100 protein-coding genes, 3 rRNA genes, 2 pseudogenes and 1 riboswitch (2 of these 106 only partly in view) are annotated in these 115,343 nt (G+C 47.7%); of the genes and pseudogenes, 80 read left to right on the forward strand and 25 right to left on the reverse strand.

The window, feature by feature from the left end:
* Window positions 1–1,077, forward strand: partial view of an NAD(P)H-hydrate dehydratase gene (locus MHI55_RS03075; RefSeq protein WP_340388751.1) — the 3' portion only. Its footprint begins 603 nt before the window's first position; 1,077 of the gene's 1,680 nt are visible here — the last part of the coding sequence; its start codon lies off the left edge, out of view; it ends in the stop codon at window positions 1,075–1,077.
* Between the two features lie 1,145 nt (window positions 1,078–2,222).
* Here MHI55_RS03075 and MHI55_RS03080 read toward each other — a convergent pair.
* The 4 genes from MHI55_RS03080 to MHI55_RS03095 form a co-directional block, all read right to left on the reverse strand.
* Window positions 2,223–3,875, reverse strand: a complete 1,653-nt coding sequence (locus tag MHI55_RS03080; RefSeq protein WP_340388754.1) for a methyl-accepting chemotaxis protein — start codon at window positions 3,873–3,875, stop codon at window positions 2,223–2,225.
* Between the two features lie 26 nt (window positions 3,876–3,901).
* On the reverse strand, window positions 3,902–4,909 hold the full coding sequence (locus MHI55_RS03085) for a BMP family ABC transporter substrate-binding protein (protein ID WP_340388756.1): 1,008 nt from the start codon (window positions 4,907–4,909) through the stop codon (window positions 3,902–3,904).
* Between the two features lie 367 nt (window positions 4,910–5,276).
* Complete coding sequence (locus MHI55_RS03090) at window positions 5,277–6,887, reverse strand: gamma-glutamyltransferase family protein (protein ID WP_340388758.1); 1,611 nt, start codon at window positions 6,885–6,887, stop codon at window positions 5,277–5,279.
* Window positions 6,888–7,010: 123 nt separating this feature from the next.
* Window positions 7,011–7,910, reverse strand: a complete 900-nt coding sequence (locus MHI55_RS03095; protein ID WP_036607429.1) for a glucose 1-dehydrogenase — start codon at window positions 7,908–7,910, stop codon at window positions 7,011–7,013.
* Between the two features lie 155 nt (window positions 7,911–8,065).
* Here MHI55_RS03095 and fosB point away from each other — a divergent pair, with 155 nt between their 5' ends.
* Both fosB and MHI55_RS03105 read left to right on the forward strand, forming a co-directional pair.
* Window positions 8,066–8,485: a metallothiol transferase FosB gene (gene fosB, locus MHI55_RS03100; RefSeq protein ID WP_340388760.1), complete on the forward strand. Its 420-nt coding sequence runs from the start codon at window positions 8,066–8,068 to the stop codon at window positions 8,483–8,485.
* A gap of 133 nt (window positions 8,486–8,618) precedes the next feature.
* Window positions 8,619–8,822 (forward strand): hypothetical protein, encoded by a 204-nt coding sequence (locus MHI55_RS03105; RefSeq protein ID WP_339190047.1) that lies wholly within the window; start codon window positions 8,619–8,621, stop codon window positions 8,820–8,822.
* Window positions 8,823–8,950: 128 nt separating this feature from the next.
* On the opposite strand, the gene MHI55_RS03110 is transcribed toward MHI55_RS03105, so the two are convergent.
* The gene (locus MHI55_RS03110) at window positions 8,951–10,201 is read right to left on the reverse strand and encodes a helix-turn-helix transcriptional regulator (protein WP_340388762.1); all 1,251 of its coding nucleotides are present in this window, start codon (window positions 10,199–10,201) and stop codon (window positions 8,951–8,953) included.
* Between the two features lie 184 nt (window positions 10,202–10,385).
* Here MHI55_RS03110 and MHI55_RS03115 point away from each other — a divergent pair, with 184 nt between their 5' ends.
* From MHI55_RS03115 to MHI55_RS03195, 17 genes are all read left to right on the forward strand, one after another.
* Complete coding sequence (locus MHI55_RS03115; RefSeq protein ID WP_340388764.1) at window positions 10,386–10,580, forward strand: hypothetical protein; 195 nt, start codon at window positions 10,386–10,388, stop codon at window positions 10,578–10,580.
* 121 nt (window positions 10,581–10,701) lie between these two features.
* The gene (locus MHI55_RS03120) at window positions 10,702–11,712 is read left to right on the forward strand and encodes a 3-oxoacyl-[acyl-carrier-protein] synthase III C-terminal domain-containing protein (RefSeq protein ID WP_340388766.1); all 1,011 of its coding nucleotides are present in this window, start codon (window positions 10,702–10,704) and stop codon (window positions 11,710–11,712) included.
* A complete protein-coding gene (locus MHI55_RS03125; RefSeq protein ID WP_340388768.1) occupies window positions 11,651–13,039 on the forward strand; it encodes an ATP-grasp domain-containing protein in 1,389 nt (462 codons plus the stop codon). The genes MHI55_RS03120 and MHI55_RS03125 overlap by 62 nt, the downstream gene beginning before the upstream one ends.
* Window positions 13,040–14,326, forward strand: coding sequence for a diaminopimelate decarboxylase (gene lysA, locus MHI55_RS03130; protein ID WP_340388770.1), 1,287 nt, complete (start codon window positions 13,040–13,042; stop codon window positions 14,324–14,326).
* An 18-nt stretch (window positions 14,327–14,344) separates the two neighbouring features.
* Window positions 14,345–14,605: an acyl carrier protein gene (locus tag MHI55_RS03135; RefSeq protein WP_340388772.1), complete on the forward strand. Its 261-nt coding sequence runs from the start codon at window positions 14,345–14,347 to the stop codon at window positions 14,603–14,605.
* On the forward strand, window positions 14,605–15,483 hold the full coding sequence (locus MHI55_RS03140; RefSeq protein ID WP_340388774.1) for a hypothetical protein: 879 nt from the start codon (window positions 14,605–14,607) through the stop codon (window positions 15,481–15,483). Before MHI55_RS03135 ends, MHI55_RS03140 begins: the two co-directional genes overlap by 1 nt.
* A 20-nt stretch (window positions 15,484–15,503) precedes the next feature.
* Window positions 15,504–16,460, forward strand: a complete 957-nt coding sequence (locus MHI55_RS03145) for a 3-oxoacyl-[acyl-carrier-protein] synthase III C-terminal domain-containing protein (protein WP_340388776.1) — start codon at window positions 15,504–15,506, stop codon at window positions 16,458–16,460.
* Window positions 16,461–16,475: 15 nt separating this feature from the next.
* The gene (locus MHI55_RS03150) at window positions 16,476–17,198 is read left to right on the forward strand and encodes a hypothetical protein (protein WP_340388779.1); all 723 of its coding nucleotides are present in this window, start codon (window positions 16,476–16,478) and stop codon (window positions 17,196–17,198) included.
* Window positions 17,198–18,355, forward strand: coding sequence for an acyl-CoA dehydrogenase family protein (locus MHI55_RS03155; RefSeq protein ID WP_340388781.1), 1,158 nt, complete (start codon window positions 17,198–17,200; stop codon window positions 18,353–18,355). Before MHI55_RS03150 ends, MHI55_RS03155 begins: the two co-directional genes overlap by 1 nt.
* Window positions 18,348–19,316, forward strand: a complete 969-nt coding sequence (locus MHI55_RS03160; RefSeq protein WP_339190033.1) for a hypothetical protein — start codon at window positions 18,348–18,350, stop codon at window positions 19,314–19,316. Before MHI55_RS03155 ends, MHI55_RS03160 begins: the two co-directional genes overlap by 8 nt.
* An 18-nt stretch (window positions 19,317–19,334) precedes the next feature.
* The gene (locus MHI55_RS03165) at window positions 19,335–20,723 is read left to right on the forward strand and encodes an MATE family efflux transporter (RefSeq protein WP_340388783.1); all 1,389 of its coding nucleotides are present in this window, start codon (window positions 19,335–19,337) and stop codon (window positions 20,721–20,723) included.
* 27 nt (window positions 20,724–20,750) lie between these two features.
* The gene (locus MHI55_RS03170) at window positions 20,751–21,932 is read left to right on the forward strand and encodes an arginase family protein (RefSeq protein WP_339190029.1); all 1,182 of its coding nucleotides are present in this window, start codon (window positions 20,751–20,753) and stop codon (window positions 21,930–21,932) included.
* 2 nt (window positions 21,933–21,934) lie between these two features.
* Window positions 21,935–22,912, forward strand: a complete 978-nt coding sequence (locus tag MHI55_RS03175) for a hypothetical protein (protein WP_339190027.1) — start codon at window positions 21,935–21,937, stop codon at window positions 22,910–22,912.
* 25 nt (window positions 22,913–22,937) lie between these two features.
* A complete protein-coding gene (locus MHI55_RS03180; protein ID WP_339190026.1) occupies window positions 22,938–24,245 on the forward strand; it encodes an insulinase family protein in 1,308 nt (435 codons plus the stop codon).
* Complete coding sequence (locus tag MHI55_RS03185; protein WP_339190025.1) at window positions 24,238–25,461, forward strand: pitrilysin family protein; 1,224 nt, start codon at window positions 24,238–24,240, stop codon at window positions 25,459–25,461. Before MHI55_RS03180 ends, MHI55_RS03185 begins: the two co-directional genes overlap by 8 nt.
* 30 nt (window positions 25,462–25,491) lie before the next feature.
* A complete protein-coding gene (locus tag MHI55_RS03190) occupies window positions 25,492–26,298 on the forward strand; it encodes a 4'-phosphopantetheinyl transferase superfamily protein (RefSeq protein ID WP_340388785.1) in 807 nt (268 codons plus the stop codon).
* A 107-nt stretch (window positions 26,299–26,405) separates the two neighbouring features.
* The gene (locus MHI55_RS03195; RefSeq protein ID WP_340388788.1) at window positions 26,406–28,217 is read left to right on the forward strand and encodes a S9 family peptidase; all 1,812 of its coding nucleotides are present in this window, start codon (window positions 26,406–26,408) and stop codon (window positions 28,215–28,217) included.
* Window positions 28,218–28,403: 186 nt separating this feature from the next.
* Here the strand turns inward: MHI55_RS03195 and MHI55_RS03200 are convergent, their stop codons facing one another.
* Together MHI55_RS03200 and MHI55_RS03205 are read right to left on the reverse strand one after the other, a co-directional pair.
* Complete coding sequence (locus MHI55_RS03200; RefSeq protein WP_340388790.1) at window positions 28,404–29,438, reverse strand: aminoglycoside phosphotransferase family protein; 1,035 nt, start codon at window positions 29,436–29,438, stop codon at window positions 28,404–28,406.
* A gap of 21 nt (window positions 29,439–29,459) precedes the next feature.
* The gene (locus tag MHI55_RS03205; RefSeq protein WP_340388792.1) at window positions 29,460–30,434 is read right to left on the reverse strand and encodes an SMI1/KNR4 family protein; all 975 of its coding nucleotides are present in this window, start codon (window positions 30,432–30,434) and stop codon (window positions 29,460–29,462) included.
* Window positions 30,435–30,646: 212 nt separating this feature from the next.
* Between MHI55_RS03205 and MHI55_RS03210 the strand changes: the two genes are divergently transcribed.
* Both MHI55_RS03210 and MHI55_RS03215 read left to right on the forward strand, forming a co-directional pair.
* Window positions 30,647–31,363 (forward strand): hypothetical protein, encoded by a 717-nt coding sequence (locus MHI55_RS03210; RefSeq protein ID WP_340388794.1) that lies wholly within the window; start codon window positions 30,647–30,649, stop codon window positions 31,361–31,363.
* Window positions 31,338–31,742, forward strand: a complete 405-nt coding sequence (locus MHI55_RS03215; RefSeq protein WP_051447033.1) for a DUF6516 family protein — start codon at window positions 31,338–31,340, stop codon at window positions 31,740–31,742. The genes MHI55_RS03210 and MHI55_RS03215 overlap by 26 nt, the downstream gene beginning before the upstream one ends.
* A gap of 109 nt (window positions 31,743–31,851) precedes the next feature.
* Here the strand turns inward: MHI55_RS03215 and MHI55_RS03220 are convergent, their stop codons facing one another.
* Both MHI55_RS03220 and MHI55_RS03225 read right to left on the reverse strand, forming a co-directional pair.
* Window positions 31,852–32,883, reverse strand: coding sequence for a ribonucleotide-diphosphate reductase subunit beta (locus MHI55_RS03220; RefSeq protein ID WP_036607380.1), 1,032 nt, complete (start codon window positions 32,881–32,883; stop codon window positions 31,852–31,854).
* 209 nt (window positions 32,884–33,092) lie between these two features.
* On the reverse strand, window positions 33,093–35,411 hold the full coding sequence (locus MHI55_RS03225; RefSeq protein ID WP_036607378.1) for a ribonucleoside-diphosphate reductase subunit alpha: 2,319 nt from the start codon (window positions 35,409–35,411) through the stop codon (window positions 33,093–33,095).
* A 772-nt stretch (window positions 35,412–36,183) separates the two neighbouring features.
* On the opposite strand from MHI55_RS03225, the gene MHI55_RS03230 reads away from it, so the two are divergent.
* The gene (locus MHI55_RS03230; protein ID WP_017690882.1) at window positions 36,184–36,510 is read left to right on the forward strand and encodes an MTH1187 family thiamine-binding protein; all 327 of its coding nucleotides are present in this window, start codon (window positions 36,184–36,186) and stop codon (window positions 36,508–36,510) included.
* A 136-nt stretch (window positions 36,511–36,646) separates the two neighbouring features.
* Here MHI55_RS03230 and MHI55_RS03235 read toward each other — a convergent pair whose 3' ends face one another.
* Complete coding sequence (locus MHI55_RS03235; RefSeq protein WP_256720230.1) at window positions 36,647–37,168, reverse strand: stalk domain-containing protein; 522 nt, start codon at window positions 37,166–37,168, stop codon at window positions 36,647–36,649.
* 229 nt (window positions 37,169–37,397) lie between these two features.
* Here MHI55_RS03235 and MHI55_RS03240 point away from each other — a divergent pair.
* Window positions 37,398–37,550: pseudogene (locus tag MHI55_RS03240) on the forward strand (thiamine-binding protein); the annotation flags it as partial.
* Window positions 37,551–37,676: 126 nt separating this feature from the next.
* Here the strand turns inward: MHI55_RS03240 and MHI55_RS03245 are convergent.
* Window positions 37,677–38,801 (reverse strand): PsbP-related protein, encoded by a 1,125-nt coding sequence (locus tag MHI55_RS03245; RefSeq protein WP_340388796.1) that lies wholly within the window; start codon window positions 38,799–38,801, stop codon window positions 37,677–37,679.
* A gap of 445 nt (window positions 38,802–39,246) precedes the next feature.
* Here MHI55_RS03245 and MHI55_RS03250 point away from each other — a divergent pair, with 445 nt between their 5' ends.
* The 6 genes from MHI55_RS03250 (at window position 39,247) to MHI55_RS03275 (ending at window position 44,461) form a co-directional block, all read left to right on the forward strand.
* Window positions 39,247–39,351 (forward strand): hypothetical protein, encoded by a 105-nt coding sequence (locus MHI55_RS03250; RefSeq protein ID WP_017690880.1) that lies wholly within the window; start codon window positions 39,247–39,249, stop codon window positions 39,349–39,351.
* Window positions 39,352–39,394: 43 nt separating this feature from the next.
* Window positions 39,395–39,502 (forward strand): hypothetical protein, encoded by a 108-nt coding sequence (locus MHI55_RS03255; protein WP_017690879.1) that lies wholly within the window; start codon window positions 39,395–39,397, stop codon window positions 39,500–39,502.
* Window positions 39,503–39,765: 263 nt separating this feature from the next.
* A complete protein-coding gene (locus MHI55_RS03260; RefSeq protein WP_017690878.1) occupies window positions 39,766–40,077 on the forward strand; it encodes a hypothetical protein in 312 nt (103 codons plus the stop codon).
* A 1,104-nt stretch (window positions 40,078–41,181) separates the two neighbouring features.
* Complete coding sequence (locus tag MHI55_RS03265) at window positions 41,182–41,778, forward strand: sigma-70 family RNA polymerase sigma factor (RefSeq protein ID WP_036607374.1); 597 nt, start codon at window positions 41,182–41,184, stop codon at window positions 41,776–41,778.
* Window positions 41,775–42,758 carry an anti-sigma factor gene (locus MHI55_RS03270; RefSeq protein ID WP_340388798.1) on the forward strand — a complete coding sequence of 328 codons (984 nt, stop codon included), beginning with the start codon at window positions 41,775–41,777 and terminating at the stop codon, window positions 42,756–42,758. Before MHI55_RS03265 ends, MHI55_RS03270 begins: the two co-directional genes overlap by 4 nt.
* A gap of 191 nt (window positions 42,759–42,949) precedes the next feature.
* The gene (locus tag MHI55_RS03275) at window positions 42,950–44,461 is read left to right on the forward strand and encodes an HD domain-containing phosphohydrolase (RefSeq protein WP_338707670.1); all 1,512 of its coding nucleotides are present in this window, start codon (window positions 42,950–42,952) and stop codon (window positions 44,459–44,461) included.
* A gap of 4 nt (window positions 44,462–44,465) precedes the next feature.
* On the opposite strand, the gene MHI55_RS03280 is transcribed toward MHI55_RS03275, so the two are convergent.
* Entirely contained in the window at window positions 44,466–45,119 is a 654-nt protein-coding gene (locus MHI55_RS03280; RefSeq protein WP_340388800.1) for a phosphatase PAP2 family protein, read from the reverse strand.
* 479 nt (window positions 45,120–45,598) lie between these two features.
* On the opposite strand from MHI55_RS03280, the gene MHI55_RS03285 reads away from it, so the two are divergent.
* The 4 genes from MHI55_RS03285 (at window position 45,599) to MHI55_RS03300 (ending at window position 49,696) form a co-directional block, all read left to right on the forward strand.
* Complete coding sequence (locus MHI55_RS03285) at window positions 45,599–47,014, forward strand: ATP-binding protein (protein WP_340388802.1); 1,416 nt, start codon at window positions 45,599–45,601, stop codon at window positions 47,012–47,014.
* 208 nt (window positions 47,015–47,222) lie between these two features.
* Window positions 47,223–48,380 carry an MFS transporter gene (locus tag MHI55_RS03290; RefSeq protein WP_235193865.1) on the forward strand — a complete coding sequence of 386 codons (1,158 nt, stop codon included), beginning with the start codon at window positions 47,223–47,225 and terminating at the stop codon, window positions 48,378–48,380.
* Between the two features lie 106 nt (window positions 48,381–48,486).
* Complete coding sequence (locus MHI55_RS03295; RefSeq protein WP_340388804.1) at window positions 48,487–49,173, forward strand: oxidoreductase; 687 nt, start codon at window positions 48,487–48,489, stop codon at window positions 49,171–49,173.
* 148 nt (window positions 49,174–49,321) lie between these two features.
* Window positions 49,322–49,696: a RidA family protein gene (locus tag MHI55_RS03300; RefSeq protein ID WP_017690870.1), complete on the forward strand. Its 375-nt coding sequence runs from the start codon at window positions 49,322–49,324 to the stop codon at window positions 49,694–49,696.
* Between the two features lie 117 nt (window positions 49,697–49,813).
* Here the strand turns inward: MHI55_RS03300 and MHI55_RS03305 are convergent, their stop codons facing one another.
* On the reverse strand, window positions 49,814–50,572 hold the full coding sequence (locus tag MHI55_RS03305; protein WP_017690869.1) for a tryptophan-rich sensory protein: 759 nt from the start codon (window positions 50,570–50,572) through the stop codon (window positions 49,814–49,816).
* A 226-nt stretch (window positions 50,573–50,798) separates the two neighbouring features.
* On the opposite strand from MHI55_RS03305, the gene MHI55_RS03310 reads away from it, so the two are divergent.
* On the forward strand, window positions 50,799–51,764 hold the full coding sequence (locus tag MHI55_RS03310) for a bile acid:sodium symporter (RefSeq protein ID WP_340388806.1): 966 nt from the start codon (window positions 50,799–50,801) through the stop codon (window positions 51,762–51,764).
* Window positions 51,765–52,124: 360 nt separating this feature from the next.
* Here the strand turns inward: MHI55_RS03310 and MHI55_RS03315 are convergent, their stop codons facing one another.
* Window positions 52,125–53,753, reverse strand: a complete 1,629-nt coding sequence (locus MHI55_RS03315; RefSeq protein WP_340388808.1) for a response regulator — start codon at window positions 53,751–53,753, stop codon at window positions 52,125–52,127.
* A 5-nt stretch (window positions 53,754–53,758) separates the two neighbouring features.
* Window positions 53,759–55,588, reverse strand: coding sequence for a sensor histidine kinase (locus MHI55_RS03320; protein WP_340388810.1), 1,830 nt, complete (start codon window positions 55,586–55,588; stop codon window positions 53,759–53,761).
* A gap of 143 nt (window positions 55,589–55,731) precedes the next feature.
* On the opposite strand from MHI55_RS03320, the gene MHI55_RS03325 reads away from it, so the two are divergent.
* The 11 genes and pseudogenes from MHI55_RS03325 (at window position 55,732) to MHI55_RS03375 (ending at window position 70,866) form a co-directional block, all read left to right on the forward strand.
* On the forward strand, window positions 55,732–56,613 hold the full coding sequence (locus MHI55_RS03325) for a sugar ABC transporter permease (RefSeq protein ID WP_340388812.1): 882 nt from the start codon (window positions 55,732–55,734) through the stop codon (window positions 56,611–56,613).
* The gene (locus tag MHI55_RS03330) at window positions 56,613–57,449 is read left to right on the forward strand and encodes a carbohydrate ABC transporter permease (protein WP_036607337.1); all 837 of its coding nucleotides are present in this window, start codon (window positions 56,613–56,615) and stop codon (window positions 57,447–57,449) included. The genes MHI55_RS03325 and MHI55_RS03330 overlap by 1 nt, the downstream gene beginning before the upstream one ends.
* Window positions 57,450–58,065: 616 nt before the next feature.
* Window positions 58,066–59,364 carry an ABC transporter substrate-binding protein gene (locus MHI55_RS03335; RefSeq protein ID WP_036607334.1) on the forward strand — a complete coding sequence of 433 codons (1,299 nt, stop codon included), beginning with the start codon at window positions 58,066–58,068 and terminating at the stop codon, window positions 59,362–59,364.
* Between the two features lie 489 nt (window positions 59,365–59,853).
* Entirely contained in the window at window positions 59,854–60,420 is a 567-nt protein-coding gene (locus MHI55_RS03340) for a TetR/AcrR family transcriptional regulator (RefSeq protein ID WP_036607516.1), read from the forward strand.
* Between the two features lie 61 nt (window positions 60,421–60,481).
* A complete protein-coding gene (locus tag MHI55_RS03345) occupies window positions 60,482–62,473 on the forward strand; it encodes an alpha/beta fold hydrolase (RefSeq protein ID WP_340388815.1) in 1,992 nt (663 codons plus the stop codon).
* Window positions 62,474–62,566: 93 nt separating this feature from the next.
* Window positions 62,567–63,514, forward strand: a complete 948-nt coding sequence (locus MHI55_RS03350; RefSeq protein ID WP_340388817.1) for an aminopeptidase — start codon at window positions 62,567–62,569, stop codon at window positions 63,512–63,514.
* A gap of 612 nt (window positions 63,515–64,126) precedes the next feature.
* Entirely contained in the window at window positions 64,127–64,558 is a 432-nt protein-coding gene (locus MHI55_RS03355) for a chemotaxis protein CheW (RefSeq protein WP_062837311.1), read from the forward strand.
* A gap of 226 nt (window positions 64,559–64,784) precedes the next feature.
* Window positions 64,785–67,988, forward strand: coding sequence for a DEAD/DEAH box helicase (locus MHI55_RS03360; RefSeq protein ID WP_340388819.1), 3,204 nt, complete (start codon window positions 64,785–64,787; stop codon window positions 67,986–67,988).
* 46 nt (window positions 67,989–68,034) lie between these two features.
* Window positions 68,035–68,847, forward strand: a complete 813-nt coding sequence (locus MHI55_RS03365; protein WP_340388821.1) for a hypothetical protein — start codon at window positions 68,035–68,037, stop codon at window positions 68,845–68,847.
* 408 nt (window positions 68,848–69,255) lie between these two features.
* Window positions 69,256–70,230, forward strand: coding sequence for a M15 family metallopeptidase (locus MHI55_RS03370; protein ID WP_340388823.1), 975 nt, complete (start codon window positions 69,256–69,258; stop codon window positions 70,228–70,230).
* A gap of 234 nt (window positions 70,231–70,464) precedes the next feature.
* A pseudogene (locus tag MHI55_RS03375) lies at window positions 70,465–70,866 on the forward strand (RidA family protein).
* Between the two features lie 684 nt (window positions 70,867–71,550).
* Here the strand turns inward: MHI55_RS03375 and MHI55_RS03380 are convergent.
* Complete coding sequence (locus MHI55_RS03380) at window positions 71,551–72,603, reverse strand: copper amine oxidase N-terminal domain-containing protein (protein WP_340388825.1); 1,053 nt, start codon at window positions 72,601–72,603, stop codon at window positions 71,551–71,553.
* Between the two features lie 261 nt (window positions 72,604–72,864).
* On the opposite strand from MHI55_RS03380, the gene MHI55_RS03385 reads away from it, so the two are divergent.
* On the forward strand, window positions 72,865–73,341 hold the full coding sequence (locus tag MHI55_RS03385) for a GNAT family N-acetyltransferase (protein ID WP_017690853.1): 477 nt from the start codon (window positions 72,865–72,867) through the stop codon (window positions 73,339–73,341).
* Window positions 73,342–73,388: 47 nt separating this feature from the next.
* Entirely contained in the window at window positions 73,389–74,459 is a 1,071-nt protein-coding gene (locus MHI55_RS03390; protein ID WP_340390567.1) for a Gfo/Idh/MocA family oxidoreductase, read from the forward strand.
* A gap of 90 nt (window positions 74,460–74,549) precedes the next feature.
* Here the strand turns inward: MHI55_RS03390 and MHI55_RS03395 are convergent, their stop codons facing one another.
* Both MHI55_RS03395 and MHI55_RS03400 read right to left on the reverse strand, forming a co-directional pair.
* Window positions 74,550–74,918, reverse strand: coding sequence for a hypothetical protein (locus tag MHI55_RS03395; protein ID WP_036668594.1), 369 nt, complete (start codon window positions 74,916–74,918; stop codon window positions 74,550–74,552).
* A 94-nt stretch (window positions 74,919–75,012) separates the two neighbouring features.
* The gene (locus MHI55_RS03400; protein WP_340388827.1) at window positions 75,013–77,595 is read right to left on the reverse strand and encodes a UvrD-helicase domain-containing protein; all 2,583 of its coding nucleotides are present in this window, start codon (window positions 77,593–77,595) and stop codon (window positions 75,013–75,015) included.
* 349 nt (window positions 77,596–77,944) lie between these two features.
* Here MHI55_RS03400 and MHI55_RS03405 point away from each other — a divergent pair, with 349 nt between their 5' ends.
* Both MHI55_RS03405 and MHI55_RS03410 read left to right on the forward strand, forming a co-directional pair.
* Window positions 77,945–78,760: a zinc ribbon domain-containing protein gene (locus MHI55_RS03405; RefSeq protein ID WP_036668598.1), complete on the forward strand. Its 816-nt coding sequence runs from the start codon at window positions 77,945–77,947 to the stop codon at window positions 78,758–78,760.
* 73 nt (window positions 78,761–78,833) lie between these two features.
* On the forward strand, window positions 78,834–79,640 hold the full coding sequence (locus MHI55_RS03410; RefSeq protein ID WP_101315035.1) for a TrmB family transcriptional regulator: 807 nt from the start codon (window positions 78,834–78,836) through the stop codon (window positions 79,638–79,640).
* Window positions 79,641–79,909: 269 nt separating this feature from the next.
* Here MHI55_RS03410 and MHI55_RS03415 read toward each other — a convergent pair whose 3' ends face one another.
* Window positions 79,910–80,602 (reverse strand): NUDIX domain-containing protein, encoded by a 693-nt coding sequence (locus MHI55_RS03415; RefSeq protein WP_340388829.1) that lies wholly within the window; start codon window positions 80,600–80,602, stop codon window positions 79,910–79,912.
* 79 nt (window positions 80,603–80,681) lie between these two features.
* Here MHI55_RS03415 and MHI55_RS03420 point away from each other — a divergent pair, with 79 nt between their 5' ends.
* Window positions 80,682–80,984: a hypothetical protein gene (locus tag MHI55_RS03420; RefSeq protein ID WP_017690846.1), complete on the forward strand. Its 303-nt coding sequence runs from the start codon at window positions 80,682–80,684 to the stop codon at window positions 80,982–80,984.
* A 239-nt stretch (window positions 80,985–81,223) separates the two neighbouring features.
* On the opposite strand, the gene mscL is transcribed toward MHI55_RS03420, so the two are convergent.
* A complete protein-coding gene (gene mscL / locus MHI55_RS03425; RefSeq protein WP_036613199.1) occupies window positions 81,224–81,718 on the reverse strand; it encodes a large conductance mechanosensitive channel protein MscL in 495 nt (164 codons plus the stop codon).
* Between the two features lie 271 nt (window positions 81,719–81,989).
* Window positions 81,990–82,089, forward strand: a riboswitch (purine riboswitch).
* Between the two features lie 96 nt (window positions 82,090–82,185).
* Window positions 82,186–82,332, reverse strand: a complete 147-nt coding sequence (locus MHI55_RS03430) for a hypothetical protein (protein ID WP_340388831.1) — start codon at window positions 82,330–82,332, stop codon at window positions 82,186–82,188.
* A gap of 57 nt (window positions 82,333–82,389) precedes the next feature.
* Here MHI55_RS03430 and MHI55_RS03435 point away from each other — a divergent pair, with 57 nt between their 5' ends.
* The 3 genes from MHI55_RS03435 (at window position 82,390) to MHI55_RS03445 (ending at window position 85,889) form a co-directional block, all read left to right on the forward strand.
* Entirely contained in the window at window positions 82,390–82,977 is a 588-nt protein-coding gene (locus tag MHI55_RS03435) for a xanthine phosphoribosyltransferase (RefSeq protein ID WP_036613196.1), read from the forward strand.
* 1 nt (window position 82,978) lies between these two features.
* Window positions 82,979–84,340 (forward strand): nucleobase:cation symporter-2 family protein, encoded by a 1,362-nt coding sequence (locus tag MHI55_RS03440; RefSeq protein ID WP_340388833.1) that lies wholly within the window; start codon window positions 82,979–82,981, stop codon window positions 84,338–84,340.
* A 457-nt stretch (window positions 84,341–84,797) separates the two neighbouring features.
* Window positions 84,798–85,889: a DUF418 domain-containing protein gene (locus MHI55_RS03445; protein ID WP_340388835.1), complete on the forward strand. Its 1,092-nt coding sequence runs from the start codon at window positions 84,798–84,800 to the stop codon at window positions 85,887–85,889.
* 96 nt (window positions 85,890–85,985) lie between these two features.
* Here MHI55_RS03445 and MHI55_RS03450 read toward each other — a convergent pair whose 3' ends face one another.
* Both MHI55_RS03450 and MHI55_RS03455 read right to left on the reverse strand, forming a co-directional pair.
* Window positions 85,986–86,324, reverse strand: coding sequence for a membrane protein (locus tag MHI55_RS03450; protein ID WP_047840268.1), 339 nt, complete (start codon window positions 86,322–86,324; stop codon window positions 85,986–85,988).
* 195 nt (window positions 86,325–86,519) lie between these two features.
* Window positions 86,520–86,795, reverse strand: coding sequence for a hypothetical protein (locus MHI55_RS03455; RefSeq protein ID WP_036613189.1), 276 nt, complete (start codon window positions 86,793–86,795; stop codon window positions 86,520–86,522).
* A 399-nt stretch (window positions 86,796–87,194) separates the two neighbouring features.
* On the opposite strand from MHI55_RS03455, the gene MHI55_RS03460 reads away from it, so the two are divergent.
* The 9 genes from MHI55_RS03460 to MHI55_RS03500 all read left to right on the forward strand — a co-directional run bounded on the left by MHI55_RS03460 (window position 87,195) and on the right by MHI55_RS03500 (window position 94,809).
* On the forward strand, window positions 87,195–87,383 hold the full coding sequence (locus MHI55_RS03460; protein WP_017690840.1) for a hypothetical protein: 189 nt from the start codon (window positions 87,195–87,197) through the stop codon (window positions 87,381–87,383).
* A gap of 133 nt (window positions 87,384–87,516) precedes the next feature.
* The gene (gene map / locus MHI55_RS03465) at window positions 87,517–88,278 is read left to right on the forward strand and encodes a type I methionyl aminopeptidase (protein ID WP_101315039.1); all 762 of its coding nucleotides are present in this window, start codon (window positions 87,517–87,519) and stop codon (window positions 88,276–88,278) included.
* 565 nt (window positions 88,279–88,843) lie between these two features.
* Window positions 88,844–89,896, forward strand: a complete 1,053-nt coding sequence (coxB, locus tag MHI55_RS03470; RefSeq protein ID WP_047840266.1) for a cytochrome c oxidase subunit II — start codon at window positions 88,844–88,846, stop codon at window positions 89,894–89,896.
* 32 nt (window positions 89,897–89,928) lie between these two features.
* Window positions 89,929–91,818, forward strand: a complete 1,890-nt coding sequence (ctaD, locus tag MHI55_RS03475; RefSeq protein WP_036613181.1) for a cytochrome c oxidase subunit I — start codon at window positions 89,929–89,931, stop codon at window positions 91,816–91,818.
* Window positions 91,815–92,441 (forward strand): cytochrome c oxidase subunit 3, encoded by a 627-nt coding sequence (locus tag MHI55_RS03480; protein ID WP_047840264.1) that lies wholly within the window; start codon window positions 91,815–91,817, stop codon window positions 92,439–92,441. Before ctaD ends, MHI55_RS03480 begins: the two co-directional genes overlap by 4 nt.
* A 3-nt stretch (window positions 92,442–92,444) precedes the next feature.
* Window positions 92,445–92,765, forward strand: coding sequence for a cytochrome C oxidase subunit IV family protein (locus MHI55_RS03485; protein WP_036613178.1), 321 nt, complete (start codon window positions 92,445–92,447; stop codon window positions 92,763–92,765).
* A 108-nt stretch (window positions 92,766–92,873) separates the two neighbouring features.
* A complete protein-coding gene (ctaG, locus tag MHI55_RS03490) occupies window positions 92,874–93,797 on the forward strand; it encodes a cytochrome c oxidase assembly factor CtaG (protein ID WP_340390568.1) in 924 nt (307 codons plus the stop codon).
* A gap of 34 nt (window positions 93,798–93,831) precedes the next feature.
* The gene (locus tag MHI55_RS03495) at window positions 93,832–94,296 is read left to right on the forward strand and encodes a DUF420 domain-containing protein (protein WP_074093349.1); all 465 of its coding nucleotides are present in this window, start codon (window positions 93,832–93,834) and stop codon (window positions 94,294–94,296) included.
* Between the two features lie 141 nt (window positions 94,297–94,437).
* Window positions 94,438–94,809, forward strand: coding sequence for a hypothetical protein (locus MHI55_RS03500; RefSeq protein WP_036613171.1), 372 nt, complete (start codon window positions 94,438–94,440; stop codon window positions 94,807–94,809).
* A 110-nt stretch (window positions 94,810–94,919) separates the two neighbouring features.
* Here the strand turns inward: MHI55_RS03500 and MHI55_RS03505 are convergent, their stop codons facing one another.
* Window positions 94,920–95,249: a hypothetical protein gene (locus MHI55_RS03505; protein WP_340388838.1), complete on the reverse strand. Its 330-nt coding sequence runs from the start codon at window positions 95,247–95,249 to the stop codon at window positions 94,920–94,922.
* 200 nt (window positions 95,250–95,449) lie between these two features.
* Here MHI55_RS03505 and MHI55_RS03510 point away from each other — a divergent pair, with 200 nt between their 5' ends.
* The 12 genes from MHI55_RS03510 (at window position 95,450) to MHI55_RS03565 (ending at window position 109,678) form a co-directional block, all read left to right on the forward strand.
* Window positions 95,450–96,163, forward strand: a complete 714-nt coding sequence (locus MHI55_RS03510; protein WP_036613234.1) for a hypothetical protein — start codon at window positions 95,450–95,452, stop codon at window positions 96,161–96,163.
* Between the two features lie 89 nt (window positions 96,164–96,252).
* A complete protein-coding gene (locus MHI55_RS03515; protein WP_036613231.1) occupies window positions 96,253–96,642 on the forward strand; it encodes a GntR family transcriptional regulator in 390 nt (129 codons plus the stop codon).
* Window positions 96,643–96,657: 15 nt separating this feature from the next.
* On the forward strand, window positions 96,658–97,554 hold the full coding sequence (locus tag MHI55_RS03520; protein ID WP_340388840.1) for an ABC transporter ATP-binding protein: 897 nt from the start codon (window positions 96,658–96,660) through the stop codon (window positions 97,552–97,554).
* A gap of 20 nt (window positions 97,555–97,574) precedes the next feature.
* Window positions 97,575–98,477, forward strand: a complete 903-nt coding sequence (locus MHI55_RS03525; protein WP_036668607.1) for an ATP-binding cassette domain-containing protein — start codon at window positions 97,575–97,577, stop codon at window positions 98,475–98,477.
* On the forward strand, window positions 98,470–99,765 hold the full coding sequence (locus MHI55_RS03530; protein ID WP_282319515.1) for an ABC transporter permease: 1,296 nt from the start codon (window positions 98,470–98,472) through the stop codon (window positions 99,763–99,765). Before MHI55_RS03525 ends, MHI55_RS03530 begins: the two co-directional genes overlap by 8 nt.
* Window positions 99,766–100,339: 574 nt before the next feature.
* Entirely contained in the window at window positions 100,340–100,684 is a 345-nt protein-coding gene (locus MHI55_RS03535; RefSeq protein ID WP_036613160.1) for a DoxX family protein, read from the forward strand.
* A gap of 92 nt (window positions 100,685–100,776) precedes the next feature.
* Entirely contained in the window at window positions 100,777–101,202 is a 426-nt protein-coding gene (locus MHI55_RS03540) for a MarR family transcriptional regulator (protein WP_127551101.1), read from the forward strand.
* A 1,107-nt stretch (window positions 101,203–102,309) separates the two neighbouring features.
* Window positions 102,310–103,530 carry a TraB/GumN family protein gene (locus tag MHI55_RS03545; RefSeq protein ID WP_282319513.1) on the forward strand — a complete coding sequence of 407 codons (1,221 nt, stop codon included), beginning with the start codon at window positions 102,310–102,312 and terminating at the stop codon, window positions 103,528–103,530.
* A gap of 538 nt (window positions 103,531–104,068) precedes the next feature.
* A 16S ribosomal RNA gene (locus tag MHI55_RS03550) occupies window positions 104,069–105,621 on the forward strand.
* Between the two features lie 309 nt (window positions 105,622–105,930).
* Window positions 105,931–108,856: ribosomal RNA gene (locus MHI55_RS03555) — 23S ribosomal RNA — on the forward strand.
* Window positions 108,857–108,935: 79 nt separating this feature from the next.
* Window positions 108,936–109,052, forward strand: a 5S ribosomal RNA gene (gene rrf / locus MHI55_RS03560).
* Together the 16S, 23S and 5S rRNA genes form the textbook arrangement of a ribosomal RNA operon.
* Window positions 109,053–109,324: 272 nt before the next feature.
* Window positions 109,325–109,678 (forward strand): FlxA-like family protein, encoded by a 354-nt coding sequence (locus MHI55_RS03565; protein ID WP_340388842.1) that lies wholly within the window; start codon window positions 109,325–109,327, stop codon window positions 109,676–109,678.
* A gap of 155 nt (window positions 109,679–109,833) precedes the next feature.
* On the opposite strand, the gene MHI55_RS03570 is transcribed toward MHI55_RS03565, so the two are convergent.
* Window positions 109,834–111,189 carry an MATE family efflux transporter gene (locus tag MHI55_RS03570; protein ID WP_340388844.1) on the reverse strand — a complete coding sequence of 452 codons (1,356 nt, stop codon included), beginning with the start codon at window positions 111,187–111,189 and terminating at the stop codon, window positions 109,834–109,836.
* A gap of 162 nt (window positions 111,190–111,351) precedes the next feature.
* On the opposite strand from MHI55_RS03570, the gene MHI55_RS03575 reads away from it, so the two are divergent.
* The 5 genes from MHI55_RS03575 to MHI55_RS03595 all read left to right on the forward strand — a co-directional run.
* Window positions 111,352–112,086 carry a class I SAM-dependent methyltransferase gene (locus tag MHI55_RS03575; protein ID WP_340388846.1) on the forward strand — a complete coding sequence of 245 codons (735 nt, stop codon included), beginning with the start codon at window positions 111,352–111,354 and terminating at the stop codon, window positions 112,084–112,086.
* 230 nt (window positions 112,087–112,316) lie between these two features.
* Window positions 112,317–112,895: an RNA polymerase sigma factor gene (locus MHI55_RS03580; RefSeq protein WP_100526816.1), complete on the forward strand. Its 579-nt coding sequence runs from the start codon at window positions 112,317–112,319 to the stop codon at window positions 112,893–112,895.
* Complete coding sequence (locus MHI55_RS03585) at window positions 112,892–114,175, forward strand: hypothetical protein (RefSeq protein ID WP_340388848.1); 1,284 nt, start codon at window positions 112,892–112,894, stop codon at window positions 114,173–114,175. Before MHI55_RS03580 ends, MHI55_RS03585 begins: the two co-directional genes overlap by 4 nt.
* A 58-nt stretch (window positions 114,176–114,233) precedes the next feature.
* Complete coding sequence (locus MHI55_RS03590; RefSeq protein ID WP_340388850.1) at window positions 114,234–114,692, forward strand: DUF523 domain-containing protein; 459 nt, start codon at window positions 114,234–114,236, stop codon at window positions 114,690–114,692.
* A gap of 197 nt (window positions 114,693–114,889) precedes the next feature.
* Window positions 114,890–115,343, forward strand: the 5' end (the start) of a protein-coding gene (locus tag MHI55_RS03595) for a methyl-accepting chemotaxis protein (RefSeq protein WP_340388852.1). The gene runs 1,292 nt beyond the window's last position; the window shows 454 of its 1,746 coding nt (coding positions 1–454); it begins with the start codon at window positions 114,890–114,892; the stop codon falls past the right edge of the window.

The raw sequence follows: 115,343 nt of genomic DNA on the forward strand, positions 1-115,343 counted from the left end.
GTCGTGTCCGCGGATGTGCCGAGCGGGCTGAACGCCGACACCGGAGAGGTGTACAAGCCCTGCATTCAAGCCCGGGTGACCGTATGTCTCGCGCTGCTTAAGCGCGGGCTGGTGCAGTACCCGGGCGCTTCTGCCGCGGGGCGCATTGTGGTGCGCGCCATCGGCATTCCCGCGCAGCTTGCGCCAGAGCATGGCCCCTCGGTCCGTCTGCTGACGGACGAGGTGCTGCGCGGTGCGCTGCGCGTGGATACAGGCCGTCTCCGGGCACCGGACGGCCACAAGGGCACCTACGGCCACGTGTTGCTGGCCGCAGGAAGTCTGCCGATGAGCGGCGCTGGCCTGCTCTCGGCCAAGGCCGCGCTGCGCGCAGGCTGCGGGCTCGCCACATGGGCGCTGCCCGCGGCACTGTTGCCGCATGTCATCGGCACCGTGCCCGAGCTCATGCTTGCCGCCGCCGCCGATGGCGACAGCGGCGAATGGAACGCGGCTTCCGCCGACGCCGTGCTGCGTCTTGCGGAGAGCCGCGACGTGCTCGCGACCGGCCCCGGCCTCGGCCGCTTCAAGGGCGACACAGACTGGCTGCGCCGTCTGTGGCAACATACGGATCGTCCGCTCGTCATCGACGCGGACGCCCTCAACATGCTGGCAGACGCTGGCCCACATGGGCCTCGCGACTGGGGCCAGCGAAGTGCGGCGACAATCCTGACGCCGCACCCTGGCGAGATGGGCCGACTGCTGGGCATGTCGACCCAAGAGGTGCAGCGTGACCGCATTGGGCACGCTGCAAAATACGCCCGCGAGCAGGGCGTGACCCTTGTGCTCAAAGGAGCACGAACGGTCATCGCAACGCCGTCCGGCGAGGCGTACATCAACACCACCGCTCACGCCGGCATGGCGACTGGCGGTGCCGGAGACGTATTGACCGGCATCATCGCCGGTCTGCTTGCCCAAGGGCTCAGCGCGGAGCAAGCCGCCACGTTCGGCGTATATCTCCACGGACAGGCCGCTGAACGTGCAGCACTGCTGCGCGGTGACCCATCGTCCCTGCTGGCCGGAGACATCATCGATGCACTGTGAGGATGGGGCAGGTGTGGGACAAGCTCGCGGTTTTGGTTTACTGTCTATGACTAATCATTTCTAAACTGCAAGTGAACCATCGTCCCTGCTGGCCGGAGACATCATCGACGCACTGTGAGGTTGGGGCAGGTGTGGGACAAGCTCATAGTTTTGGGTTACTGTCTATGACTAATCATTTCTAAACTGTAAGTGACCTATCGTCCCTACTGGTCGGAGACATCATCGATGCACTGTGAGGATGGGACAGGTGTGGGACAAACTCTCGGTTTTGGGTTACTGCCTATGACGATTCGTTTTCAAACTGCAAGTGATCCAACGAAGCAGCGCACCAAAAGTAGATGAGTGAACGTTGTCCATTGTTCATTGCTCAGTACTCAATGAACAATGAACAATGATCAGTACTCATTGCTCAATGCCCAGTGCTTATTGCCCTAACGAACCTGATACACCTTATGCCTCGGTTTACATGGAGGAGCAAAAGCTAACGAATCTCATCCACGTTATCTCTGTGTATTTCAGAGAAAACACCTGAAAAACCGGACTAAATTAGGGAATAGAATGCCTGAGATTCGTTAGATTTTATAATCTGCAATTAATTGCTCAATAAGGTTTGCTCAGTTCGTTAAACGTTTGGATCTGAAATGCTGATGTCTTATTATCTATATAAGTTGAACTAAAGAATTTTACACGGGACACTCCGGTGACAGAACAACCTTCCGATCGCTGTTATCCCCAGTTTTTTATAAATTAGGAAATCCGGGAAAGCGTATGCTTCCGAAGCAGCTTTCTTTCAAAAAGCTTTTAGGCGAAGTATATGCTTCCGTGTCAGCTTTCTTTCAGATAGCTTTTAGCGCCGCTTTTTCAGGTTCTTTCTGTCTTCTCTGTTTTGTGTAAATGTTTAGTTCAATCTATATACTTTCATATCTTTGAAACGAATTAATGGTTAGATGAAACAACGATTAGTTACTGAAAAGGGGAGCCCTGTCATGATGCATGACGGAGGCTCCCCTTTATTTGTTTGTATGTTCATGCTACCTGATCCTGGCTCGGCTATAACCTGCCCATAACATGCCTATAATCTGCATCTAACCTGCATCTAAACGACATCCGAACTACGCCCGGTCCGAATTCTCCCGGCGCCCTGCTTACAGCCGGAATCGCAGCAGTTCCTGATGCATCTCTGCACTAATATCACGCAATGTCTTCACCTTGATACTTGCATCAGCGAAGGAACGTTGTTGTTCCGATGTGGAGGCGGTGATCTCTTCACTGCTGGCAGCCGACTGCTCGGTGATGGCACTGATATTTTCGATGGCCTGTTGCACCTGTGTACTGAGTTCATTGGATTGTTGCATGTCCTCAGCAAGCTGATGGATACCCGTACTGATGCGCTCCACACTTTCACGAATAGCAGAGAAGGATTCGCGAGTCTGGCCAGTGGCTTGTTCCTGTTCGCCGAATAACTGCATGCTTTGTGCTACAGAGTTCTTCACCTTGTCCATGGAGGTTGTGATCTCGCCAACAGCCGCATAGATATGTTTGACCGATTGCGCAGATTGTTCGGCGAGTTTATTCACCTCGCCCGCAACAACAGCGAAGCCACGTCCGGCTTCTCCAGCGCGAGCAGCCTCTATGGAGGCATTTAACGAGAGCATGGTTGTTTGTTTGGCAATCTCCGATACATATGCCGTCATCGTAGTGATTCGAACCGCGCTTTCTTCCAGTTCCCGCACCGTTTGTTCTACCTCGGCCATCGCCGTACGATTCACTTCGGCCAAGCGGAGTTGCTCCGCTACAGCCTTATTACCTTCCTCAACGGTAGTTAATACTTCACGACCATCGATTACCGATTGGGAAGTGGACTCGAGATTGCTATTGAAGGTAGACTGCATTTTGTCCACAACCATCACCGTTTCACTCAGATCCTCGGCAATCTTTTGACTACCAATCGAGAGTTCCTCCGTGGTGCGTGATACTTGCTGCACGATCGCTTGGGCTGTATCATTGCCACGGTCAATATCTTGCGCCATCAGATCGACACGATGACCCGCTTCACCAATCGATTGAATAATGCCGCGGATATTATGAGTCATGATACCGAAGGAGCGACTCAGGTCATCGAGCTCATCTTTGCCCCGAGATTCCGGTAATTGTCCGGTTAGGTCACCGTCCGCAATTTGTCCCGCAGCGTCTTTGAGTGTTCGAATACGCTTGGCGATCTGACGTGAAGTATACATATTAAACAGCATTACGGCGACAAGCAATACGATGGCTCCTACCAGAGCGGTTTGCCACGTTTGCTGAATGTCACGTTCCAAATCGACGGTATATTGATCATAACGATCCCGAGTCATCTCATCCAACGAATAGATATCATTCTGTATGCCCCGAACCCGAGTGCTGTAACGTTTCGCTTCCGCACTGTTCATCGCACTCATCGCTTCGGTGGCTCCCTGTTTGAGAGCTTCTAATTTTGTCTCGATGGACTGAATAAGTTGTAACTGCTGATCTGTTTCGAGCAATCCGTCCGTAAGTTCCTGAATCATCGTTTGACCTTCATCCAGCAAGCGAAGCACGGCGTCCTGGTTTCCTGCTGTCATGGAGAATGAGTAGACATCCAGCGCTTGCTGGGTCTGAATCTGATTGGCGTTCAGTTCACTCACCTTGAGCATGGCGGGTACCAGATTTTGATTTTTGGCATTCATGTTGAGCAATTGCATGATAATATAAGCGACTAGCACAAGGCATAGAAGTAGTGAAATTAGAGCATTAAGTATCAGTTTTCCCTGTAGTTTCATATGCGTACCTCCTCGTATCCGATGGGTTATTGATCAAGCGTAATTTTGATTTGACCGGAAGAGATCTTAGCCTTCAGATCTTCGAAGGTTTGCTGTTGTTCATCACTGAGCGTGATATTATGTAGAGCAGTCAGACCCACGGCGTTCTCCGCCAGCCCCTCCACGATTTCCTTTTGAGGGAAGGTATGATTGTTTTGAACAAACGTGTTAACGGCATTATAGATAGAGACATCCACATTTTTCAGCATGGACGTAAGAATGGATTTTTCCGCCAAAAAGAATTGATCGGTATCTACACCGATGGCGTATTTCCCTAATTTCTGAATCTCCGTCAGTGCACCAACGCCTGTGAGACCAGCAGCAACGTAGATCACGTCAGCGCCCTTTTCCTGAATCATCTCGGCAGCCAGTTGTTCACCCAGCTCGGCATTGCCAAAGTCCCCTGCGTAGACGACATCAACGGTTGCATTCGGCTTGACAGCCAGAACACCTTGTTTAAAACCCAGCTCGAAATTACGAAGGACTGGTATCTCTATTCCACCAAGGAAGCCAACATGATCTTCCGTTGAAGCCATAGCGGCAATAACACCTGCCAGATAACTTCCTTCTTCCGCCCGGAATGAAATGGAGGCAATGTTAGGCAGTTCGGACTGACTGTCAATCATGAGGAACTGCTGGTCAGGATATTTGGCTGCAACTTTCTCCATATCCGCTTGGACAGCATCACTCAGGCCGATAACCAGATCGAATTTGGCTTGCGCAAACTCTTCAAATGCAGCTTCGGCATTGTCGCCCGGTTCACGATAGTCAAAGACAATGCTTTTCTCATTTCTGGCCTGAACCAGTCCATCAAAAGCAGCATCATTAAAAGAACGGTCACCCAGACCCACTTCCGTAAGCACGATCCCAACCTTTGTTCTTGTGTCTGTTGCCGTTGTTGTATTGTTGGGTGAACATGCCCCCAGGATTAGTACCGTCAGGATCATCATTATGGTGAGACCTAGACCTGCGCGTCTGTTCTTGTTTGTTTTCATGTGTGGTACCCTCATTTCTGTAGTCGCATTTTTCTGTTTTGCGTGATTCCTTAGCTCCAGGGAAGTACGTGTGCATGATGACACGTATGGTGAGGATTTCCCTTTATCTATATCGGTCAGAAAGGCACTGTGATTTATGGTATGTAGTGAAAATTTACGAAAAAATAAATATTTTTCATAAATTACACATTATTTTTACATTTATCTTGTTAAAAGGGTACATAAATATCTACAGTATGTTGTTTACTGATGTTATAAGTCGAAAAAAGGCACAACAGAGATGACATGAATCACCTCTCTTGTGCCTTGAAATTTCACCCTATACGAATGATAAGGTGATCATCCTATTATAAAAATGACGCGAGTTTTACCAAGCCGCAATCGAGCCGTCGGCTCGGGTTTCCGTACCCCCGCATAATACGCCATTGTCCGGGTTGCGCCAGATGATCTGACCGCGTCCAAACTGGGATGGATCGAGTGCCACTTGAATATCATGTCCTTTGCGGGCGAGTGCCTGAGCGATATGCTGCGGGAAACCCGGTTCCACGAGAATTGTTTTGCCCTTCGTCCACTGCCAGCGCGGAGAATCCAAGGCGGCCTGTGGGTTCAGGTGATAATCGATCGTATTCATAACCACCTGTACATGACCTTGCGGTTGCATGAAACCGCCCATGACACCGAATGGCCCAACCGCTTCACTGCCGCGGGTGAGGAACCCCGGAATGATCGTGTGATACGTTCGCTTGCCGGGCTCCAGGGCGTTGGCATGATTAGGGTCCAGTGAGAAGTTGTGTCCACGATTCTGCAAAGCAATGCCTGTCCCCGGAACAACCAATCCAGAGCCGAAGCCCATATAGTTACTCTGGATAAACGAAACCATGTTGCCTTCACCGTCCGCCGTAGCCAGATAGACTGTTCCACTTGCACGTGGATCACCTGCCTCAGGTGCTCGTGCGGCATCACCAATGAGTTTGCGCCGTTCTTCCGCGTATGCCTCGGACAGCAGTTCCTCCACCGTCACACCCATTTTGCGTTCTTCAGTAATATATTTCTCCCCATCGGCAAATGCCAGCTTCATGGCTTCAAGTTGCTGATGATATGCCTGAACAGATTCTTTCTCGTCGAACTCGTAACCTTTCAACAGATTAAGCGCCGCGAGAGCAATCAATCCTTGTCCATTCGGCGGAATCTCCCATACATCGTAACCACGATAGGAGACGGAGATGGGATCAACCCACTCCGGCTGAAAAGCCTTCAGATCTTCGCGAGTCAGATAACCACCGTGCTCTGCCATAAAGGAATGAATGCGCTCTGCCAGTTCTCCTTCGTAAAAGTCTCGTGCTTCGCTCTCGCCAATCTGGCGCAAAGTCGCCGCATGATCCGGCGAGCGCCACATCTCTCCAGCTGCGGGAACACGCCCGCCTGGAGCAAATGTCTCAAACCACGCACGCCCTACCTCCGCATCACCCTGGCGTGCATAGATCTCGGCTGCCCTTGCCCAGTGGCGGGCCAGCCCAGGCGCAAGCGGATAACCTTCCTCCGCATAGCGGATGGCCGGTTCCAGCGCTTCCGCCAGCGTGAGTCGCCCAAAACGGCGGCTCAGCTCAGCCCAACCCGCTGGTGCGCCAGGCACCGTCACCGGAACAACCCCAAGCTTCGGCATCTCCGTATAGCCTGCCGCTTGAAGCGCCTCAATGGATATGCCCTGAGGCGCAGGGCCACTGGCATTCAGGCCATGCAGTTTGCCCTCGGTCCAGACGAGGGCAAAAGCATCGCCTCCAATGCCATTGGACGTTGGCTCCAGCACCGTGAGTGCTGCCGCAGTTGCAATGGCGGCATCGATGGCATTGCCGCCTTTTTTCAATACATCCAGACCGGCTTGTGCAGCCAGTGGCTGAGACGTGGCGACCATGCCTTGTTTCGCATACACAGGCACGCGGTAAGAGGGATACGGTTGGTAGAGTGGATCGAAGTTCATCAGGTTGTTCAGCTCCTTGTCGCTAGATGTCAGGTTCCGGTATAACCGGTCATACTCCTAACCCTCTTCGCAACTGGACAACCGATATCCTGCCACACCTGCCAAATCAAACCTGACATCAGTTTATGTCGTTACCATATCGCCGCCATTTACATGAATGCATTCACCTGTGACGTAGGATGAATCGCGGGAAGCGAGATAAACGTAGGCTGCCGCCAGTTCGTAAGGCTGACCAGCTCGACCCATGGGTGTATCTGTTCCAAATACCTGTACATCCTCAGCGGAGAAACTGGCAGGGATGAGCGGCGTCCAGATGGGTCCCGGGGCGACGGAATTCACACGTATTCCCTGTGCAGCGAGCGATTGGGCGAGTACACGAGTCAGCGATACGACGGCTCCTTTGGTAGAAGAGTAGTCGATCAGTTGGGTGTTGCCTTTATATGCTGTAATGGAAGCCGTATTGATAATGGAGGCACCTCTGCACAGATGGGGGAGAGCGGCCTGAATCAGAAAGAAATAGGCGAACACATTGGTCTGAAAGGTGTGATACAGCTGTTCTTCTGTAATATCAACGATGCTTGGCTGCACATACTGTACGCCATGATTGTTGACCAGAATATCGATCTTCCCGTAGGTTTCCATGGTTGTGCGAATGACGGCTTCACAGTTTTTCTTTAAGCGGAGATCAATCTCGATTAAGAGACAGCGCTGTCCCAGTTCTTCGATCCGTTCACGAGTCCTTTCGGCATCTGTCCGTTCATATAGATAAGCAATGACGATATCCGCACCTTCCTTGGCAAAAGCGATGGCGGCCGCCCGGCCGATTCCACTGTCACCCCCCGTAATAATGGCAACTTTACCTTGGAGTTTGCAGCTGCCGATATAAGCAGGATCTTCACTGATCGGTTCAGGCACCATCAGGGTTTCCAGACCGGGTTGCTGGTCCTGATGCTGGGGTGGAAATGCCAGCTTTTGCTCCTTGCATACCGTTTTCTCACCATAAAAAGGATAGACAGGATTCATTCGCTTTACATCCTCCTCGAACGTTCATTGATACGGATAACCTATGCATTCGCCCAGAAGAAGGTGCGAGAGGAGGCAGCAGAGCGGTTGTTTTTTGCGCAGAATATACCATAATAAGGATAGATCCTTAAATCGATGGAGGTGTCAGGAGCCACATGAATATTCAGGGAATTAATCATTTGTGTTTTTCCGTATCCAATCTGGAGCGGGCCATTACCTTTTATGAGCAGGCTCTCGGTGCCCGAATTCAGGTGAAAGGACGCAAACTGGCTTATTTTGAGCTTGCCGGTCTGTGGATTGCCCTGAATCAGGAGGATGTTATTCGCAACTATACGGAACGAACCTATACCCATATTGCATTTACCGTTACAGAAGAGGAGTTCGACGCGTCTGTGCAGCAGCTGCGAGCAGCGGGGGCTGACATTCTTCCTGGAAGGCCCAGAGATCTCCGGGACGCATTATCTGTTTATTTTACCGATCCGGATGGTCATTTGTTTGAACTGCATACAGGTACGATGAAGCAAAGGCTGGATTATTATCGCGAAGACAAAGATCATATGACCTGTTATACGTGAGTGCATGTGCAAGTGGAGGTAAATGGGGATTAACGTGTTTAAAGTCATTGCGATTATCCGTAAAATACGTCTTAGGTTGCCAGGAATCGATGGTGGACTATGCTACCCGATTTAGACATGAGGAGAGATGAGCATGGAGAGTAAAGGAAGCAAATTCGTTACAACGGCAAGTGAACTCTGCATGGTTACTATCATGCTTCTACCTTTTATTGCAGGACAGCTTCATGTTTCGGAGGCATATGCAGGATCAGCTAAGTTTAGTGGTCAGCAGGGACATAAGCATGCCGTATCTACGGAAACGCTGCTGGAGCTGAATGATCCTGTACCTGTTCGATGAGCGGTTTAAGATGATCCTATGTCTTGTCACCATGTATTCTCGGAATTAAGGCCTCTGTTGAAGAGACCCTGAACTCCATCATTTTGTTTTCCCGTGTCCTCAGTTGTTAGATGAAGAATGCATCTGTTTTATTTGATCAATGACTTATAGTCGTCGTAGTTCATTTTACGATCCTGAAGGCTTAGCAGAAGAAGTTGTTGGCTGATGTCAGCCTCGCGGTTTGCAGAGATGCGTTTAAGTAGATCGTGACTCATTCTTAGAAAGTAATAACCTTCATTGCTGTTGTTTTTCTCATGAAATACAATACCCAGCAAGCGATACAGTTTGGCACGAAGCATCCCTTCATCTTGCTTATCCAGCAGTTGGAGGGCTTCTTTGATGATGGCCTCTGCCTGTTCTGGCTCACGCTGTTCCAAATAAACTTTACTGATTTCCTCTAATATGGAAGCCTTCTTGTGGGGAAGATTGCGTTTATCGTAAATTCGTGCGCATTCATCCAGCAAGGGGAGGGCTTCTTTTTTTTGCCCCATATGAAGCTGGATCACGGCGAGGTTGTGAAGTGCCAGAACGTAGGATTCGCTGCTCGCCTGTTTATAGGCCTGTACGGATCTCTTGGTCCAGTCATAACTTAACAGCATGTGTCCGTCCTGTTCGGACATGTAATAGGCTTTGCCCAAACCCAGCGTAATCTCGCCATACAGTTCCGGTTGTCCCGCCATCTGGGCTTCCTTCTCCGCTTTGAGATAGTAGTTCAACCCCTCGTTCACATTGCCCAGTCTTAAATGGGTTGTGCCGAGAAAGGTCAGCGATTGAATGTGTTCTTCCTGTAGATGTTTGAGTCTGCTGCTGTACGTATACGCCTGTTCATAATGTTTCCGGGCAGCATGAAACAGCTCTGCATGAAAAGCCGCTCTCCCCATTTCCAGATAATATTCAACAATACGTTCCCTGTCACCTGTTCGAATGACCGTAAATGCTGCAGTTTCCCCCTCATCCAAGGCTTGTCGATAATCCCCAAGTCTGTTGTGACTTCGCAATATGAGCAGGTAGGCTTCAGACTGATCCGATGTATCCTCCGTCAGTGTCAGCACTTTATGAGCTATGCGGATGCAGGCAGAATCATTCTGCTCGGCGTAACAGGCTTTGGCCTTGTCCAGTACAGCCTCACCAATATCCGAATCTGTCGATGCACTTCCTCCCAAAAAAAACTCCATGGGTGTATTGAGCCTTCTGGCAATAATTTTCAACATACGCTGCGAGGGAACGGCCCTGCCTTTTTCGATAAGGCTGATATAAGAACGCGTCATATCCTCACCTGCCAGTTGCTTCTGAGACAGTCCAAGCTGCTCCCGGATTTGCCGGATTTTGGGTCCGAGCATGATCGTTCACCGTCCCTTGAATATAGTTTGATTGGAATGGAGATGTGATTGGTATGTTGGGTCCATCGAACGTGCAGAAGCAGGGGTAAGGAGAGTGAGAGGTTCATTTACCTCCATTTACAGTTTAAATCCAATTTGGGAGATTATAGAATCAGAGTATCCAAGATGAAAGGAGGAGATATGAATGGTCATTAAAGCGACTCCCATTACACTGGAGCAACTGAAGCGTAAAGAAGTTGAAGCAGCACAATTGGAAGCGAATGTACTGGGCGAGGCACGTGAAGTCAGTGCACGCGCGGTATCCGCTCGCGCAGTTGAAGCACGTGCTGTTTCGGCTCGTGCTGTAGCAGCTCGTGCAGCAGCGGCGGCTCGTGCCTGATTTTTCCTACTTACTTATTGCATTACGCTAGATTCATAGATGGGAGCTTCTGCGGAAGCTCTTTATCTCCCTATATTTCAGTGAGATTCGTACGTTAGTGATAACGAGGTGTCTGAAGCCGATGCATATCAAGCAAATATGGTCTTACATTCCGGAGCACATTGTGCCGATCAGGGAACTGAACGAGTTGCTGGGACTCAATAATGCCCAGACGAAGGTACTGGAAAAAATTCATGGTTTGAAACAGGTTCGGCAAGACAGGGATGGAGATCTGGCTTCGTTGCTTGGGCGCGTATTAACCCAGGTGGTAAATAACCCGGAGATCGCTCCCAACTCGATTAAGTATATCATTTATTGCCACACAATTCAGGAAAATTTCCCCTTTCCTATGAAAGTTTTGCAAGCCCTGAAAAGGGCTTACGGGTTGCAGCATGCCATCGCGTTTTCGCTTACGCAGCAGAACTGTGCATCGGGCTTAATTGCCCTGAATGTTGCCGAGACATTGCTGCCTTCATTGGAAGCGGATGATCATATTTTAATTTTGACAGGTGAAAAAACCTTTAGTCCCGTTGTGCAATTGATCCCCAATACCACCGTGATGGGAGAGGCATCAGCCGCCGTGCTGGTGGGTAACAAGGGCAACGGAAGTCGTGTCGTCGGACTCACGAGTGTTACCCTGGGCCAATTCTGTAATGTACTAACGGGAACCCCGCAGATTCTAAGGGAGTTTCAGGAAATCTACACGCCTCGGTTATGTGAAGCCATTGTTGCAGCCGTGGAGCAGGCGGGTCTGACGCTGCAGGATATTCGATACATCGTCCCACACAATGTGAATCTATCCTCGTGGAAGAAGGTGGCTATCCGTTTATCCTATCCCCTTGAACGAATATATACGTCCAACGTACAGGAGATCGGACATTGTTTCTGTTCGGACCCATTTATTAATTTGCAAGCCATTCTAGAGCAGAAGTTGTTGCAACCAGAGGAGTATTATCTGCTTGTTACGGTCGGACTTGGGGTTACATTCAGCGTAGCAGTGATGCAGTATGCAGGAATAGGAGGGGATGGCCTTGACCACCGTATTGACGGATTTTTCGAGCAAGCTCAAGTGGGCGTTAACGGGCCAGCATGACGTTACTTTTATCTATCTGAACAATTTTGAGGTGGAGGAGTACTGGAGTGAAACGGGTATTCTCAAGCTGCCCTCATTAAGCATAGGCTCGGCTGCGGATGTCGTTAATCGGATGGAGGAACTGGGTGTTTTCCTCGCCGGAGAGAACGATATTATCCTGCTCAAGGGGCCGCCGAATCAGGGATTCATGGCAGATGCACAGGCGCTTGGGTTTGGTCGCTCCCGATGCATAACGGTGGAGCACAATGATCCGGCACTGAACATTACCGCGAATCTTCTGAATTGTCCAAGGACAATGGACAAGCTGAGAGAGCTGTCACAGGCTGCTGGAACGAATGTTTATCTGGTTCCCTTTGGAACCTCGGATCAGGAAGAGGAGTTCTCCCGACGGACCGGCATTCCGCTGGCTGTTCCATCTTCATATATCTTCCGCAAGGTGAATGACAAGGGGTATTCCCGCCGTCTCAACGCGGAGCTGGGTATTCGCCAAATTCCAGGCGTTGAATGCACGTCTTTGGATGAACTGGTGTCTGGTTTCGATCAGCTAAAGGCCGTTCTAGAGCAGGGTGGACGCCTTGTGCTGAAGGATTCCATGGGTGTATCAGGCAAGGGAATTACCGTCATCACCGATGAAGCCAGGTTTCACAAATGCATGAGCATGCTGGAGAAACAGGCTAGCAAAAAAGGAATTCGACAAATCAACTACGTGCTTGAACAATGGATTGATAAAATCTGTGACCTGAATTACCAGATTCTCATCGATCGATCCGGTGGAGTTGAGTTTCTTGGCGTAAAGGAATCGTTGGTAGAGCAAGGCGTACATCAAGGGCATCTCATGCCTTCGCGGCTCAACGATGTTCAACTTGAGGTTATTCGTGAAGCGGCCATGCGAATTGGAGCAGCTCTGTATCGAGATGGATACTACGGCATTGCCGGCATGGACGCCATTCTGGACGAGGACGGTACAATCTGGCCCAATCTTGAGATTAATGCCAGGTTTAATATGTCTACCTATCAGACCAACATTCAGTATCAATGGCTGCCCGAAGATCAATGTGGATTGGCGAAAAAATATACGCTCCGGCTCAATCACCTGCTGGAATACGGAGTACTTCGTTCCCGGTTGGGTAAGTTGATGTTCGAACCGGAACGCGGCGAAGGATTATTGATTAATAATTTTGCCACAGTCAATGCGGCATTCAGAAGTGAGGGGACCTTGTTCTCCGGACGTCTGTATGGCGTGATTATTGCGTCCTCCCCTGAACGGCTGGGAGTGATCGACGAAGCGATAGAAGCCGTCCTATCTTCCATTAACGAGGTGATGTGAGTGTCTAAGGAATATCAGATTCAGCAGTTGCCTGTTTCGGACATCGCCGAGAGATTCGGGACCCCGCTGTATGTATATGACGGGGATGTGTTGCAGCAGGTGTATCAGGAGCTTAGGGGATTGCTTACGTCTCAAGTGGAGCTGTTCTATTCATTGAAGGCCAATCCCAATATTTCGATCGTACACATGCTCCGGGAGATGGGAGCACAGGCAGAGGTATGTTCCCTGGCCGAATTGCATACGGCTGTACAGGCTGGAGTAGCAGCAGAAAGCATTATTTTTCTAGGACCGGGAAAAAGCGATGACGAGATTACGGCATGCATACGTCTGGGCATATATGCGATCGTGTGTGAATCGTTTCAGGAGCTGGAGCGCATTGAGAGCATCGCTGCAAGTGAGGGGCGAATCGTGCCGGTGGCGCTGCGAGTGAATCCATCTTTTTCTGTTAAAGGCTCCAGACTAACTATGGGTGGCAAACCACGTCAGTTTGGTATGGATGAACAAAGTGTGCTCCAGGGAAAAGAGCAGTTCGAGAGCTTCTCCCATGTGGAGATCATGGGACTTCACGTGTACATGGGAACCCGCATGTTGGATGTAGAGCCGATCGTTCAGAATACCCGCCATATTCTGGAATTGGCTGATCGAATCGAGAACGAGCTGGATATCACGCTGCGTATGGTCGATGTAGGCGGGGGATTGGGCGTGCCCTACCATGAAGGTGAGCAGTTCCTATCCATAGCCACACTGACAGAACAGTTGAATCCAATGTTCGAATCGTTTCGGCATAGTCATGCCAACACCCGGCTGTTCATGGAGCTTGGGCGATATCTGGTAGGCACCTGCGGTATGTTGGTCAGTCGAGCTCTATACGTCAAGCAATCGTATGGAGAGCACTTCGTCGTAACCGATGGTGGAACGAACTGCCATATGGCGGCGGTGGGCACAGGTTCTTACGTGAAGCGTAACTTTCCGATTGCCTCCCTGACGCGTTATGGGGAGTCCCCTGTAGCCGAATACAATATTACGGGTCCCTTATGTACGCCGAATGATGTTGTTGGGAAGCGGGTATTGCTTCCTCCTGTTGAACGGGGCGATCTAATCGGTGTTTTTCATTCGGGAGCATACGGACCAACGGCTTCTCCCACACACTTTTTGAGTCATGGAAGTCCGGCGGAAGTGCTGATTGTCGCTGGGGAGGCTCACTTGATCCGTGAGCGGGATACTCCGCAGGATCTACTGTCCAAGCAACGTTTGATTCAAGTGTCCCACACAGCAATAACCAATTGATGAGGAGAGATGATGATCATGACAACTGCAGGATTGCTTGAAGAGATCAAGGGTGCCCTTGCTGAAGTGTTGAATACGGAAGCCAGGGAGGATATTCAATTAAGCACATCTTTATTTGACGAACTCTATCTGGATTCGACCTCTGTTCTGGAACTGTTGATGACGCTGGAGGACCGGATTGAAGGTCTGGAGATTGACCCGGATGATCTGGAGCCCGATGTATTTGATACGGTAGGCTCCCTGGCTGCTTATATTGAGAAGCAGCTCATTGCGGCCTGATGGCTTCGCCTGTTGCCATACGGGAGATGGGAGTCAGGCTGTTCTCGGAGAAGAAGCCTCCGTTTGATCATCCGGAACTGCTGCGATTTCATCAGGATATGCTCGCGGGTACTCCGATCAAGTACGACGTTCAACTTTTGCAGGGTCGTAACAACAATGCCTATCACGAGATGAGTGTGGAACTGCTGGAAGAGACGGGACTTGATCGGGTCATGCAGGATGTGGATGTGTTGCTGCTGGCATACAATTTTCCGAATACCCGCCCGGATATATCAATTGTGAATTATTTGATGGATCGTTATGAGGCCCGTTTTATCAGTTTTGCTGTAAATGATCTTGGTTTTGGTGCTCCTTTTGCGGCGCTCCACATGCTTCAGCATTATCTGGGCAGAGAAGGTTACATGAAAGGCATGCTGCTGGTCATGGATCAGACGGCTCTCCCCTATGAAACGATGGAACTTGTTTCACCGCCTGGGCCGGACACGGCTGCAGCCATATACCTTGATCGGATGACAGGAGTAGGACCTTCCCTGCTTGGTGTAGAGATGCGACATGCCGAGCATTCCGTAGCCGATACTGCGGAGATGGTACTGGATCGATTATGTGTCAGGGCATCCATTCACCGGAATCAGATTAACCTGCTCATCCATCCTGATCTGGAGCAGCTGTGCAATCAGGCTGCCTGGTACAGGGAATGTGGATCGAAGAGTTATTATGATCCATCGCGCTGGAGTGCAGCGCCATTCTTCGCATTACAGGAGTTACTGGAAGAGAAGGACGGGGGCGAGTACATATGTCTTATGCATCTGGAGCAGACGGATTCGTTTGTTCACGCCTTGCTGATCCGAACTTGTGAATGGAGTATGGATGGACACTAATCGCAGAAGGAGGGAGAACATTGGGGTTCGGTATTGTGGATATTGGCGTCTATTTGCCTGAACAGATTCAGCAGCCGGAAGAGGTGCTGGCTGCCCTGGAGCTTGGGAAAGGCGAGCTTCAGTTTCTGCGCAAGTACCACCGCCTGAAAGGTGTGCCTGTAACGGAACCGGGCCAGATGCTTGACGATACGATCGCACAGGCTGTGGAACGACTCCAGACCAGACCTGCCCTTTCCGGAATTGACCTTGTTCTCTATGTCCATTCCTTCCAGGTGCAGACACCGAGCGATTACAGGCTTGTGCAGCGTGTCCTCCAGCGCTTCGGGCTGGAACATGTACCGTTCTATGGCATATCGCAAATGAACTGTGCATCGTCGATAGCCGCTCTTCAATGGCTTGAGCGAATCTCGCAAACGCAGCCTCACATTCGGAATGTGTTGTTGATCTGTGCGGATCAATTCAATTTTTTGCCTCCCGAATGGCGCTATCTGCGCAAATCGGCCATTCTGGGTGATTCTGCCGTAGCTGTTCTATTGAGCAGAGAGAGCTGTCAGCATGTCGTTCAGGCGGCGCATGTGCTGCGAGATACCCGGTTTCATACTGGTTATCATGCAACCGCCGATGAGATCTCGGCATTTAACCGATTGTATGTGGACCATATCATTCAAGGGATGGAAGAGCTGCTGTCAACGCAAGGCCTGAGTTTCGAAGATGTGAATCATATTTTTCCCCATAATGTGAACTGGACTACCTGGAAGGAATTCTCGCGACGTACGGGAGTTGGACTTGAACGGATATATCTGGATAACATTCAGCGAATCGGACATACCTTTTCCACCGACCCGTTCATTAACCTGAGTTCGGGATTGGAGCAGGACTGGGTGTGCAGGAAGGGGCGCTCCATCATGGTCAGTATCGGGCTCGGCAGTTTTTTTGGTTTTGCACTGGTGGAGCATGGAGGATGCGAAGAAGAATGAACAGGAGGAATGAAAATGCATGTTATTGAATTCCAGGGCCCAGATGCAAAGCCCGTCGGATCAAAGGCAGCAGGCAACCCCGTTGCTCCGATATCGGAAATGTTGGAGGCAAAAACCTTGCTGGTGAACAATCGTCCAGTGCTTTTGGCAACAGGTCCATACGTGCTCGGGACCGCTCATATCATTGAACAAGATGCTTTACTTTGGCATGAAGAATTAGCTGGGCTGTATCGTTGGAACCAGCTACATGCCGTTCATGTACAGGATCGGATGCTGGAGCCCTCCGGACTACTGTTATACCGGGTACAGCCGAATGAGGGTGAGAAGGCTGAGATATCAGGCGAGAAAGTGACCTCGAATGAGCTGAGAACACGCCTGCTTGAGTTCCGCGTAGAGCTGTGCAAGGCTGGATTGGAGCAGGTTCGCAGGCATTTGTCGGTGCGAATATCGGGCGGGCAATCCACGTTTCAGCACCAGCTCGTGAAAGGCATGGTCGCTGACATCTTGACAACGCTCTACATGGCGGAAACGTTGCCTGAAGACCGCTTCCTCTCAGCAAATCCAGGTCTTCCATCGGTCCGGGTTCATGCGTGGATACATCAGGAATTGGACGAAGCTTTCAGACAGATTCAACGTCTTGGCGGCGGTTTCGGTTTTTTGAGACATGGCGTATCTGCATATACATATGCAGGCCAACTGGTGAAAAACATGCTGTTGCCAGCTAAGGAGGAATATTGATGATTACTCCATCAACAATTGCGATATTCGAGCATGTGATGAAGCAGTATGCTGTGGAGCTTCGTCAGATCGGCCAGACGATTGACCGGGAGCCAGACCGACTCACCGATTTTTTGCACACGTCTGCCCTGCAGGCCATCAATCATATGATGATTCCCCCGGAGTATGGCGGCCAGCCAATTGTAACCATAGGTCAGGATCGATATTATGGACTCTCTTCGCTGGAAAGAGTCATTACGATCGAGCAGTTGTCCGCAGGAGATGCGGGCGTTTTTCTGGGAGGACCTGGGCCTTCCATGTCCAGCATCGTCATGATTGACTTGGGCGATGAGGAACAGAAGGAGCGCTTTTATAGCCACTTTCTGAAAGGTCCGGCCTGGGCTGTTTTTGCCTTGTCAGAGCCGGAGAAGGGTTCAGATGCAACCGAGATCAGCACGCGGATTACGCGACATCCGGATGGGGGAATGGAGCTAACCGGACATAAATTCTACATTGGGAACGGACACCGGGCGAGTATTGGACTGGTATTCGCTCAGACCAATCGTACGCCTCTGGGCATTCAGGTGGCTATAGTTGATCCTTCTCTGCCGGGTTTCACAGCAACGCCGCTGGACACGATGGGGCTTCGCGGTCTGCAACTCAGCCATCTGCAATTCGAGGCTTTCCCACTGGAAGAGAAAGATATTCTGGGTCGTCATTTAAGCCCAACCAAGCGTGGACTGTGGGGAGCACTGCGTACATTCCACCGGATGCGCCCTAGTGTGGCGGCATTGGCGCTTGGTGTTGCACAGGCTGCTTATGATTATGTTGTGGAGCACAGAACGATCTTCACAGAACGTGGAAAGACAGAATTGGAGCGATTGGAGATGCGTCTGCACGCGCTGCGCAGCATGATTCGGAATGCAGCAGCAGAGATTGACCATGATGCGAATAAGGGATATCTGGCTTCCCTCAGTAAAATACGGGCTGCGTCAGTTGCGGAGGAAGCGACGGAATGGGCACTGGAGATGATGGGGCCAGGTTCCATGCTGGAGCATCCTCTGTTGAACAAATGGTATCGCGATGCAAGGGCCTTTGAGTTCATGGAAGGCACAACGTCCATTCAGAAGATTAACGTTTTTCAGGCGTATGCCAACGGGAAGATGCAGCATGTCTGATTCACTTCGTGGTGATATTGGCGCGCCCATCTATGTGGATCATATTTGCTGGCTTACTGCGGAGGATCATCTGTACACGCTGGATTGGCCAACACCGGATGATTATGTTTACGTATCGCCGCACATATACATGGAGGATCACTACTATGGTCGCGTGGGAACGCTGACTCGCTCCCTTATGGCAGACGGGAGCCGGGTGACAGCGGGTGATCTTGCGCTTATGGTGCTGGAGCAGTTGTCCACAAAGCCGCATTGGGATTGGTTGATCCTTGCCCAGACCTGTCCCGAACGACATGCATTGAATGCTCCACTTGCCCGAATGCTTGAAACGGCTCCGTGGCGAGTTGATCATCCACTCGGTATTACCCATATGGGTGCGCTCGCAGGCACCGAGGCCATTCAGGTTGCTCTTTGGAGCATGCTTCCTAACGAACGGACTGCGATTGTTCTGGTGGAGCAGCGAATTCTCCATGACGATGGACAGATTGCATATGGTCAACCATCTGAACCTAAGGGTGATTTGGGCGACATGGCGGTGGCGCTTGAGGTAGGCCTTGGTCAAGGAGCGTTGCAGATACACTATGCGGGAAAACGGATCATTAGATCGGATAAAGCCACGGCTTTTGCATCCGAGGCACTCGGCATGATCCACGAATGGATGGACAGCCATGCAGCCGAACATGTCATTCTTCAGTCGAGACTGGGATTACGTCTCAATGGCAGTTCTGTTCTGCATATTTCCTCTTCCAAGACCATCTGCGTACCACGAACCGATTATCAGAGCGGTGATGTATGGATACAGCTGGCAGATAAGCTAGAGCGGGGGATCATCAGGCCGGATGATCGAGTCATGCTGGTCTCGTGGGATGACGATCGGGTGATATCTGCTTGTTGCGTGCATGTGATACGTCTGCCGATACTCAACAGGCTTACAATAAATCAAGAAATCAAGACTTCATGAATTGTGGAGGTGAACCCCATGCAGGGGATCGATTATACGGCCGGCTCGATCCATCGTTTGTTATTCCGTACGGCCGTTCCGATGCTGCTCGCTTCTCTGGTTAACGTGATTACACAACTGGCCAATGTATTTTTCTTGGGTCATACGAGTCAAAATGTATTATATGTGCTCTCATTGTATATTCCTGTCTCATTTGTCATGATTGCCATCATCGAAGCGATGCAACTGTCTGTTCAGGTAGCGGTAGCGCGCAGTCGTGCCGGGGGCTCTCGTGTATTTACCCAGCTATTCGTGCACATGATGGGCAGTGCAATGCTGCTTGCCATTCTGACCGGGGGAATTGTGATGTTAATGACCCCTGTGCTTTCATGGTTTTACCGTGTGCCTGCCGACATTGGGCCCATGTTTACGCTGTACGTATGGGGCATGATGGCAGTGAGCATCCCGGCCGTCCTGGCGGCAGTGACCAGTGCGGCGTTACGAGGGCTGGGCCGGGCACAGGCAGCGTCGTGGAACGCGGTTGGGATGGCGATGCTAAACATTGCTCTTGTGTATACATTTGTGTCGGTCTTTGGGTTGGATCTGAAGGGCATCATCTATGCCAACCTGATCACTTCCGTCTTGTCCTTGGCCATCTCCCTGCTGATTCTGTTCATTCGTCGGGAAATGATCTTTGAACGCTTTGCTTTTGCCCAAAAACATCTGCTGGCCCTCAGGCATGTCGGTATTCCTGTGTTCATCTCGTACTGCATGATTTTTCTGAGTACATTTTTTTTCAATAAAATTGTCAGTCACTTTGGCGAAGGGGCGGTTGCTGGCTTTGGCGTTGGTTATCGAATTCAGACGATGGCGATCCTGCCGGGTATCGTGATTGGATCGGCCATCGGCATTATCATCAATCATAATTTGCAGTCACCACACCGGCCAAGGGCCTATGCAAGTTATCGCCAAGGTCTGTTGCAATCCTTTGTTCTGTACGTGATCATTGCCGTTGCCGTCTGGATCTGGCGAGATCCGCTTATCGCATTCCTAATCGAAGACGCAGCAACCCGAGCCGAAGCGGCAAGGTATCTGTCCATCGTGGCTCTTTCCTATATTGGCATGGGTCCCATGATGACAACGTTGCTGACGATGGAACAGAGCGGGCGCGGATACCAGGCCATACTCTTGAATGCGGTGTATTTTCTGATTATTATCGCACTTGGCTGGGGACTGACTCGGGCTTTCAATGAGATTACTTACTTCTATGCGGTGATTGCTGGCATGAATGTGGTCGGCATGTCGTCGTTCTTCCTGCCTTTCATGCGAATGCTGAAGCGGGAATATGTGGAGTCGTCTGCGGATAAGGACATCAGTCCAGAAGGTGAAGCAACGTTGCCGAATAAGAGCTATTCCACACAGACTTGACTCTAACTACGTACAGGAGGTTTTTGCATGACAACATCAGAACCTGCTTATCTGGTACGTCGCATTGCAGATACGTGGATCGCTGCGGATGAAACGTTCAGCCAGTTTTATGAGCTGGAACCTGCGAAAGAGCTGGAGCCACAACGCCCCCCGGATTTGCCGGGGGTGGAACCTGCGGAAGCGCCTTTTTTTTTATATGAGCCTCTCATGGGTCATCGGGCTCCTCAACTGGGGATCTTGGGTATCCCTCATTCTGGTGGGACAAGCATGTTAAACTCCTCCGTTGCCGGACTTGCGCATGCGTTACGTGTAGAATCGTGGAAAAAGGTCATCTATCCATCGTTGCAAGAGTCCGGGAATTCGAGCTTGTACGATATTGGAAGTGGGAGACGATTGCTTGAGAGCGTAACCATGCAGGATTGGGGTACTTGTCTTATGAATGAAGCGGAGCCGGATACAGCTGTTCCTTATCAAAAGGGGCTTGCGGCCGCACTGGATCATGCGCTGGATCAACAGGCGCTATTATGCTGCATTGGCGGAGACCATTCTATTACGCATGCTGTGCTTCAGATGATGGCAAAGGCCACGGGCAGTCGAAGGGTGCTGGTACAGTTCGATGCCCATCATGATTGCGGTATCGATGCCATTCATCAGGAGCATCCCAGTCACTCCAATTTTGTAAGACATCTGCTAGAGCAGGGTACGGTTGCTGCTGTAGTACAGATCGGCCTGCGTGGTCTTCGCTCAGCAGATCAGATGTACAACCATCCTGGCTTGATTCAAATATCGGCAGAGCATATGACACCCGAGAGGGTGAGTCATGTTCTGAACGAGGTAAGGCAGAAGTACGACATCGACTCTGCTTATTTAACTTTTGACCTGGATTCCCTTGATCCGGGAAGCTTCCCCTTTGTTGATTTTCCGATTGCGGCAGGACCCACATGGCAGAATATTCGAGACTGTGTTATTGCAGTACTGGAAGTACCGATAGCTTATCAAGGGATGGATGTGGTTGAAGGACAGGGTGTGCAATCGGATCGACACATTCCTGGACAATATGAGCTGGCGCTTCGAATGTTGGTCTATATGATGGATGGTATCGACCGGAATCGTCGGCGGTTTGAATTGTCTTCTAGAACTAGCGCAGCGAGGGAAGGAATGCTGTCGGGAGCGGGAATATCCATGAATCAGGGTATACAGGAGGTGTAAGGATGGAGGATTTTCATACATTATATACGTTACATAAGGAACAGGTCAGGGAGGAGTTGTATAGGGAAAAGACAAACGGAATTCAACTGGGATTCTTCTATGCGCTAATGAATATTGTTAAAGAGCTTGCACCACTTCAACCGGAATCGTCACCAGAGTCGATCTGGATGGATTATCTGGCTTTTTTGCGGACGGTTGACGAACACAAAAAAAGCCCGTACTCCTTTATGGATTGGGATGAAGTCGAGGGGCTTGAACATTTGCAAGCGACTTTGCAGGAAGGTGGGGCTTTGTTGACCTGGCATTATGGATTCGTCAGGCATAATATGATCACCATCGGACAGGAGATTCGCGCAGGCCACATGAAGTCCGGATTACCCTTCTATCTTGTGGCTGAGCAGGGCACCGTAGAGCAGGAACAGAAGCTGTCGTCCTGGAATACCCTACGTCAGTTTGCAGGTGCTGATCTGTTGAATGCCGAGGATGAGATGATTGGCATACGATTATATTCTCATTTGCGGAAGGGAGGTTCATTCAACCTTTTCGTAGATGGTCAGACTGGGTTCAACGCGGATAATCGCGCAGTGGAGCTTCCTTTCCTGAGTTCACGCATCCGGACGAGGAGCGGTATTTTTCGTATTTTAGCCAAGACACGCAAGCCTGTATGCCCCTATTTCATGACATTGACTGAAGATTTTCGTTCCAAAATTGTTTTCTTGCCGCCTTTCATCTTAGAAGGGGATATTCAGGAATCAGCAGGACGTGTATATGAGCCGTTTCGCAATCAACTGCTGAAGCAGCCTGCATTATGGAGATTCTGGGACCGTCACCATCAGCAAGTGATTCACTGGAAAGAGGATGAGACTAATCTTCATTCAGCGGAAGCTGAGAGTCAGGTGGACTGGTTCTCCAAGCCGCTGGAGGGATTCGGTCAGCTTGGACTGAACACCGCGAGTGGCATGATCTACAATTTGGGTTAACCGTCAGATAAGGGGGGAGGCAAGGATGCAGTCTTTCATTACGGAGCAGTACAATCGTCTATCGGTCCATGTGATGCCAACAAGCCAATACGCTAATTGTTATCTCCACCTGGGTATCGTTAACGAACAGGGAAGGATTCCCTCAGCTGTATTTGCAGTCATTGTGCGGCTGCTTTTCAGGCAGGATTCACTCGGCAAAAGAAAGCTACAGCAGCAACTATGGTCCATGTATGCCGATGAGCTAAGATGCGAATTGGAGCAGAAGGGGGAGACTCAACTCGCATCCATCCGGTTGCGTATCCCTGCAGGGTTGCTGCCGGGGACGGAAATGCGGACGCTGGATGCGTTGAAGCTGCTCACAGACATGATGTTCGAACCGAGCCTTAAGGGCGGATTTGATTTTGATGAAGTGCAGATCCAGGAGGAACTTGCTTGGGCAGAACATCATGCTGGCTATGATGTTTCCAATTGGGACAAGGTGGTACAGGGGCGTAGTCTGGAATGGCTTGGGTATGCGGAACGAAGCAGGGATGCCGACGTTGAGCAACTGCAACATTGTGTGCGTGATGGTGAACTTCAGCAATGGTACCGGGAGGTGCTTTGTAGCCCACTACATATTCATGTGATCGGTGATTTCCAGTCGGATGTGATGATAGCTCAGGTCATGGAGACCTTTGTGCCATTGCTTGTCACGGCTGAGGGGGGAGCTATCCCATCTGTGATCGGGCATGGTCAACCTACTGAGCACCGGGAGGAAGGCGAGATGATGCTTGAACTGATGGATGTTCAGCAATGCAAGATTAATGTGACCTTCACCACCGGGGTGACGTATGGATCGTCGGATTATCCTGCCCTGTTTCTTTTTCATTCCCTGTTTGGCGCTACGCCTGCGTCCAGGCTTCAATCCGAGCTTCGTGAACGAAAGCAATGGGTGTATCAGATCTACAGCACGCTGGATGATTATCGGGGAATGCTTCATGTGACAACGGGAACAAACAGTGGATATGTGACAGAGGTCCTTGAAGCGATAGATGCTGAATGGCTGAGGGTATGCAGCGGAGACATTCAGGAAGTGGAGCTGAATAGAGCTATTCAAAATGTGATGCATTATGTGCAAGTGGGATACGATCTGCCTGAGCAGGTAGTCAACCTTCATATCGATCGATTGCTCAACCGGGTCCAGATGACAACTCCGCAATTCCTGGAAGCCATATCCTGCGTTACTGCGGAACAAGTGGCCGAGGTAGCCTCTGGCATGAAAAAGGCTGTCACCTGGATTTTGTATCCTGAGAGTGAATATTCCGCACCAGTGCAGGAGGTGACTCATGAATAGTATTGTGAATATTGCACCTGTCCGCAGGCGCTTGTCCAATGGTCTGTCGGTCCACATTTTCCCCGAACCCCAGTTCCATCATACTTTTGTTTCATGGTCCGTGTCCTATGGCTCAATCCATGATGCAGCCCTGCCTGGCAGAGCACATTTCCTTGAGCATATGATGTTCTACAATCCGGATCAACGGCCCGTCAAGCCGCTATTTCATACTATGGGAGCATCGACATCTGCATTGACGCGTTACGATGTAACGACTTATCAAATGGCCTGCACAGGCGATTTGAAACGAAGTCTGGAGTTGTTCACCGGCATGCTTGCTGCTCCATATTTCACCCCGATGCATCTGGAACAGGAACGGTCCGCCATTCATCAGGAGCTTTCCATGTATGCAGACCAGCCCTCCTGGCGAGCTTTGCAGCAGTTGACCCAGATGATGTATGGCAGCAATCACCCCATCACGATGGATGTTGCAGGCACACCGGATAGTCTGTACCAAATGACAACGGATGAGCTGAAGCATGCCTACAACACTCGCTATGCCACAGGGAACATGGCGATAGCGGTTGCCGGTCCGGTTGAAACGGAGTTCATTACGGATATGCTGGAAAAATTCCCTGCGATGGAACCACTGAATGGTGCCTACCTGTCAGAAGTTACACCCGACTATTTGGGCGAGGACTCCAATAAGCAATATCGGGAGATTGAATGCGGATTGTCCTTGCCGCTTGTAAGGTATGGGTTCCGTGCCAAAGATGGGATGCATTTAAAAGAGCAAGTCGCTTGCATGATTGGCATTGAAGCTTTACTGGGTGAAACTTCCGATTTCCATGCGGAATGTAAGGAGTTGGGTCTGCTTCATAAAGGTGCAGAATGGGACCACTATTATCGTAAGGAATTTGCCTTTTCGAACGCTTGTGGGTATTCAGCTGATCCCGTTTCTTTATATAACCGGGTTGAGGAGATGTGTGAGCATATTCAGAACGGAACGCTGTCCCTATCCAACTTCAACTATGCACGGATGAAGTGGTTAAGCAAGTATTATGCAGACATGGATTCGTTAAAACAGCGATGTATGCATATCTCGGAATATGAGGTGATCGGACTGGATTATATACAGCTTGGCACGTATGCACTTGAATTGACAGAAGAAGAGGTTAGGAGTGGTCTCAGAACTATTGCAACGTCTGCTCGTCTGCGGATGGTTGTTATACGTTAGCATGTAACACCGCATAGGGAGGAGGGCCTTATGGATTTCAGCACCGGAACAATCAGCAGTCTTCTGGCAATGAGGGAACAAGGGAATGATACGTTCACGCCATTTTCAGGAGAACCGGAGGTCCACATTTGGACACAGACTTTACCCATAAGGGAGGATCAACTGCAGACAGCGGCTGCCATGGAATCCGATGCAATGACTTCAGAAGAACATGAACGTATGGTCAGAATCAGCAGAACCTCACGTCTACAGGCTCATTGCTGGATGATTTCAAGGGTTTTCTTGCGACGAGTACTGGCACAGTACATGCAGCTTCAGGCAAGGGATATTCGATTTGAATACGGCACTTCCGGAAAGCCTTATCTCGTGGGAGGTCCGCAATTCAGCCTTTCGCATACGAATGGGCTATGTGTACTGGCGGTTACATCCACTAACAACGAGCTTGGCGTGGATGTGGAATGGGTACGTCCGTTATTGCGAGAGAAAGCCATCATCCAACGATTCCTGACGGAAGAAGAGCGGGATCATGTGCTGGAAGCCATATGTTCCGGGGAGGATTCTTCTTCCCTGCTGTGGAAAGTCCTCACAGGCAAGGAGGCCTGGATCAAGGCTTCCGGTCAATCTTTATGTGGACAGTGGAGAAATCTGAATACGGTACAGGCTATACGTAATCATGAACATGTGCTGGAATGGGGCGGACAGAATTATGTATTGCAGTCTCTGAAAATGGGCAAAAGCTACTCCGCATCATTATGCGTGACAGGGAGGGAGATACCACTCATATGCTGGATGAATATGGATAATAATATACAAAGCTATGAGGGAGTTAGTATTTAAATCTTACATATCTATTGTCTAAACATTGGCATTACCTATAATATGGATAAATGGTACCTTAATTTACCAATGTTAAATTCATTGGTTCAATTCCAAGGAGGTTTGTCATGATTCAGTTTCCTAAACCGGATGTCGAGCAATATTTTCAGACGTACCGTATTTCACATTTTGCCGTATCGGCAGACGAGAAACGTTTGTTCATGGACAGCAATCTGAACGGTCAGCCGAATATTTGGGCGATGGATTTGCCTGGAGGATACCCGTATCCTTTAACGTACTTGAATCAGAGCAGTCAATTTATCAAAGCAGATCCGCAAGGACGTCATCTTCTTACCGCGTTTGATCGGGATGGAGATGAGAACTATCATCTATATGCACTCCCACCCGAGGGTGGTGTTCCACTGCCCGTGGTTCCGGCGGAACCGAATGATCGCTGTTATTTCGCTGAGTTGTCCGAGGATGGACAGCGTCTCTATTATGTCACCAGCGCGGGTAATCCGAATTATCTGAATTCACGCCGCATCGATCTGGAGACAGGGGAAGATGAACTGTTATACAGTGGAGAAGAGGTTACGAGCAGCCTGGTTGCTGTAAGTCCTGACGAGAAGAGTTATGTCATTTTAAAAATGTACTCCAATACGTATCAGACGGCGCATCTATATCGTAACAATGAAGAAATGGTGATTCTGCCAGCTTCAGAACGTCATAGTCAGGTTTCCGATCTGATTTTTGCAGATGACAATCGTCTACTGTTCATTACCAATGATGACTCCGCATACGCCTATGTGGCTGAGTACCGTATCGATACCCGCGAATTCCGGTTATTGTGCAGAATCGAAGGGGAAGATGTGGAGTTCATCCGCTGGCATCAGGCTTCCGAGACCTTATATTTCTGGACACTTACAGGGCCGGAGAATCGTATGTACGTATTGGGCAAAAATGCCGATGAGCCTCGGCGCATAGAGATGCCGCTGGATACGATAGAGCAGGTGAACGTTACAAAGGCTGGCAATGTGTATATCCTCGGACGTGGAGCGATCCAACCGCATAACATTTATCGCAAAATAGCAGGTGCTGAGTCCTGGGAGCCGCTGACTGCCAATCGGGTAACCGGACTGGACCCAAGTGATCTCGTGTACCCTGACGTTATTCAGTATAACTCCTACGACGGACTGGAGATTGAAGCTCTCTTGTTCAAAGCAAAACCAGAGCAGGCCAATGGTTACACCGTATTTTGGCCTCATGGCGGGCCGCAATCTTCCGAAGCAAAGTTTTTTCGGCCGATGTTCCAGATGATGCTCGCTCAGGGCTATCATATCTTTGCACCTAACTTCCGGGGCAGTACCGGGTATGGTGCGGAATTCGTCAAATTGGTTGAGCGGGATTGGGGAGAAGGCCCAAGACTGGACTGTGTTGCCGGCATCAACTGGTTGTTTGATCAGGGAATTACCTCGCCAGAGCGGTTGTTTGTGGTAGGTGGAAGTTATGGGGGATATATGACCCTGTTATTGGCAGGTCGCCATCCGGAACTGTTTCGGGCAGCGGTCGATATTTTTGGGCCAAGTAACTTGTTCACATTCCTGGAATCCGTACCGGAAGACTGGAAACCGATGATGGATAACTGGCTGGGTGATCCAGTCCGTGACCGCGAACGTTTAACGAAGGATTCACCGATTACGTATCTCGATCAGATGGTGAACCCAATGTTGGTCATTCAGGGTGCTAATGATCCAAGGGTCGTGAAGGCCGAATCCGATCAGATCGTGGCCGCGCTCCAGTCGAAGGGACTTGATGTGGAATACATCGTTCTGGATGATGAAGGTCATGGCTTCTCCAGGAAAACAAACGAGATTCTTGTGTACCGCCGGATGCTGGAGTTTTTGCAGAAACATCAGGAGTCACCCGTTGCACAAGCTTAAGTTGAGAGATTCCATCGTTGATCGAAGTATATAGTGGTATGAAGAAAACCGCCGGAGATCGTCCTTGATCTTTGGCGGTTTTATGCGTATACCCGTATGTTGGGCGACATATATGGAATGATACATACGTTAGTTTGGAAGGTCGCTATCCATTGAGCGACCTGTCCAAATCTACTAACTAATCTACTAATCTAACAATGCGACAATCGAATTAATGGACTGCTGCGCCCACTGTGCAAAAGGCAGGTCGGCTGCCCAAGTCACTTGTCCTGTGGCGTTGGCTTCCCCCCACCACAAGATACGTTGATAGAGCAGATGCATGCGGAGACGTGTGCGGAAGTGTTGGCATTTCTCCTCATCTGCTGCACAGACCAGATCCCGGTAGCAGCGAAGGAACTGTGCGGCCAGTTCTGGTTGACCCTCACGAACATACCTGGTGGATATTTTGGTTAGGTCGGCTGTACCGTCTCCGAAATAGGCCGTTGTAAAATCGAACAAACCACTAATCTGCCACCCTGAAGAACGGTCGTCCAGATTTTGTATCAGAATATTCTCGACCTTGAAGTCTCCCATAACAAAACACGGAACAGCCCTGGACCGAAATGCCGGTTCAGCATTCTTGAATTGCTCGTCCACCCACTGAACATCTTCATCCGTAATCACCGAGTACTGTTCAGCATCATGTAACCAGTGACGAATGGTTCCGTACAACCAGTCCAGATAATCGCCTGCAAAGGAAACAATCTGCTGCGCTACAGGATCATATTCCCCGGCATCAGGCACCTTCCAGCGGTGCAGTTCAGCCAAAGTATGGGCAAACATACAGGCGATCTCTTCCTGATCTTGCTGTGACAGTGAAGCCTGGAATGCTGGATCATACAGGTGATTCCCGGGCAGGCGTGGCATTATGGCATAACTCCAGCCTAGCAGATGGGTATCTTCATGTAACAAATATGGATCAGGGACAGGGATGGCCGTATGTTTTGCCAGTTGTTCTACAAAGAACTTTTCTTCCTGTAACTGTCCTGCATATAAAGGATTGCCTTTCAGAATATACTCTCCACGGGAAGAGCGAATGAGCAGTGTCTGACCCATAACCCCTTTATCCGTTCGTTGATAATCTTTAAGGGTTCCCAGGTCAAGCTCATTCAGTGCATCCTGCAATGGAACTGCGGCCACTTCGCCAAGTTGATTGGAACCAAAATATATACGGGTTGTCATATGGCCGGACCCTCCTGGGTTTTAGTCCTCATTCTCTTCGTCAGACAGGTCATACGTATCCTCATCGACCAATCCACGGATGAAAGTTTCAAAATTGGGCGCAAGATATGTAATCTCATAATCATTTTCCTGATCGACATGAACTACACAGGGTTCACCTTCAGGGCCGCAGAAGCGATAATCCAGCATAACAACATCATGACCAGCGGATGGACAATCACAGATCACAATCCCCAGGTCGGGGTATCCCCAATCTTCGATCATGAACCGACTTCCCAGCTCACCAGCGAGTGCGTATATTTTATCGTGTCCAATTCCCATAATGCTTGAAATGGCAATGTGATCCTCAGCCCAGGAAGTAGCTTCTTTGGTGGGAAATACAGTGAGCGCAGGGATACCGCCGTTTTGCGTATTCATCAGTTGAATATAGGAAGCGGGCAGCTTGTAACCCAATTCCTTCTCAATAGTCAAAATCTCTTCTTCATCAAAAGGTTCTGATACATGATTTTCCTGGGCATAATCACTCTGTACCCAGAACGTTGCGGGATCATAAGTCCCTGAAGCTGCTCTTAGATGGTTCTGTATACCGCTCTGCTCGAATGCGGCAAGCTCCTCTTCATGACGCTGGCGATCTTGACGCATCTTGTCCGCTTCGGGACGAATCTCGCGAAGGAATTCAAGGGTAGATTCATCATGGGGCAGAAGTTCATCAGCTCTCTCAAAAGCCAGTAATGCCTGTTCATAACTCGCTATATGACAGTATGCATAACCCAAACGGTATTGCCAGAGCGGGTCGTTTACTCCACGCTCCTGGACAGACAACAAATGTTGAATGGCTTCGCGGTAACGTGCGTCATTGTTATAGGCTCTGGCGAGTTGACCAATCAGATCATAATCCCGCTCTGAGACGGGGATTCGTTCAATATGTTCAATAATGAGACTGAATTGGTCCTGCTCATGCCACAAGTTGATTTGATCCAGCAGTTCTCTTTCCATGAATAGGCCTCACTTCCGTAGGAGGGGTATGAATCTCTTTCATTATATAATAAGTGTGTGTTGGTTGGAGAATGTATAAATCAAGCTCTTTGTAGCATACTGTTTAAGTATACTTTAAGTTTGATCTAAAAAGTTTAATTTGTGTTTAACTTTGTTTAAGTATGATGTTGAAAGTTAAACTTTACTATCCTATACTAGGAGTGTGAGGTGAGATGGATATGGGAATCACAAGAGTTGAGAAAAATATATTTAGTCAGAACACGGATGAGATTGCTTCTGAGTTAGTTCAGAGCTTGAGTAATTCGGATAATAGTATTTTACTGTTCAAAGTGCTGGCACTTGCAGTCAGAAATAATGCTGAATTTGTTCGTAACCTGGATGAATCTATCTTTGAAGATGCTGATATTTTTAGAGAAAAGTATGTTACTCTTCTCAAACATGCGTTAAGTCAAGCAGTGGATGTACCGACAGGAATTACAGACAGTGGTGTTCCTTCTATTCCTTCTATTGAAGTTGTACATTCTTATACTCCTAAAGAATTATCTGTATTTTTTGGAGTGAGTATTACGACGATTTTTAACTGGATTGATCAAGGCCGTTTTATGGGGATTCAAAGAGCCGGGTCCAACAAACATAATCTCATCCCAGACGATACTACATATGTATATGGATCAGGTAAGAGAACGACGATTAAAGAGATTGTGACTATGAGGAAAAAGGAAGAGGCAGAACGCCAATCCACAATAGAAGTCAGTGACCTGGATTACCACACAGGGCAAATTGCCTTATATGAAGATAAATACAAAGGGGAATTCGAACGGACACTCGGAACTAAATTGAACTTAACACCTGAAGAAGAAACCGATGCACAAGTTTGGAAACACCATTTGGGGAGGCAGCGTCTTGGCTTTAAAGATACCGAAAAGTAATTTTCGTTTTATTGAGAATGATTTTTCAGATATTATTATGGAGATTCGAGATGGTGCCCAGGGTCTTCCAAGTAGTGCTAGAACTATTCGTAAAACAATTGTCTTTAATGATTTATCGAAGATGTACTGTGTAGAGGAGATAGATCGAAACGGGGGATTCATCGAGTTATATTGGTATGATTGGTATGATGATCAAAAAGAGTTGATTATGAAATTCCATGCTCATTATCATCCTGATGAAACACCTGCTAATATCACGATGTATGACCCGTTTCATATTCATACGGCAAATGAAAGAAGATTGAATAATGAAAAATTTCAAGAATTATATACGATTCTTGAATTTATTAGATTAAGAAATATCTCTATTAAATTATAATAGTTCAACGCTGATATGATGTTTGTACATACGAATTAAACAACACTCCCTGAACTTAGGCATTATAGCCACAGTTCAGGGAGTGTTTTTTTTTATAATCTATTCTTTATTACAAATCGTCAAATCCATTATCGTCGCCAACTTTACCGTAGTTACGGGATTTAGCTTCGAAGAAGTCTGTTTTGGTTGCATTCAATGCTTCATCGGAGAATGGTTTGATCCAAGGCATGCAGTTTACATCCACACCTTCATATGCTTTTTCCATACCCATCAGACGCAGACGTTTGTTGGCGATATACTTGATGTAATCTTCCAACTCGTTCAGGTCAATACCACGTACGTTGCTGAGTGTGTAATGTGCCCAGTTGGTTTCAAGCTCAACGGCACGATGGATTGTTGTGTATACGTAGTCCATGTTCTCAGGTGTGTTCAGTTCAGGGAAGTCCACCAGCAACTGTTTGTACACTTCAGCGAAGAAGTAACAGTGTTGGTTTTCATCCCGCTGGATATACGAGATCATCTGGCTGGTTGCCATCATTTTCTGGTCACGGGCCAGGTTGTAGAAGAAGGCAAACGTACTATAGAAGAAGATACCTTCGAGTACCAGATCGGCTACCATAGCTTGGAAGAACGTCTGTGGAGACGGCTCGTCACGGAATGTTTGGTAAATGTCTGCGATGAAACGGTTACGGTCAAGCAGGACTGGATCATGTTTCCAGTATTCAAAAATTTCCTTTTGCTCCCGATCAGATACGATCGAAGACAGAACGTAGGAGTACGATTGGTTATGAACGACTTCCTGTTGTCCGATAATGGCCGAGATCGCTTCGAGTGAAGAATCAGTAAAGTAACGTTTTACGTCACCAACAAACATCGTCTGCATGGAATCAAGTACCGCGAGCAGGGAGATGTTGATTTTGAACGTACGTTGTTCTTCCTCGTCCAGTTGAGCAAACTGGGAAGCATCTTTGGACATTGGAATTTCGTCTGCGATCCAGTGGTTGAGCAATAGTACTTTGTACAATTTGTACATATGAGGCATGCGAATGTCGTTCCAGTTCAGGATACCGGAGCATTCACCTTCTATAATACGGGTTGATTGGTTAGGGGCTTCGGTGTTAAAAATTTTCTGTACTTGCATTGTTCCGTTCACTCCTTGAAATTTCATAATGTTCTGCCGACAGAACTTTGGGAAATCATCTATATCAACATCTTGCGATGCTGTGATCGTTTTTTAGGCAAAAAAGAACCAGGGCAACGCCATTTTGCAATCAAAACAGGATGCCCTGGTGGTCACCTCGAATCTAGTAAATCTTCTCTATCATGGATAAAACGTAACTTGCGTAAAAATCAAGATTCTTCAATCGTTAATGCACGGCTACGAACATAATAAGTTGATTTCATGCCGGCTCTCCAGGCGTGCAGATGCAATTCCAGGAATTCTGTTGCTTTGATATCTGGTCGAACGTAGAAGTTGAAACTTTGTCCCTGATCGACGTGGCGCTGACGGGCAGCCGCCATATTAATGGAAGCATGTTGGTCCACCTGGAACGCCGTTTGGTAATAAGGGCTTGTTTTTTCGGACAGATCCGGAGCCGGATTGGCAATTTTGTAAGTTGTTTTCTCTTCATAAGATAACAGCTCATAGAGCGGATCAATACTAGCCGTTGAACCGGCAATAATGGACGTGGAACCGTTAGGTGCAATGGCGAACAACCAAGCATTGCGTACACCGTTTTGTCGTACTTCGGCTTGCAGTTCTTTCCACTGTTCGGTTGTCACGAACTCGCCTACGCGCTCACCTGATGTGTACTCGCGTTGGTCGAAGTAATGACCACTTTCCCAATCGGAACCTTTGAATTTCGGATAATGTCCTTTTTCTTTGGACAGCTCCATACTGGATTTCACGAGTAGGTAGTTAATTTTTTCATACAGATTATCGTTATACGTTACAGCTTCTTCAGACTCCCAATGAATGCCTTCGAGAGCAAGCAGGTGGTGAAGTCCAAACGTTCCCAGACCGACTGCGCGATATTGGCTGTTGGTATATTGGGCTTGCAACACTTCAATGTTGTTAATGTCGATAACGTTGTCCAGCATGCGCACCTGAATTGGAACGAGACGCTCCAATACATTATGAGGTATAGCACGTGCCAGATGGATGGAGTTCAGGTTGCAGACAACAAAGTCGCCAGGCACTTTGGAAATCACGATGCGAGTTTGTCCATCCTTGGTTACGAGTTCTTCCTTTTCAATTACAGTGGCAGACTGGTTCTGCATAATTTCGGTACACAGGTTGGAGGAGTATACCATACCGTGTGCACGGTTAGGATTCGAGCGGTTAACCGTATCCCGGTAGAACATGTATGGCGTACCTGTCTCCAGTTGGGATTTAAGTACACGCTTCATGATGTCAATCGCCTGTACTGTAATCCGGGACAGCAGTGGGTGATTCACTGCTTCTTCGTATTTATCACGGAACGCACCTTCGCCAAAGGACTCATCATAGAAATCTTCCAGTCCGAGTGCACGACCATTCTCGTCCTTCCAGCCCATCACTTTCTTTGTTTCGTGCGGACAGAACAGGCTCCATTCGCCGCGAGTGGATACCCGCTCCATGAACAAGTCAGGCAGACAGATGCCGTGGAATACGTCATGCGCACGCATACGCTCGTCGCCGTTGTTCAGCTTCAGATCGAGGAAGGCCAGAATGTCTTTGTGGAAAACGTCTAGGTACACGGCAATGGCACCTTTACGCGTACCGAGCTGGTCTACGCTGACCGCTGTATTGTTCAGTTGGCGAATCCAAGGGATTACACCGGAACTTGTATTTTGGTGACCACGGATATCCGAACCACGAGCTCTGACTTTGCCGAGGTAAACGCCAATGCCGCCACCCATTTTGCTCAGACGAGCTACATCCGTGTTGGAATCGAAGATACCTTCGAGTGAGTCGTCCACCGTATCAATGAAGCAGCTGGAGAGCTGACCGGCTACTTTTTTACCTGCATTGGACATCGTAGGAGTAGCTGCGGTCATGTACATGTTGCTCATGGCCCAGTATGCTTCCTTGACGAGATCCATGCGTCTCTCGGCAGGCTCTTGGTGCATTAGGAACATGGCGATAACCATGTAACGCTCTTGCGGCAATTCCATTACTTTTCCGTCAAAATCGTGAGCGAGGTAACGTTCTGCCAGTGTGAGCAAGCCGATATAATCGAAGAGCAGATCGTTGCGGTAGTCAATGCACTCAGCAAGTTCGTCGATCTGTTCTTTGGTGTAACATTCCAGTAATTCTTCGCGGTAGATACCTTTCTTCACGAGATCTACAAGAAGAGGGTGAAATGCGCCATAAGGCTCGTCCGGGTAAGACTTGTATCTGCGGTTGGTAGCCGCTTTTTTGTAAAGGGAAGTGAGCAGGGAGCGCGCCGCTGCAAATTTCCAATTAGGCTCCTCTTTAGTTACCAGTTCCAGTGCGCTCATGATAAAAGCGTTGCTGATTTCGTCTCCGGTAACTTCATCACGGCGGAGCTTGCTGTTTACCCCACGTACCAGACGTTCCTTGTCCAACATTTCCAGTCCTTCCAGAGTACGGTCGGCATATACCGAGATGCGCATATCATCAAAGGCAAGCTGGCGGTTGTTCGGCTTGGTCACAACTTGTGGCATGAATATTCCTCGCTTTCGCATGTTAAAGATATAAATTGGAGAAATTCTTTATATAAAGAATTGAGTGTTGTCTTACGGTGAGAAAAAGGTAAAGGTTGCTTTTGGCAGACTGAAACGGCGGTGACAAGTTCATGTCTTAAATCGCTCAACTTGAGGAGCACAAAACAGCACAATGCAGAACATGCTCATATAAAAAGCATTCTCCCGCCTCGCGGCTGAAAATGCCCATGGATGCTCTGGCTTCCTTACTGTCTTAGAAGTTCTGGATATCGACAGAAAAGGGTGCTTATGTAAGCTTTGGTCTATTGCAGATGTGCCGTAGTTTGAGGATACCGGATGCAGTCCAAACAGCCCCGTTAACCTCCATGTCAACTCTGTTTCGAGAAAGCGATTTACACCTACAGGGACGTGCCTTTGGAGGTGATTTCATCCTGTTTTTCGCGAGAATGCAGAAGGTGACTAATAGAAGCGGAGAAATCTAGTGTTACTACATTTTGTAGCTGTCAACATACTGTAACCCAACATATTGTGTTTGTAAAGTGGGCCGATACAGTAAAACGTAATTCCGAGTATACCATTTAAGCCAGGAATCCGCAAAGGAAAAGGACTGGAAGATTTGAAGATTTATCAAAAAAAATTTTTGAACAATTTGAATGACGTCTTCACGTCAGTTTGAATTGTAACGCATTCAACTGGTAGAATAAAAATAGTCAAAAATCGACTAAAATTAGCGGCAGCGGTTGTTCACGGGGCCCAGAGGAGGCGGAGCAAAATGGCAATAGCAGAAGTGACTGTAATTCCAATCGGAACGGGTACAACCAGTCTAAGCAGTTATGTGGCGGACATGCAAAAGGTATTGGAACATCAACGGGGCATTACATATCAGTTAACTTCGATGAGCACCATTATTGAGGGACCGCTTAACGAGATCTTTACAGCAATTGCGGCTCTGCATGAAGCGCCGTTTTTGTCAGGAGCTCAGCGTGTTTCCACATCCGTCAAAATTGACGACCGTCGTGATAAACCGGATGCCTCAAGTATACAGAAGTTACAATCGGTTCAGGATAAACTGACGTCACTTCAGGCAAGACCTAATTAACAATTAATCAATTGTTCTGAAAGAGAAGCAAATTCTTCATATATTAGAAATGGAACTATCGATATTTTTACGATAAAGAAAAACAAAACAATCCTCGTTGAAATTCTCTCACCGAGGATTGTTTTATTTTATTAGACTATTGGATCAAACCAGCTTTTTTTAGATCTCCACGATTCAGAACCAGGGAACCCTGTAATTTTTTGTAGCGGATTGTTTTACCTGAGGGATCCGCCACAACTTTTTCCTCGTTTTCCTTAAGACCATTGGCGTTGACACTAAGGATGGTTTTTAGATTTTTTGAGACGTTGTAAACATCCGCCGAATCTCCTTTTAGAGCAACTTTATATCCATTAGATGCGGATAGATCAATCAGGCTAATCCAATCTGCTTGAGATTGACTCTTCGCAGAAAACTCAATGGAACGGGACGCACTGGTGTAATTAACTTCATAGCCAAGGATCTTGGCAACTTCACGAAGTTGTAAATACGTATTGCCCTTATAAAGCAATTGATCTGACGTAACAGTTTTGGACTGACCGTTAACAATAACTTTAAAGTTTGCCAAAGTTGCTTGAACTTTTTGCGAGGTAGCAGCCACAGCCATTGAAGAAGAACCAACCAACATCCCTATAGATAAAGCAACGATAACCTTTTTCATTTTCACCTTGATCATCAACTCCTATGTAATTGTATTATACCTGAGAATAATACCCTAATTAGGAAGCGTTGACACGGGCGGAAACTATTATTTTTTTGCTTCTTACGACTCAAATTTTGCTGAACCACTGATAATTTGAACAATTAATATGGAATTATAATGAAGATGTAAATTAATACAATCTTTAATCATGAATTTGATCATGAATAGGGGATTAGGCAATAATAGCGAAGACACGCTTAACGAGATCTTTACAGCAATTGCGGCTCTGCATGAAGCGCCGTTTTTGTCAGGAGCTCAGCGCGTTTCCACATCTGTCAAAATTGACGACCGTCGTGATAAACCGGATGTCTCAAGTATACAGAAGTTACAATCGGGATAAACTGACGTCACTTCAGGCAAGACCCAATTAATTCCTAATTTAAATACTCTACATCTCTAAATCGAATGTCAAAAAGACCAGTCTTTTAAAGAGCTGGTCTTTTTGTATACTCATTTAACATTTTAATTAATCTGCAACTACCAATGAGGCTCCAATCAAAGTGGCGTTGGTGTAACCACCGCCAACATTTTCAAAAGAGAAGTTGGTAATTGGCGCACCGATAACCGTGGCATAATCACCATCAAGCAAATCTCCGGTCGTTGCAGGATACAACGCTATAATATCGTTTCCGTTCTCATCCATGACATGAACGATAGAGAAGGTTGCTCCGAGAGAGCTATCTTCTTCAACGGAAATGACTTCCCCGTTAACTTGTACGAAAGTATTGTAATAGTTGGCTACATTTTTATTCAGATGACGGGTCGTCACATTGGTGTCAACGAGATCCTTCGCCTTTTTGCGGAGTTCTGCTGTGCTGGCAGGGAATACATCGCTATGCTTGCCAAAGAAATCATAGGAAGCCTGCTCCATGAAGGCTGTATCTTCCGTAATGTACGGAGTTAACTCATTAAAGAAATCGGCAGCTGATGCTGTGGCAGATGAATTTCCAGTCGTTGCAGTTGGTGCTGTTTGCTCCAGAGAAGCAGTAATGCTTAGGGAATCAAGAATATCTTTGATCTCATCCTGATTATAAGTATCCTTGGCGTAGGTTAACGTCATGGTATAGAGTTCTGTATTGGTCGGAATCAGATACTGCACAAGGATAACATCTGTACCCGAGGAATGCTTATAGGCTCCTTCCAAGACACCAGCGCTATATTCTTTATAAGGCTTGTTTGTGTAGCTGGTTTTTTTATAATCGGAAATGCCGATGCTTGAACCGCTTTGTGTGTAATAATCCACTATATTATTGGCGTATTCTTCAGGATTAATTGAACCGGTTGAGCTGGCCTCAATCGTCAGATTCATATTATCTGCAAATGTGACTGATGAAGATTGGTCTGAAAAAGCAGCTTTAATGGATGGAGCATTCATTTGACTTGTATCTACGCTTTTCCAGGATTCAGGATATGCAAAAGAAAATCCTTCTCCACTATATGTAGTGTATTTCGTAGCTTTTGCTTCTGTTGAGACAGTTTCAGTTGCCTTGGATGCTTCGGTCGTTTGGCTATTGGTTGTTGTGTTTGTTTCTGAATTACCACAAGCAGTAAGCAATGTGGCTAATGCCAAAATCGTAATAAGTTTCTTCATTATGTCTAATTTCTCCTAATGTGCTTCCCATCGGTTGGGATTTTTTCTAAGGTCATCATTTCGTTTGGGATAATCTGGTTTAGGTGGTGGGCATGGAAACTCCTTTCTATTTTATTAGTAAAATAATAACATAAATAAAGATTTCAGTATTCATAATTACTAAAAAGATAATTTATCTGTATTTAACAAGTTAAAAGCTAATAATATACCGTATGGGTATCCATTTTGAGTGATAGTACATACATTTGGTTGATATAACCGTGGGATTTATTTATGAATTAAACATATATGAACATAACATTCCGGCTTAAGAACTAACCCTTTATGTAGGTGCAATTAGCAAATAGTCGGTGGAAAAAAAACAGCCCATTTTCGACCTGAGCCCGGTCCCATGTGTGATTGGTGCATATAGTGAACTGTACCTCAAATCAAAGGAGGGGTTTACATGAGTGGAGTAGTAGGTGGATACGGCGGCGCATGGACATCGACTGGCGCGATCTTGGTTCTCTTTATCTTGTTGGTCATCATCTCTAAAGCATTCTTGATCTAATAAACCGCTTGGACCCTAATATATTTGTAAAGGAGGGTTCTGCATGAGCAACGTAGTTGAAGGCGTAGGATACGGCGGCTGGACATCGACTGGAGCAATCCTGGTTCTGTTCATTCTTCTCGTAATCATCACTAAATCTTTCTGGGTATAATATGGCGAGCTCTGCCGGGCAACCGGTGGGGTTTTTTTTCTAGAGGACAAGCATGGTGGAGAACCAGGGAGATAAGATAGCTTGTGGTTAAACGGAAGAATTGGTGGAATTCAAGAAATGGAAAGATGGCGTATGTTTCGAAAATGGGGAAGGTACCTCATGGCTAAACGCCCATTTTGTCAAAATGAGGGCGATAGCCCGGTCCAGAGGTAGGCTGAATACATAGCTTAGGGGTGTAGGCAAATGTTAAGGAGGAATGAACAATGAGCGAAGTAAAACCGAATTCACCGAACGGACAGGGACACGTATACGGACATATGGGAGGTTATGAGCATATGCAAGGATACCAATACACAGGTCATGAAATGCATGGGTATGGATATGGTTGTGGAACAATGCCAATGGGATATGGCTATGGATACGGACACCATGCCAATCAGGCTCCAATGATGCACGGTTATCAACAGGGTTGTGGAGTATCCTATGGTCATGGCGGCGGAAGCTGGGGTTCCATGGGTACGATCCTTGTACTGTTCATCTTGCTGGTCATCATCTCCAAAACGATGTTTATCTAAGTATTTGTGAGTGCAAGGAGACTTTGCTGATCGTGGATCGTTGTGATAGATGCTCTAAATAAACTCCGAAATCTGAGTTCCATGTTGGGGCATAACGTACCTATGATTCAGAAAGGGACAGCGTAGGATTCCATCCTGCGGTGTCCCTTTTTTATTAGAAGTGAAGGAGCGTTGGGATTACTTTCTTTAACGAACTCCACAGACGCTATTCCATGCATTTTTGCCATTTCACAAGTTTAACGAATCGTAGACGTCTTATTTCCTCAATTTGGGCATGTTTGGAGCTTATATTCATGAAGTGACATGGATTAACGTGGCTGAGATTCGTTAGGTTTTACATAGCACAGAAATCCTCGATATAAGGTGTGCAGGATTCGTTAGCGTCTGGTGAGCGTAAACAGTTGCTTTAGAGGCCGGCGTTATTTGCACAATTGGAGAAGTAAGGAAGTATCCAGGAGTGCAGTCAGTGGGAGAATGGAAAAGTTTTTAAAGCCATATCCGAATTTATCTGATTATCTGATAAGTGGAAGGAAGACTTTTCTCAATGAAGAGGGGAGCAATTGCCTGTAGATGGTGCTAAATTGGATATGTAGACATGGATAAACACCCGGAACCCAATTCCGGGTGCTTTGTGTATGTTTTCAATCTTCTCAAGAATAAGTGATATCCAAAACAACAAAAGCCCTACCTCTCTTTTGTCCTTGCGGCTCCGATGACCGCGCCAGTGTGAATGGGAACATCTTGTGAAACTCTGTACTACCGGGTTATTGTGATTCAGGTTCTTCAATCTTCATAGGTTAATTGTGCTTATAGTTCGCTGCGGTCGCAGCATGAAGAAAATATTCCGGGGTTTAAAGAAGACAGAAATCATATGAGGTTGTTTAATACAACTCTTATAGTATACCACAGGTTGTAATTATCTGCAATAAAAAGGAAAGCGTGACCAGAGCAGCATGTTTTCGGACTGCTTTTAAGTTGGAAAGTGAAAGGTTAGTTTGAAAAGATACAGAAAATTTTTCAAACTATTTCTTCATAGGGGTAATCCTCTTCAAAAGATTCTGCGTAGGTTATAATAAGAGGGAAGAAACAGAAAGGGGCCCTCGCATGACTGAATCGATGGAGGACAGCAGGTTAATGCGGCAGATCGCGGAACGTGATGCCTCCGCACTGGAGCTTTTATATGACCGTTATGAGCGAGCGGTGTATTCTTTTGCCTACCGGATCGTTGGTGATCCCATGACGGCAGAAGAGACCGTTCAGGAACTTTTTATGCGGGTCTGGAATAATGCTGAGCGTTACGATGCCTCACAGGGGAAGCTGACCACATGGATGTTTGCGATTACGCGTAACATTGCAGTGGACATGCTGAGGCGGAAATCAAAAGGGGCAGCGACTACTTCAGTTGAACACGAGACACTGGCGGCCTATGCCGATGAACATACGAACACGGAAGAAGAAGTGCAGCGTAAATGGGAAGGTACCCGGATTAAAGAGGCGTTGTCCCAATTAAACGGTGATCAGCAACAAGTTATAGAATCGATTTATTATGCGGGATTAACCCAGCAGGAAGTATCCAGCCGATTCGGGATTCCGTTGGGTACAGTAAAGAGCCGTGTCAGGCTTGCCATGCGACAGCTCCAAAAGTTGCTGGCCGATGCTGAATTGCATCCGGACGCGGGAAGGGAGGGCATACATCCATGATAGAACGACATGAGGAGTGGTCTGATCTGGCACCGATGTATGTGCTGGGCGGACTGGAAGCAGAGGAAGTGGCGGCGTTTGAAGCGCATATGGCAACTTGCGAACCTTGCCGCCAGGAGGTAAGGGAATTGCAGGAAGTGACTGGCTTCCTGCCACTTGCGGCGGAACCTGTAGCACCGCCGCAAGGCATGCGAGCACGTGTGCTGGGCAACGTGCTCGGACATGCGCAGGAGAGCGCCGAGGCGAAGCCAGCGGCTGCTCCTGCAGAGCCTGAAGCACCCGTGGTGCTTCAGGCGGATCTTGCGCCGCAGCACAAACGTGCGGCGCAGCCCGGGCCAGGCTTGCCGCCGGAGACGGCGGTGCCTGCGGCTCGGGTGGAAGAGGCTGCCCAGGCACAGCCATGGCAGCCACAAGCGCGCGCGCGTGCGCGCAGCAGCAGCGCCTGGCGCATAGCCAGTGCCGGCCTTGCGGCCGCGGCACTGTTGCTGGGCGTGTACACGGCGCAGCTGCGGAGCCAGATCGACTCGCTGACGCAGCAAGCGGCGGGCTCGTCGGCTACGCAAGAGCAACTGGTGCAGGCACAGGCGCAGAATGCACAGCTGCAAGAGCAGCTGGCATCAGCTCTGGAACCTGCACAGGGCATGCAGACTGGCGAGGCAGTGAAGCTGAATCCTGCAACGCAGGACATTGTAGCTCAGGGTCTCGCAACCATCGTTATTGACAGCAAAGGCACTCACCTGGTTGTGCAGGCTGAGAACCTGCCGAACCTGGAAGGCAACGAGGCTTTTCAGGTCTGGTTGATCAAAGGAGATACCCCTCAGAATGCGGGTACTTTCCTTAGTCGTGACGGAACGGGAGCAGTATACTACACATTGGATTCGGCCAACGACTATGATACGGTTGCCATCACGCTTGAACCGGATGCAATGGGAGATGAGCCGCGCGGTACAATGATTCTGGCTGCCAAGATTAAAGGATAAATATAGGATATATCACCAAAGGCTGCTCCGTCGTGGAGCAGCCTTTTTGTGTTTTCCAGTTCTGATGCTCATCCATTGGATTTTATTAATTTTTTTAGTTGGAGCAACCGATAAACAAATAGAAGGCAATACCCTTAATCTCCCTGTATCTCAAGGGAGAACTGGTTGCACATAGAGAGTGAGGGGTTCAGTTGGAAGCATACCGTTCATTTATCTTTCGCCTGATACGCAATTATCTGATCGGTTCACTGGCAGCTGTTTTTGTTGTCGGTACAGTAGTTATGGTATCTACTCTGCAAATACCCAATATTCAATTTGTCCGGCTCATCTTCATTGTACTGATTTCACTCTTGTTCATGCTGGTTGCAGAATTAATTACGCTGTGGATACAGCTTGGCCCCATAAGACAATTTTTCACTTCCGAGCACCACGAGAGAGACGAATTGAACCACATGTATGAGAAAATTCATCGTTTCCCGGGACAGACCATATATCGGATCATGGGTCCGCACATGCTTGGTTTCTCACTTCCGGCAGCCGGATTAACATTATGGATGATATCCACAGGGTGGCTTGAATTTCCTTACTTCTATACTGTCGTGGCCGCTGCGTGTGCCTTTCTGATTGCCATCATGCATGCGCTGATTGAGTATTACTTAACGGTACGGGCGATTAGACCCCTGTTACTTGAGATTCGACATCGAGGCAAAGTCCAATACGGGATGGAACCTTCACTGGGAGGGCGCATCCTGGTATCGATCCAGCGTAAATTTCAGCTAAGTACGGCACTGATTGGCTTATTTCCTCTATTTCTATTTTTCCTGGCTACATATATCAGACTTCAGTATATGGACAGTGAATTTGCGAAAGAGTACATACTGTGGGGGATTCTCATCGTTGTTCTGGGCGCGGGGTTTGCGCTGGTGGGAAGCTGGCTGTTGATTCGTGATGTTCGTGATCCAGTTGCTGAACTGACGCATGAGATGAACCGAATTCAGGGGGGAGATCTTGGCAGACGAGCTCCGGATCTATATGCGGATGAGTTTTCGGCACTGATCTCCGGCTTTAATATGATGATTAATCGGCTGGAGATGAGACAGGAACGCAATCGACAGCTGTTGCAAAGTTATTTTTCTACACTGGCTGCTGCTTTGGACGCCCGAGATAAGTACACGGCAGGACATTCCATGCGTGTGGCAGAGTATTCGCTGATGATTGGTAAGCTGAGCGGAATGAGTGAGGAACAGGCGGATTTATTGTACAAATCAGCCCTGCTTCATGATATCGGGAAAATCGGCATACCTGATGAGGTGCTGCTGAAGGATGGAAAACTAAGCGATGAGGAATTCGCAATTATTCGGACACATCCCGTGCAGGGAGAGAGTATTTTGTTACAGATAGAACCCATTGATGCCATGGCTGACTTTCTGCCTGGTGTACGATCTCACCATGAGAGATATGATGGTAAAGGATACCCGGATGGGATGGCTGGTGATGATATTCCGCTATTTGGCCGCATCATTGCGGTAGCGGATGCCTTTGATGCCATGACGTCTGATCGGCCCTATCGGAATGGGATGAGTCACGAGAAAGCGCTAACGATTTTGGAAGAAGGAAAAGGGACCCAGTGGGACCCCTATTTTGCAGGTTTGTTTATTGATGAATGGAGACGACAACAGCATCTTCAGAAACCATCGAAGTGAGGGATCAGCTGATTCCCTCTGTCCACTTCGATTCTTTTCTGCGTCTCCGGTGTAGAGCGAGGCCAGTTATGATGGTGAGAACACATTCGCCGAGTATGACTGCACCCAAGGCGTCATAGATCACATGTTGTTTGATCATTAGCGTGGATACTATAATAGTTGCTGCCCCGGCGGCTATCAAAATCTTGATGGGTTTACGGATGCTTGGAACCGAAAGAACAGCACGCATAACCAGATAAGAGTGAAGAGAATGAATACTTGGAAAACAATTATAAGGACGATCCTGACTATAGAGCCATCCGAGGACAGATGCTCCCAGGCCTGTACCCGTCAGTTCCGGACGCGGTACCATGGTCTGAAAGTTGAAGTAGATCAGATAACATATCCAGACACAGATATTCATGGATAACAAGACGCGGTAATACGTCAGGCGATCCTTTGCACACAGGTAAGCGAGCACACCGAATACAAACGGGTACCAGCCCAAATATGGAATGGACATGCCAGGCATGTAGGGAATGATCCGGTCGAGCGGCGAATCAAGCACTACGAACCCGCGTTCTGGACTATTAAGAATATCATAGAAGAGCCCCATGACGGCCAAAGACAGCATTAAACTCAATGACAGCCAATAGGATTTACTTTTTAACAATTGCACAACACCTTTTCTCCTTTCATTCATGCTCCCTAGGAGCATGACCCCAGCAAATAACTATATGAGTTGCACTATACATTCATTTACACGAGAACGCAGAGGACAGAAATAACCTGAAGAAGCGGAGCTAAAAGCTTTCTGAAAGAAAGCTGCATCGGAAGCATACGCTTCGCCTTTATCCACGGATTTTCCCTTTGAGAAAAGGGAATCGAAAAAATCTGGGGATAACAGCGATCAGAAGGTTGTTCTGTCATGGGAGTGGCAAGTGTAATTATTCTTTAGTTCAATCTATATAGTAGTTTAAATTTAAACAACAATATATTCTACTACGACCAGCGCACAAATTGAATCCTGATTTGTGTATTTTTGTGTATTTTTTTGACGAAGAAGGAATGCGGAAGTTTCAATGGGCATGATATGATAGAGACACATACGGACGAAGGCAATTTGGCCAGTAAAGTCGGTACAACAGGAGTGAGTGAATGCAATTTTCAAAAATGTTCGTATTGAATATGGGGATGCTTATTACCATTGCATATCTTGCTAGTGTGTTCTATAAATATGTCGTAATACGTACTTCTTCCCGAGTGAAGCAGATCAGTTCCGTGCTTGTCCTTATTTTTGCAGGCTGGATCAGTACGGTTTTTGGGTTTCAACTCACCGATGAAGTGGTCTTTGATCTTCGATATGTTCCTTTAATTGTAGCCGTTCTAACGTATAGACAACCCTATAGCGTAATTATCGTGGGTATTGGAATTGGGCTGTCGAGGCTGACTTTTGGCATCACGGATGCTACATTGGCGGCAGTACTTAACATGTCTATTTTGGGCGTGATATGTGCAGGTCTGAATATATGGATGAGACGCAGCAACTACAGGCTGATTATTAAAGGAATCCTTGTTACAGTTATCGTCAATGTGGTCAATAGTGTAAACATTGCTATCGTTGGTGTGATCCCGGCTACATACTTCTTTTCACATATTATGCCTTATACACTCCCTACAGGTATTTTGCTGAGCCTTATTTTTGCATTTATTTTACGTGATTTTCAGAATGAACAGAATCGTATTTTGCTGATCCAGAGTACAAACCGGCTTTTATCTGTGCAAAAGGAAGAGTTACAGAAAGCCCAGATTGTACTGGAGGATCGAGCGAAACAATTGATGATTGCCTCACAGTACAAATCCGAATTTCTCGCCAATATGTCCCATGAACTGCGTACACCACTGAACAGTGTCATTAACTTTGCCCAGATGATCAGCGAGAATGCCGACACGATGGATCAGGAGGATATTATACGTTTTGCCAATATGATCGACCACTCCGGGCAGGAACTGCTTACGCTCATTAACGATATTCTAGATCTCTCCAAAGTAGAAGCGGGGCGGCTGGATATTGTACTGGAGGATATCAGTGTCGCACAACTTACAGAAGATGCCATGAGCCACTTTCAGCTTGTTGCCGAGAAAAAAGGTATTCAGTTGGTTCTGGACAAAAAACAGGGACTGCCCGAGACGCTCTGGTCTGATCCCCAGCGGGTTCAACAGATTTTGCGGAATCTGATGTCCAATGCCATCAAGTTCACTCACCGGGGGAAGGTCACGCTGACCGTAAGCACCAAGCAGATTAAGAATGCAGGTATTCAGAATCGATGGCTTATTTTCTCCGTTCAGGACACAGGCATTGGTATTTCGGAGGACAAGCATCATTCCATATTTGAAGCATTTCAGCAGGCAGACGGGTCGATTAGTCGAAAATTTGGCGGTACCGGACTAGGCCTGTCGATCAGTCGGGATTTAGCGAGATTACTGGGGGGATCGATTGAACTGGAGAGCGCTGAAGGTAAAGGAAGCACCTTCCATCTCTATCTCCCGTTGGACCGTGAAAAAATGAGTTGACAACCTTCGCGCCGTGAGTAGAATTTGGGATGACAACTAGCATCGACCGGCTTTTGAGACCCGGTCTAAGGAGTGTATCCCCATACAGAAGACGGTCAACGTTAACCCTCCCCCGTTAGCAAGCAAACCACGGCGCAAGGGTTCGACACAACGCACGAATTTATCGATTGCAACATGGGAGGGTGTACCGGCAATTATTCTACAGACCTTGCTGGGAGGCCCATTTTTAACCGGATTTCTGCTGTACCTTGGGGCCGGGTCGAGACATATCGGCTTTGTGCTCGCGATTACGACGTTTGTAAACATTGCCCAGATCGGAGCAGCTTACTGGATGCAGCGTATTCGCAGCCGTAAACGCATGCTGCTGTTATTTGTGGGCACACATCGCATCTTGTGGAGTGCAACGGGACTGATACCGTTCATATTCCCCAAAGAGTGGTGGGTAAGCGTATATATTGGCGTGTATACGGTTGCTTTTATATCAAATACCATCGGCGGTATGATCTGGACTTCACTGATTGGCGATATCGTACCTGCTAAGGTGAGAGGACGTTATTTTGGAATTCGAAATACGATTCTGAATGCTCTTGGAAGCGTATGCTTATTTGCAGGCGGTATTGTTTTGGACCGTTACCCTGGAGAAATGGGCTTTCTGATCCTGTTTATTCCGGTGTGGATCTGTGCTATTGCCAATACAGTCATCTATTTTTTCTATCCGGACGTTCCCTTTGAACGTTCTACCGAAAAGGTTTTCTGGCGCATGTTCATCAAGCCGTTCCAGGATCGTTCTTTCCTGAAAGCAACGCTGTTCCTGGCTTCATGGTTATTGATCCAGACCTTGATTGTTCCGCTTTATTCCTATGTTATGCTCGATTTATTGAACATCAATTATCAGACGGTATCCCTGATCACGGTAGTCCAGACGCTGGTCATGATGGCCGGGTTCTATGTTTGGGGTAATCTGAATGCCAGATTCAGTAACAAAACCCTCCTATTTTGGACATTGCCAGTCATTGCACTCTCCTGTTTGTCGTGGGGGTTAATGTCGTTCATGCCCGTATTGATCGCACTATTTCTATCTCATATTTTCCTTGGGATCGGTGTAGGTGGATTCAACCAGTTGGCATTTAACTTTACGATTGGAGACACACCCAAAAGTGAAAGACCGATGTTTGTCGCGGTGTATTCGGCTCTGACCGGAGTCACTTCGTTTCTCGGGCCGTTGTTGGGTGGCTGGTTGTATGAAAAGATGGAAACCTGGTCCGATGCGCTGGCCTGGATCTCAGCCTATGGATTTCAGATGGGGGTTGGTGTCGTGATGCTGATTCTGACATTTACCCTTGGACGTCGTGTACTGTTAAAATAGATATTGAATATTTACACGGGCACTTCGATGACAGAACAACCTTGTAAATATTTAGGTTGATCATATGTATCTGGTATGACTTCAAAAAAGATGGCGAAGTGGAGGGATGTATTTGAATCGTCTCGAACGGAAAGCCATGGTGATTGGAGCCACGGGGCTTGTAGGCGAATTACTGGTTCATAATCTGCTGGAGCACCCGGCGTACAGCTTGGTTCGCGTTCTGGTTAGACGTCCGCTTGAGCTGCAACATCCCAAACTGGAACAGCATGTGGTGGACTGGGAACAGCTGGAGAGCCAAGACCACTTATTCGATGGAATCGATGACCTGTACTGTTGTTTGGGGACAACGATCAAAAAAGCAGGCAGTCAGGACAATTTCCGTCAGGTGGATTATCATTACCCGGTTCGTGCAGCTACGATTGCGAAGCAACATGGTGTATCACAGATGCTGGTGATCTCCTCCATGGGAGCGAGTGCAGATTCCCGTGTCTTTTACAGTCGGACCAAAGGGGAAATGGAGGATGCATTGTCCGATATCGGTTTTCCGTCACTGCATATCTTCCGCCCTTCCCTAATTCTGGGAGATCGAAACGAGAAGCGGTTTGGTGAGCAGATGGCTGCCTATGCCATGAAGTTTCTGGATCGCTGGATGAAAGGCAGAGCGGACAAATACCGGGCGGTCCACGCCGCAACCATTGCACAGGCCATGACCAATATTGCACTGGTGCAAGCCAAGGGAAACCATGTGTATTCAAATGAAGTCATTCATGTCCTTGGTGTGGACGGGGGCTAAGAAACCTTTGAACGAGCTGTTTACTTCATGTGGCTAGTGAGGAGCGTTTCTCGCTTGAGGTAGATCGTGGTATAATAGGCAACAAAAATGAGTTCGAACCCTGACTCCATGCGGCAGCAGGATAACGAACACAAAGGAGAACTCGTCCATGAAAAAACCAATCTCTACCGATCAGGCGCCAGGCGCCATTGGTCCATACAGTCAAGCCGTTGATGCAGGCGATTTCATCTACACTTCCGGACAGCTTGGTCTGAATCCTCAAACGGGAGAGTTCGGCGCAGATGTACAGGAGCAGACACGTCTGTCCTTGAGCAATGTGAAGGCTATTCTTGAAGCAGCAGGTACAAGTATGGATAAAATCGTGAAAACGACGGTGTTCCTGAAAGACATGAATGACTTCGTTCCTGTGAATGAAGTGTATAGCACGTTCTTCGAACAGCCTTATCCTGCACGCAGTGCAGTGGAAGTTGCTCGTTTGCCAAAAGATGCACTGGTGGAGATTGAAGTTATTGCCCTTAAATAGGACAACCTTCATTCGCTCGGGTATACATAAAAAGCCGATTTCAGGTCGAATGACCAGAATCGGCTTTTTGCTTTATGTTTTTTCGTTACATTTAAGCGGTATATAGAAGGGGGAATCTCAATCGCGATCCTGATTACGGGCGAAGAACAACCATACCGCGTAGATGGCCAGTACGATCGCAATGATGATTGCCGTATAATATACGGAAGTGACATCCTTTTGTTTAAGTGCAATGGCGATATACGCCCATGTGAATACAAGAGGGTATATGCTATCGCGATAACGGAAGCTAACGAGTACAGCCAGCACCATACCCACAATCAGCATAATGATCGTCCAGGTCGGTTCGCTGATACCAAAACCATCCCAGCCAATTTTATATAACAGCACCGCTGCATTGACAATGGTTGCCACGCTAATCCATCCAAGATAGATGCTGAATGGCAGCTTCACAAGCCAGATCTCAGCAGTGGTTGGAACAGTAATGGTACGTGTTTTTACATACAGCATGATCAGGCACAACAGAAGCAGTACAATAATCAGTAAAGCGAGACCGGTCTGCAAGTTTTGAAAAGCAAAAATCCAGGCTACGTTGAAAGCGCAGCTTGCCAAGAACCAATACCCGAGACGGGTAATCGAATCCCTTTTCCAGGAAGCGGGCACGAACTGATAGATCACAAACCCTGCCAGCAGCAAGTAGATCAGACCCCATATAGAGAAGGCATAGCCAGAAGGTGTGAGCAGCACAGGGTACATATCCGATACTTCTTTATTGGTCTTGCCTCCGATCGGCAGAGCGTTGGAGAGGTAGTTCACGATAATTACAGCGATAAAACCAATGGCGTTTAACCACTTGTACGGATTGTTACGTGACATTGTGTTTCCTCCTTGGTTTAACGAATGAATGAACCACGGGTCAGTCTACAATGAATATACCCAGTTCTTGCACATTCTAATAACAGCCGCAAAAAATTCACAAGTTGGATCTTTCAGATCCTTGTGCTCTGCCGCTATGTTGGAACGGCACTCTGTCCCAATGTACGCGAAACGAAGCAGAAATATGTCCATGCCCACGATGTCCCACTAGAAGAGGAGAAAGAGAATGCTCACAAGAGAAACGATGGAGAAACAGCAAATCTGGTTCTATGTAGTTGCACTGTTCTTAGGAGCGGCAATAGGGCTGAGTGATCCGGCATGGGGGAATGTTTTACACTACACCGTTTCTCCGGTTCTTGCTGTTCTGTTATACAGCATGTTTGTACAGATTCCCTTTTTACAGTTAAAAGAGTCCTGGTCGAATCTTCGATTTATGGGGGCGCTACTGGTGGCTAATTTTATCGTAGTACCTGTAGTTGTATGGTTGCTCACACTTGTCTTTCCGCAATCACCAGGTGTTCTGATCGGAGTCTATCTGGTACTGTTAACACCCTGTATTGATTACGTCATTGTGTTCACACAACTCGGCAGGGGCAATGAGAAACTGATGCTCGCCGCAACACCTCTTTTATTTGTTATACAAATGATCCTGTTGCCGTTTTATTTATGGCTATTGATGGGTACCGAGGTAGCGCAGATCATGCAGTTAGGGCCGTTTGTAGAGGCTTTTTTGTTCCTGATCGTTATTCCACTGCTGCTCGCTGTTGTTACACAAGTTTTCTCCAGAGGTAAAGCGAGCGGGGAGCGGGTCATAAATGCGACGGCATGGCTCCCGGTTCCGATGATGGCACTCGCGCTGATCGTGGTTGTCGCTTCCCAGATTGACAAAGTCTACAATGATATGGCGATTATCGTAAACGTGATCCCGATCTACATTGCTTTTCTGATCATTATGCCTTGGATATCTCGGATCATTGCTAATGGGTTTGGATTGAATACAAGCGCAGGGCGGGCGTTGATTTTCAGTTCAGCCACACGGAATTCGTTGGTTGTTCTGCCACTGGCGCTGGCACTCCCGCCAGAATGGGCAACTATCGCTGCGGCTGTTATTGTTACACAGACGATGGTGGAGCTTGCAGGGGAGCTAATCTACATTCGACTTGTACCTGCGGTGATTTTGCGGGATCGGTAAGCGTACTACGGTGTGTCTATGTTATGATATATTACAATTAATAAAACCATTTTTGGTAAATAAAAGGGGGAGGTGAGAATCCCTATTTATCGTAAGATTATGTTCTACCTGGATATTGTCCTATTACTGTTCAGCCTCATCTATTTCCCCGTAGTAGCTCATAAGACAGGAAATAATATGGCTTATGGATTTATGGCTGTAATTTTAATAGGTACAATCTCTCGGATCGTATCCTATCTTAGAAAAGAAAGAGTCAACAAATCGTCATGATATAGCTATTTTCTGTAAAAGTAAAATCAAAAAGAGTACTTCCGATGGGTCATGCCGGGAGTACTCTTTTTAATTCGGATCAAATACTCGTTACGTACCCGCCTCCAATAATGTTTTACGATATTCCGCTGGCGTGATGCCTTCCATCTTTTTGAACACTTTGCTGAAATACTTTTCGTCCTGAAATCCAACCATCTCCGAGATTTTGGCGACACGCAGGGAAGGATTTTGCAGTAACAGCTTGGCGTTGTTGATCCGCAGTTTGCCCAGATATTCCGACCAGTTCAGACCAAATTGCTGTTTGAATTTGCGTGAGATATACTCCCGGCTCAGATAGAAACGTGCGGCAATCTGCTGTAAGGACAGGTCCTCCTGATAATGCGCGTCCATATAACGTGCAATCTCACTCATGGGATCAGGATTGGCGTGGTGATGAGCGGTGAGTGCCTTACCGGCCGCAAGCAGTCGTTGTTCCAATGATGAACGAAGCAGGGGGAAGGATAACAGTCCTTCAGCGTCCAAAGGTAACTCGGCAAAGGGAATAGACTGTTCCTCCGTCACTTCTTCCTCATGGAATGACGAACCTGCCGTATCATCAAGCCAGCGGCTCAGCATCCATTCCAGCTCATCGATCCATTGCTGGATCTGCTCAGCACTGACAACCGCAAGATCAGTAATCGGGTCAAGCCACTCGGCGACCGCAGCAGCTACACTGGAAGCCCGGCAACTCATGGCTGCCATACGCAGGGGTTCTTCATGGGCGGTTAAACGCCTGATTTTATTCCCATTTGATGATTCCACCGAGGCATGGATTCGCTGTTTAATTTGCACAGCATTACGTCGCCACAACCTTGAACTTGCTTCCAGATAGGCCGCTGAGATTCCGCCTGGGTAGGACTCACAGGTGGAGATGCCAAAATGAAGCCGGCGCTGAATCGTCTGCTCCAATCCATGATTGACCTTGTCCAGAATATGTTCCAATGAAGTGGATGGACCCCAATGCAGCAGAACAATCTCGTCCGGTTGATCCAACTGGCGAAACATTACGCCTTCCTCTGGTGTGGATAACATCTCGGCACAGATATTGAGTACCGAGAACACAAGCAGGTCCGGTTGACTGCGGTATTTTGCCAGACAATCTGCATCCAGATGGGACAGGCTGGTGACAGCGACACTACAGACAGGGATTAGACAGGGGAGATTTAACTCATCCTGCAATCGCTGCATGTGTGAAGGGCTGCTGCCTCTTCCGACGGCAAGTTCGGTGAGCAGACGATCCTGGTAGTGGGGGCGCATTCGATTAACAACAATGGATTGCCTGGTGGATTGTATCCGAATGGCGTCTTCCTCTTCCCAAGCTGTAACGGCCTTTAATAGAGATGCATTCAGCTCATCTGCTTCCACAGGTTTCAGGAGGTAGTCCATGCCACCATGTCTGATTGCATGCCTCACAAGTTCAAAATCATCATATCCGCTGATAACCAGCACCTTGCTGTGTGGGGCATGAGCCGATATCCATTCAAGCAATGCCATACCGTCCTTGCCCGGCATCCGCATGTCACTGAGTATGATTTGAGGTTGATGTGCCGTGATGGCGGCGATGGCTTCATCCCCGTCTGCTGCTTCAAGTAATGTATCAATGCCAAACTCTTCCCAATGACCAAGCAACCTTATGGCATCGCGGACATGTTTTTCATCATCTACAAGCAGTGCCTTCATGTTGTTCACTCTCCCGCGTATAGTTTAACCGTGATCTTCACACCATTGGGTTCCCGATTGTTGATCTCAAGCCTGGCTGAGTGACCGGGATGTGAGTTCAATTGAAGTCGGCGTATTACATTTCGTAGACCGATGGATTCAGACTCGTCGGATTCTTGTGTGGATAACCCGGTTGTTGTATGACTTGGATGTAGCCATCCGCAGATCTCCAGTAATTTTTCTTCAGGTATGGAGGGACCGTTATTATTCAGTTCGATTTCAATCCAATGATCGTTGATCCGGCGGCTGGATAGGGATATTTGACCTTTGCCAGGCTGAATATCTGCTCCATGTTTGAAATAGTTCTCAATTAAAGGTTGTAACGTCATTCTTGGCATTTCGACAGACAGGGTATCTTCGGCAAAATCCAAATCCACCTCAAGGCGGTCACCAAACCGCTCCTGCTGCAGTTCCAGATATAATCGGGCATGCTCCGCCTCTTCGCGTAAGGTCACGCAGGTCTGATCCCGCATGCTGTAGCGCAGCATTTTGGACAGGCTAGAGAGTAGTGTATACGCCCGTTGTCCTTGCTGTTGAAGGGCAAGTGTACCGATCGATTGCAGTGTATTATACAGAAAATGCGGATGAATCTGCGCTTGCAATGCTTTGAGTTGATTCGTTTTATTGGCGATTTCGAGTCGATATTCCCGCAAAATAAGATTGTTTACCGTATCCATCATATCTCGGAAATGACGAGCGAGTACCCCGAATTCATCTCGGCTGGATAGATGGATATCCACATGCAGACGCCCGGCTTGAATCTGGTTCATATACCGCATGAGTTGCTTGAGCGGACCGGTGATTCGGATGGAGATGAACAAGGTCGCAACAATGACCAATACAAGTGCTGTGATGGCAATCATCGCGTTATTCCACGTAAGTGTGGTGGCTCTGGCATATAACGTCTCATTTGGGATCTGTTTGACGATGGTCCAGTCAGCGTACGTGCTGCCAAGTTGCTGGTATACATACATGGAACGATCCTGTTCAAAATGCCCTGCGACATTCTGGGCTGTACCTGCGCCAGATCGTGCGATATTCAGTTCAATAGCCGTTTCCTCTCGTAGTGCATCCGTATGATTAACCTCGGAACGTCCTTGGTAAATGATCTGATTCTGACCATCCACCACATAGATCTGTTCCTTAGCCGGATCATACAGCCTGCTACAGATTGCTGCAATGGTATTCATATTCAAATCAATGGCGAGTACACCCAGACGCTCAGTGGACGGAATATCCTTGATCACCCGATGCAGGGTAATGACCGTTCTGGCAGGGTCATCGGGGGAGGCAGCCTTGAATCCGTACGTGTGACTCATATGGGCCGATTCCACCCAGATATCCGGGCTGTCACCGCTTGTTTTTCCATGAAGCGAGCCGGAATAGGCCTGTTTGCGTTCCTCCCGCTTCGGAAAGGGGTTCGTAATTAAGGTGGATTGATTGGCGGCAAAAGAGTGCAAATACAGCTGGAATACATCCGGCACAGCCGCGCGTATTGTCTGCAAAGTGGTGTACACCTCGGCAACCGCACGATAATCACCAGGAATTTTTGCCAAGTTACGCAGAAAGTTCGGGTCGTTATACACAGCGAGCGACGCTCTGGCCACGTTATCCACATAGTTATTGAGATTGGTGGACGCTTGGTAGATCAGGCGTTTGTTCTCTTCCACGGCCTGTTCCCGTAGGGCCGTTTTGGTCTGGATAAACGTCATGCTGATCGACGCGAGCAGCGGAAGGGTGGTAGCAATGAGCATAAAGGCAATCAATTTGGTGCGTATACTGTAGAATTTGGACATCGGAACACCCCTTCTGGTTGCAGGTTAAGAGAGGACAATATTTTACCCCCAACTGTTCACAAGGGTCGGTGTTTCCCTCGGCGATAATGGGGTTTAATAGAAAAAGAGACCAATTTCATCCATCTATAGAAGGGGAGAACGATATGAAGCATCGCAAATCTTCACAGCTGTTACAGCAGCTAGTGTTCGTGGGTCCCTCCATCGTGTTTTTTATTCTCATCATCGTGGTCCCTTTCCTGCTTGGCATGGTGTATTCCTTCACGGATTGGAACGGGGTATCCGAGAACATTAATTGGGTAGGGTTTGATAACTTCGTGCATGTGTTTACGAATGATCCCAAGTTCCAAACGGCGTTTTGGTTTACGGTGCGCTTCACCGTGGTTGGTGTGGTACTGACCAATGTGATTGGCTTTTTCCTGGCGTATTTTCTGACCAAACCGCTCAAGACGAGAAACATTCTGCGTACGATCTTTTTTATGCCTAACGTGATCGGTGGGTTGTTGCTCGGCTTTATCTGGCAGTTCATATTTGTGAAAGGGTTTTCAGCAGTAGGCGATGTAACCGGCTGGTCATTCTTCAACCTTCCTTGGCTGGGAGACGAACCAACCGCCTTCTGGGGAATCGTGATCGTGTTTGTATGGCAGACCGCAGGATATCTGATGGTCATCTACATCTCATCTCTGACAAATGTATCCCCTGATCTGCTGGAAGCTGCCGAGATTGATGGCGCAAGTCGCTGGCAGGTACTGCGGAGCATCATTCTTCCGCTCATTATGCCGGGTGTAACGATCTGTCTGTTCCTGGCGATCTCCTGGTCGTTTAAAATGTTCGATCTCAATCTGTCACTGACCAAAGGTGGACCGTTCGGATCAACAGAGTCGGTTGCACTTAATATTTACAATGAAGCCTTTGTGAATAACAGATATGGCATCGGAACCGCCAAAGCGCTCGTGTTCTTCGTAATCGTTGCCATCATCACCATGATTCAGGTACGTCTGACGAAGAGCAAGGAGGTAGAAGCCTAATGGAGACGACGAAAAATTATCGCTTCAGTACCATTGTAACCGAGATTGTCATGGTACTCCTTGGACTTTTATTCCTGGTTCCGTTTTACTTCCTGTTTGTGAATTCGGTCAAAACCTTCGGTGATCTGCTCACCAATTCGGCTGCTTGGCCGGAAGTATTTCAGTGGGGCAACTATGCGAACGCTTGGGAGAAAATTAACTTTCCGTCCGCGCTGATGAACTCGCTTATCGTTACCGTGGTCAGCAATCTGTTGCTTGTGCTGATCAGTTCCATGGCCGCGTACCGAATGGTCCGCAGCGATACCCGGTTCAACCGTATTTTGTTCGGCATGTTCATTGCCGCGATGGTGATTCCGTTCCAGTCTATCATGATTCCACTTGTTACTGTAACCAGTAATCTGGGATTGATCGACAGCCTTGGCGGCCTCATTATCTGTTATCTTGGTTTCGGGGCACCGATGTCGGTCTTCCTGTTCCACGGATTCGTAAAATCCGTCCCACTGGAGATTGAGGAAGCGGCTCGTGTGGATGGAAGCTCGGTCTACGGAGTGTTCTTCCGGATCGTATTTCCACTCATGAAACCGATGTATGTAACCGTCATCATTCTGAACACACTCTGGATCTGGAATGATTATCTGCTCCCATCGCTGATCCTGCAAAGCTCCAACCTGCGTACGATCCCGATTGCGACCTTTGCACTCTTCGGACAATATACGAAGCAATGGGATCTGGCCTTGCCAGCACTTGTGCTCGGTATTATGCCGATCATTATCTTCTTCCTGCTGATGCAGAAGTACATCATTCAGGGGATTACGGCTGGATCAGTTAAAGGGTGAGTGCGAGGGCAGGGTCGCTGCCGGGATCAAGTTGCGCTTTCGGTCGCTGTTGCTCCTCGGTGGCCTGAATGTATTAGGGCAAGGAAGCCACCGAGTATCAAAGGCGAACGCTCCGCTCCTCCATCGCATCCTGATCCCTTTGCTCCCACCTCGCATGGAGGTGTGCAAAGGGAGTCATGCCCGCATAGCTTGGGCATGACTCCTGGGGAAAAGAGCAATAAAGAGAAGAGACCGATAAAGAGAAATGACCAAGAAAGAAGCTTGTATAGCCAGGAACTTCTCCTGCAGAGTGATGGTATGCTCCTTTTTCAAAGCGCTAACGAATCCAACGCATCTTAATAGGTGGATAATCAAGGAATACAAATTGTAACGAATCTCAGCAACGTTATTCGGGTACAAAACGGCGTCAAAGCCTTAAAATTCGACCAAATCGACGAAATAGCGTCTCTGTGATTCGTTAGAATGGGAACCTGTGCAAATAGGTGCGAATAACGTGCGCTCGGTTCGTTAGAATGAAAACACGCTTCAAGGGAAGGTTATTCTGTCATCGGAGTGCCAGTGTAAATATTCATTAGTGGAAAAGTTATACTGAAACTACTATAGGGAGAGTGTATGTATGAAAAGAATGACAAAGTTGACGTTGCTTATGCTGATTGCTTTTTCGGTAATGCTTGCGGGTTGTGGCAACGGGGACAAGAGTGGCAGTCCGGTCAACACGGATGCACAAGGTGGTGGTGAGGCTGCTGCTGGAGATAAAACCATTAAGATCTTCCAATTCAAAGTCGAAATCGCGGAAGCGCTCAATCGTCTCAAAGCGGAATATGAATCCTCCCATCCAGGTGTCAAACTGGACATTCAAACCGTGGGTGGCGGTAGTGACTACGGTGCTGCATTAAAAGCCAAGTTTGCCGCTGGCGAACAACCGGACATTTTCAACGTAGGTGGTTATCGTGAATTGGATACATGGCTTGAATATCTGGAAGATCTGTCTGGAGAATCATGGGCCAAGGATGCACTCGAAGTAGCCAAAGAGCCAATGACCAAAGACGGCAAGCTCTATGGACAGCCGCTCGCGCTGGAGGGTTATGGTTTCATTTATAACAAAGACCTCTTCCAAAAAGCAGGTATTACCGAAATTCCAACGACGCTGGAACAATTGGATCAAGCGGCACAGAAACTTCAAGCCGCAGGCATTACCCCATTCTCTAACGGGTATCAGGAGTGGTGGGTGCTGGGCAATCATAACGTAAACGTCGCATTTGCAAATCAGGCAGATCCGGTGAAATTCATCCAAGGACTCAACGAAAGTACGGAGAAGATTCCTGGCAACCAAGTGTTCGCCGACTGGATCAACTTGCTCGACTTAACGCTGAAATACAGCAACAAAAACCCGCTGACAACCGACTACAATACGCAAGTTACGTTGTTTGCGAGTGGAGAAGCGGCGATGATGCAACAAGGAAACTGGACTCAAGTACAGATCGATGGAATCGATCCAGATCTGAATCTGGGTATCCTCCCAATGCCAATTAACAATGAACCTAATGACAAATTGTTTGTCGGTGTGCCGAACTATTGGGTTGTGAACAAGAACTCTCAAGTGAAACCGGAAGCAAAAGAGTTTTTGGAGTGGCTCGTAACTTCGGATATCGGGAAACAATACATGACGAAAGAATTCAAATTCATCCCGGCGTTCAGTTCCATCACGGCATCCGAAGAGGATCTGGGTGACCTCGCAACAGAGATCATGAAGTATAGCCAGGAAAATAAAACACTCAGCTGGAACTTCAACCGTTTCCCTGAAGGGGTTCCACAAGAGTATGGCAGCACAATTCAGGCTTACGTTGCAGGCAAATCGGATAAAGCCGGATTGCTCGACGCATTGCAACAGAACTGGGATAGTCTGAAAAAATAATCCAGATCATGGACGGTATACTATCTGGTCATATTGATTAAAAAGGATGATCCGACCGAAGCTTCAATTTAGGGTGGTTATCCACATTAACTAGTATCCACAGGTTACCAAAGAAAAAGTTAGTCTATCGAATATATAAGTCAATTGGAAACAGGTTTGCCAGAAATCTTATTCTGGCAAACCTGTTTTTGTTTTCCGAGGAGCCAATAGCGCTCTCTGAAAAGTTCAAAGTCAGCTATATTCCTGAAATGTGGATAACCCAAAAGCAGTTTAACGATCTAATGACATATTTAACACAGAGTTAATACTATATGTGGATATCCTGTGTGTATAACACTCTAAATGTGGACAAGTATGGAGTAGCTGGATTGGGAGGTCCTCTTTTGTTAACAGAAATACTTGTTTTCAACTGATTAGTACTGTATAGTTCTAAATATGACAAATCAAAAAATGAATACGGGACCCGCCAAATCCAAAAGTTCCAATCCGGTGAACCGGACCAAGGCAGTTGAAGTGGCGGCACAATTATTTCTGCGTCAGGGGTACAGCTACGTCAGCATGGATGAAGTCGTGCGCGTGAGTGGGGTATCCAAGTCAAATATTTATTATCATTTTAAAAACAAGGAGGAGCTGCTCCAGGCCGTGGTACAATACTGGATTGCCCAGTATGAGTCGGAGCTGTATCTGCTGCTCAGTCAGCGTGAGCGAGGAGTAGAGGAGCGTATATACTCATTCATGGCATTACTGTCGGCAGGCATTGAGGGCCGAAATTACGAAGGGAGCTGTCCTTTTGTTACGTTATATATGCAGACACCGGACAGTGCACCCCAAGTGAAGGAAAGCATATCCAGATTCTTTCGTGAGCTTAGACCGATGGTGGAGAAGTTGTTTCAGCAAGGTTTGGATCGCGGTGAATTTCGCAAAGAAATTGAGCCGGGACCGGCTGCGTTGTTGTTTATTGCAGCACTGGAAGGTTCGCTAATCCTAGCGGGAACTGCCCGTGATGTTGGGATTATAGAACAATCGGCACGTACGTTTTGTCAGATGCTTCGTTAATCGAAGCTCTTTTTTTGAATATAACTAGTACTGTATAGTACTAAAAAGGAGCCGTAACAGAATGATTGTACATACTAACCGTGTATCCAATGAAGAAAACACAGCAGCAAATTCAACAAATATGAATCAGGTAATAAGCAAGTCTGATATGGCAGACACGACCATTTTTATGACAGGAAGCACAGGTTTTATCGGGAAAGAAACGGTCAAACAACTCACGCAGGGAGAGGCACAATTGCTCTTGCTGGTTCGTTCGGAACAGCGAGCCAGAACTGTGCTGAAGGCTTATGGAGTAAAGGATTTCAAGCGGATTACCTTTATTACAGGTGATTTATCCATGTCGGGTCTTGGCCTTACCGCAGCGGGTCGGGAGCGTGCTCTTGAAGCAAATGTGATCATTCATGCGGGAGGAACGATGGACGTCACTTTGGAACGAAAAGTAGCCGAGCAGATATTCATGAACGGGGCCAGAGAACTGGCACAGCTAGCACAGGAAATCCATCGTACTCATGGATTGAGACACTTTATCCACGTTGTTGGTTATATGAGTCCTTATGGAGAGCGGAATGAACAGGGGAATTATCTACAGGTTGAGCATGTGGATAACAATGAAAGTGCATATGAAGAGATGAAGTTCCATGCCGATCTGCATATTCGCGAGCATGCAGAACAGCATCGCTATCCCTTATCCGTTGTAAATCCGAGTACAGTGGTTGGGCCACGTCCCACAGGTGAAACCGAGCAAACGGGTGGAATTGGACTGCTCATTCAGGCGATTCAGAAAGGACTTATGCCGGTAGTGCCGGGAGGTTCATCCTATTGGTTACCGCTTGTGGAGAATGACATTGTTGCAGAGACACTAGTTTTTCTATCCAGGGAAGCTGCTCCAGTCGGAGGAACTTATCCGCTATTGGCGCGGAGGGAAGACAGTCCCAATATGAAGGAACTGCTGCAACTCTTGGCGCAGCAATTGGACGTACCCAAGCCCAAAGGGGCTGTGCCATTACCGTGGATTCAATGGATCATGAAATCAGGTGGTTCACGCATCAGTGGTGTTCCAGCGGAGTCGGTTGCTTTTATTACCAACAGGTCATTCCCGGTTGAAGAGACGGAGGCTCTGTTCACACGTATGGGGCAATCCTGGCCGGACATCCGGGAACAGCTTCCGCTGGTTACAGCCGATCTGGACTATCGTTTTCGGTATACGCCGTTACCTGAGGGTTTTCCGACAGATTATATTCGGTCTCGAAGTGGAAATATGGCTATGCTTGGTTGGGAGGGTGAGGGAGAGCCTTGGATTATTGTACATGGTTTGCTTCAATCTGCGGATGAGATGTTACCTTTAGGAAAACAGCTTAGGGACCGGACCGGGAACCCGGTATGGTTAATCGATCTCGCTGGATTCGGACGGTCCCCGGTACATCAGGGGGATGAAGCGTTTGAAGGTCAGGTGGATGCACTGCTTACGGCTCTTGGTGAGTTTGAAGGTCCGGTGAAGCTGGTTGGTCATTCGATCGGGGCTGCTATTGTAGCTGCGGCACAGATGCGTAGCGGGCGGACAGACATTCGACTGGGGTTGCTCCAGCCAGTTGCCAACAACTCAAATCCGAATGTCCTAAGATGGGTTTCCCGTTTACCAAGAGGGGTGATACGCTCCCTGCTGCGTGGCAGATCGGAGAAAAGTTGGAATCAAATGTTCAGTTCACATAGCGGCGTAGGCGACAGCAGTGTTATGGCCGAGGCCATGGGCAAGAGAATACGCTCCAGTCTCCAGTCCCCTCGTATTGCAGGAGCACATGCAGACTTGTTGCGCTGGATCCACTCGGGTCAGAGGAAAGGCGCCAGATCAACGTTGTGGGCGAAAATGGAAAGTCAGCATTATGCCAAGAATGTATTAGTTGTGTGGGCCAATCAAGATCAGGAATATCACTATCCCCAGGATATGAACTCACAGGTCAAACGGATAGATGTCCCCTATGGACATTACTTTCCGACGTTTCGGTGTAAGGAAACAGCTGCAATCCTCGCCCAATGGGCCGATACCTTGAGGTGAGTTCGGGTTTGGACATGCAGGAATCCCGTGCTAATTGTCGAAAGGGTCAAGTCGACTTTTGAGAGCTGAACCAAAGACAGGAGAGATGAATGTATGAGCAAGCAACGTGTGGAAATCAGTAAAAATGTGCTAACGGAATGTCTCGGACTGCGCAGTGGAGAGAATCTGGTGGTTGTCGCAGACGATATGAAGCGGGATCTGGCTGAATCCATCTATGAGGCAGGCAAAGCACTTGGTGCAGAGTCGGTCCTGTTAATCATGGAGGAACGCAGCAGATCTGGAGAAGAGCCACCGGCGCCGATTGCAGAGGCCATGATTCGAGCAGATGTAGCCGTGTGTGTAACGCGATATTCATTAACACATACCCAAGCACGCAAAAAAGCCGCTGCTTCAGGGACCCGAGTGGCAACCATGCCTGGCATGACAGAGGATATGTTTGTGAACGGAGCCATTACAGCTGAATATTCGCAAGTAAAGGCGTTGACCGAGAAGGTAACGGCTCTATTAACCGCAGGTCGCCATGTGCGAATAGAGAAGCAGGGCCATAGTCTTTCCTTTTCCATTGAAGATCGTAACGGTGTACCAAGCACAGGTATGTATTTGAACCCTGGTGAATCGGGCAACTTGCCGTCAGGAGAAGCTTATATTGCTCCCGTTGAGGGCAAGGGTGAGGGCAGTATTGTTGTAGATGGTTCCGTTGCTGGAATTGGGGCACTCCGTGAACCGATGTTATTGACCGTTAGTGAAGGACGGTTGGTGTCAGCTGAAGGACCTGATGGGGCTCAATTACTGGAAACGCTGGGTGAGGAGGATGGTCGTTTTCTCGGCGAATTCGGGATCGGTACCAATAACAAGGCACGAATCACGGGTGTGGTGCTGGAAGATGAGAAGGTGTACGGCACAATTCATGTGGCCTTTGGCAGCAATAACACTTTTGGTGGAACGATTGCTGCAGGTGTTCATATTGATGCAGTTGTACAAAAGCCGGACGTGTACATCGATGACAAGCTGATCATGCGTCAGGGTGAATTGGTAGAATAACTACAGCGAAGGAAATTGGGCATGTCCACAACGTGTCCACAGTAATGGATAACTGAAGCGGAAATTCGGATTTTACGTCAGATTTACAAACAAATACACAACATGTCCACATTAAATTAATGAATATCCACATGAAACGCTAAAGATATCCACAGCATGTGCGCAATATGTGCACAACTTATCCACAAATCAGGTATAACTCGTGTTTTCATCCGATAAAACAGTCGTTTTGGAGTAATGAAACAAGTTATCCACAGTAATAACGCTTTTTTGTTCCAAGTATTTGAAAACATAGAAACAGATCCATAATATATGGGGATAAAAAAGACCGAAAATCGGCATAAAGCTGATCTTTGGTCTTTTTTTTGGATATAATTTTTCAATCCGATGTCAGGTTACTTACGCTCAATATTAAAACGACTAACTTCCACCACCCTCCACAGCAGGGCAAATGAACAGAGCGGAGACAGCAACCGTAATGCAACGTCTGTTGAAGTTGGCAAAATTGATCTGAAGCCTAAACATTTGATCAAAAATAACCGATACACCAAAGTAACATCTAATGGGACGAAAGTAGTCTGATTATACGGAATGAGAGGATATGGGATAACTATGGACGAGGGAATGCAATATATTAATTTTTCGGTAGGAGACCAGATCTTTGCACTACGAATTGATGAAGTTCATGAGATCATCAGAATGGTACAGGTAACAACAGTTCCATTTGGAAGCCCGGAGATCCGAGGTTTTGCTTCGCTGTACGGTAAGGTCGTTTCGGTGGTGAGTCTTCGTGTATTGTTAGGCATGCCAGACCAGGAGGATACCACTTCTACACGTATTATTGTGGTGCCTTACAAAGGTGGATTTGTACCGCTTATCGTAGATATGGTCGATTCTGTCGTAAGTTATGATCGTTTCGAGGAACCAGCTGAGGAACACCGCCGTTTCATGCTTGGCGTTTTTGACAAGATCGGGTTCTGTGAAGATCATCGTGCAGGTATTTTGAACCTGGATGTATTGCTGGGCAGCTTGATCAGATCATAGAGTATAACAATCCGTAATTCTTTCAATATTCAGTATTATCCTTCGGTTTACCCAAATGTTCCTCATCCGCTTTTAGGGTGAAGGGACATTTTTTTGTGCCTCTAGGGCGTTTTGAGACACCCCCTAACCATCGAAATAACCACTTTTTATGGGCAAAGGTTTTTAAATCCGGTCATTTTCGTATATGATGGAGAGTAACAATGCGAAGGGATGACGGGAGACTTTAATGATGCAATCGCTGTATGGAGTATGGCTTGGTGACGTATTTTTTTGTTTTTCCGGTGAAACATCGGAACCACGTGTGGATGCATGGAGCCACGTGGTAAGAAGGTTGAATTTTGGCGACGGGGGTCGTCTGTTTCAGCCTGCCGCTCTGCGTCTTGCGGAGCTGCGCTGGCCGAATCCGCTAAGGAACACGGCTGAAGCGAAGAACACGAAGCGGCGTCAACTGCTGGGACGCACATTGGAAGGATTGGCAGTCTCGCCTAAGGATGCCTTCAGGCTGCTGCTGCAATGGGATGACCGTTTGTTAAATGCATCCGGAATTCAGGTTGGAGAAGAGATGCGTTACTGGATCAAGGCGGCGCAGTTCACACAGGAGCTGCTGTTGCGGGGAGCAATTGCTCCATCGGCTGAATTCGCAGCAAAGACCGGAGCACGGCGACGGACCGGGCAAGAGACATTAACAGGCGTATGGCGGCCACGCTTGCAGCAGGAGGAGGACATCGAACGCTTCCGCGATCTTGCTGAAGCGATGCCTCCAATTGGATTGGCTGCTCCTGGAGCTTATACTTCATTGGAACCGGAAACGCGTGAAGAAGCAGGGGCTGCGGTATTATTTTCATTCATGAGTGGCATGATTCATGCTGTAGTGACAAGTGAACTGGAGGGCATGGACAGTGAACTGTCCCGTTACCGCACCCCATATCGACGCGGATCTTCGCCAGTAGCCGAACTCTGGTGGAACAGTCTGATCTCGATGTTCCGTCCTGTGACGGTGCAAGGGCCGACGGACGATATGACAGCGTTTATTCATACGCTGCAAGAAGTTGGTGGAACGTCAATGCCAATCGTGGGAGCAGAAGAGATGGCACCTGCTGAAGGCCAATTGAAGCTGGTGCTCCGCTTGGAGCCACCGCTGGGCGAACATGAAACGATCTGGGGGATCAGCTTTTGGGCGGACAGTGAGCAGGAACCAAGCTTGAGGTTGCCTGCACGGACTATCTGGGCACATCCAGAGCGAGATCTGGACCGGGGGAAGGTATTATATACCTCGGCGGCAGAGCAATTATTGATGGCACTCGGGCAAGCAGCAGAAATGGCACCTGAACTGGAGACAGCGCTGCTTACCGCTCGTCCGGAGGAAATTAAGCTGGAGCAGCAGGGTTTCTTTGAGTTTCTCACGCATGCGGTTCCACGTTTGCAGAAGGCCGGGATAACCGTTCTCATGCCTTCAAGGTGGAGTCGAGCCGGGAAACGTCGTGCGGGACTGCGTCTGCAGATGTTGAATCGGGGAACAGAGCGGTTGCCTGGAGCCACATCGGCACTGGGCATGGAACAATTGGTTGCTTTCAAAGCGGAGCCTATGCTAGATGGTAAACCGGTCACGGCGGAGGAACTGGCAGCATTGGCTGAATCCACAGTTCCGTATGTCATGTTCCGTGGTGAATGGATTGAAGTGGATACAAAAGAGATTCGCCAAGTCCTGCGTTATATGAAAAAAGAAGAAGAACAATATATGCCTCTCTCCGAATGGCTGCATCTGGCAGCAGATGAAGGGGAGGATTCCGCATGGAAGGGCCTTTCCGTCTTTGGTGCCGAATCTGATGGGATGCTTGCTTTCCTGCTCGATGGACAGGTGCTTCGCAGCATTGAGCCTCGTCAGGTTCCGGCAGAATTGCATGGTGAACTCAGACCTTATCAGGAACGAGGCTACCAATGGTTATCCGCGATGCGTGAGCTGGGCTTTGGCGTATGTCTCGCGGACGATATGGGACTTGGGAAGACGATTCAGGTAATTACCTGTCTGCTGGACCACAAACACGAGGAACGCCAGGCGGCTGAAGAGGAAGCCCGTGAGAATGAGCTGTTGAATGGATCAGATGATTCTTTCCCGGCGGATCAGCACACGAATGAGCGGCCTGTTCATCTGCCTGCACTTATTGTGTGTCCTACCTCGCTGCTTGGAAACTGGCAGCGTGAGCTGAAGCGGTTTGCCCCGGATCTGTCGCTGTACATTCATCATGGCGGACAACGGTTGCACGGGAACGAATTCCAGGCAGAAGCGCAGACGCATGACATTGTACTGACGACCTATCATCTGGCAGGCAGAGATGGCCCGGATCTGGCTTCGTTGCACTGGTCCACCATTGTGCTGGATGAGGCACAATATATTAAGAATTACCGTACCAAACAAGCGCAAAGCGTGATGCGACTGTCTACACTTCATCGTATTGCGATGACAGGAACGCCTGTGGAGAACCGACTGAGCGAACTTTGGTCGATTTTCCAGTTTCTCAATCCGGGGTATCTGGGCACAGCTTCATCGTTCCGCCAGCGGTATACAGGACTGGGGCCATCCGAAGAAAATGCAGCATCCTTGCGTGAGCTTCATCGACTGGTATCTCCATTCATGCTGCGTAGGCTGAAAAGCGATCCGGATATTCGCAAGGATCTGCCAGAGAAGCTTGAACTGAAATCCTATTGTTCTCTGACGCCGGAGCAGACGGTGTTGTACCAGCGTGTGGTGGATGATCTGATGGGGGGGCTGGACGGCAGAAATGGCATTGCCCGTAAAGGGATTGTGTTGTCCTCCCTGACCAAGCTCAAGCAGATCTGTGATCATCCGGTGTTGGCGGACAGCAATCGGAAAGACCACGGCAAGGCTGAGGCATCTGGTAAGATGGAACGTTTGCTTGAACTGCTGGACGCCATCCGTGATAACGGGGAATCTGCCTTGATTTTCACGCAGTATGTTGCTATGGGAGATCTGCTGGTATCGAGGTTGAAACAGCGATATGAGGAAGAACCTTATTTCCTGCACGGCGGTGTGTCGAAGGCACAAAGAGATGATATGGTGGAGACTTTCCAAAAAGGAGAGGGGCCGTCCATGTTTGTTCTATCTCTTCGTGCCGGAGGTGTGGGTCTGAATCTGACACGGGCGAGTCATGTTGTTCACTATGATCGGTGGTGGAATCCCGCGGTTGAGAACCAGGCGACGGACCGTGTATTCCGAATCGGGCAGAATCGCAATGTGCAGGTTCACAAGTTGATCTGTCAGGGAACACTGGAGGAACGGATTGATGAGTTGATCGAAAGTAAGAAGGCACTCTCCGAGCAGGTCGTTGGTTCGGGTGAGAATTGGCTGACTGAGATGTCGGATGATGAGCTGCGCGGTCTGATCTCTCTTCAGGGTGAGACGTGGCTGTGACCTTGAACATTCAGAGGAATATAGATGTGGAGAAAGGGGGATTATTGTGAGCGAAAAATGGAAGATCGAGCTGCATATGTCCCCCGGTGGATGGACAGCAGAAGTAAATACAGCAGTGGATGCGGATCAGGAAGTTTCCGTTTCTGCTTCCGCTGCTGAGGGCAAGACCGGATCAGCCGCAGGCATGTTCACGGTCACGGGAACGCCCGCGCGACTGAGCGAAGCCCAGCGCGAGGCTGTGCTGGCTCAGCTGCGCAAGCGCCCGCTGACGCTGTACGCCCTGCTGCGCGGCGGCCCGGCGTCCGAGGAGCTCGCCGGGCTGCTGCCGGCTGCGCAAGCGCCCGAGGGCTCGCCAGGTGCAGCAACGGCCAGCGCGGCCGTGGCGTGCACCTGCGGCCGCCCGGGCTGCGCGCATGCCGCGGCCGCTGAGCGCGCCGTAGCCGCGCGCCTCGCGGCCGAACCGCTGCTGCAGCTGGCGCACGCCGGCCTGCCGCGCGAAGCGCTGCTCGCCGGCGTGCTGGGGGCATGGGCGGAGGAACTCGCCCATGATCCCAGCGGCCCCGGCCGCGCAGCGGAAACGGCTGGCCGCCCGCAAGTGCGCGGCGGCGAAGGCGGCGCTGCCGTCGGCGAGTGGATCGCCGAGGCTGCCGCGGACGGCGCCATGCACCAGCCGGGGCCGGGCTTTGGCGCCGTTGAGGTGCGCCTCGCGCAGCCGGGCAAGCCGCCGGCCTTGCCGGAGCTGACGGCGCTGCTGCCGGGCGTGCCAGCCACCGCAGGGCTGGATTTGATCCGCGAGCGTGTAGCCGCGCGGATGTGGCGGGCTGTCCAGAAGAAGACGGACAGCCCGGCAACCAAATGATGCACCCATCAGAGCGGGGGAGATCTCAGATCACCCCTGCTTGTTTTTATTGCAGCATGTTGCATTATTTGATTTAATTCATTTCCCGGTACAAGATGAATTTTGTCTTTATCCAACAATGCTAATGCTCATTAGTAAAGTGCATCTGGGTATAATCACTTTTTTTGCATATTGGATATATGAAGGCATATTCCCATTTCACTTCTATTGTGTACAGCACGGGGATGTTGCTCTAAAAGTCCAAAAAACGATCATACAGGCTGTACAGCCCGTATATGTTCATTCGGATCTCTTCTAAAGGAGGTCTTTACCGGTGGAGCTTCGCTCCCAATTAAGGTATACTGTCGCAGGGAACATTGCACGCTGAGAACTATATAACATTTATATTATTGCGATAGGAGTTTTTACATGAAATCAACTACAGGAAGACAGCGCCGCATGGTGGTTATGCTGTCCTCATTGATGATATGCGGAGCATTGCTTACCGCGTGCCAGAACGGTTCAGGCACAGAGGAGAGCCAGAATCCGAATGGAACAGGTAACACACAACAGGAGACGGACGGCACTACGGTTCATTTTACGGAGGATAAAGGAACGGATGGAGACAATGCTGGCGGTGATGACACATCATCTTCTGGCAACAATGATGAAGATACAGGCAGTGAGTCAGATAATGCTTCAGCGGGCGGAGAGCAGGGCTCTTCGGACAATGGGAATGGCGCGAAAGCGGAAGATCCATTGCTGGAGAAACGCAGTATCAGCGCACTGCAAACGACGATTGATGCACAATCCGTGGTGACCAATGCCGAGTCTATGACCGTCATTGTGAACAAACAACGGAGTCTGCCTGACGGTTACGAGCCGGACGATCTGGTAGAGCCGAATGTACCGTTCTCCTTCGACGAACCACACGAGAAGCGGCATATGCGCAAGGAAGCTGCGGAGGCACTGGAGAAGTTGTTTGCAGGTGCAAAAGCGGATGGCATTGAGCTTCGTGCGGTATCCGGTTATCGTTCATATCAGCGTCAGGTATCCATCTATAACAATAATGTCAAAACCAAAGGTCAAGAATACACAGATCGTGTGAGTTCTGTGCCAGGCCGAAGCGAACATCAGACCGGTCTTGCCATCGATGTATCGAGTCCGAGTGTGGGCAATGTGCTGGAAGAGGTATTTGGCACATCGAAGGAAGGCCAGTGGTTGGCTGAACATGCTGCAGAATACGGATATGTCATCCGTTATCTGCAAGGTGAAGAAGATACCACAGGTTACGTCTATGAGCCTTGGCATATCCGGTACATCGGTACAGATTTGGCACCGGATGTGGCGAAGAGTGGGTTAACTCTGGAAGAATACTTCGATGAGGCTAATATCAAGTTGTAATTTGGATGTTTCATCCTTAAAGAAAAAGACAAGATACTATTTCTCATAAATCCCCGAATGAACCGTCCTTGATCTAACCAATGGGCAGTCATTCAGGGGATTTTTTTCTGTGCAAAAATGTTAATGGAGTTAAGATAGAATTAAACTTGATTCCATTGTCTGAGATGATGGGGGACTGATATAATTCATGTTTAATCTGAAGAGACAAATACAACCAAAGCGAGGGACGAGAGAATGAGCAGACAGCAGGTTTTTACGGGCTCCCCATGGGAACCGTTAGTGGGATATTGTCGTGCCATCCGTGTAGGGAACCGAATTGAAGTGGCGGGTACAACCGCGATGCAAGATGGTGTAGTTGTTGGGGCAGGTGATCCGTATGCATAGACAAGGTTCGTTTTGCAGACGATCGAGAATGCACTGAAAGAACTGGGGGCTGACATGTCGCATGTGGTGAGAACCCGGATGTTTGTGACCGATATCTCCAGATGGGAGGAAGTTGGCAAGGCACACGGTGAATTTTTTGGACAGATCCAGCCTGTAGCCACCATGGTTGAAGTTAGCGCACTCATTGATCCCTTGTTGATGGTTGAGATTGAAGTGGAAGCGATTGTTGAAGATGAAACCCAAGCCGATTGATTCTGACCGTTATCCAGAAGATATCTAAGGAACACAGGACGTCTTATTTGGCCATCAGGTCCTCTTGCTAAAATGTAAAGAACTTCAGACACGTTATTTCCCAAATTCCTCTGATAAAAATGCTATAAACAGCTATTTATTCAAATTAGCGTGCCTGAGATTCCTTAGATTTCTGCTGGTACTTCAAATTCTTGAATAAGATGCCTCAGATTCGTTAGCGTTAACACCGCTTGCTCTTACATTCAGTATACAACGTATTTCGTATGCAGCGAACATCGCACGTGTCTGCTCCGGACAAGTTTCAGGTACGCTTCAGTTTGAAGCAGTTTGTAGACACACTCTAAAAAACCAGAACCAGAACCAGAACCAGAACAAAACCAAAACAAAAACCAAAACAAAAACTAAAACCAAAACCAAAACCAAAACCAAAACCAAAACAAAAAAAACAACCTTATCCATGCCTGTCAAAAGACAAGCGGATAAGGTTATTTTGAATTGACTTCGCCGCCTGGCCGCACGGCTGAGTTCTTGATGCGCCAAACTCATTACACGGCGCGTCAGGAGCTACATGCGGATGGCTGGTCATTATGATGCTCCACACTCATGACCCCGCGCTAAGCGATGCACACGGTCGTCTGCAACAACATATAACATGTGTTTCAGCCAGACGTTTTTCCAACCGTATTATTTCGCTTCCAGCTCTGCTGCAGGTGTTTCAACAACCACTTTCCAAGCTGTTCCGATTGGAGGCAGGCTGCGTGTCAACATAGGGCTGTAGAACCCAATGACTTTAGCGCCTTTGGTGAGTTCTTCAGCTTTCACCGTTTCACCTTCGTGGTTCACGATCAGCGTGTCTTTAGCAATGTTCAGCACGACATGGTCAGGAGCTGTTTCTGTTAACCGTGTACCTGTAATCTCAATCTGTGAGATGCTGCCTTCAGCTGTTGTTACATTTTCAATCGTACCAGCTGTCCCCAGAACGTCTTTCAATTGTGATTCCGCAGCGTCATCCAACACAGTGACTGTATAGGTCGGCGTTTGTGGTGGCAGGCTGCGGGTGGTGATCAGGGAATGCTCAGCTTCCACGTTCATGCCAATGGCCAGATCAGTCAGTGCAATCTCTTTCCCCTCAACTGAGATGAATTTTGTCTCATCGCTCAGATTGAGCACAATACCATCCGTACCTGCACCACCAATCTGGATGGACTTATATTTATCTTGGTTCGAGATTCTGGTAATTACACCACGTTCAGTAACCGTCTTCACGTCCTCTTCACTAGAGATAGTCACTTGATTGCCCGTTGTGTTCACTTGTCCATGCAGTGCTTTCTCAGCAAAAGAAACTGGTACATACAATTTGCCGCCTGTGATTTCGGGCGCTGTACCCAGCGTGAGCGACATTTTATTCACGGAATATTGATCCTTGCCTGTGATTACCTGTGTCCAGAGAGCACCGCGAGTCAGCTCTGCAGTTTTAGTTTCTTTATTCCATTCCAGTTCAATACCCAGTGCGTCGGTAAGATCACGCAGCGGGACCATGGCTACTTTGCCATCTTTGTTCCAATAACCATCAGAGATGGCTGCACCATTCACGGATACGTTTACTACACTCACTGCGTTACTATCTGCTGAAACGGATGTTTGATGGACTGGTTTTGTGTTGTCCAGTGTTGCTGCATAAGCGGCTCCACCACCCAATGCCATGGATAGGGCCATCAGTGCACTTACTTTTTTCATGTTGTTGTTCATCAATATTCATCCCTTCTAATCTGTGTACTGACGCGGTAAAATCTTCCTTAGGGCCGCGCTTCAAGTTAATAGACGGGACAAAACGTCTAAGTGTTGCAGTTGAAATGCAATGAATGTAAGCGGTAGGTTAGTTTAAATTAGAAATATCGCTTGTATTGCAGGTTATCCGCAGCAGGATCAGGTTAATTTCAGGTAAGTGGCCAAACCTTTGTCCTATTTCACATTCAAGTACGAGGAGGAACGGATTAGATGAGTGATATGTTGGTAGCGCTCTATCGTTTGCCGGAGCAAGAGAGTGGACTGAGAGCGCTGGAGGAATCCTCCATTGTGATTCGAAGAGCCATTGCCCCAGAGAAACAGCTTGTACTGGATTGGGTGAGGTCACACTTTAGTCAGGCTTGGGTGGATGAATGTGAGGTCGCTTTTGCGCGTCAGCCGGTGTCCTGTTATATTGCGGTTGAGCATGGGAAAATGATTGGATTTGCCTGTTACGAAGCGACATGTCGCAACTTCTTCGGACCGACCGGTGTGAGCCAGGATGCACGAGGCAAAGGTGTAGGCACAGCCTTGTTACTGGCCTGTATGCATGCGATGAAGGCGGACGGTTACGGGTATGCGATTATCGGATCAGCGGGACCTGTGGATTTCTATGCCCGGACGCTGGGTGCCGTGAAGATTGAAAATTCAACGCCGGGTATTTACGAAGGTATGCTGCGGGCAGACTAGACGATAATGATGTTGTGGAAGCTGTGGAAAAGGAAGGGAGGACGATGATGAGCACGAAACAAATGTTGCACATCGGAATGATCGGTACAGGATCAATCTCGGATCTTCATATGAGGTGTTATGCCAAAAACGAGGATGCCGTCATCTATGCGATCTGCGATCTGAATGAAGAACGGGCTAAAGCTGCGGCAGAGAAGTATGATGCTCAATCCGTGTACACCGATTATCGGGAGATGCTGGAGGACCCGCATGTGGATGCTGTCAGTATCTGTACCTGGAATAATACACATGCGGAATTTGCCATTGCTGCATTGGAGGCAGGCAAGCATGTGTTGCTGGAGAAACCGGTGGCAACCAATGTGGAGGATGCACTGCGGATTGAAGAAGCGGTGAAGAAGAGTGGACGTACCTTTATCGTTGGATTTGTGCGGCGTTATGATAACAATATGCAGATGATGCGCAGATTCATTGATGCCGGGGAGTTTGGTGAACTGTATTATGCCAAAGCCTCCATTCTGCGGCGTCACGGCAATCCAGGCGGATGGTTTGCTGATAAAAGCCGTTCCGGCGGCGGCCCTCTGATTGATCTCGGCGTACATATTATCGACCAATGTTGGTACCTCATGGGCAGGCCGAAACCTGTTTCGGTCAGTGGTAATACGTATCGGAAGTTGGGCAATCGTGCCCATATCGAACATCTTTCTTTTTACAAAGCAGCCGACTACAGCGCAGCTGTGAATGACGTAGAAGATATGGCGAATGCACTTATTCGATTTGAAAACGGGGCTTCGCTGGCGGTGGATGTGAGCTTTACCCTGCATGCACGCGGAGATGAATCTTCGGTGAAATTATACGGCGAGCGTGGTGGGTTCGAACTGGAACCGGAGACACTGATCGTCACGGAGAAAAATAATACCATCCTGAATATTGAACCCCAGACGGACAATACGGGTCTCCATATTCATAGTGCATTCCAGAACCAGATTGACCACTTTGTGGATTGCTGCCTGAACGGTACAGAGCCGATCAGCCCAATTGCGGATGGTGTGGCTTCCACGCGCATGTTGTGCGGAATCTACGAATCCGCTGAGAAAGGGCAGGAGATTCGTCTGGATTGAGTTCATTTTACATGGCAGTTGTCCTTCGGCATATTAAAAAGCATGCGTCTTCCGCGTAATCTGCGGTTACGCATGCTTTTTGGCATCAGGTCATTTATTCAGTGGTGAATTCTCGTATCCAGGGTCATCATAATCCGTATCCTGCAGCCTTGGAAGCACGTTCATGGTTTCAATTGCCTGCCGGGTATCCGGCGTGCCGTGGTCATACAGAAAGGTGTACAGCAAGGTCATGCCATCCGAAAACTGCTCCGTTGCCTCATCATGGTCTGCCGATTTGTAGGGTACCGGAGCCCGTTGCAATGTATAGGCATCGTCATCCTCCAGCACCTTCATCAGATCTTTCAATCGGCCCAACTGTTCGTCATCCACCAACACCTCAAAGGGTGTAGATTCGTTCTTTGTTTGCTCAATAAGATTATGTGTTACCGATACATACAGATGTTGTTTGCCGTCCTGCATATTCCAACCCCCATTCTGAAATGGAAAAAAGACGCTTCTACTGTTAATAAACAGCAAAAAGCGCCCTGAAACGAGCTACTATGCTCGTATTATTTTATTTCCCAAATCTCCCCGTTACGGGCACCTGGCGGGTGCCGGCCTCCATCGATCCTGAACACAGGGGACAGGCGGGAGGGCCCGAGGATGCCTTCTTGGTTGCTTTTGAAGGCACAGCCGGCTTCTGTCTTAGCCAAGCTTTACAGGTGGATGAACTACACTTCCAGACCGCAACGGTCTCCGTACGCTCAGCATTACCTGAACCTGAAGTGTGCGAATGTGAACTGGAGGAACTTGCAGCTGTTGGACTCAGACCTGTGGTGCTGAATGCCTTATGGTTGCGAATCTCCCCACTACCACGCCGTTCACCGAGGCGATCCTCATCACGTTCGTTGTGGACCTCGTAGTCACGACGGTCACTGTGGCTGATGGCACGACGCTGTGCCGCATCCCGACCTTCTGAACGGGCACCTGAGCCGGACGAGCGGGCATACTGTCCGTTGCCTTTACCATATGAAGCCTGACTGCTCGTCCGGCTCTCCTCACGAGGTTTGCGTTTGTCCGGTACTTCCATGCCGAAGGCTTCAAGCAGGAAACGGGACACATCCGCTGGTTTTCCGTGATGGCTCGCCGGTGAGGTGACATACAAGTACTGCTTGGCCCGTGTGATGGCAACGTAGGCGAGCCTGCGTTCTTCCTCCAGCGCCATGTCCAGTTCGGCATCTGTCTGCTGCATAGCAAGCGCAGCTTTCTGATCCTCGGGAATATCCTGGCGAAGTGCTGTACTGTGAGGCACAATGCCTTCACTGGCTCCAATCCAGTACACACAAGGGAACTCCAATCCTTTGGCCCGGTGGATCGTCATCAGCTGTACCGCGTCACTATCCTGCGCACGACGCAAAGATTCCATCTCACGGTGTCTGCGGGACAGCTCATCCGCGAATTGGATGAACTCTTCTACCGTTTCGAATTTTTTGACAGCAGCTTCGAATTCATCCAGAGTTTCCAGCATCGTTTCCTTATAATGGGTGAAGATGCTGGGATCACCACTTTCCATATACTTGTCGTAGAACTGCCTGCGCATCTCTTGAATGGCGATGATGGGTTTTAGTTTGTGCAGTGATTTGATCAGTTTGATGCGTTCTTTGACCTGTTCCTGCTGAAATGGTTTCAGCTTTTCCCATTTCACCAGATGGATGAGCGGATATTTCTTCGCCTGTTGTTGTTCACAACGCTGTATCCATTCCAGACCCGCATCGCGTGAGACGTAGAGCGGACCCAGTGCACTTGGAAGAGCATCCATGGCTCGTGGGTCAAGGGACAGACGCAGATGATCCATCAGGGGTCTGATGAGAGACTGGTCATAGAACACCGGAGAAGCACCATGCTGTACAAAAGGCACATCTTTCAACACAAGCTGCTCGAATACAGCCCGGCTGCTGCTTGCTGTCCGGTGAAGAATCGCAATATCACGATAGGTGTGTTGTCCTTCTTCAACCTGCTGGCACAGCTGGTTTACAACCCACGCCGCTTCTTCCTCTGCATTGGAAGGTGTAGCGAAGCGAGGCGCATCTCCACGGTTTCCAGCGGCACGTAGCCGTTTGTCACGTCTACGTTTATTGCGAGCGACCAGTTCACTTCCGAGTCCCAGAATGCGTGCATCACTGCGATAATTGATATCCAGCGTCACAATGCGTGCGCCGGGGTATACTTTATCGAATTCCAAAATTGATTCCTGGCGTGCGCCATTAAAGGTATAGATCGTCTGGTCATCGTCTCCCACAACCATCAGATTGCGGTGAGCGGAAGCCAGTTTTTGCACAATTTCATACTGCAGATGGTTGGTATCCTGGAACTCATCCACCATAATGTACTGGAAACGCTTCTGAAGCGGCCCCAGAACAGCAGGATCACGAAGCAGCGCGGCTGCCCGTAGTAAAATATCATCAAAATCCATTTTGCCGCGATCCTGCTTCCAGGCTTCGTAACCAAGCAGGACACGCTTGGCATCGCGTTCTTCCTGTGATTTTTCAGGCAGATCGGTTGTTTCCAATCCTTGCATCTTCCATGCGGACAGCATAGCCAGCAGACTTTCAGGTTGGAAGGCTTCACTCATGCCATTTTGGCGAAGAAGCATCTTCAGCACCGTATGCTGGGCTCGCGAATCGCCAAAGATCTCTTCCTGCACACCGTAATGACGCAATAATGTCAGCGCAAAAGAGTGGAAGGTACGAGCCTGTACGGCTCTCGCGGCTGCCGGACGTATGCCTGGCAATGCGGCGATCCGGTCTTTCATCTCGGTGGCGGCCTTGTTCGTGAACGTCACCAGCAGGATACTGCCTGCATGTACGCCGCTGACCTCTATGAGGTAGCCGGCTCTTGCAGCCAGTACAGTTGTTTTGCCACAACCGGCTCCGGCGAGCGTCAGAATCGGTCCTCTGCCGTGACGGACTGCCGAGATTTGTGGTGCGTTTAACTTGATGCCTGCCTCTTCCAGAGAACGAAAATAAAAGGCATCCTGTTGCTCATTACCCACGAGTTGCCGACTGGTCTCCAGCGGAGCAGACGGGGACTGGGGCAGGGACGCCGCCGGGGTAACCCCGAGCGGACGGGAGTAGAACGTTGAGTTCGGACTTAACATGTTTCATCCACCTCTGTATGCATTCAGGGATAGGACTATCCCGGCTAAAAGTAAACCATTTGCCCTTTTCACAATCGCATTGTAAATTGGTATGATAGAGTTAGTCGCCTAATCAGGCGGTTAAGTATGGTCAAAGCTTCATTATACCCGAACATATGGTCTTGACGAAAGCCCCCGATTTCATCCAGTATCGGTATAAAACGGGCACCTGCACGAGATTACGCAACTTTTTGGCATGATATCGTATAAGTTATATGCCTGAGCATTTTGCATGAAAGATGTAATATGCTAATTTACTACTAAATAGAAATGATAATATTGGTTTTGACGGGACAGAGGAGGAATGGTCATGAAACTGCTTCAGCGCATCAAAGACGGAGCGAACAAAGCAACAGAGCGTGCCCAACACGCCGTTGAGATTGGGAAACTGAACAACCAGATTGTGGGCTTGCAACAGGAACAGGAAGTCCATTTTACAGATATGGGTCGCATCTTCTATGAGGGTTATCGGGCACAGGATATGACGCGTGCGGAAAAAGAAATGGTGGATCTGTCGCAGCTCTGCGACGAATTGCAGGACGAGATTGATGGTCTGCGCAACAAGATTGCACAACTTAAGAACGAACGGTTGTGCGAGTGTGGACACGTCGCTTCCTTGGATGCCAACTTCTGCCCTAAATGCGGACGCAAGTTGGGTGAACTCAAGACAGCAGCGCCTAAAGTAGCAGCAGCAGGAGTTGCAGGAGCGACCACAGCCGCGAGACAGGAGGCAGCTGTAACTCAGACCCCAACTCCAGAGCCGGACTTCTACGATGCGCCACCTGAGTTGGAACTGGAGGAAGACGAGCCGTACCATACGGTCATTCCGTCCATAGCGGATCTGGAAACGGAATCGGAATATAACAGTACGGAATTTACCCAGGAAGAAAAGGAAGCGTTTGATGCTGAGTGGGAACGTCGCAGAGATGAAGAGATGCAACGGGAACGTGAGCGTCAGCAGGAACTGGACGAACGCATCCGCTACTGGAAAGAAAACAACCCGATCGTGAACACGGTGGACGTACAGACCGAAGTATCACGCGAAATGGTGAATTGTCAGATTTGTGCAGCTGAGCTGCCCAAAGGGTCGAAGTGGTGCCCGCGCTGTGGTGCCGAACAGATCTGATCTGATGCAGTAGAAGCACTGCCGCATCATTGTTAGGCAGTGCGGGTTGCTGACAGCATGGGGGGACGGGAATATGGACCAACTGCTGCATCATTTGCGTCATCTCGGATTTACCGAGATGGAATCTAAAATTATGGTGGAACTCGCTCGTCAGGGATCAGCCTCAGGATATGAGGTTGCGAAGCGGCTGGGCGTGTCCCGTTCCAATGTATATGCGACCCTGCAACGGCTGGAGCAGCGTGGGTTCTTGCGGTGTAGTCCGGGGGAACCAGCGAAGTATAGTGTGCTGAAGCCAGAGGAGATGACACGTATGATCTCCGATCAAATGCGTACCTCGCTGGATTATGTTCAGAGCAGCATGCCCAAGAGTGAACCGGAGAAGCCTGTCTTCTATAACGTCGAAGGTGACAAAAATGTGTTTGAGAATCTGAGCCGTGAATTGGCCGAGGCTCAGCATGAGATTGTCGTAGACGTTTGGCGTGAAGAGGCAGAGTTGCTACGTAATGACTTACAGCAGGCTGAAGCTCGGGGTGTGCGGTTGTTATGGTCGTGTGATGGTGGCGAAGGCATGCTTGATCAGCCGGTCCCTTGGCCGGGTTTGCCTATGTATGGTACAGGTAATGGTCGGAAATTTTCCTTGGTGGTGGATCGCCGCTGGTGCATGCTGGGCATGCGCGGTGAATCATGCGCCACACAGGCAGTAGTGACGGAGCATCCGGTAATGACCGGGCTGCTGCTGAATCATTTTGCTCAAGAGCTGGTGTTGTACGAATTGGAACAGGATATGGGGGAGGAACTGGAGTCCCGCTATGGGCACCGGTACGAAGAACTCTCTGCGCGTTATTGGTCTTCTCCTTCAGGAGAGGGTGACCAGAGCTAGACAGATCGGCGACTAATTCACCTCTGATGGAGTGAACATGCCAGCACATAGGTACCTATCTTGACGAAACGAATACGTGTGTACATAAAGCAGGCGCTGCCCAAAGGCAGACGCCTGTTTGTGCTGGTTTGAGAGATGACAGTGATGTTCGTCACAGCATCTGTTCCCAGTCAAGTCGATAGTAAAGGTATGAAGTTATGCTATTTTTGAGAAAATGAAGCTATGAACATTCGATTGAACTAGATCGGGTTGAACAGGATTGTACACGATCACTCTTTGGGCACGTGATACAGAACTTCCAGCACGTCCGTATAATAAGCTGTACCATGGGGTACAAATTCCGTTGCCCGAATCTCGCGAACGATACGTTCCGGCTCATCAGCTGCATGATCACTTAATGGGTCCTTATGACCGATGGAATGTGGCGGTGATGTCAACGGCTGAGTCTGAACTCCGGTAGCTTGAATGACGTCGATCTCATTACGAAACAAAGCGAGTAGATCATCCAGCGGCACTTCATACAGGCTATCCACCTCGCTAGGCTGCAGAACGTAGGCTTCGAGCGGCTGGTTCAGACATAATCCATAGACGGCGCTGAACTCCCGATCTATGAATGGGACACCACGCACCTCTCCTTGGAGCTGCTGTGTAGCCGTGAGTAGATAGGTTAGTGCCTCGAATGGAGTATAAACACCCAGTTCTTCCTCCAGCTCACGACTGGCGTCTTGCAGTTGTTCACCTGCGGTGAGATGACCTGCTGCTGTAATGTCGTAACATCCGGGAAAGGTATCCTTAATATCACGCCGCCGCTGAAAAAGAACCTGTCGCTGCTCGCCTTCGTCACGCACGATCCAGCAGTGGAATGAACGGTGCCAATATCCTTTGGCATGGACCTCGCTGCGTAGTGAAGTGCCGATCCAATTTTGCTGATCGTCATAAATGTCGAAACGTTCTGGGGTCATGAAACGTATCTCCTTATATAGCAGATTTTAAAGTTCAAAATTTCACAAAGTATGTTTTAAACGAAAGGGGAACCATCGTATGGAATGCATTGTACACTTTCAGGTGATTTATCCGCAACCTCAGGAACGTAAAAGTCTTAGAGGACTTATATTTGTAGGGCAAGGTCAGGAACCGGCTAACAGTCAGTTAAGCAGCATGTTTAAGGATATGGGATTTAATGTACGTTTGGAAGATGAGGCCCAGTTGTTGTTCAAGCCAGTGGATGCTTCGGCAAACTTTGAATATATTCGTGTGACAGAACTTGATACTGGGGAAGAAGTTTACAAAGAAGATAAAGATCTGAAGTCGATCCTGGAGCATTTGCTGCCACGCCGTTTCTAATTCATGAGCATGGCCGCAAATGAAATTCATGGGGGAGCATATGTAATACATGTATGATAGGCACAAAAAAGGCCCCACCTTTACGGTGGAACCTTCAAACCTTTAAGCTACGCAACCCATAGTTAATGAAGCCCATATGGCTAGCTTTTCATACATAAACCCTAGCAAGTAAGAGGTTGTCCCCCACATCAGGATTTATCCGTAATTCAACTCGGTGCGTCTTTAAACGTTCATTGTAATTATGCTAGAGCGCCGGTGCCTTCAGCTTCGAGCTCTGAAGTACAGTGCGAGCAGCGGGTAGCTGCGGCTGGAATTTCCGATAGGCAATACTTGCAAGCCTTGGTCGTTTTTTGCGGCTCGGGCTTTTTGTGTTCTTTGCTTTTCAGATAGTTGATGCCCTTCACAAGCATGAAGATACAGAACGCAACGATAAGAAAATCAATCATGACGTTGATGAACTGTCCATAAGCAATCACGGTAGCCCCAGCTTCGTTGGCTTGAGCGAGGGTGGTGATGTCCTGTCCGTTTGCTGTTTTGATATCCCGGTCCAGGTTGATGATTTTCTGACTGAAGTCGATTCCACCCATCAGTTTTCCAACCGGGGGCATGATGATATCATTCACAAGGGATGTGACGATTTTACCAAAAGCAGCCCCAATAATGACACCGACCGCCAGATCGATGACGTTGCCGCGGACGGCAAATTCCTTGAATTCGTTAAGTACGCCTTTCATGTTTACATATCTCCTTTGATCATTCGATTCAAAATCTAGGCCGCGTTTCCATCCATTCTCCGTTCAGATCCGCGCTTCCGTTCTCATATTGTACATAAAAAATAGATTCCAATCACCCCCTGTTTGCAAATTAAGACAAGTTTCCGCAACTTCCATGAAAATACTTCTTTATTTCACGGCGTCGATTCGGTATACTTCTAACATTGTCAGTTATGTTTAACCTTTTACATTCAGGTTCGCGATCATACATTGTAACGAATCATGGAGCCAAAAAATTAAATATGCCGTTACTCGTATATGTGCAGGAATAGGCCTGCATGTCTCTACCTGATCACCGGAATGATCGGACTACGGGAAAGATGTTGCAATGTTTTGTAGGGTTGGCATGAGATCATTCTCAGACAGTTTGACTGAAGAGCAGGTTCAAGTGGCTTTTATCTGTTTCTGATTACACTGTTTAGAGTTTCTCACAACAGGAATGAACTCCTGTCATTCTGTCCATCCAGCACACTTGCAGCATCCATACGGCTTGTCCATATACGTACAAGTCCGTCTTTCCCGTCTTCGGTTATTCCGCAGCGTGTGAAAAGGCGGGCTTTTTGCTTTTTTACCATGCGATTGGAAGAGCATGTGGGATTCTGTGCGGAGGGCATTCAGGGGGAAGAATTACAATGCAATTGTTAAAAGACAAGGTAAGACAGGAAGGTATCGTCCTGTCCGAGCAAGTACTCAAAGTGGATTCATTCCTGAACCACCAGATGGACCCGGTTTTGATGAAGGAAGTAGGTAAAGAATTCATTCGCCGCTTTGAAGGTGAGAATATCACACGTGTGCTGACAATTGAGTCGTCAGGGATCGCACCGGGCATCATGACTGCGTTGGAGCTGAACGTGCCGCTGATCTTTGCACGGAAGCAGAAGTCGCTCACACTGACGGAAGACATTCTGGTGGAGAAGGTCTACTCCTTCACGAAGCAAGAGACCAATGAAATTACCGTTGCCAAGAAGTTCATGAAGCCTGGTGATCGCGTACTGATCATTGATGATTTTCTGGCGAATGGCGAAGCAGCATTTGGTCTGGCTCGCATTGTGGAGCAGGTTGGAGCCGAAGTGGTGGGTATCGGTATTGTTATTGAAAAAGCATTCCAGCCGGGAGGTCGCTTGCTGAAAGAAGCAGGATACCGTGTGGAATCATTGGTTCGCATCGGGGCACTGTCGGATGGACAGGTTACATTTGCGGACGAGGAGGGCACGAACTAATATGGCACGCGAACGTATCTTTCAACGGCATCGGCATCCAATCAAAACGTTCTCCCTCGGACTACAGCATGTGCTTGCGATGTATGCAGGAGCTGTTGTCGTCCCATTAATCGTTAGTAATGCATTGGGTTTTACACAGGAACAACTAACCTATCTCATTGCCATTGACTTGCTCGCATGTGGTGTGGCTACACTGCTTCAGGTATGGGGAAATAAATATTTCGGCGTAGGGCTGCCTGTCATGCTCGGCTGTGCATTTCAGGCTGTGTCTCCGATGATCCTAATCGGGATGAACAGTGGAGTATCTGCCATTTACGGAGCGATTATTGCCTCAGGGCTGTTCGTATTGATCTTCTCCGGAATCTTTGGGAAGCTTATTCGGCTCTTTCCACCAGTGGTTACGGGTTCGGTGGTTACGATCATCGGTTTAACCTTGATTCCCGTTGCTTTCCACGATCTGGGCGGCGGTCAGGGATCAGAAGATTTTGGCAGCGGAGTTAATCTCATGCTCGGTTTTGGCGTGCTGCTCTTTATCATTCTAATGACTCGTTTTACAACCGGTTTTATCCGTTCCATCTCAGTATTGATTGGTCTGCTTGTAGGTACGATTGCGGCAGGGTTTATGGGCGAGGTTAATTTTGCTCCTATCCGCGATGCAAGTTGGTTCCACGTTGTTCAGCCGTTTTACTTCGGCAGACCGACATTTGAGATTGTACCGATCCTGACGATGATTCTGGTGGCGATTGTCAGCGTGGCCGAGTCCACAGGTGTATTTATGGCTCTGGGCAAAATTCTGGACAAGGACCTGTCGTCCAAGGATCTGGCGCGCGGTTATCGCGCAGAGGGTCTAGCCATTGTGTTAGGTGGTATTTTCAACTCATTCCCGTATACAACGTATTCGCAAAATGTAGGACTGGTACAGATGACACGTGTGAAGACACGTGATGTCATTGTAGTAGCTGGTGGAATCCTGGTGGTCATTGGATTTGTACCAAAAATTGCAGCCCTCGCACAGCTCGTTCCAGGGGCAGTACTTGGCGGAGCCATGGTGGCCTTGTTTGGCATGGTGGTATCATCAGGCATTCGGATTATCGGCAGTCAGGTTGATATGAACCGACATGAGAATCTGTTTGTCATCGCTTGTTCTGTAGGTATGGGGCTTGGGGTTACCGTTGTACCTGAGTTGTTCGCAGGAGCACCGGCCTGGGCTCAGATTATGCTCGGTAATGGTATCATTGCAGGCAGCTTCACGGCGATCTTCATGAACCTGCTGTTTAATGGTCTGGGTACCAAGGAAACAGCCGCCAAAATGGCTGAACAACAGGCAGATGCCATCCTTGGAGAGACGGGCAAGTCAGCTTAATTAACCGAATCAGGCCAGGCTTATCATCCAGCAGGATTGTTATGTTAACTGTTATAAATAGACGATTCACAAGATGGATAATGAATCAGGTTAATCATAAAGCTATACAGCATGAATGGTTTATGACATACATCGTTTATGCTATGAATGTTCAAGCGCATGAAAGAAAAAAAGAGACACTTTTACAAGGGAAACACCGAAGATACAGGCTCAGCAGAGTCGTGTTTTCGGTGTTTTTTTGCTTTGTTTATCATCAGCATAGCGTCCAATGTGCTGCTGTACAGGAACAATACAGGAACAAGACCTTATGCCGGATGTAAGAAGTTATTCACCTAATTCGATGGCAAGCCATGTTGTATGAAGGATAGACTGTTATCATGCATGGGGATATACACCAAAGAGATAAGCGATCCAATCGCTTTTTGATTACATAACAATAATTTCACTGGGAGGAACGATGAATTATCAACCTGTATTAAAACAAGATCGAATGAAGTTTCTGGATTTGTTTCGAGGGTTTTCCTTGATAGGCCTACCATTCGTAAATGTATTGGCATTGTGGGTTATGTTGAAGCCGGATACTCGTGTAGATTTTTGGATCCAACGAGCATTATATTTTTTGGTGGAGGCACGTTTTTACGATATCTTCTGTTTTTTATTTGGCCTTGGATTTTATCTTTTTCTAAGCCGGTCAGCTGCCAAAGGTCAAACCAAGCTGTTTCTCTATATCCGCAGGATGCTTATTTTATTAGCGCTGGGATATATTCATCAACAGTATCAGTCTGGAGAAGCTTTATTTCTTTATGCCATCATAGGGTTGGTTGTCATTCCGTTATATTGGGCACCTCGAACTGTGAATTTGGTGCTCGGTGTGGTGGGATTCAGTGCGGCCGCCGCGATAGGTGTCAAAATGCTAACGATTCCTTTTTTAATTATACTGGGATTGTCAGCAGGCCAATATCAACTGATGGAGAAGATCCAGAAAGGACTCCCGTATCTGGGCAGAATCTGGTTCATTTCATTCATCGCTTCTACGGTGGGGATCGGTATCATGTGGTGGGTTGCTCCTCCGGATGCGATGAGTCCATTTCTATACGAAGTGATTGGTGCGAGCCTGCCTGCCGCTGAGCAAGTCAATATGGGTGCTGCTTTTCGATTAGAACATATCGGTGTGGCGATTGGTCCGGTGGTATCCATCTTTTATCTAAGTACATTACTGAGATTGAACCAGAACATGACCTTTGCCAAAATGTTAAGTCCCCTGCATGCATTCGGACGAATGGCCCTGACCAATTATATTGCACAGACCATCATTTTGTTAGTGGTGTACCAACTCATATTTGCAGATGCTGCTGTATCGTATATGGTGTCTACCCTTGTGTGCATTGGTATGGTTATTGTACAAGTCATCGCCAGTAATCTGTGGATGCGCTGGTTCCAGTATGGGCCGCTGGAATGGGTATGGAGATGTGGTACCTATCTAAGTTTCATTCCGATCCGTAAAAAGCATTCTGGGCCACGTGTTCATGACACAAGGGCTAGAGGTTGACTCGTTTCCCTCGTTATAATCAAAGACGATCCACATCCGGTTGAACGGAAACGGATCGTCTTTTCTTTTTGGAACACGTATACTTTTTGTTTGAAGTTACAGATGACGCAGCTGTTTTTCTGCAAAATCGCCAACCCACGGCAGTTTTAGCCATTTCCCCTGCAGGCTGGTAACGACCATAATAAGCCAGACCACTACACCAAGCAGGGATAACAGCGATGCCACCAGTGGTCCGAACAACGGAAGGAAAGCCGATAATACATGCCCGACCATAATGATGCCAAAGACCGTTACAGATTGCAGCGCATGAAATAACACGAACCGGCTCCGCTTCTCCACAGCGAGAAAGACAATCCCACCTACAAAGGTAAACAGATAACAAAGCATACCGGCAATATTTTCATCCAGACCGCTAGACGATTTCATGGGGGACATCCGGTCCAGCCTCCTTTGACCTTTTTAACTAGGTTATGAGAGAGGTGGACAGAACTGAACCGATGAATTTATTTGCCTGTGAACGGGTGGGGATGCAACACATAGGAAAAAGCAAACAGGGGCAGAGTAAGCCATTGTACAGCTTACTCTGCCCCTGTTATCGTTTACGATTAAACGTTGCTTTAAACGAAATCGTTATCCGCCCTCGATCTGTCTGCGAGGGTTTGTAATCTTGCCCATTTTATCGGTGTCGTTTTCTTTGGGAACCAACCGCTCATCGGTTCTTCCTTCGTGATGATTATCATATGCATATTCGGTCAGTTTCCATTCCGACTTGCCAAGAACGGGATCAGCCGGGAAATGTTGCCCCCGGTGCAGATGTTCCTCACGTCCGGCTTCGTTGATGTAAACTCCGTCTACTTCCACCTTTTCATGCGAAAGGGGGAGCATATCTTGTTCTTTGCGGTCCATGAGACGACGCCTCCTTTGGATACCAGTAATTTAACTGTATGGGTTGTCCGTGATAATATCCCCCGAATAGTTCAGTGTTATGCTGGATATATTAATTCCGTATAGAATGGTGGCAATCTTAACATATGATTCGGAATTAAACTTTTTGGGCATGAAAACCGTTATATTTATTAGAGGAAATCGTCAAGTCGTAAGATACTTCCGAATATGCTACAATAAGATTATGATTCATTCCGAATCATATCGGGTATTTATAGTGTCAGGTACTTGCTTTCTAGCGAGGTTCCCGACCTAAAGCTTGCTTTAAGCCGCGCACACAACTTCATGGATGGCATTTAAGACTTATTCGGCATTCTCTAAACGGAGCATTCACTTTCAACGTTTTGGGAGGGAATTACAATGGCAACGAAAGGTCACAATGAGGTCAAAGAAAGTTTGAGGGAAATGACTCGGATTTTCCGTCCTAAGGATCCAAAAAAATTCGTGAAGGAGTACGTGAGAAAATACCGGATTACGGGTGGATATGAGGAAGAATTGACTTCTGTGGTTGAGCATGAGCTTGTCAAGATGGATTCTTCCGTGTCCTGAAACAACACACAACTCTGATTATACTGTTCCGATAATGAATAGAACCGTCTCTCGGGCGTTAAGCTCCGGAAGGCGGTTTTTTTTGCGTTCCTGCTGCATATATATGGGAGTACACCTACAGCGGGAAGGATGAATGCATGTGGACCCTATTTTGAAAACCAAAGAAGAGATTGGCTACATGCGGGAAGCAGGAAGAATTTTGTGGAGCTGTCACCAGCATATTGAGCAGTGGATGGTCCCTGGTATCACGACAGTAGCGATTAATGAGCGGGTGGAAGAGTTTCTGGCAGCACGAGGAGCCACACCGGAGCAAAAAGGGTATAAAGGATATCCTTACGCGACGTGTGCCTCTGTTAATGAAGTGGTCTGCCACGGATTTCCTGGGGAAGAGGAGTTGGCGAGCGGGGATGTAGTGACCATCGATATGGTGGTGAACAAAGACGGCTGGCTTGCTGACTCGGCCTGGACATATGGAATTGGTGAAACAAGCAGATCCATTCGCAAGCTGATGAGGCGCACGGAGAAGGCACTTGAGCGGGCGATTGCCCAGGCAGTTCCAGGGAATACACTCGGAGATATTGGAAGTGCCATTGAACGAACAGCCAGACTGTATCGGTACGGGATTGTGAAGCCTCTCATTGGTCATGGGATTGGTCAATATATTCATGAACCCCCAAATGTGTTGCCTTATGGCAAACGCAGAACGGGCACGATGCTCACCGAGGGCATGGTTATTACGATTGAACCAATCTTTACAAAAGGCAGTTCCGGGGCCGTTGTGTGGGATGAAGATGGATGGACGGTAAGGACGGTAGATGGCAGCTGGGGGGTCCAGTATGAGCATACGGTTGCGATTACTGGGAATGGCCCCTTGATTCTGACCGATGGCACGTGAGATGAACTCAGAGAAGAAGAGGACTTGAGTTGAACTTTCTCCGAAATGCTCCATGCTGTTTTGAGCTTTAAGATAGCGGTATGGAGCGATAGGCATGTCTTCTGAATGGATATGGAAGAGGTTTTCCATAAATCCTGATCTTTCTTTTGCATAATAGCACATGTTTTCATTGTGAGAAAAATCACCATTAAATCGAGTTTTATCACCGAAATTTGGCAAAAATTTTCAAATGTAGAGTGTAATACTTTTAACTGAAATCGTTTGCAAATCAAGTTGTAGAGCGGTTTTTTACATAAAGTGAACAATTTGTGAACATGTGTCCAAAGATTGACAAAATCATACCCTCAACTTATATTTAATAAGTGATTGAAGCATATAGAATGAATTGGAAGAATGCGCAGACATGCCCTGAGCAGGAAATCACGGGAGTACTGGAAGCGTTATTTTTCTAAGCGTTCTGTATGATGAAGAGGATTATGCGTATCGTGCTGAAACGTACCTTTTGTTGCCTTTCTACCGAACGACAACGGTAATCTACGAAAACGTAAAAAAGTGGGGTAGATCAATGATGAAACAGTGGCAGGTTGCAAAGCGAATTCTCCCCTTGCTGGCGGTGTTCTCTTTGCTGCTATCCGCATGCGGGCGGGAAGACTTGTCGGTAATGAAACCTCAGGGTCCTGTAGCGCAAGGCCAATATGATCTGATGAAGTTATCCATCGCGATTATGATCGTGGTGCTCATCATTGTATTTGCCATAGCGGCCTATGTTCTGATCCGGTTTCGTAGACGAGCCGGGCAGACTGAGATGCCCGAACAGGTTGAAGGTAATTTCAAGCTGGAAGTAATCTGGACAGCCATTCCGTTATTGCTGGTTATTGTTCTGGCAGTACCGACGGTCCAAACGATTTTTGCCCAAGGCGAAGATCTGTCCAATGACAAAAATGCACTTAAGGTCCAAGTCACCTCGCATCAGTACTGGTGGGAATTCACTTATCCTCAATATGACGTAACCACCGCTCAAGATCTCATCATCCCGACCGGAACAAAAATTGCATTCGAATTAAAAACCGCTGACGTGCTTCACTCCTTCTGGGTGCCGTCACTTGCGGGCAAAATGGACACAAACCCGGATGGAACACTTAACAAGTTCAGTTTCTCTGCACCGAATGAAGGCGTTTACCGTGGTAAATGTGCCGAATTATGTGGCAGATCGCATGCTTTCATGGAGTTTAAGGTAAAAGCAGTGAGTCAGGAATCCTTTGACAGATGGGTGAACCAGATGAAAGCACCCGCAGTCCTTCCTGAAGACACTCAATTGGCTGAAAAGTTCAAAACAAACTGCCTTTCTTGCCACGCTGTTGGTGATCAAGGTGGACCGGTTGCACCTAACCTGACGGGAATCGGCGGCAAGGAATCTGTCGCAGGCATTTTGCTGAATTCTCGCGAGGGACAGGAAGAAGGTAGTCCGGTACTGGATAACATGAAAGAATGGCTCCATGATCCACAATCCGTGAAGCCGGGCAATACCATGCCGAATCCCAAAGATCTTGGGTTGACGGATGAAGAAATCGACGGAATTGCCGAATATCTGGCCAACTACAAATTGGACTATGAATAGAACAGCAAGGACGAAGAAGGGGGTACACAACCTTGGCTCATGCGCATAGCGTCAAGAGGTACAGGGGCTTGATGGATTGGATCACCACCGTCGATCACAAAAAAATTGCCATTCTCTATTTGGTTGCGGGTGGATTTTTCTTTGGAATCGGCGGCATTGAAGCCATTTTGATTCGGATTCAACTGATGAAGCCTATGAATGATTTTGTATCGGCACAGGTCTTCAACGAATTGATTACAATGCATGGAACAACGATGATTTTCCTTGGTGTCATGCCACTTATTTTTGCCATTATGAATGCTGTCGTGCCTTTGCAGATCGGGGCACGGGACGTTGCTTTCCCGTTTCTTAACGCGCTGGGTTTCTGGACATTCCTGTTTGGTGGATTGTTGCTGAACCTGAGCTGGGTTATGGGCGGAGCACCGGATGCGGGCTGGACCTCATATACTCCGCTTTCGGGCAGTGAGTACAGTGGAACGCATGGTGTGGATTTCTACACCATTGGCCTTCAGATCGCGGGTCTGGGAACGCTCATCGGGGGCATTAACTTTCTCGCAACGATTATTACAATGCGTGCTCCAGGCATGTCCTACATGCGGATGCCGATGTTTACATGGACGACATTTATTACATCTGCCATTATCCTTTTTGCTTTTCCTGCCATCACGGTAGGGCTTGTACTTTTGACGTTTGACCGTATACTGGGAGCGAATTTCTTCGATGTAGCAGGTGGCGGTAACCCGGTACTCTGGCAGCACATCTTCTGGATCTTCGGGCACCCGGAAGTATACATTCTGATTCTGCCGGCATTTGGTATTATCTCGGAGGTTATTCCGACCTTCTCGCGTAAACGGTTGTTCGGATACAGCTCCATGGTATTTGCCACCATCCTGATTGCCTTTCTGGGCTTCATGGTATGGGCGCATCACATGTTTACAACAGGTCTGGGTAATGTAGCCAACGCGCTTTTCTCCATCTCCACGATGTTGATTGCCGTACCTACCGGGATCAAAATCTTTAACTGGCTCTTTACGATGTGGGGTGGACAGATCCGCTTTACCGCGGCAAACCTGTTTGCTGTTGGATTCGTCCCAACCTTCGTTATGGGTGGTGTTACAGGCGTTATGCTGGCATCTGCTCCGGCAGACTTCCAGTTCCATGATACGTACTTTGTTGTAGCCCACTTCCACTACGTTATTGTAGGGGGACTCGTACTTGGATTGTTCTCGGGACTGCATTACTGGTGGCCGAAGATGTTCGGACGTATTCTCAGCGAAACACTGGGCAAATGGACGTTCTGGACATTTATGATCGGTTTCCAATTAACGTTCTTTGTACAGCATTTCCTCGGTCTGATGGGGATGCAGCGCCGGATCGTTACATACTTGCCGAATCAGGACTTTGACCTGCTCAATCTGGTCAGCTCCGTCGGTGCGTTTCTAATGGGTGTTGGGGTTATCATGTTCCTCGTGAACATCGTGATCACAATGAAAAAACCGGCTGGCGCGCCAAACGATCCGTGGGAAGACGGCCGTACACTGGAATGGTCTATTCCATCTCCGCCGCCGGAATATAATTTCAAGCAGACGCCGCTGGTACGCGGAATTGATGCATATTGGAAGGAAAAAATGGCAGGACATACGGAGATGACACCGGCAGAACCTGTAGGTTCGATTCATATGCCTTCAGCAACGCCGTTGCCGTTTGTAATGTCAGTAGGTATCTTTATCGCCGGACTTGGCTTGATGTTCAGTAATGATGAATTTGGTAATGCATTTATGAATGTCATTTTCAACAATTATATTGTAGTTATTATTGGTCTCGTAATCACATTTGGTGCAATGGCACTTCGTTCACTTTATGATGATCATGGCTGGCATATTGAACCGGAGGATCAGGATGAGAAGGGGGCTAGAACATGACAACCTCACATGCCGAACCGGTGAACGACAAATTGCCGCATGAACCGGAGAAAGCAACGCTGGAAGGCCGTAACAAGCTTATCGCCTTCTGGTTGTTCCTTGGCGGCGAAACGGTACTGTTCGGTACACTCTTTGCTACCTTCCTGGCTCTTCGTGGCCAAACCAATGATGGACCTACGGCGAATGAACTGTTCCACCTGCCACTTGTGGCCGCTGCAACGTTCATTCTCCTGGTCAGTAGTTTGACGAGTGTATTTGCGATTCAGGCTATGCATAAGGGCAAGCGAGATGCACTAGCGTTGTGGCTTGGCATCACGGTAGTACTGGGTATGGGATTTCTCGCACTGGAAATTTACGAGTTCTACGAGTATGTGAAACATAAAGAGTTTGGCATGACCACGAGTGCATTCAGTTCAGCATTCTATACACTGGTCGGGTTCCACGGAGCCCACGTTGCTTTTGGTATTGTGTGGATCGGAATCATTATCGGTCAGCTGTTCAAAAAAGGATTGACGGTCGTAACCGCACCTAAAGTATACGTCTCCGCAATGTACTGGCACTTTATTGACGTGGTATGGGTGTTCATCTTTACGGTCGTGTACCTGCTCGGAAAGGTGGGGTAGCACATGTCGGCACAGGATAAGACAGATCAACAGCCTGTGAAACACCGTCACCGGACGGAAGGGCCACAGAAACACGTCGTGGTGTTTATCTTCTCCATTATTCTTACGCTGATTGCGTTTGCGGCTGCTTCTGCCGGAGGGGTCAACACAACCTTTATCATTATTATTTTGCTCGTCATGGCTATTCTTCAAGTATTCGTTCAATTGGGTTATTGGATGCACTTGAAGGACAAAGGGCACTTGATGCCGATTCTGTTCATGGCCTTTGGCTTTTTCGTAGCCTTTACGTGCATCATTATGGCACTCTATTGGGTCTGGTGGTAAAAGAGATGGCGGCGGCGCATTGCCGCCGTCTTTTCCCCTTTTTGGCGAATGAATCTTCACAAAGTAATGATGGTAACAACTAAATCAGGTCACGGGGAGGTTTCCCGTATGCTCGGGTTGCAATATTTTAGCTTCAACGATTTATGGAGTCCGCTTATATTGGCTTTATTTCTAATCATTGCTGCGGCTTATCTGGTACTTGTGGGACCGTTAAGCGAGCAAATAAAGGATGCAGAACCTGCGACTGCTGCACAGAAAATCATGTTTATTACAGGACTGTTTGTCCTGTATCTGGCTCAAGCTGGACCATTTAATCTGCTTGGTCACGTGATGTTTAGCTTCCACATGGTAAGTATGGCGTTCTCCTATCTGGTAGCTCCGCCGCTGATGATGAAAGGTTTGCCGATCTGGGTATGGCGCAGAATCGTGCGCTGGTTGCCTACACGACAGCTATCGTTCCTGGCTCATCCGATCGTTGCGGCACTACTCTTTAACGGGCTGTTCTCGCTGTATCACCTACCGATTGTACATGATTACGTCATGCTGAATTTTACCGTTCACCGGTTGTATTATATTGCGCTGTTCATCACCTCGATGCTCATGTGGTGGACATTGCTGAATCCGTTACCAGAAGGCAGACAAGCATCGGGGTTATCCAAGATTGGTTTTATTTTTCTGAATATGGTACTGCTCACGCCTGCGTGTGGATTGATTATTTTTGCGGCCGAGCCGTTGTATCAGACGTACAGCAACCCGGCCGTATGGGCTGAAGCAATGCGGTATTGTGTGTCTGGAGATTCTACGGCATTACTTCGCTCATTCGGTGGGCCTGCGTTCTTCAACTTCCTGTCTTCTGCGAAAGAAGATCAGCAGGTCGGTGGCATTGTCATGAAGTTTATTCAGGAAGGAATCTTTGCCTCGATGCTGGCTTATGTCTTTTTCCAATGGTATCGGAAAGAGAAGCAGGAAGATGATGATGATTCGTATCCTGCAGGGGGCGCAGGAGGGCCGCTCAATCCGGCTGCCAAATAATGAAGTAATGTTCTGACAAGAGGGGGAACACACGATGGATATGTATTTTTGGCTACCAACGATCAGTACTTCTTTCATTGTGATTAGTGCAGTACTGGTGGGGATTGGATGGGTACTGATTATTCGGGGGAAACGTGAGGCTCATCAGTCCGCCATGGTAGCAGGTGCGATTGCAGCTCTAATCTTCTTTGTGATCTATATGTCTCGTACAGTGTTCGTGGGAAATACGGCTTGGGGCGGGGACCCGGATCTGGAGATCTTTTATCGGATATTTCTGATCTTTCATATTATCCTGGCTACCGTGGCAGCGATATTTGGCATCTCCACACTGGTGCTGGGGTTCAAAAAGAAGTTCGGAAAACATCGCCGCTGGGGTAAGTTCACGTCCATGATCTGGTTCGGGTCAGCGCTAACAGGTGTTGTTGTGTATGTTCTTCTATATCTCTTATATCCTGGAGGTCATACACGTCCGGTATGGGAAGTTATCCTCGGCGTATAAAAGTTGAGATATAACCTCCTGTTACTTGGGCGGCGTCACTACTCTCTTCTGAAAATATGAAAATGGACGAATCTAGCAGATCATTCGTCCACGCTTCCTCTCTCATTCATTCATAGAATGAGTTCGAGAGGGGGAAACAAAATGAAAAAAACAGTCAACGTCAGTCAAACGTATCCACGTCTTACCGTGTATTCAGAAGAGAACTACAGAGGGAGAAGCCGCATCTATCGTGGCAACACGGGTCTTCGTAACCTGGACAATATTTTGGATGGGGTGGAGAGCCTGCGCTTTTTCTCAACAAGTTCCAATGCAACACTGGTTGTGTTTACACGTCCTAACTTCCAAGGTGGATTCCGAGTCTTCCGAGGCAACACCAACTTGAGAGATTTGGATGATCTGATCCGTGGCAATGACGTGGAATCCCTGATCTCCACCAATCAACGGTTAACGCTGGCTCAGATTCGCGCAATCCGCAGGGATCGTAGTCTGCCTAGTGGCTATAACCTCGTTTAATCGTAAGGCCTCTTCTTCTAACAGGTGCTAGAGAGCGGCAAAGGGCTGTACCCGAATTGTGTTTACACAATAACGGGTACAGCCCTTCTTTTGTGATTGGAAAATGATGTTTAATCCCCGCCACCCCCACTGTCTCCGCCGCCACTATCCCCACTGCTGTCATTGCTGCTACCACTATCGCTGTTGTGATGAGAATGTGTGTCTGATGAAGAATCCGACTCATGATGTTTGTGATCCGGTGTGTGTTTGGCATGTCGATCGTAGGAGTCATCTCCCATAATGACCGGATATCCCGAAGCAGAGTCGGTATAACCGTTGTTACGGCGGATGCGGTATCTGCCTTTTTTGGCAGAATGACGATGAGGCTCATCCCGAAGGACCAACCAGATTACGACGATAAGGAAAAGGAGGACAAATCCGATCTCTACCAGCCAATCCATAGCTGTAACCTTCCTTTCTATGATTCGTTACTATAATTTATTTTAACGTAAATTCGTACTGTGTCCCATCCCGTCTTCCTGATTCAGGAAAATTAGGGGTTGACGGGATGAGAAATAGGTCTGTATACTGTGTATATTGATATATACAGTAATCACAGTAAGCAACATGAGTGAATGACAGGTGAAAGGCAGGCATGCATATGAACGAATGGAAGCAGGCGTGGTGGTTGACCCGCAGCCAGATGAGTAAGGATAGGCTCCAATGGCTATGGTCTGCATTATTCATGATATACACTGGCGGTATGAGCGGTGTGATGTTTTTAGGACAACAACAGACAGATATTATTAATCCAGTAGTGGATTCCTTCTTTTTAATCATGTTGCCATTTCAAGGGTTTATGTTCTGCAGGCGCTCCTTCCGTTACATACAGGAAGATTCTTATACGCAGATGCTGGCCTACTATCGTAGAATTCCCATCCCTGAACAAGTGGTGATGTGGTCCAGGCTACAGCAGTCTCTGATGGCGTTTACGTACAATGGAATCTTTTTCTACGGATCATTATACGTGGTTAACCTTCATGTCGAAGGATTCCGATGGGATCAGTATCTGGCCTTTAGCCTTACCTGTACAGGTTATGGCCTTTTGGTAACAGGGTTCTATATTTACGGAGAGTTTCTGAACAGTGGCAAGAAATACTTGCTTCTCAGTATGCTTTTTATACCATTCGCCATTGGCATATCCATACTGATTCGAATATCAGGCAGTTACGGATTACGGATTGTAATGGATGGAAGTAAATCATGGGGGCTGCTTTCCCCGATCATGTGGATTTCTCTGGTGGCTGGCGTAGCGGGATTATGGCTGTCTAGTCGTTTTACGCTGAAGAAGCTGGTTCATCGGGATTTGAATTAAAATGAGAATTGAGCTTATGTACGAATACAGGATGAAACCGGCACGGTCAGGTAACAGACTGGAGTGTACCGGAGGGCGAGGTGCAAGATGTGAAAATACCCATTCAAATTAATGAAAATAGCGCTGAACCTTTATACCACCAAATTGAAAATCAGTTAAGATCGTTAATTATTACGGGTCAGTTGGGGGAGGGAACACATTTGCCGTCCATTCGTGAGTTCGCCGGAGCACTGAATTGCAGTGTTATTACGGTTAGACGGGTCTATCAGGATCTGGAGAATGAAGGCTTGCTTCGTACGAAGCAGGGGACAGGTACATTTGTGGCCCAGGTAGAAGCTGGTGACAGAGAAAATTATAGATTAAAGGCCGCACAGGAAGCGATGCAGGCAGCGGTGCAGTCCGGGAAATCGGTAGGCTGTACGGAAGAAGAGATGGAGAGCCTATTCCGGGAAGTCCTGAAGGCTATTTACGTGAAGTAAGGGAGTGATTCATACGTGGAACCCATAGCAATCCAGTTGAACGGCGTATCCAAAATGCGAAAACGCAGAGTTATTGGCCCAATTGATCTGACCGTCCCGGAAGGGTATATAGTGGCTATTCTCGGTCACAATGGTTCAGGCAAAAGCACCCTTCTTAACATGTTACAGCAAGTGGTGCTGCCAGATGCTGGGCAGATTATATGGTTTGGTCAGGAACATGATGGGCCACTTCCCATTGAACTGAGACAACAGATTGGTTTTGTGGCAGATAACGCTGGTTCAGAAGAGAACCGGATAACAGCACAAGAAGCGGCCCATTTCCGGGCGTACTGGTACCCGCGTTGGGATATGAAGTTGTTCGACCAACTGATTCAGGATATGGAAGTACCTGTTGATGTGAAGCTGAACAAGATGTCCAAGGGAGAACGGCGAAAATTTGAGATTGCAGCTGCAATTGCAGCTCGCCCAAGACTATTGCTTTTGGATGAGCCTTCATCAGGATTGGACCCCTTTGCCTGGAAAGTGATGGTTGAGCAGTTCCGTACCTTCATGGCGGGGGGAGACACCACGATTCTGATTGCCACACATATTGCAGACGAAGTCAAAAGGCTTGCGGATTACATCGTATTGATGCACCGTGGTCAGTCACTGGGGATGGCCGAGAAAGATATGGTGCTCGATCAGTGGAAAGAAGTCTGGTATGAAGGAGATTTAAGGCCAGAAAGTATTCCTGGTGTTGTGGAATCTTCTATAGAAGAGGGAGGTCTGGTTCGCGTAATTACAACCCGGGTCAGCGAGGCGCAGGAGAGGCTGGAGCTGTCCAATAACCGGGTATTGAGAATCCGTAACTTGGAATTGGATGAAGTGCTGGCATTCTGGATTGCCGGGTATGCACCCGTACAGTGGAAATAACCGAAGGGAGACGATAAATGATGAACCGATTGGAATTGAAGCAAGTCGTCAAGCAATATGCAGACAAAACAGCCGTTAATGGAGTCACGCTCAATGTAAAAGAGGGGGAGATTTACGGACTGCTCGGAGCCAATGGTGCAGGTAAAACAACCACAATGCGTATGGTGCTCGGACTGATTCACCCGGACGGAGGGAATATCCTGTACAACGGCAAGCCCTATAATACGGAGCTGCAACAGATTATGGGTTATCTTCCGGAAGAGCGCGGATTGTACCCGAAGGTGAAAGTCAGCGAACAGATTAATTATCTGGCACGACTTCGTGGCATGAATGGTAAGGACGCAGATCAGAGCCTCAAGTACTGGCTGAATCGGTTTGAGGTACCTGAGTATTACGATAAGAAGATCGAGGAGTTATCCAAAGGTAATCAGCAGAAAATGGGCTTTATCGCGGCTGTAGTGCATAGACCGCAGATTCTCATTCTGGATGAAGCGTTCAGTGGACTGGATCCTGTGAACGTGGAATTACTCAAGTCCACCGTCAAGGAATTGCGTGATGAAGGCACGGCCATTCTGTTCTCAACACACCGTATGGAGCACGTTGAAGAGTTGTGTCGTCAGATCACCATTCTGCATCGTTCCAACACGGTGGTACAAGGAGAGATCAAGGAGATCAAGAGCCGGTATCCGCGTGAACAGGTATTCCTGGGTACGATTGGTAGTGTGGAAGGACTTGAACAGTTGTCTGGTGTGAAGAAAGTCGAGCGGAATGAGCGTGGGTACCTGATACATATTAGTCAGGTGGAAGCGGCTCAAGAGATTCTGAGAACAGCCATGACTCAGACGACAGTGGAACACTTTGAACTGAAGGAACCAACGCTTAACCAAATCTTTATTCGTGAGGTAGGTGAGTCGAATGAATAAAATGGGAACGATTACGGGTTTTACATTCAAAAACAAAGTTAAAACGAAATCATTCATGGTAACGACCATTGTACTTGCACTTTTAATTTCAATCGGACTCAATGTCCCGTATTTCATTACCTTATTTAATGGGGGTTCCATTGGTGGAGCTTCAAGCAGTAATCCTGTAAATATTGGTCTTTTGAGTACAGGGCAGCCTGAAGTTTCCGAGAAACTGGAGAGCTTCTCTGCGGCTCAAGGAGATCAGGCCTATCGATTCATTGCCAGTGGTGACAAAGATGAGGCTGCTCTTGCGGCGGATGTGGAAGCAGGGCTTACCGATGGTTATCTGAAGTTTGAAGCTGTTTCCGGGCAAGAGTTCCCGCAGCCCATTCTATATTCAGCAGATGACGTATCACCTCAGATCATTGCATCTATTGAAGCGGCATTACAGAGTGTGAAGCTGGATGTGGTTGTGAAGGATGTACTCACAGCGGAGCAGAAGGAACTGATTACAACACCTGTGAAGCTCACCGAGCAAAGTTTGAGTACAGATGAGAGCGGAGCAGGTACTGAGTCTGAAGGTAAAATGAGCCCGATTAACTATATTGTGGTGTACTTGCTGATCATCCTGCTGTTTACCTCAACGATGATGACAGGTAACATGATTGCCTCTGAGATCACAGCTGAGAAGAGCTCACGTATTATGGAGATTCTGATTACGAGTGTATCACCGCTCAGTCAGATGTTTGGTAAAATCATCGGGATTTTCATGGTGGGGATGCTGCAAATCGGGATCTTCGGAGCGGTGGTTGCCGGAAATATCTTGTTGCCGCATAACCGTGCAGTATTAGGTGATTTCAATATGAGTGTAAGTGATGTGAATATTGCGGTTATTGTGTACGGACTCATATTCTACATTCTGGGTTACTTCCTGTATGCCGTGTTGTTTGCTGCCATTGGTTCAATGGTAAGCCGTACTGAAGAACTCGGTCAGGCTGTTCTGCCGATTACGATGTTGTCGCTTGTTTCCTTCTATATTGCGATCTTCAGTATTTCTACGCCGAACATTCTGTTGTTGAAAATCGCAAGCTTCATTCCATTCACGTCGCCGACCGCGATTCTGGTACGAATCGGTGCAGGAGTTGCGCCAACTTGGGAGATTCTAACGTCCTTAGCGATTCTCATCGTATCCATTATCATCTTCGGATGGCTTGCAGCCAAAATCTATCGCACAGGTGTGTTGATGTACGGTAAACGCCCAACCTTTAAGGAATTGTTTAAAGCCATGAAGGCATATAAGATCTAGGTTGAGTGTTTTTTAATAAAATGTGTGTTGTCGCAAATAGAGATATGCGTATTTATCCATAAATACGCATATCTCTATTTTAAATTAGCTTGTAGCCATTGGTGGCCAATTTAATGTTGAACGCGCTACATGTTGTTTAATGGTGTTCGATACAAACAGTCAAGAACGAATAATTACTTAGAAGTTATATTTAATTTGGGATGGTTGATTTTTGTATAAACAAGCTAAATTACATTCCGTAGGTCGAATTGACAATAAGTTAAGTAAATTACCTTTGTTTGTTACTAAATTTATTGAAAGTAAGAAGCATAGACTTTTAATTGGCTGATTACAGAGAAATTTACCACAGTTCAACAAAGAACAGAAATTGAATTATCCATGCTAGAAATATTAACGATATGTGAAAAAGAAAGCTTCCTTTGGAACGATAATCTAAGAAAAATTAAAAGGACATAAGAGGGCTATAATCTATAAAGCTTTATTTTAGGGTTGACAATATATAAAATTTCAAACAAAATACATGCTATAGCATATATTAAATTCATATGCATAAATTTATGAAAGAGGGGTAGATATGTTCATTTTTATCACAGTTTTACAGGTTCTATTAGGTGTTTTTTTCCTTTTTACAGGAAGCAAAATTATTTCCGGTAAAATGGCCAATGAGTTTAAACGTTTTGGACTGCCATCGTTCTTTAATGTTTTGACTGGTTCGTTCGAGATTGTGGGGGCAGCTGGTATGATCGTTGGCATCTGGATGCCTGTCGCAGCAATTTTAGCTGGCTTGCTTCTAGCCGGAACAATGCTTGCTGGAGCGTTTACTTTAATAGTCTTAGCTAAAGATCCGATTCAGAAGGCCATTCCAGCACTCATTTTGTTCATACTTAGCTTGATTGTATCCATGTATCATTTTTTCTAAACGAAATTAACGAATTTTTGACGGATTTCATGTGTAACCTTTGAGAGATCGACTATATTTGATTTAAGAAAATGATAAATGAGGGTACTGCAATGGACTTATATAATATTACCGGCTTCTTGATCCATCGTACAGATGTCAAGCTTACAAACTATTTTACGAAACAATTAAAGCCCTACAAGGTGACACCGGAGCAGTGGAGCATTATCTCCTGTCTTGATATGGATAAAGCTATGACTCAAAAAGAGCTGGCGGAGGCCATCGATCGGGATCAAACAACGGTAGTGAGAATGATACATTCTTTAGAACGCAAGGGCATGGTTCGACGTATTGTTCATGATCAAGATAAGCGCTCACATTATTTATATTTGTCCTCTAAAGGTCAAGAAGTTAAAGGAAAGCTGTTGTTAACAGTTAAAAACGCGCATGACTATGTTACACGAGGTTTGGAACACGATGAATTAAATCAGTTAAAAACGATATTAGATAAACTGTACCGAAATGTGCAAGAAGATTAGTTAGACTCTATACCAGAGGATGAATCATGACAACTACATGCCGAAGCACAAAATTTGTGAGATTCTTTCCGAATGAAGCAGCAAGAATAAGGATCCAGCTTCTACTTACTTTAGAAGGAGCTATCAGAAATATATGGTCGAATATCATCGTTCACTGGATATTTAATTCCATCAATTCGATTATCCCAGCAATATTTTTAGTTGTACTCAAGCTGATAGGAGCTGCTTGATGTTTTCCTGAACATATTACTAGAGAAAGAAGGGGAGGGAAGATCACTGGATTATGATTCTAACTGGTTTTGAGATAGCGGCAATTCACATACGATTAAGTATTTATGTTTCTGTACAAAAATAGAAGACGGAATGATTTTAATTTAAATGAATAAAGTATTCTAAAATGAGACTATTATCTAATACTAGATAGTGGTCTTTTTGCTATGTATAATTAAGATAAAATATCGCAAAAATCCGTATACATTATCATGTATGAAGATGCAAAATGAGTTTTGCGCTTTTTCCTACTTATCATGAAAATATGTCCTGATAGATAAGCTTTATTGATGACTTTTTCTCACTAATTATGATAAGTGGTGTGCTGTGTCGGTGGTCATATTAAATCGAGTTCAGGAGAGGGTCGATGATCATGCAGCAGTTAAAAGGGTTCTATATACAGTTTTTGAGGGAACCTCTGTGGTTTAAAGCATTGATCGATCCTGACTACACTACTACTTTCAAATTGTATTTAGCAGTTCAGCCTTTTCACAGCAGGGCAACTACCAAAGCATCTCTAAATTAGCTATCGCTATTTTCTTCGTCGCATTTGGAGTGAAGCTGTGGGGCAATCCGAAGGTTTCTATAGCATTCTTTTTCCTGGCTCTGATCAGTATCTATTTATCTTGGCATAGCTTGGATTTTGCGAATATCTAGCATTAAACCTATACGACGGTTTCGTTTTTATTGTTTCTTATCTAATGAGAGTAATGAAGGGAGAAAGTGCGCTCCGTTTTGGAGTGGCACCAATTCCCATCTTTAACCGTAGTATCTAAGTATGTCTATTCTATTAAAAATTGGATTGGCAACTATATTCAATAAAGGAGATTACATAATATGAAGAATTGGAAACGCATGCTCTTATCTCTTACCATCTCAGTAGGTTTGCTTGCATCTGCAGTGCCAGCTATGGCTGCTCCACAAGGAACTTCCGTCAAGGTTAATGACCAAGCTGTGAAATATGCTACAGGAGCGCCAATCCTGGAGAAAGGTACAACATTGGTTCCACTGCGGACTACGCTGGATGCTATGGATGTGAAGCTAACAACTGCAACAGATGATACGATCACGGCTGTAGTAAATGGCAAAACGATTACACTCAAAAGCAAGCTTACACGTATCAACGGTGTAACGTATGCGCCAATCCGCATCGTTGGTGATGCAGCAGGTTACGAAGTTCGCTGGGATGTTGCAACGCGCACGGTGCTGTTGGTATCCAAAGGTGGAGCAACCGAAACTGCTCAAACCGGTGGACGCGGATTCATGTGGGAAGTTGAGAGCAATGGCAACACGATCTATCTGGTAGGGTCCATGCATATTGCGGATGAGAGCTTCTATCCACTGCGTCCGGAGTTTGAAGAAGCCTTTGCGGAAGCTGACTATCTCGGGGTAGAGATTGATATTAGCAAAGCCGCTGATGAAGAGCAGCAAAAGCTGGTTCTAAGTCTGGGTTCGTATCAAGATGGAACAACACTGAAAGACCACATCTCCAGTGAAACGTATACTAAGCTGGGTGATGTATTGAAGAAAAATGGTCTGGAGTCTAACGCCTTGGATGCATTTAAGCCTTGGGTAGTAGAGAGCACACTTGCAAGTTTGAAGTCCACAACGGCAGGATACGAAGCGTCAGCAGGAGTGGATCTGTATTTCATCCAGAAAGCGATCGAGCGCAAACTTCCAGTTATTGAGTTGGAGAGTTATCAATCTCAACTTGGCATGTTTAACGACTTTTCCAAAGAAACACAAGAGGAAACACTGAAAGCGACAATCGAAAACTTCGACGTGTTGGATAACAGTGTGAAAGAAATGGCTGAGATGTGGAAAACGGGTAATGACGAGCAACTGCTTGAACTGACAAACAGCTTCTCCACTAACGAGGAATATAACAAAGCAATGCTGGTTGATCGTAACATTGGTATGGCGGACAAAATCGATGGTTACTTGAAAAACGGCAAAGGTGAGGAATATTTCATTGTTGTTGGTGCGGCACACTACTTGGGCGATCACGGCATCGTGAAACTGCTTGAGGATAAAGGATATAAAGTAGAACGTAAATAAATATAGATTACTATAGAAGGTAACCCTTTCGTCTCGAATATAAGAGTTGAGAGGGTTGCCTTCTTATATATAGAAGAAAGACAGATTTAAATAAAGAAGATTAAGCTGCAGGATAATAAAATTGAACCTGAGAGTTCATGGTAGATTGAAGGTCCTTAATATGGTTAGATCGTAGATTTGATAAGTTTTGAAATTAACTCTTTACAAGTGTGTGTTCTACATGGTATATTCTATTTCCGGCCAAAAAAACACGAGATACACGGTGCGGCAAGCGATTAAAATAAGCTTCGAAAGAAACTTAAAAAAAGAGCTTGCAAAGTTGGTTCGGACATGATATTATATAAGAGTTGCTGAAGAGAACAACGTTCGGTAACGAAACAAGTTTGATCTTTGAAAACTGAACAACGAGTGAGTAAACATTCTGCTTGCAGAATGAACGCGAAAGTTTGAGACAAGCCTTGGCTTGGATCGACTGGAGCACAAATGAGATTTTTAATCTCGTCAGATTCAAAATGAGCTTATCGCTCTTTTCAATACTTTATTGGAGAGTTTGATCCTGGCTCAGGACGAACGCTGGCGGCATGCCTAATACATGCAAGTCGAGCGGACTTGAAGAGAAGCTTGCTTCTCTGATGGTTAGCGGCGGACGGGTGAGTAACACGTAGGCAACCTGCCCTCAAGTTTGGGACAACTACCGGAAACGGTAGCTAATACCGAATAATTGTTTTCTTCGCCTGAAGGAAACTGGAAAGACGGAGCAATCTGTCACTTGGGGATGGGCCTGCGGCGCATTAGCTAGTTGGTGAGGTAACGGCTCACCAAGGCGACGATGCGTAGCCGACCTGAGAGGGTGATCGGCCACACTGGGACTGAGACACGGCCCAGACTCCTACGGGAGGCAGCAGTAGGGAATCTTCCGCAATGGGCGAAAGCCTGACGGAGCAATGCCGCGTGAGTGATGAAGGTTTTCGGATCGTAAAGCTCTGTTGCCAGGGAAGAACGCTTGGGAGAGTAACTGCTCTCAAGGTGACGGTACCTGAGAAGAAAGCCCCGGCTAACTACGTGCCAGCAGCCGCGGTAATACGTAGGGGGCAAGCGTTGTCCGGAATTATTGGGCGTAAAGCGCGCGCAGGCGGTCATTTAAGTCTGGTGTTTAATCCCGGGGCTCAACCCCGGATCGCACTGGAAACTGGGTGACTTGAGTGCAGAAGAGGAGAGTGGAATTCCACGTGTAGCGGTGAAATGCGTAGATATGTGGAGGAACACCAGTGGCGAAGGCGACTCTCTGGGCTGTAACTGACGCTGAGGCGCGAAAGCGTGGGGAGCAAACAGGATTAGATACCCTGGTAGTCCACGCCGTAAACGATGAGTGCTAGGTGTTAGGGGTTTCGATACCCTTGGTGCCGAAGTTAACACATTAAGCACTCCGCCTGGGGAGTACGGTCGCAAGACTGAAACTCAAAGGAATTGACGGGGACCCGCACAAGCAGTGGAGTATGTGGTTTAATTCGAAGCAACGCGAAGAACCTTACCAGGTCTTGACATCCCTCTGATCGATGCAGAGATGTATCTTTCCTTCGGGACAGAGGAGACAGGTGGTGCATGGTTGTCGTCAGCTCGTGTCGTGAGATGTTGGGTTAAGTCCCGCAACGAGCGCAACCCTTATATTTAGTTGCCAGCACTTCGGGTGGGCACTCTAGATAGACTGCCGGTGACAAACCGGAGGAAGGTGGGGATGACGTCAAATCATCATGCCCCTTATGACCTGGGCTACACACGTACTACAATGGCCGGTACAACGGGCTGCGAAATCGCGAGATGGAGCCAATCCCAACAAAGCCGGTCTCAGTTCGGATTGCAGGCTGCAACTCGCCTGCATGAAGTCGGAATTGCTAGTAATCGCGGATCAGCATGCCGCGGTGAATACGTTCCCGGGTCTTGTACACACCGCCCGTCACACCACGAGAGTTTATAACACCCGAAGTCGGTGGGGTAACCGCAAGGAGCCAGCCGCCGAAGGTGGGATAGATGATTGGGGTGAAGTCGTAACAAGGTAGCCGTATCGGAAGGTGCGGCTGGATCACCTCCTTTCTATGGAGAATCGTTTCCTGCAACGGAAACATTCAAATATGCAGCTTAGCTGCAAAACACTCACTCGTTGCTCAGTTTTGAGAGCTCAAACTCTCAAACAGCTTGCTTTTGCATGGAGCTTGTTCTTTGAAAACTAGATATCGAAACGAAACAAACGCGAATTAGAACATTCCTTTAAGCTGAACTTGTGCAAACAAGTCAAGTGTATAAAGGTAGTTAAATTGCTTTTGTGATGGTATCGGGTGAGAGCGACTTTTGGCTTTGCGCAAGCAAAACAAGGGAAGCGAGCGACCGAAACCGGAACAAAATGGTTAAGCTACTAAGAGCACACGGAGGATGCCTAGGCGCTAGGAGCCGATGAAGGACGTGGCGAACAACGAAACTGCCTCGGGGAGCTGTAAGCAAGCTTTGATCCGGGGGTGTCCGAATGGGGAAACCCAGCTGGGGTAATTTCCAGTTACACCTAACTGAATACATAGGTTAGTGTGAGGCATACCAGGGGAACTGAAACATCTAAGTACCCTGAGGAAGAGAAAACAATAGTGATTCCGTCAGTAGCGGCGAGCGAACGCGGAGAAGCCCAAACCAAAGAGCTTGCTCTTTGGGGTTGTGGGACGTCTCACATGGAGTTACAAAGGAACCGGTTAAGCGAAGAGGTCTGGAAAGGCCCGCCAAAGAAGGTAAAAGCCCTGTAGTTGAAAGTCTGTTCCCTCCGAGACGGATCCCGAGTAGTGCGGGGCACGTGAAACCCCGTATGAATCCGGCAGGACCATCTGCCAAGGCTAAATACTTCCTAGCGACCGATAGTGAAGCAGTACCGTGAGGGAAAGGTGAAAAGCACCCCGGAAGGGGAGTGAAATAGAACCTGAAACCGTGTGCTTACAAAAAGTCAGAGCCCGTTTTAGGGGTGATGGCGTGCCTTTTGTAGAATGAACCGGCGAGTTACGTTCCCGTGCAAGGTTAAGGTGAAGAGCCGGAGCCGCAGCGAAAGCGAGTCTGAATAGGGCGATGTAGTACGTGGACGTAGACCCGAAACCGGGTGATCTACCCCTGTCCAGGGTGAAGGTGCGGTAACACGCACTGGAGGCCCGAACCCACGCATGTTGAAAAATGCGGGGATGAGGTGGGGGTAGCGGAGAAATTCCAATCGAACTCGGAGATAGCTGGTTCTCCCCGAAATAGCTTTAGGGCTAGCCTCGGAAAACAGAGTCGTGGAGGTAGAGCACTGATTGGGTGCGGGGCCCGCAAGGGTTACCAAGCTCAGTCAAACTCCGAATGCCATAGACTTACTTCCGGGAGTCAGACAGTGAGTGCTAAGATCCATTGTCAAAAGGGAAACAGCCCAGACCATCAGCTAAGGTCCCCAAGTGTGTGTTAAGTGGGAAAGGATGTGGAGTTGCACAGACAACCAGGATGTTGGCTTAGAAGCAGCCACCATTGAAAGAGTGCGTAATAGCTCACTGGTCGAGTGACTCTGCGCCGAAAATGTAACGGGGCTAAACACACCACCGAAGCTATGGCTTGATGCTTTGCATCAGGGGTAGGGGAGCGTTGTATAAGGGTTGAAGGTGTACCGTAAGGAGCGCTGGACATTATACAAGTGAGAATGCCGGTATGAGTAACGAAAAGATCAGTGAGAATCTGATCCGCCGAAAGCCTAAGGGTTCCTGAGGAAGGCTCGTCCGCTCAGGGTAAGTCGGGACCTAAGGCGAGGCCGAAAGGCGTAGTCGAAGGACAACAGGTCGAAATTCCTGTACCACCGTAAGCCGTTATGAGCAATGGGGGGACGCAGTAGGGTAGTGACGCGGACTGATGGATGTCCGTCTAAGCAGTAAGGCTGATGTGTAGGCAAATCCGCACATTGTAAGGCTGAGCTGTGATGGGGAGCGAAAATTATAGTAGCGAAGGTCATGATCTCACACTGCCAAGAAAAGCCTCTAGCCAGGTGATGGTGCCCGTACCGCAAACCGACACAGGTAGGCGAGAAGAGTATTCTAAGGCGCGCGGAAGAACTCTCGTTAAGGAACTCGGCAAAATGACCCCGTAACTTCGGGAGAAGGGGTGCCCCGGTAGTGTGAATAGCACGAGGGGGCCGCAGTGAAAAGGCCCAAGCGACTGTTTAGCAAAAACACAGGTCTGTGCGAAGCCGTAAGGCGAAGTATACGGGCTGACGCCTGCCCGGTGCTGGAAGGTTAAGGGGAGTGGTTAGGAGCAATCCGAAGCTGTGAACCGAAGCCCCAGTAAACGGCGGCCGTAACTATAACGGTCCTAAGGTAGCGAAATTCCTTGTCAGGTAAATTCTGACCCGCACGAATGGCGTAACGACTTGGGCGCTGTCTCAACGAGAGATCCGGTGAAATTTTAATACCTGTGAAGATGCAGGTTACCCGCGACAAGACGGAAAGACCCCATGGAGCTTTACTGCAGCTTGATATTGAATTTGGGTACGATCTGTACAGGATAGGTGGGAGCCTTTGAAACGTGAGCGCCAGCTTGCGTGGAGGCAACGTTGGGATACCACCCTGATCGTATCTAGGTTCTAACCTGGTACCGTAATCCGGTGCGGGGACAGTGTCAGGTGGGCAGTTTGACTGGGGCGGTCGCCTCCTAAAGAGTAACGGAGGCGCCCAAAGGTTCCCTCAGAATGGTTGGAAATCATTCGAAGAGTGCAAAGGCATAAGGGAGCTTGACTGCGAGACCTACAAGTCGAGCAGGGACGAAAGTCGGGCTTAGTGATCCGGTGGTACCGCATGGAAGGGCCATCGCTCAACGGATAAAAGCTACCCTGGGGATAACAGGCTTATCTCCCCCAAGAGTCCACATCGACGGGGAGGTTTGGCACCTCGATGTCGGCTCATCGCATCCTGGGGCTGAAGTAGGTCCCAAGGGTTGGGCTGTTCGCCCATTAAAGCGGTACGCGAGCTGGGTTCAGAACGTCGTGAGACAGTTCGGTCCCTATCTGTCGTGGGCGTAGGAAATTTGAGAGGAGCTGTCCTTAGTACGAGAGGACCGGGATGGACGTACCGCTGGTGTACCAGTTGTTCCGCCAGGAGCACCGCTGGGTAGCTATGTACGGACGGGATAAACGCTGAAAGCATCTAAGCGTGAAGCCCCCCTCAAGATGAGATTTCCCAGTATGTAAGACCCCTTGAAGACGACGAGGTAGATAGGCTGGGGGTGGAAGTGCAGCAATGCATGGAGCTGACCAGTACTAATCGGTCGAGGGCTTATCCAATAGCAAGTTGTAATTCGCATGTTTCGTTTCGAATCTAGTTTTCAGAGAACGATCTCTGAAATGTAAGCTAAGCTATGCGTTTGGTGGCGATGGCGGAGGGGTTCCACACGTACCCATCCCGAACACGACCGTTAAGCCCTCTAGCGCCGATGGTACTTGGACCGCAGGGTCCTGGGAGAGTAGGACGCCGCCAAGCAATAGGAAGACACACTTGATGATATCGAGTGTGTCTTTTTGTTTTACTATTTTACACTGGCAAACAACTAACTTACAGATGAGACGAAATTAAGATTCTTCACTTATATGAAGACTTCCAATATTATTGATCAGACTATTAATGCTGATATACATACTTCCATCTGTTCGACTTCTTATTCTTAGCTCGTTCAGCAACCTTTCAGTTGAATTTAACGTACGTTCCAGTGGGATAGGGTATAGTGAAGCCAAGTAAAGAGGGGGAAAACCATAATGAATATATCTTCTACAGCCAGCTCCACTACATCATACATATCGACATCTTCGAGTTCGGACAATTCAAGTAGCTTGGAGAAACAAAAGACGAAGCTCGAAGCACAACTGGAGAAAGTGCAATCTAGCAAGGATGATGAGCAAACCAAGGAGACAAAGACCAAACAGCTTGAACAGCAGATCAAGCAGATTGAGACACAGATTGCACAGCAAAGCTCTCAAGGAGCCGGTACAACTGTTACGAAGGAGGTTCCACCTGCCCAACCACCATCGAATGGAATGGGAGTAGCTACTCCTAAGGAGATTGCAAACGCAACAACAGATAGTAATGGCCGATTTGATATACGCATCTAATTACATCTGATTTAGGATAAAACAATGCCCTGACCGATCTATATTGATCGAGCAGGGCTTTGTATATTAGTTTTTTAGATTATTTTATGAGGTCTACCTGCATTTTATCTACGTTCTATTGATCTTCTATCTGTTACTGTTATTATCTGTTAACGTTATTCAGCCTGCAACGCTTTGATTCGATCCGTAAGGGATCGTTTTCTATAGTGTACGGCTATGGTTGCGAGAACCAGCATTTCGGACAACGGTACGGCAAGCCATACACCCGTGACACCAAAGAAGGAAGGGAGAATCGCAATCAACGCGATCATGATGATCATTTCACGCGCAGCTGTAATCCAGATGGCCATTTTGGCATTACCCACAGATTGGAAATAGGTGCTCATGACAAAGTTAACACCCATAAACACATAGGCAAATGTAAATATACGTAATCCGTAAACGGCATTATCCGTTACGCCACTACTGAAGTTTCCAAAGATTTGCACGAAATAAGGTGCACCGATCTGAACAACAACCAGTAATAATAGACCGCATGCCAGAGCTGTTTTAGTGGCTAAACGTATCGTTTGTTGTACCCGTATAATCTGATTGGCACCGTGATAATAGCTGATCAGAGGTTGGGCAGCGGATGCCAGACCCAGGAAAGCCAACAATACAACACCATGAATATAGTTCAACACGGTAAAGGATGCTACACCATCCGTGCCCGCAATGCGGTCCATCGAGATGTTATGGGAGACAGAGAAGACCGACATGCCAAGTTCAGCCAGAAAGCTGGGGAAACCAATGAGTAGAAGGGAAGCCAGCAGTTTGTTGTTCCATTTGAACCGGGTGAACGTGAGATTATTTGTTTTTTTGAAAAAGTGAGTGAACAGGACAAGTAGGGCAAGAGACGCCGATACAATTGTACCGAGGGCCACACCGCGTACACCCCATTCGAGTACATACAATGTTATATAATTGATGATGATATTGGCTACAGCAAACGTAATCTGAGCGTACATGGACGTGTTGGGGTTCCCATCGTTTCGTACAAAGATAGAGAGTGCATTCTCAATGGTGAAAACAAACCCGAACAATAACATGATATTCATATAGTCTGAAGCAAACGGGAAGGTCTCGGCGTTCGCACCGAGGGAGTATACCAGTTTGTCTTTGAATGTAAATGCAACATATCCAATGGCTACCGTAACTAACATAATGAGCATAATGGATTTGGTGAAAATTTGTTTGGCTGAAGTGATATCTTTTCTACCCATAGCGTTGGAGTACAACGTTGCCCCGCCCATACCAATCCACAGCGACATGGCAACAAAGAGCGTGTAGACAGGTGAGGCAATGCCGATCCCGGCCATTGCGGTAGAACCCAGTTTGTGTCCAACCATAATGCCGTCGATAATAAAATTAAAAGCAACTACCAGCATCCCTAATACAGAAGGCACGAGGTAACTTATAAAAGCTTTACCTACAGATTGCCCTTCCAATGGATGCGTCCAATTCGTATTCATAATGACCTCCGTTAGTAAACTGAATGTTCATTCTGTATATAATAATACTGAACGTTCGTTCTGTATGATAACACGCCATGAATTCTCTTGGCAACTTTTGCGTTTAAATATCGTTTATGTGATAGAGTAGGTGGATATTTATAAGGCGGGAGGAATCTCTTGATGAAACAAAATAAATACGATGAAGCTGAATTTTTCAATAACTACAGTAAGATGGCTCGTTCCGTTCAAGGGCTGGATGCAGCGGGGGAGTGGCATGAACTGCGGACTCTTTTGCCTGATTTGAAGGACAAGCGTGTGCTGGATTTGGGATGTGGTTTTGGGTGGCACTGCCGGTATGCGCGAGAGCAGCAAGCGAGTTCAGTGATCGGTGTAGATCTGTCTGAAAATATGCTTCAGCGTGCTCGTGAAATGACGGACGACCCGCAGATCCAGTACAAGCAGCTGGCAATTGAAGATATTGATTTTGCACCGGGACAATTCGACGTTGTGATCAGTTCACTTGCCTTGCATTATATTGAACGGTTAGACACGGTGTACGCTAAGATCAATGATTTTCTCGTAGAAGGGGGCACATTTGTACTATCTTCCGAACATCCCATCTTTACCGCTCGCGCTGCCCAGGATTGGCATTACGGACCCACAGGTGAGATTCTTCACTGGCCCGTTGATGATTACCACGATGAAGGCAAGCGTGTGGCGAACTTTTTGAATCAGGATGTGGTCAAATATCATCGCACACTGGCAACACATCTCAATGAACTGATTAAGGCGGGGTTTGCTATTCAAAAGGTGGCTGAATCCAAACCATCACCAGAGATGATTGAACAAGTCCCAGGCATGAGAGACGAGAATCGAAGACCGATGTTTCTGATGATTGCTGCTGTGAAAGTATAACGATGAAAATGATATGATAGACCAGAGGGCAGAAAGAAACTGAGGAAGTGGAGCGTTCGCTTAAAAGCTTTCTGATAGAGATTTCTAACTAAGCAAACTTGAAGGAATCAGCGTGTTCAGCGATGTTGAACATGCTGTTTTTTTATTTTGCTACAATAATAAGAAATAATGTCCAAAACAGGGAACCAAATCACATTAGACTGAGTCATATTAAGTGAGGTGAACAACAGTTGGATGATCAATTACTGGCACAGGCTCAGACCATAGACAATTACACACTTAGTAGCATAATGGATGACTACGGAAATGACGTCTGGAATTACGCTTATTTTCTGACCAAAAGTGCCGAACAGGCAGATGAATTGTCACAGGAGGTATTTATTCGGGCGTACTCGGGGATCGCTCATTATCGTGGAGATTGCTCATTGAAAACCTGGCTGTTGACGATTACTAGAAACACCACTTTTACATATCGAAAATCCAGATTTTTTCGTAACAGTCTGTGGGGAGAGACGTTACCCATTGAGACAGAGCATGGGGGTTCGAACCAAAGAGTCATGATTGCAGAGCAGCCTGCACATCCTTCGGCTGAGATGGAAGTGATGCGTAAGGAGCATATCCATGAAATCTGGGATATTGTTCTGGCGTTGCCAAAGAAGTTTCGAGAGATTCTTTTGCTGAATCTGAAGTATGAGCTTACGACGAGTGAGATTGCTGAGATGTTGAAAATCAGCTCAGGTACAGTAAAATCCAGACTATCCCGAGGTAAGGATAAGGTACGGAAACAATGGGAGGAGCGAAGCAAATGACACACAAGGATGAGCAATGGGAGAAGGAAATCCGGAAAGGACCGTTTGCTTCGTCTCCTTTTACAGAGGATCACAAGCGAAAGGTGCTTCAACAGGTGGAGTGGATGAAGAAGTCGGAAGAGGGAAGCAAGGGAGATAGATCAGAGGAGAGTTCCAGGTCATCCAGGCCGTTTAGACCGCAAGTAGGCAACGTGTCACACAAGCGTCGCCCTAGAAGAGGGCCTCTTGTTGCCGGCACAGGTGCGTTGGTTATTGCTGCTGGATTGCTCCTATGGATCTGGGATGATGGACAGCTGGTGAAACCCGTGATCGAGCAGGTCTATCCGATAGCAGCGTTACAGTTATCCGATGGTTTGAACACAAATCTGCTAACCGACAAAATGAAAAGAAATGTTGCGACTACGATGCGAGACGATCTGGGTAAACAGCTGAAGATTACGAATGTGGAAGACTTGCCTGTGTCCGGCAGAATATATGTAGAGGCTGGAAATGAAAGCGAGAAGGAATATGCGCAGATATGGCTCGATGCGACAACAGGAAATCTGCGTGAAGTACAGATGAGACGTGAGATGCAGCCAAGCGAGCTGGAACACCGTTATCTGCGTCAAGTTCCATCGCTTTTGCAAAGTATAGGCAGTACTCCAACGCTTAAACCTGCATCAGTCCAACGTTTTGTGAGTATGAAGCAGGGGGAATCGGAGCCAATATCGCATACGACATTAGCGTTAGAGAATGAGACTGGCGATGGTTATGGGGAGATTGTATGGCAGCAGGATAAGGCTGTTTCGATCACAGGCGACCTTAGTCCTGATCAGGTATCCCAGGCAGCGCTGATCGATGCGGAGGATGCCGTTAATGCAGTATTCGGTGAAACATCTCTAAAACTTAGGGGTGTAAGTCGTTCCAAAGATGATGAAATTAGGAGAGATATAATTAATCTTAGTTTCAATGATCATTACTTGGTTCAAATGACTGTAGGAGAAGAAACTAAGGTTTACTCTATTATTGGGGAGAATTCTTATCGAGATGATTTTGCCAATTGGGATGAAGTAGAGGCGTACCATCAGAAGATTTATGATGTGAAGGAATCTCTCCTTAGGGACGAAGTAGGGCCGATAATTAAAGAAGTATTCAAGGTTAACCTCGATGGATACAGTCTTCATAGGGAAGCTGATAATCCGGGGATTGCCATATTTGAACTAGAGTCGCCGAAAGATGTGATACGGGTTCGCTACAATGAAGATGTAAAAATTACGATGATCACCAGAGGCGAGTTATAGGGCTGATCTTATATGTTACAATTTACTTCATAGATGGAATGTGTATAAGGAGATAACGATGAAATATTTGGTGAGTTCATGTCTGGCAGGGGTAGCTTGCCGTTACAACGGAACAGCGAGTCTGGAAGAGAAGATTCAGGAGCTGGTGGAGCAGGAGCAGGCTAAGATGGTATGTCCGGAGCTGCTTGGCGGATTCTCCACTCCACGGGAACCGGCTGAAATTATCGGTGGCACGGGCAAGGACGTACTGGCAGGCACAGCAAAAGTGATCGAGAAAAGTGGCAAGGACGTCACAGAGTTGTATATTAAGGGAGCCTATCAGACGCTCGAATGGGCGCGAGAATTGAATGTATCGTGTGTGGTACTGAAGGAGTTTAGTCCGTCCTGTGGTACACAGATGATCTATGATGGGAATTTTGCCAATCACAAGGTAACTGGTGAAGGTGTCACATCAGCATTGCTGCGACAAGAAGGATATACCGTCATTTCTGAAAATGAGTGGATGCAGCAACTATAGGTTGCACAGATATCGTTTCATATATTCACAGAAAAGCCGCTGGATTATATCCTGGCGGCTTTTCTGTTGTCTCCCATTACTTTTCTCAATAAAAGAATAAAGTCGATTTTCCTGAAATGCTAACAAACAATATGGATACATACGATATAGATATAAGATATATAAGGCTATCTACTATTTAAAGTGGGGGAATAATCATGTCAATTCAGTCTAAGCCAAAATATAAGAAAGGAAATAAACTCAAAAATATTAAATTAACAACAACGATGGTCATCATGACTGTGATTAGTCTAATCGGCTTGTTTACTGTCTTTCTGATTGGGATTTTCGGAATGAACGAAGCAAAAATGGGACAAGGTATCCTCTACAATGACCGCTTCCAGCATCAAACCAATGTTCTCGAACTGAAAAGTAATTTCTATAATATGCGCGCCAATTATACAAAGGTTCTTGATAATGCAGAGTATACCGACAAACAGTACGATCAGGTTCAGAAAGGTAAGAAGAGTATCACGGATGGTTTGAATGAATTTTCAGCAAGAACATTGGATACCAAGGAAAAAGAGATATTTGCAGATTTGGTAGCAAAGATGGATACATATTATCAGGATATTGAGCAAATCATGGATACCAAGAAGATGTCGGGCACCT

This window comes from Paenibacillus sp. FSL E2-0151, from assembly GCF_037993015.1.
GTDB lineage: Bacteria > Bacillota > Bacilli > Paenibacillales > Paenibacillaceae > Paenibacillus > Paenibacillus amylolyticus.

Excerpts from the sequence above, each read along its gene's own strand:
- MHI55_RS03080 (WP_340388754.1), bottom strand. The coding sequence starts at position 3,875 with ATGAAACTACAGGGAAAACTGATACTTAATGCTCTAATTTCACTACTT.
- MHI55_RS03085 (WP_340388756.1), bottom strand. The coding sequence starts at position 4,909 with ATGAAAACAAACAAGAACAGACGCGCAGGTCTAGGTCTCACCATAATG.
- MHI55_RS03090 (WP_340388758.1), bottom strand. The coding sequence starts at position 6,887 with ATGAACTTCGATCCACTCTACCAACCGTATCCCTCTTACCGCGTGCCT.
- MHI55_RS03095 (WP_036607429.1), bottom strand. The coding sequence starts at position 7,910 with ATGAATCCTGTCTATCCTTTTTATGGTGAGAAAACGGTATGCAAGGAG.
- fosB (WP_340388760.1), top strand. The coding sequence starts at position 8,066 with ATGAATATTCAGGGAATTAATCATTTGTGTTTTTCCGTATCCAATCTG.
- MHI55_RS03105 (WP_339190047.1), top strand. The coding sequence starts at position 8,619 with ATGGAGAGTAAAGGAAGCAAATTCGTTACAACGGCAAGTGAACTCTGC.
- MHI55_RS03110 (WP_340388762.1), bottom strand. The coding sequence starts at position 10,201 with ATGCTCGGACCCAAAATCCGGCAAATCCGGGAGCAGCTTGGACTGTCT.
- MHI55_RS03115 (WP_340388764.1), top strand. The coding sequence starts at position 10,386 with ATGGTCATTAAAGCGACTCCCATTACACTGGAGCAACTGAAGCGTAAA.
- MHI55_RS03120 (WP_340388766.1), top strand. The coding sequence starts at position 10,702 with ATGCATATCAAGCAAATATGGTCTTACATTCCGGAGCACATTGTGCCG.
- MHI55_RS03135 (WP_340388772.1), top strand. The coding sequence starts at position 14,345 with ATGACAACTGCAGGATTGCTTGAAGAGATCAAGGGTGCCCTTGCTGAA.
- MHI55_RS03140 (WP_340388774.1), top strand. The coding sequence starts at position 14,605 with ATGGCTTCGCCTGTTGCCATACGGGAGATGGGAGTCAGGCTGTTCTCG.
- MHI55_RS03150 (WP_340388779.1), top strand. The coding sequence starts at position 16,476 with ATGCATGTTATTGAATTCCAGGGCCCAGATGCAAAGCCCGTCGGATCA.
- MHI55_RS03155 (WP_340388781.1), top strand. The coding sequence starts at position 17,198 with ATGATTACTCCATCAACAATTGCGATATTCGAGCATGTGATGAAGCAG.
- MHI55_RS03160 (WP_339190033.1), top strand. The coding sequence starts at position 18,348 with ATGTCTGATTCACTTCGTGGTGATATTGGCGCGCCCATCTATGTGGAT.
- MHI55_RS03165 (WP_340388783.1), top strand. The coding sequence starts at position 19,335 with ATGCAGGGGATCGATTATACGGCCGGCTCGATCCATCGTTTGTTATTC.
- MHI55_RS03170 (WP_339190029.1), top strand. The coding sequence starts at position 20,751 with ATGACAACATCAGAACCTGCTTATCTGGTACGTCGCATTGCAGATACG.
- MHI55_RS03175 (WP_339190027.1), top strand. The coding sequence starts at position 21,935 with ATGGAGGATTTTCATACATTATATACGTTACATAAGGAACAGGTCAGG.
- MHI55_RS03180 (WP_339190026.1), top strand. The coding sequence starts at position 22,938 with ATGCAGTCTTTCATTACGGAGCAGTACAATCGTCTATCGGTCCATGTG.
- MHI55_RS03185 (WP_339190025.1), top strand. The coding sequence starts at position 24,238 with ATGAATAGTATTGTGAATATTGCACCTGTCCGCAGGCGCTTGTCCAAT.
- MHI55_RS03190 (WP_340388785.1), top strand. The coding sequence starts at position 25,492 with ATGGATTTCAGCACCGGAACAATCAGCAGTCTTCTGGCAATGAGGGAA.
- MHI55_RS03195 (WP_340388788.1), top strand. The coding sequence starts at position 26,406 with ATGATTCAGTTTCCTAAACCGGATGTCGAGCAATATTTTCAGACGTAC.
- MHI55_RS03200 (WP_340388790.1), bottom strand. The coding sequence starts at position 29,438 with ATGACAACCCGTATATATTTTGGTTCCAATCAACTTGGCGAAGTGGCC.
- MHI55_RS03205 (WP_340388792.1), bottom strand. The coding sequence starts at position 30,434 with ATGGAAAGAGAACTGCTGGATCAAATCAACTTGTGGCATGAGCAGGAC.
- MHI55_RS03210 (WP_340388794.1), top strand. The coding sequence starts at position 30,647 with ATGGATATGGGAATCACAAGAGTTGAGAAAAATATATTTAGTCAGAAC.
- MHI55_RS03220 (WP_036607380.1), bottom strand. The coding sequence starts at position 32,883 with ATGCAAGTACAGAAAATTTTTAACACCGAAGCCCCTAACCAATCAACC.
- MHI55_RS03225 (WP_036607378.1), bottom strand. The coding sequence starts at position 35,411 with ATGCCACAAGTTGTGACCAAGCCGAACAACCGCCAGCTTGCCTTTGAT.
- MHI55_RS03230 (WP_017690882.1), top strand. The coding sequence starts at position 36,184 with ATGGCAATAGCAGAAGTGACTGTAATTCCAATCGGAACGGGTACAACC.
- MHI55_RS03235 (WP_256720230.1), bottom strand. The coding sequence starts at position 37,168 with ATGAAAAAGGTTATCGTTGCTTTATCTATAGGGATGTTGGTTGGTTCT.
- MHI55_RS03245 (WP_340388796.1), bottom strand. The coding sequence starts at position 38,801 with ATGAAGAAACTTATTACGATTTTGGCATTAGCCACATTGCTTACTGCT.
- MHI55_RS03250 (WP_017690880.1), top strand. The coding sequence starts at position 39,247 with ATGAGTGGAGTAGTAGGTGGATACGGCGGCGCATGGACATCGACTGGC.
- MHI55_RS03255 (WP_017690879.1), top strand. The coding sequence starts at position 39,395 with ATGAGCAACGTAGTTGAAGGCGTAGGATACGGCGGCTGGACATCGACT.
- MHI55_RS03260 (WP_017690878.1), top strand. The coding sequence starts at position 39,766 with ATGAGCGAAGTAAAACCGAATTCACCGAACGGACAGGGACACGTATAC.
- MHI55_RS03265 (WP_036607374.1), top strand. The coding sequence starts at position 41,182 with ATGACTGAATCGATGGAGGACAGCAGGTTAATGCGGCAGATCGCGGAA.
- MHI55_RS03270 (WP_340388798.1), top strand. The coding sequence starts at position 41,775 with ATGATAGAACGACATGAGGAGTGGTCTGATCTGGCACCGATGTATGTG.
- MHI55_RS03285 (WP_340388802.1), top strand. The coding sequence starts at position 45,599 with ATGCAATTTTCAAAAATGTTCGTATTGAATATGGGGATGCTTATTACC.
- MHI55_RS03295 (WP_340388804.1), top strand. The coding sequence starts at position 48,487 with ATGTATTTGAATCGTCTCGAACGGAAAGCCATGGTGATTGGAGCCACG.
- MHI55_RS03300 (WP_017690870.1), top strand. The coding sequence starts at position 49,322 with ATGAAAAAACCAATCTCTACCGATCAGGCGCCAGGCGCCATTGGTCCA.
- MHI55_RS03305 (WP_017690869.1), bottom strand. The coding sequence starts at position 50,572 with ATGTCACGTAACAATCCGTACAAGTGGTTAAACGCCATTGGTTTTATC.
- MHI55_RS03310 (WP_340388806.1), top strand. The coding sequence starts at position 50,799 with ATGCTCACAAGAGAAACGATGGAGAAACAGCAAATCTGGTTCTATGTA.
- MHI55_RS03315 (WP_340388808.1), bottom strand. The coding sequence starts at position 53,753 with ATGAAGGCACTGCTTGTAGATGATGAAAAACATGTCCGCGATGCCATA.
- MHI55_RS03320 (WP_340388810.1), bottom strand. The coding sequence starts at position 55,588 with ATGTCCAAATTCTACAGTATACGCACCAAATTGATTGCCTTTATGCTC.
- MHI55_RS03325 (WP_340388812.1), top strand. The coding sequence starts at position 55,732 with ATGAAGCATCGCAAATCTTCACAGCTGTTACAGCAGCTAGTGTTCGTG.
- MHI55_RS03330 (WP_036607337.1), top strand. The coding sequence starts at position 56,613 with ATGGAGACGACGAAAAATTATCGCTTCAGTACCATTGTAACCGAGATT.
- MHI55_RS03335 (WP_036607334.1), top strand. The coding sequence starts at position 58,066 with ATGAAAAGAATGACAAAGTTGACGTTGCTTATGCTGATTGCTTTTTCG.
- MHI55_RS03345 (WP_340388815.1), top strand. The coding sequence starts at position 60,482 with ATGATTGTACATACTAACCGTGTATCCAATGAAGAAAACACAGCAGCA.
- MHI55_RS03350 (WP_340388817.1), top strand. The coding sequence starts at position 62,567 with ATGAGCAAGCAACGTGTGGAAATCAGTAAAAATGTGCTAACGGAATGT.
- MHI55_RS03355 (WP_062837311.1), top strand. The coding sequence starts at position 64,127 with ATGGACGAGGGAATGCAATATATTAATTTTTCGGTAGGAGACCAGATC.
- MHI55_RS03360 (WP_340388819.1), top strand. The coding sequence starts at position 64,785 with ATGATGCAATCGCTGTATGGAGTATGGCTTGGTGACGTATTTTTTTGT.
- MHI55_RS03370 (WP_340388823.1), top strand. The coding sequence starts at position 69,256 with ATGAAATCAACTACAGGAAGACAGCGCCGCATGGTGGTTATGCTGTCC.
- MHI55_RS03380 (WP_340388825.1), bottom strand. The coding sequence starts at position 72,603 with ATGAAAAAAGTAAGTGCACTGATGGCCCTATCCATGGCATTGGGTGGT.
- MHI55_RS03385 (WP_017690853.1), top strand. The coding sequence starts at position 72,865 with ATGAGTGATATGTTGGTAGCGCTCTATCGTTTGCCGGAGCAAGAGAGT.
- MHI55_RS03390 (WP_340390567.1), top strand. The coding sequence starts at position 73,389 with ATGAGCACGAAACAAATGTTGCACATCGGAATGATCGGTACAGGATCA.
- MHI55_RS03395 (WP_036668594.1), bottom strand. The coding sequence starts at position 74,918 with ATGCAGGACGGCAAACAACATCTGTATGTATCGGTAACACATAATCTT.
- MHI55_RS03400 (WP_340388827.1), bottom strand. The coding sequence starts at position 77,595 with ATGTTAAGTCCGAACTCAACGTTCTACTCCCGTCCGCTCGGGGTTACC.
- MHI55_RS03405 (WP_036668598.1), top strand. The coding sequence starts at position 77,945 with ATGAAACTGCTTCAGCGCATCAAAGACGGAGCGAACAAAGCAACAGAG.
- MHI55_RS03410 (WP_101315035.1), top strand. The coding sequence starts at position 78,834 with ATGGACCAACTGCTGCATCATTTGCGTCATCTCGGATTTACCGAGATG.
- MHI55_RS03415 (WP_340388829.1), bottom strand. The coding sequence starts at position 80,602 with ATGACCCCAGAACGTTTCGACATTTATGACGATCAGCAAAATTGGATC.
- MHI55_RS03420 (WP_017690846.1), top strand. The coding sequence starts at position 80,682 with ATGGAATGCATTGTACACTTTCAGGTGATTTATCCGCAACCTCAGGAA.
- mscL (WP_036613199.1), bottom strand. The coding sequence starts at position 81,718 with ATGAAAGGCGTACTTAACGAATTCAAGGAATTTGCCGTCCGCGGCAAC.
- MHI55_RS03430 (WP_340388831.1), bottom strand. The coding sequence starts at position 82,332 with ATGGTAAAAAAGCAAAAAGCCCGCCTTTTCACACGCTGCGGAATAACC.
- MHI55_RS03435 (WP_036613196.1), top strand. The coding sequence starts at position 82,390 with ATGCAATTGTTAAAAGACAAGGTAAGACAGGAAGGTATCGTCCTGTCC.
- MHI55_RS03440 (WP_340388833.1), top strand. The coding sequence starts at position 82,979 with ATGGCACGCGAACGTATCTTTCAACGGCATCGGCATCCAATCAAAACG.
- MHI55_RS03445 (WP_340388835.1), top strand. The coding sequence starts at position 84,798 with ATGAATTATCAACCTGTATTAAAACAAGATCGAATGAAGTTTCTGGAT.
- MHI55_RS03450 (WP_047840268.1), bottom strand. The coding sequence starts at position 86,324 with ATGTCCCCCATGAAATCGTCTAGCGGTCTGGATGAAAATATTGCCGGT.
- MHI55_RS03455 (WP_036613189.1), bottom strand. The coding sequence starts at position 86,795 with ATGGACCGCAAAGAACAAGATATGCTCCCCCTTTCGCATGAAAAGGTG.
- MHI55_RS03460 (WP_017690840.1), top strand. The coding sequence starts at position 87,195 with ATGGCAACGAAAGGTCACAATGAGGTCAAAGAAAGTTTGAGGGAAATG.
- map (WP_101315039.1), top strand. The coding sequence starts at position 87,517 with ATGCATGTGGACCCTATTTTGAAAACCAAAGAAGAGATTGGCTACATG.
- coxB (WP_047840266.1), top strand. The coding sequence starts at position 88,844 with ATGATGAAACAGTGGCAGGTTGCAAAGCGAATTCTCCCCTTGCTGGCG.
- MHI55_RS03480 (WP_047840264.1), top strand. The coding sequence starts at position 91,815 with ATGACAACCTCACATGCCGAACCGGTGAACGACAAATTGCCGCATGAA.
- MHI55_RS03485 (WP_036613178.1), top strand. The coding sequence starts at position 92,445 with ATGTCGGCACAGGATAAGACAGATCAACAGCCTGTGAAACACCGTCAC.
- ctaG (WP_340390568.1), top strand. The coding sequence starts at position 92,874 with ATGCTCGGGTTGCAATATTTTAGCTTCAACGATTTATGGAGTCCGCTT.
- MHI55_RS03495 (WP_074093349.1), top strand. The coding sequence starts at position 93,832 with ATGGATATGTATTTTTGGCTACCAACGATCAGTACTTCTTTCATTGTG.
- MHI55_RS03500 (WP_036613171.1), top strand. The coding sequence starts at position 94,438 with ATGAAAAAAACAGTCAACGTCAGTCAAACGTATCCACGTCTTACCGTG.
- MHI55_RS03505 (WP_340388838.1), bottom strand. The coding sequence starts at position 95,249 with ATGGATTGGCTGGTAGAGATCGGATTTGTCCTCCTTTTCCTTATCGTC.
- MHI55_RS03510 (WP_036613234.1), top strand. The coding sequence starts at position 95,450 with ATGAACGAATGGAAGCAGGCGTGGTGGTTGACCCGCAGCCAGATGAGT.
- MHI55_RS03525 (WP_036668607.1), top strand. The coding sequence starts at position 97,575 with ATGAACCGATTGGAATTGAAGCAAGTCGTCAAGCAATATGCAGACAAA.
- MHI55_RS03530 (WP_282319515.1), top strand. The coding sequence starts at position 98,470 with ATGAATAAAATGGGAACGATTACGGGTTTTACATTCAAAAACAAAGTT.
- MHI55_RS03535 (WP_036613160.1), top strand. The coding sequence starts at position 100,340 with ATGTTCATTTTTATCACAGTTTTACAGGTTCTATTAGGTGTTTTTTTC.
- MHI55_RS03540 (WP_127551101.1), top strand. The coding sequence starts at position 100,777 with ATGGACTTATATAATATTACCGGCTTCTTGATCCATCGTACAGATGTC.
- MHI55_RS03545 (WP_282319513.1), top strand. The coding sequence starts at position 102,310 with ATGAAGAATTGGAAACGCATGCTCTTATCTCTTACCATCTCAGTAGGT.
- MHI55_RS03565 (WP_340388842.1), top strand. The coding sequence starts at position 109,325 with ATGAATATATCTTCTACAGCCAGCTCCACTACATCATACATATCGACA.
- MHI55_RS03570 (WP_340388844.1), bottom strand. The coding sequence starts at position 111,189 with ATGAATACGAATTGGACGCATCCATTGGAAGGGCAATCTGTAGGTAAA.
- MHI55_RS03575 (WP_340388846.1), top strand. The coding sequence starts at position 111,352 with ATGAAACAAAATAAATACGATGAAGCTGAATTTTTCAATAACTACAGT.
- MHI55_RS03585 (WP_340388848.1), top strand. The coding sequence starts at position 112,892 with ATGACACACAAGGATGAGCAATGGGAGAAGGAAATCCGGAAAGGACCG.
- MHI55_RS03590 (WP_340388850.1), top strand. The coding sequence starts at position 114,234 with ATGAAATATTTGGTGAGTTCATGTCTGGCAGGGGTAGCTTGCCGTTAC.